Annotated in this window: 92 protein-coding genes and 4 tRNA genes (1 of these 96 running past the window's edge); 47 read left to right on the forward strand and 49 right to left on the reverse strand. The window is 30.3% G+C overall.

What is annotated here, in order from left to right; genetic code table 11:
• The first annotated feature begins 164 nt into the window (after window positions 1-164).
• A complete protein-coding gene (locus tag Q0776_RS16270; RefSeq protein WP_298370621.1) occupies window positions 165-593 on the forward strand; it encodes a DUF6526 family protein in 429 nt (142 codons plus the stop codon).
• Between the two features lie 44 nt (window positions 594-637).
• Here Q0776_RS16270 and Q0776_RS16275 read toward each other — a convergent pair whose 3' ends face one another.
• The 6 genes from Q0776_RS16275 to Q0776_RS16300 all read right to left on the reverse strand — a co-directional run bounded on the left by Q0776_RS16275 (window position 638) and on the right by Q0776_RS16300 (window position 7,286).
• The gene (locus Q0776_RS16275) at window positions 638-1,843 is read right to left on the reverse strand and encodes an ABC transporter permease (protein WP_298370624.1); all 1,206 of its coding nucleotides are present in this window, start codon (window positions 1,841-1,843) and stop codon (window positions 638-640) included.
• Between the two features lie 2 nt (window positions 1,844-1,845).
• A complete protein-coding gene (locus tag Q0776_RS16280; protein WP_298370627.1) occupies window positions 1,846-3,015 on the reverse strand; it encodes an ABC transporter permease in 1,170 nt (389 codons plus the stop codon).
• A gap of 1 nt (window position 3,016) precedes the next feature.
• Complete coding sequence (locus Q0776_RS16285; protein ID WP_298370630.1) at window positions 3,017-4,009, reverse strand: efflux RND transporter periplasmic adaptor subunit; 993 nt, start codon at window positions 4,007-4,009, stop codon at window positions 3,017-3,019.
• A gap of 7 nt (window positions 4,010-4,016) precedes the next feature.
• Window positions 4,017-5,387 carry a TolC family protein gene (locus Q0776_RS16290; RefSeq protein WP_298370632.1) on the reverse strand — a complete coding sequence of 457 codons (1,371 nt, stop codon included), beginning with the start codon at window positions 5,385-5,387 and terminating at the stop codon, window positions 4,017-4,019.
• Window positions 5,388-5,389: 2 nt separating this feature from the next.
• Window positions 5,390-5,983 (reverse strand): TetR/AcrR family transcriptional regulator, encoded by a 594-nt coding sequence (locus Q0776_RS16295; RefSeq protein ID WP_298370635.1) that lies wholly within the window; start codon window positions 5,981-5,983, stop codon window positions 5,390-5,392.
• Between the two features lie 160 nt (window positions 5,984-6,143).
• The gene (locus Q0776_RS16300) at window positions 6,144-7,286 is read right to left on the reverse strand and encodes an acyl-CoA dehydrogenase (RefSeq protein ID WP_298370637.1); all 1,143 of its coding nucleotides are present in this window, start codon (window positions 7,284-7,286) and stop codon (window positions 6,144-6,146) included.
• A 100-nt stretch (window positions 7,287-7,386) separates the two neighbouring features.
• Between Q0776_RS16300 and Q0776_RS16305 the strand changes: the two genes are divergently transcribed.
• The 8 genes from Q0776_RS16305 (at window position 7,387) to Q0776_RS16340 (ending at window position 13,764) form a co-directional block, all read left to right on the forward strand.
• Window positions 7,387-8,451: an anhydro-N-acetylmuramic acid kinase gene (locus Q0776_RS16305; protein WP_298370639.1), complete on the forward strand. Its 1,065-nt coding sequence runs from the start codon at window positions 7,387-7,389 to the stop codon at window positions 8,449-8,451.
• Between the two features lie 138 nt (window positions 8,452-8,589).
• Entirely contained in the window at window positions 8,590-9,954 is a 1,365-nt protein-coding gene (gene nhaD, locus Q0776_RS16310) for a sodium:proton antiporter NhaD (RefSeq protein WP_298370641.1), read from the forward strand.
• 100 nt (window positions 9,955-10,054) lie between these two features.
• Window positions 10,055-10,747, forward strand: coding sequence for a MotA/TolQ/ExbB proton channel family protein (locus tag Q0776_RS16315; protein ID WP_298370643.1), 693 nt, complete (start codon window positions 10,055-10,057; stop codon window positions 10,745-10,747).
• A 1-nt stretch (window position 10,748) separates the two neighbouring features.
• Window positions 10,749-11,141: a biopolymer transporter ExbD gene (locus Q0776_RS16320; protein ID WP_298370644.1), complete on the forward strand. Its 393-nt coding sequence runs from the start codon at window positions 10,749-10,751 to the stop codon at window positions 11,139-11,141.
• Window positions 11,142-11,144: 3 nt separating this feature from the next.
• Window positions 11,145-12,029, forward strand: a complete 885-nt coding sequence (locus Q0776_RS16325) for a cell envelope integrity protein TolA (protein WP_298370645.1) — start codon at window positions 11,145-11,147, stop codon at window positions 12,027-12,029.
• A 7-nt stretch (window positions 12,030-12,036) separates the two neighbouring features.
• Window positions 12,037-13,254 (forward strand): folylpolyglutamate synthase/dihydrofolate synthase family protein, encoded by a 1,218-nt coding sequence (locus Q0776_RS16330; RefSeq protein ID WP_298370647.1) that lies wholly within the window; start codon window positions 12,037-12,039, stop codon window positions 13,252-13,254.
• A gap of 8 nt (window positions 13,255-13,262) precedes the next feature.
• On the forward strand, window positions 13,263-13,499 hold the full coding sequence (locus Q0776_RS16335; RefSeq protein ID WP_298370649.1) for a hypothetical protein: 237 nt from the start codon (window positions 13,263-13,265) through the stop codon (window positions 13,497-13,499).
• A gap of 187 nt (window positions 13,500-13,686) precedes the next feature.
• A tRNA-Val gene (locus tag Q0776_RS16340) sits at window positions 13,687-13,764 on the forward strand.
• Between the two features lie 170 nt (window positions 13,765-13,934).
• Here the strand turns inward: Q0776_RS16340 and Q0776_RS16345 are convergent.
• A complete protein-coding gene (locus Q0776_RS16345; RefSeq protein WP_298370651.1) occupies window positions 13,935-14,378 on the reverse strand; it encodes a cupin domain-containing protein in 444 nt (147 codons plus the stop codon).
• A 213-nt stretch (window positions 14,379-14,591) separates the two neighbouring features.
• Between Q0776_RS16345 and Q0776_RS16350 the strand changes: the two genes are divergently transcribed.
• A tRNA-Val gene (locus Q0776_RS16350) sits at window positions 14,592-14,666 on the forward strand.
• Between the two features lie 311 nt (window positions 14,667-14,977).
• Here Q0776_RS16350 and Q0776_RS16355 read toward each other — a convergent pair.
• The 7 genes from Q0776_RS16355 to Q0776_RS16385 form a co-directional block, all read right to left on the reverse strand.
• A complete protein-coding gene (locus tag Q0776_RS16355; RefSeq protein ID WP_298370653.1) occupies window positions 14,978-15,166 on the reverse strand; it encodes a hypothetical protein in 189 nt (62 codons plus the stop codon).
• Window positions 15,167-15,309: 143 nt separating this feature from the next.
• On the reverse strand, window positions 15,310-15,513 hold the full coding sequence (locus Q0776_RS16360; RefSeq protein WP_298370654.1) for a hypothetical protein: 204 nt from the start codon (window positions 15,511-15,513) through the stop codon (window positions 15,310-15,312).
• Between the two features lie 53 nt (window positions 15,514-15,566).
• A complete protein-coding gene (locus tag Q0776_RS16365; protein ID WP_298370656.1) occupies window positions 15,567-19,502 on the reverse strand; it encodes an alpha-amylase family glycosyl hydrolase in 3,936 nt (1,311 codons plus the stop codon).
• 46 nt (window positions 19,503-19,548) lie between these two features.
• Window positions 19,549-22,875, reverse strand: coding sequence for an alpha-amylase family glycosyl hydrolase (locus Q0776_RS16370; protein ID WP_298370658.1), 3,327 nt, complete (start codon window positions 22,873-22,875; stop codon window positions 19,549-19,551).
• An 80-nt stretch (window positions 22,876-22,955) separates the two neighbouring features.
• Complete coding sequence (locus tag Q0776_RS16375; RefSeq protein ID WP_298370660.1) at window positions 22,956-24,374, reverse strand: SusF/SusE family outer membrane protein; 1,419 nt, start codon at window positions 24,372-24,374, stop codon at window positions 22,956-22,958.
• 18 nt (window positions 24,375-24,392) lie between these two features.
• Window positions 24,393-25,937: a RagB/SusD family nutrient uptake outer membrane protein gene (locus Q0776_RS16380; RefSeq protein ID WP_298370661.1), complete on the reverse strand. Its 1,545-nt coding sequence runs from the start codon at window positions 25,935-25,937 to the stop codon at window positions 24,393-24,395.
• A 9-nt stretch (window positions 25,938-25,946) separates the two neighbouring features.
• On the reverse strand, window positions 25,947-29,003 hold the full coding sequence (locus tag Q0776_RS16385) for a TonB-dependent receptor (RefSeq protein WP_298370663.1): 3,057 nt from the start codon (window positions 29,001-29,003) through the stop codon (window positions 25,947-25,949).
• 305 nt (window positions 29,004-29,308) lie between these two features.
• Here Q0776_RS16385 and Q0776_RS16390 point away from each other — a divergent pair, with 305 nt between their 5' ends.
• The 13 genes from Q0776_RS16390 (at window position 29,309) to Q0776_RS16450 (ending at window position 49,567) form a co-directional block, all read left to right on the forward strand.
• On the forward strand, window positions 29,309-30,328 hold the full coding sequence (locus Q0776_RS16390) for a LacI family DNA-binding transcriptional regulator (RefSeq protein ID WP_298370665.1): 1,020 nt from the start codon (window positions 29,309-29,311) through the stop codon (window positions 30,326-30,328).
• A 257-nt stretch (window positions 30,329-30,585) separates the two neighbouring features.
• Window positions 30,586-31,926, forward strand: a complete 1,341-nt coding sequence (locus Q0776_RS16395; protein WP_298370666.1) for an MFS transporter — start codon at window positions 30,586-30,588, stop codon at window positions 31,924-31,926.
• Between the two features lies 1 nt (window position 31,927).
• Window positions 31,928-32,584: a beta-phosphoglucomutase gene (pgmB, locus tag Q0776_RS16400; RefSeq protein WP_298370668.1), complete on the forward strand. Its 657-nt coding sequence runs from the start codon at window positions 31,928-31,930 to the stop codon at window positions 32,582-32,584.
• A 3-nt stretch (window positions 32,585-32,587) separates the two neighbouring features.
• On the forward strand, window positions 32,588-34,894 hold the full coding sequence (locus Q0776_RS16405; protein WP_298370670.1) for a family 65 glycosyl hydrolase domain-containing protein: 2,307 nt from the start codon (window positions 32,588-32,590) through the stop codon (window positions 34,892-34,894).
• A gap of 16 nt (window positions 34,895-34,910) precedes the next feature.
• On the forward strand, window positions 34,911-36,776 hold the full coding sequence (locus Q0776_RS16410; protein ID WP_298370672.1) for a glycoside hydrolase family 13 protein: 1,866 nt from the start codon (window positions 34,911-34,913) through the stop codon (window positions 36,774-36,776).
• 175 nt (window positions 36,777-36,951) lie between these two features.
• Window positions 36,952-37,920: an alpha/beta hydrolase-fold protein gene (locus Q0776_RS16415; RefSeq protein WP_298370674.1), complete on the forward strand. Its 969-nt coding sequence runs from the start codon at window positions 36,952-36,954 to the stop codon at window positions 37,918-37,920.
• Window positions 37,921-38,176: 256 nt separating this feature from the next.
• Window positions 38,177-40,597 (forward strand): TIM-barrel domain-containing protein, encoded by a 2,421-nt coding sequence (locus Q0776_RS16420; protein ID WP_298370676.1) that lies wholly within the window; start codon window positions 38,177-38,179, stop codon window positions 40,595-40,597.
• A gap of 3 nt (window positions 40,598-40,600) precedes the next feature.
• Window positions 40,601-42,316: an alpha-amylase family glycosyl hydrolase gene (locus tag Q0776_RS16425; protein WP_298370678.1), complete on the forward strand. Its 1,716-nt coding sequence runs from the start codon at window positions 40,601-40,603 to the stop codon at window positions 42,314-42,316.
• A 41-nt stretch (window positions 42,317-42,357) separates the two neighbouring features.
• A complete protein-coding gene (locus Q0776_RS16430) occupies window positions 42,358-44,469 on the forward strand; it encodes a glycoside hydrolase family 97 protein (protein ID WP_298370680.1) in 2,112 nt (703 codons plus the stop codon).
• An 8-nt stretch (window positions 44,470-44,477) separates the two neighbouring features.
• Window positions 44,478-46,352, forward strand: a complete 1,875-nt coding sequence (locus Q0776_RS16435) for an alpha-amylase family glycosyl hydrolase (protein ID WP_298370683.1) — start codon at window positions 44,478-44,480, stop codon at window positions 46,350-46,352.
• 255 nt (window positions 46,353-46,607) lie between these two features.
• Entirely contained in the window at window positions 46,608-47,594 is a 987-nt protein-coding gene (pfkA, locus tag Q0776_RS16440; RefSeq protein WP_298370686.1) for a 6-phosphofructokinase, read from the forward strand.
• Window positions 47,595-47,623: 29 nt separating this feature from the next.
• A complete protein-coding gene (gap, locus tag Q0776_RS16445; RefSeq protein ID WP_298370689.1) occupies window positions 47,624-48,628 on the forward strand; it encodes a type I glyceraldehyde-3-phosphate dehydrogenase in 1,005 nt (334 codons plus the stop codon).
• Window positions 48,629-48,712: 84 nt separating this feature from the next.
• A complete protein-coding gene (locus Q0776_RS16450; protein WP_298370692.1) occupies window positions 48,713-49,567 on the forward strand; it encodes an N-acetylglucosamine kinase in 855 nt (284 codons plus the stop codon).
• On the opposite strand, the gene murF is transcribed toward Q0776_RS16450, so the two are convergent.
• Together murF and gldJ are read right to left on the reverse strand one after the other, a co-directional pair.
• Window positions 49,559-50,818 carry a UDP-N-acetylmuramoyl-tripeptide--D-alanyl-D-alanine ligase gene (murF, locus tag Q0776_RS16455; protein WP_298370694.1) on the reverse strand — a complete coding sequence of 420 codons (1,260 nt, stop codon included), beginning with the start codon at window positions 50,816-50,818 and terminating at the stop codon, window positions 49,559-49,561. The two genes, Q0776_RS16450 and murF, sit on opposite strands and share 9 nt — an antisense overlap.
• A 63-nt stretch (window positions 50,819-50,881) precedes the next feature.
• On the reverse strand, window positions 50,882-52,591 hold the full coding sequence (gene gldJ / locus Q0776_RS16460; RefSeq protein ID WP_298370696.1) for a gliding motility lipoprotein GldJ: 1,710 nt from the start codon (window positions 52,589-52,591) through the stop codon (window positions 50,882-50,884).
• Between the two features lie 163 nt (window positions 52,592-52,754).
• Here gldJ and porU point away from each other — a divergent pair, with 163 nt between their 5' ends.
• From porU to Q0776_RS16485, 5 genes are read left to right on the forward strand one after another with little or no spacing between them, the layout of a single operon-like run.
• A complete protein-coding gene (gene porU, locus Q0776_RS16465) occupies window positions 52,755-56,555 on the forward strand; it encodes a type IX secretion system sortase PorU (RefSeq protein ID WP_298370698.1) in 3,801 nt (1,266 codons plus the stop codon).
• Window positions 56,556-56,592: 37 nt separating this feature from the next.
• Window positions 56,593-57,729 (forward strand): type IX secretion system outer membrane channel protein PorV, encoded by a 1,137-nt coding sequence (gene porV, locus Q0776_RS16470; RefSeq protein ID WP_298370700.1) that lies wholly within the window; start codon window positions 56,593-56,595, stop codon window positions 57,727-57,729.
• Between the two features lie 20 nt (window positions 57,730-57,749).
• Window positions 57,750-58,232 (forward strand): cytidine deaminase, encoded by a 483-nt coding sequence (cdd, locus tag Q0776_RS16475; RefSeq protein ID WP_298370703.1) that lies wholly within the window; start codon window positions 57,750-57,752, stop codon window positions 58,230-58,232.
• A gap of 1 nt (window position 58,233) precedes the next feature.
• Complete coding sequence (locus tag Q0776_RS16480; RefSeq protein WP_298370704.1) at window positions 58,234-58,617, forward strand: group III truncated hemoglobin; 384 nt, start codon at window positions 58,234-58,236, stop codon at window positions 58,615-58,617.
• A gap of 38 nt (window positions 58,618-58,655) precedes the next feature.
• The gene (locus Q0776_RS16485) at window positions 58,656-59,720 is read left to right on the forward strand and encodes a ketoacyl-ACP synthase III (protein WP_298370706.1); all 1,065 of its coding nucleotides are present in this window, start codon (window positions 58,656-58,658) and stop codon (window positions 59,718-59,720) included.
• A gap of 39 nt (window positions 59,721-59,759) precedes the next feature.
• On the opposite strand, the gene pafA is transcribed toward Q0776_RS16485, so the two are convergent.
• Complete coding sequence (gene pafA / locus Q0776_RS16490) at window positions 59,760-61,448, reverse strand: alkaline phosphatase PafA (protein WP_298370707.1); 1,689 nt, start codon at window positions 61,446-61,448, stop codon at window positions 59,760-59,762.
• Between the two features lie 114 nt (window positions 61,449-61,562).
• Between pafA and Q0776_RS16495 the strand changes: the two genes are divergently transcribed.
• The 5 genes from Q0776_RS16495 to Q0776_RS16515 all read left to right on the forward strand — a co-directional run bounded on the left by Q0776_RS16495 (window position 61,563) and on the right by Q0776_RS16515 (window position 65,849).
• Complete coding sequence (locus Q0776_RS16495) at window positions 61,563-62,303, forward strand: ABC transporter permease (protein ID WP_298370712.1); 741 nt, start codon at window positions 61,563-61,565, stop codon at window positions 62,301-62,303.
• Complete coding sequence (locus Q0776_RS16500; RefSeq protein WP_298370715.1) at window positions 62,304-63,071, forward strand: ATP-binding cassette domain-containing protein; 768 nt, start codon at window positions 62,304-62,306, stop codon at window positions 63,069-63,071.
• Window positions 63,072-63,133: 62 nt separating this feature from the next.
• Window positions 63,134-63,206 (forward strand) — tRNA-Lys (locus tag Q0776_RS16505).
• A gap of 37 nt (window positions 63,207-63,243) precedes the next feature.
• Window positions 63,244-63,324: transfer RNA gene (locus Q0776_RS16510), tRNA-Tyr, on the forward strand.
• Between the two features lie 113 nt (window positions 63,325-63,437).
• Window positions 63,438-65,849, forward strand: coding sequence for a TonB-dependent receptor (locus Q0776_RS16515; protein WP_298370718.1), 2,412 nt, complete (start codon window positions 63,438-63,440; stop codon window positions 65,847-65,849).
• Here Q0776_RS16515 and Q0776_RS16520 read toward each other — a convergent pair.
• Genes Q0776_RS16520 through Q0776_RS16545 form a run of 6 tightly spaced genes read right to left on the reverse strand, consistent with a single transcriptional unit; the run spans window position 65,846 to window position 72,232 of the window.
• Entirely contained in the window at window positions 65,846-67,276 is a 1,431-nt protein-coding gene (locus Q0776_RS16520; RefSeq protein ID WP_298370721.1) for a DUF389 domain-containing protein, read from the reverse strand. The genes Q0776_RS16515 and Q0776_RS16520 overlap by 4 nt on opposite strands.
• An 11-nt stretch (window positions 67,277-67,287) precedes the next feature.
• Window positions 67,288-68,367 (reverse strand): mannose-1-phosphate guanylyltransferase, encoded by a 1,080-nt coding sequence (locus Q0776_RS16525; RefSeq protein ID WP_298370723.1) that lies wholly within the window; start codon window positions 68,365-68,367, stop codon window positions 67,288-67,290.
• A 4-nt stretch (window positions 68,368-68,371) separates the two neighbouring features.
• Entirely contained in the window at window positions 68,372-68,959 is a 588-nt protein-coding gene (locus tag Q0776_RS16530; RefSeq protein WP_298370725.1) for a SprT-like domain-containing protein, read from the reverse strand.
• Entirely contained in the window at window positions 68,960-69,640 is a 681-nt protein-coding gene (locus tag Q0776_RS16535; protein WP_298370728.1) for an SDR family oxidoreductase, read from the reverse strand.
• A gap of 3 nt (window positions 69,641-69,643) precedes the next feature.
• Window positions 69,644-71,167, reverse strand: coding sequence for a hypothetical protein (locus Q0776_RS16540; RefSeq protein WP_298370731.1), 1,524 nt, complete (start codon window positions 71,165-71,167; stop codon window positions 69,644-69,646).
• 30 nt (window positions 71,168-71,197) lie between these two features.
• A complete protein-coding gene (locus Q0776_RS16545; RefSeq protein ID WP_298370734.1) occupies window positions 71,198-72,232 on the reverse strand; it encodes a glutaminyl-peptide cyclotransferase in 1,035 nt (344 codons plus the stop codon).
• 119 nt (window positions 72,233-72,351) lie between these two features.
• Here Q0776_RS16545 and Q0776_RS16550 point away from each other — a divergent pair, with 119 nt between their 5' ends.
• Entirely contained in the window at window positions 72,352-72,603 is a 252-nt protein-coding gene (locus Q0776_RS16550; RefSeq protein WP_129365147.1) for a type B 50S ribosomal protein L31, read from the forward strand.
• 342 nt (window positions 72,604-72,945) lie between these two features.
• Here Q0776_RS16550 and Q0776_RS16555 read toward each other — a convergent pair whose 3' ends face one another.
• The 3 genes from Q0776_RS16555 to gcvP form a co-directional block, all read right to left on the reverse strand.
• Window positions 72,946-74,595 carry a 2-oxo acid dehydrogenase subunit E2 gene (locus Q0776_RS16555; RefSeq protein WP_298370743.1) on the reverse strand — a complete coding sequence of 550 codons (1,650 nt, stop codon included), beginning with the start codon at window positions 74,593-74,595 and terminating at the stop codon, window positions 72,946-72,948.
• Window positions 74,595-75,587, reverse strand: a complete 993-nt coding sequence (pdhA, locus tag Q0776_RS16560; protein WP_298370745.1) for a pyruvate dehydrogenase (acetyl-transferring) E1 component subunit alpha — start codon at window positions 75,585-75,587, stop codon at window positions 74,595-74,597. Before pdhA ends, Q0776_RS16555 begins: the two co-directional genes overlap by 1 nt.
• A gap of 229 nt (window positions 75,588-75,816) precedes the next feature.
• Window positions 75,817-78,657 carry an aminomethyl-transferring glycine dehydrogenase gene (gcvP, locus tag Q0776_RS16565; RefSeq protein WP_298370747.1) on the reverse strand — a complete coding sequence of 947 codons (2,841 nt, stop codon included), beginning with the start codon at window positions 78,655-78,657 and terminating at the stop codon, window positions 75,817-75,819.
• 473 nt (window positions 78,658-79,130) lie between these two features.
• Here gcvP and Q0776_RS16570 point away from each other — a divergent pair, with 473 nt between their 5' ends.
• Both Q0776_RS16570 and Q0776_RS16575 read left to right on the forward strand, forming a co-directional pair.
• The gene (locus tag Q0776_RS16570) at window positions 79,131-79,622 is read left to right on the forward strand and encodes a hypothetical protein (RefSeq protein WP_298370750.1); all 492 of its coding nucleotides are present in this window, start codon (window positions 79,131-79,133) and stop codon (window positions 79,620-79,622) included.
• A gap of 9 nt (window positions 79,623-79,631) precedes the next feature.
• A complete protein-coding gene (locus Q0776_RS16575; protein WP_298370753.1) occupies window positions 79,632-80,441 on the forward strand; it encodes a class I SAM-dependent methyltransferase in 810 nt (269 codons plus the stop codon).
• 51 nt (window positions 80,442-80,492) lie between these two features.
• Here the strand turns inward: Q0776_RS16575 and Q0776_RS16580 are convergent, their stop codons facing one another.
• Both Q0776_RS16580 and Q0776_RS16585 read right to left on the reverse strand, forming a co-directional pair.
• On the reverse strand, window positions 80,493-81,266 hold the full coding sequence (locus tag Q0776_RS16580; RefSeq protein ID WP_298370756.1) for a C4-type zinc ribbon domain-containing protein: 774 nt from the start codon (window positions 81,264-81,266) through the stop codon (window positions 80,493-80,495).
• A 1-nt stretch (window position 81,267) separates the two neighbouring features.
• Window positions 81,268-82,362 carry a Nif3-like dinuclear metal center hexameric protein gene (locus Q0776_RS16585; RefSeq protein ID WP_298370759.1) on the reverse strand — a complete coding sequence of 365 codons (1,095 nt, stop codon included), beginning with the start codon at window positions 82,360-82,362 and terminating at the stop codon, window positions 81,268-81,270.
• Between the two features lie 97 nt (window positions 82,363-82,459).
• Here Q0776_RS16585 and lpxK point away from each other — a divergent pair, with 97 nt between their 5' ends.
• The 3 genes from lpxK to Q0776_RS16600 are packed head-to-tail and all read left to right on the forward strand — an operon-like array spanning window position 82,460 to window position 84,806.
• Window positions 82,460-83,497: a tetraacyldisaccharide 4'-kinase gene (gene lpxK / locus Q0776_RS16590; RefSeq protein WP_298370762.1), complete on the forward strand. Its 1,038-nt coding sequence runs from the start codon at window positions 82,460-82,462 to the stop codon at window positions 83,495-83,497.
• The gene (locus tag Q0776_RS16595; RefSeq protein WP_298370765.1) at window positions 83,469-84,278 is read left to right on the forward strand and encodes a purine-nucleoside phosphorylase; all 810 of its coding nucleotides are present in this window, start codon (window positions 83,469-83,471) and stop codon (window positions 84,276-84,278) included. The genes lpxK and Q0776_RS16595 overlap by 29 nt, the downstream gene beginning before the upstream one ends.
• A gap of 45 nt (window positions 84,279-84,323) precedes the next feature.
• Window positions 84,324-84,806 (forward strand): thioredoxin family protein, encoded by a 483-nt coding sequence (locus Q0776_RS16600; protein WP_298370767.1) that lies wholly within the window; start codon window positions 84,324-84,326, stop codon window positions 84,804-84,806.
• A 44-nt stretch (window positions 84,807-84,850) separates the two neighbouring features.
• Here Q0776_RS16600 and Q0776_RS16605 read toward each other — a convergent pair whose 3' ends face one another.
• From Q0776_RS16605 to Q0776_RS16625, 5 genes are all read right to left on the reverse strand, one after another.
• Complete coding sequence (locus tag Q0776_RS16605; RefSeq protein ID WP_298370770.1) at window positions 84,851-86,086, reverse strand: OmpA family protein; 1,236 nt, start codon at window positions 86,084-86,086, stop codon at window positions 84,851-84,853.
• Between the two features lie 119 nt (window positions 86,087-86,205).
• The gene (locus tag Q0776_RS16610) at window positions 86,206-87,102 is read right to left on the reverse strand and encodes a rod shape-determining protein (RefSeq protein WP_298370773.1); all 897 of its coding nucleotides are present in this window, start codon (window positions 87,100-87,102) and stop codon (window positions 86,206-86,208) included.
• 4 nt (window positions 87,103-87,106) lie between these two features.
• Window positions 87,107-87,595 carry a histidine phosphatase family protein gene (locus Q0776_RS16615; RefSeq protein ID WP_298370776.1) on the reverse strand — a complete coding sequence of 163 codons (489 nt, stop codon included), beginning with the start codon at window positions 87,593-87,595 and terminating at the stop codon, window positions 87,107-87,109.
• A gap of 31 nt (window positions 87,596-87,626) precedes the next feature.
• The gene (gene pdxH, locus Q0776_RS16620; RefSeq protein ID WP_298370778.1) at window positions 87,627-88,274 is read right to left on the reverse strand and encodes a pyridoxamine 5'-phosphate oxidase; all 648 of its coding nucleotides are present in this window, start codon (window positions 88,272-88,274) and stop codon (window positions 87,627-87,629) included.
• 50 nt (window positions 88,275-88,324) lie between these two features.
• Window positions 88,325-89,788, reverse strand: a complete 1,464-nt coding sequence (locus Q0776_RS16625; protein ID WP_298370781.1) for a sodium:solute symporter — start codon at window positions 89,786-89,788, stop codon at window positions 88,325-88,327.
• Between the two features lie 77 nt (window positions 89,789-89,865).
• On the opposite strand from Q0776_RS16625, the gene recR reads away from it, so the two are divergent.
• Both recR and Q0776_RS16635 read left to right on the forward strand, forming a co-directional pair.
• Window positions 89,866-90,477, forward strand: coding sequence for a recombination mediator RecR (gene recR / locus Q0776_RS16630; RefSeq protein WP_298370783.1), 612 nt, complete (start codon window positions 89,866-89,868; stop codon window positions 90,475-90,477).
• A 4-nt stretch (window positions 90,478-90,481) separates the two neighbouring features.
• Window positions 90,482-91,630: a glycosyltransferase family 2 protein gene (locus tag Q0776_RS16635; protein WP_298370784.1), complete on the forward strand. Its 1,149-nt coding sequence runs from the start codon at window positions 90,482-90,484 to the stop codon at window positions 91,628-91,630.
• On the opposite strand, the gene Q0776_RS16640 is transcribed toward Q0776_RS16635, so the two are convergent.
• The 6 genes from Q0776_RS16640 to Q0776_RS16665 form a co-directional block, all read right to left on the reverse strand.
• Window positions 91,620-93,692 (reverse strand): acetate--CoA ligase, encoded by a 2,073-nt coding sequence (locus Q0776_RS16640; RefSeq protein ID WP_298370785.1) that lies wholly within the window; start codon window positions 93,690-93,692, stop codon window positions 91,620-91,622. The genes Q0776_RS16635 and Q0776_RS16640 overlap by 11 nt on opposite strands.
• Window positions 93,693-93,706: 14 nt before the next feature.
• Window positions 93,707-94,291, reverse strand: a complete 585-nt coding sequence (locus Q0776_RS16645; RefSeq protein ID WP_298370787.1) for an indolepyruvate oxidoreductase subunit beta — start codon at window positions 94,289-94,291, stop codon at window positions 93,707-93,709.
• 4 nt (window positions 94,292-94,295) lie between these two features.
• Window positions 94,296-95,912 carry a thiamine pyrophosphate-dependent enzyme gene (locus Q0776_RS16650; protein ID WP_298370788.1) on the reverse strand — a complete coding sequence of 539 codons (1,617 nt, stop codon included), beginning with the start codon at window positions 95,910-95,912 and terminating at the stop codon, window positions 94,296-94,298.
• Between the two features lie 221 nt (window positions 95,913-96,133).
• Window positions 96,134-96,694 (reverse strand): CopD family protein, encoded by a 561-nt coding sequence (locus Q0776_RS16655; RefSeq protein WP_298370789.1) that lies wholly within the window; start codon window positions 96,692-96,694, stop codon window positions 96,134-96,136.
• 8 nt (window positions 96,695-96,702) lie between these two features.
• Window positions 96,703-97,716 (reverse strand): ferrochelatase, encoded by a 1,014-nt coding sequence (gene hemH, locus Q0776_RS16660; protein WP_298370791.1) that lies wholly within the window; start codon window positions 97,714-97,716, stop codon window positions 96,703-96,705.
• Window positions 97,716-98,609, reverse strand: coding sequence for an AraC family transcriptional regulator (locus Q0776_RS16665; protein WP_298370793.1), 894 nt, complete (start codon window positions 98,607-98,609; stop codon window positions 97,716-97,718). Before Q0776_RS16665 ends, hemH begins: the two co-directional genes overlap by 1 nt.
• A 275-nt stretch (window positions 98,610-98,884) precedes the next feature.
• Between Q0776_RS16665 and hemA the strand changes: the two genes are divergently transcribed.
• The 6 genes from hemA (at window position 98,885) to hemN (ending at window position 106,562) form a co-directional block, all read left to right on the forward strand.
• Window positions 98,885-100,138: a glutamyl-tRNA reductase gene (gene hemA / locus Q0776_RS16670; protein WP_298370795.1), complete on the forward strand. Its 1,254-nt coding sequence runs from the start codon at window positions 98,885-98,887 to the stop codon at window positions 100,136-100,138.
• A 1-nt stretch (window position 100,139) separates the two neighbouring features.
• The gene (gene hemC / locus Q0776_RS16675; protein ID WP_298370798.1) at window positions 100,140-101,741 is read left to right on the forward strand and encodes a hydroxymethylbilane synthase; all 1,602 of its coding nucleotides are present in this window, start codon (window positions 100,140-100,142) and stop codon (window positions 101,739-101,741) included.
• An 11-nt stretch (window positions 101,742-101,752) separates the two neighbouring features.
• Window positions 101,753-102,718 carry a porphobilinogen synthase gene (gene hemB, locus Q0776_RS16680; RefSeq protein WP_298370800.1) on the forward strand — a complete coding sequence of 322 codons (966 nt, stop codon included), beginning with the start codon at window positions 101,753-101,755 and terminating at the stop codon, window positions 102,716-102,718.
• Between the two features lie 6 nt (window positions 102,719-102,724).
• Window positions 102,725-104,017 carry a glutamate-1-semialdehyde 2,1-aminomutase gene (hemL, locus tag Q0776_RS16685; RefSeq protein WP_298370803.1) on the forward strand — a complete coding sequence of 431 codons (1,293 nt, stop codon included), beginning with the start codon at window positions 102,725-102,727 and terminating at the stop codon, window positions 104,015-104,017.
• 86 nt (window positions 104,018-104,103) lie between these two features.
• A complete protein-coding gene (gene hemE / locus Q0776_RS16690) occupies window positions 104,104-105,126 on the forward strand; it encodes a uroporphyrinogen decarboxylase (protein ID WP_298370805.1) in 1,023 nt (340 codons plus the stop codon).
• Window positions 105,127-105,203: 77 nt separating this feature from the next.
• Complete coding sequence (gene hemN / locus Q0776_RS16695; RefSeq protein WP_298370806.1) at window positions 105,204-106,562, forward strand: oxygen-independent coproporphyrinogen III oxidase; 1,359 nt, start codon at window positions 105,204-105,206, stop codon at window positions 106,560-106,562.
• Between the two features lie 62 nt (window positions 106,563-106,624).
• Here hemN and Q0776_RS16700 read toward each other — a convergent pair whose 3' ends face one another.
• The 10 genes from Q0776_RS16700 to purB form a co-directional block, all read right to left on the reverse strand.
• Window positions 106,625-107,026 (reverse strand): cytochrome c, encoded by a 402-nt coding sequence (locus Q0776_RS16700; RefSeq protein WP_298370807.1) that lies wholly within the window; start codon window positions 107,024-107,026, stop codon window positions 106,625-106,627.
• A 70-nt stretch (window positions 107,027-107,096) separates the two neighbouring features.
• Window positions 107,097-107,999 (reverse strand): hypothetical protein, encoded by a 903-nt coding sequence (locus Q0776_RS16705; protein WP_298370809.1) that lies wholly within the window; start codon window positions 107,997-107,999, stop codon window positions 107,097-107,099.
• A gap of 4 nt (window positions 108,000-108,003) precedes the next feature.
• The gene (gene nrfD / locus Q0776_RS16710; RefSeq protein WP_298370811.1) at window positions 108,004-109,338 is read right to left on the reverse strand and encodes an NrfD/PsrC family molybdoenzyme membrane anchor subunit; all 1,335 of its coding nucleotides are present in this window, start codon (window positions 109,336-109,338) and stop codon (window positions 108,004-108,006) included.
• Between the two features lie 11 nt (window positions 109,339-109,349).
• Window positions 109,350-110,339, reverse strand: a complete 990-nt coding sequence (locus tag Q0776_RS16715; RefSeq protein ID WP_298370813.1) for a 4Fe-4S dicluster domain-containing protein — start codon at window positions 110,337-110,339, stop codon at window positions 109,350-109,352.
• A 111-nt stretch (window positions 110,340-110,450) separates the two neighbouring features.
• Window positions 110,451-111,299: a DUF5777 family beta-barrel protein gene (locus tag Q0776_RS16720; protein ID WP_298370815.1), complete on the reverse strand. Its 849-nt coding sequence runs from the start codon at window positions 111,297-111,299 to the stop codon at window positions 110,451-110,453.
• A 17-nt stretch (window positions 111,300-111,316) separates the two neighbouring features.
• On the reverse strand, window positions 111,317-111,700 hold the full coding sequence (locus Q0776_RS16725) for a hypothetical protein (protein WP_298370817.1): 384 nt from the start codon (window positions 111,698-111,700) through the stop codon (window positions 111,317-111,319).
• A gap of 133 nt (window positions 111,701-111,833) precedes the next feature.
• Complete coding sequence (locus tag Q0776_RS16730) at window positions 111,834-112,913, reverse strand: hypothetical protein (RefSeq protein WP_298370820.1); 1,080 nt, start codon at window positions 112,911-112,913, stop codon at window positions 111,834-111,836.
• A 415-nt stretch (window positions 112,914-113,328) separates the two neighbouring features.
• A complete protein-coding gene (locus Q0776_RS16735; RefSeq protein ID WP_298370822.1) occupies window positions 113,329-114,183 on the reverse strand; it encodes a TerC family protein in 855 nt (284 codons plus the stop codon).
• 3 nt (window positions 114,184-114,186) lie between these two features.
• A complete protein-coding gene (locus tag Q0776_RS16740) occupies window positions 114,187-114,558 on the reverse strand; it encodes a hypothetical protein (RefSeq protein WP_298370825.1) in 372 nt (123 codons plus the stop codon).
• A gap of 10 nt (window positions 114,559-114,568) precedes the next feature.
• Window positions 114,569-115,343: the 3' portion of an adenylosuccinate lyase gene (gene purB / locus Q0776_RS16745; RefSeq protein ID WP_298370828.1), read on the reverse strand. 569 nt of this gene lie beyond the right edge of the window; 775 of the gene's 1,344 nt are visible here — the last part of the coding sequence; its start codon lies beyond the right edge, outside the window; its stop codon occupies window positions 114,569-114,571.

Consider the following 115,343-nt stretch of genomic DNA (forward strand, 5'->3'; position numbering starts at 1 on the left):
CTGCCACTATGGTGGGAGAGTATGTCACCGCCTTTCTTTTGAAAAACCTTCAATTTAATTATTGAAGGTTTTTTTTTGTTATGATAGGATTGTATTGAGAGTATCAATACTTTAAGTTATTTTATTTAACTTTAGAAAATGATTAACCTAATTAAATATTATTTATGAAAAATCAAAATTTTCAAAATCATGCTAGAATTGTTGCAGGTTTTCATGGTTTAACATTTTTGGCGATTGTTGTTTTATTGATAGGGGCTATAATGGCATTGATAAAATCAAATGAAGAGACTTTATATACGGCTTCATTACTTGTTCTGATAGCTGTTATTTTGTTAGTTTTATCTTATTATATGAGAAGTTTTGCGTTAAAAGCTCAGGATAGAGCAATTAGAGCCGAGGAGAAATTAAGGTATTTTATATTAACTGGAAAATCAGCTCCAAATGAATTAAGTACTCGTCAATTTATAGGTCTTCGTTTTGCTTCTGATAAAGAGTTTGTAGGGTTATGCGAAAAAGCTGTAATAGAAAATCTTTCAGAAAAAGATATTAAGAAATCTATTAAGAATTGGAAAGCTGACAATTATAGAGTATAAATATTTTGGCGAACTATTTTATAGAATTATGAAGGATTTTGATTTTAAACTAAGTTTTTTCGTTCCTTAGTTGATTGAAATTTTAATGTAATGCTAGCTATAATAAAGTATATTAGAGTTAATAACCAAAGGTGATTCCATTCAGAAGAGACTTCAGTAAAACTAGCTTTCATTTGTGTTAGTTTAACGAATCCTTTAATTCCAGGGGTGGATGGTATTGTTTGAGAGAGATATTGGTAAAATTTGGGGAAGCTTTCCATAGGAAAAGATAAACCGCTTAACATTAGAGATGGAATAGAAGTTAAGACTAAAAAAACAACGGAATCTTCTCTTCTAGTAAAAAATGAACTGATTGCAATACCAAAAAATATAACAGCCAGTAAATAGGGTAGCGAAAATATATAGATCATCCCTAAAGAAGATCTAACAGGTATTGAAAAAAGTGTATATACAATTCCAATTTGCATTGGTAGAATTACTGAGAATAAAGTGGTATAAACAAATGATTTCCCAAGGAGTACGGGAATTGTACCTCCTTTGTGAAGGATTCTTGGAAAATTTGACAACATGTTGCTATCTTCGTGTCGTGTTCCGTTTATAATACCTATTGCCATTAATAAAACTAATTGAACTATTAATGCAGTTAAAACAGGAATAAGATAGGTTGCATACCCTGAAGAAGTGTTAAATAGGCTAGTTGAAATTGATTGTACAGGAGTATAGTTAGCATTAGCTGTGGCTATTGAATTTCCTCTTGCCATATTCTTTTTAATAACTATACCGGCATTATAGTAACCTGTAGCAGTTGTTACCGCTCCAATAATTTCTTTATAAAATAGCATATTTGAAGCATCAGCATAGGTAGTTATGGTTGTTTGTCTACCTCTCCTAAGATCTTTTCCAAAATTCTTTGGTATTATTACAACACCCATAATTTTGTTTGTGTAAAAATCCTGTTTTGCCTCTTGTAAATCGGAGTAATTTGTTTTTGTTAGAATACCTTTTGAAGCATTTAGCATTGAAATATAATCTCTGCTTGTTGTAGAAGCATCATTATTAACAATAGCTATAGGAATTTTTTTAACAACTTCATTTGAATATAAATACGTGTAAACAATTAAAATGATAAATGCCACCGATAAAAATGTACTAACTAAGGCTTTATCTAATTTTATTGCATTCCATTCTGCTATAACAGAGTTCCAGAATGAGATTTTGCCACGATGATATTTTTTATAAAATGATCTCATATTTATATACGTTCTAAAAATGAACCTCGCTTTAATAAATAGTTTAATTTTTTATAGCTAATTAAAAAAACAAAAACATTTATAAATATTATTATTAAAATTGGTTTAAAGGAATGGTATAGTGGGATTCCTCGTTGCGTTTGATCTACGAATAATTCGAAATAGTGTGTAAAAGGGAATATTTGACTTAAATATTGTATGAATTTAGGCATAGAAAAAATTGGAAAAGTAATTCCAGAGAAGGATAAACTAACAGCTGCAAATCCAGATCCGAAAGTTAACGCTTCCCTAAAACTTTTACTTACTGCTATAAATAATAGGGAATATGCTTGTGTAGATGTAATTAATATAAATAGTGCTAAAAGCAACATTATTTTGTTTCCTGTTAAGGGAAAATCTTGTAAAACAAACATACTATAATACATTAAAATACCTATAAATAAAAACCATAATGTGTATGGTAGTGTTTTTGCGAATATAATTAAGGGTAAGTTTGCTTTACCTATATTATATAGTTTTTCTCCTTTATTATATTTTAAATCAACACCAAAGCAATAAATGGTAGTTAATATTACAAATATTTGTAAAAAATAGGTTAAAAAACCAGAGTTTAAATAATAAGAGTAATTGGTGTACGGATTGGATAAAACGTGATTATTGGAAGTTATTGGTTGAAAATTTGCTTTTGCCTGACTAATGGCGATTCCATTAGCCATCTGTTTTTTGATATTTATACCAGCTGAAAATGTTGCTACAACTTTTCTAAAAGCTTTATTTTCTAAACCAGAAGGCAATAAAACATTGCTATTGTATTGATTGATTACTTTAGTTTGTTTTCCTTGTTTAAGATCTCCTCCAAAATTTGCAGGAATAATAACTAAACCATATGCCTTTATTTCTTTTACCAAGTTTTCTCCTTCCAATTGATCTATTGGTTTATATTTTACCAATATTTCAGGAGTAGCATCTAACTGACTTATTAGATTTCTAGAGATGGAAGAATTGTCTAAATCTAGGACCGCAATTGGTAAATCTCTTGCAACTCCTTTACTTAGTAAGGTGTTGAAAAAAAGTGTTGCTATTATTGGCAGAATCACGGCGAAAATGAAAATTGCTCTATTATGAAAAAGCATTTTAATTTCGCGACTAATGATTTTTAAAAAAGGATTCATTTTAGTTTTTAAATTGAGAAGCATCAATTAAAATACTCATACCTGGGCGTAATTCAATTTCGGGATTTATTGGAGAAGCTTTAATTTCAAAAGTTCTAATGTCAAAATCTCCAGTTGTTTTTGTTGCATTCCAAGTTGCGAAATCTCCTAGGGCTGCAACATAGTATATTTTAAATGTTACAGATTTGTTTTGTAATGCAGGGATTGTTGCTGTAAATTCTGAACCTTTTTTAAAATTGAATAAACTAGTTTCCTTTACATTTACAACAGCAAATGAATTTGATAAATCTACTAAATGAACAACGGGATAACCAGCTGCAATTAATTCTCCTTCTTCAGGTAAAAAATCCATAACTTCAGCATTAATAGGACTAGTGATAAATTGTTCACTTTTATAACTTTTTAACTCATCTAAAGCTCCTTCAGCTCTTTTTACCATGGCATTTGCAGCGGCGATATCTTCGTTCCTAGCTCCTTTTAAGGCAATTTTGTATTGTTCATGTGCAGCTTCTTGATCTTTTAAGGCAGCATTTTTTTTTGCTAGAATTTCATCTCTTTGTTGTTCAGAAACAACACCGTCTTTAAATAAATTTTCAATTCTATTATAAGATTTTATCATTAGGTCTGCTCCAACTTTAGCTTTTTCGTAAATGCTTTTGTATGCATTTATTTCTTCAGTTCGGGCACCATTTATAGCTTTATTTTGTTGTGCACTTGCCGCGTCTTTTGCTGCCATCGCCTGTCTTTCTTTAGCATCGATTTCTGGGCTTTCAAGCGTTGCAAGTAGTTGTCCTTTTAAAACACTTGAGCCTTCCTTTACCTCAGTAGTTTTTAGGCGTGAAGGTATTTTTGCCGAAAGATATATTTCTTTAGCTTCAATTCTACCTTGAAAAACCACTTCTTTGGGTTTATTTATTAGCCAAATACTTACAAGTAATAATATAGCGATAATTAAAATGCTTACTATTAATTTTATAGGTTTTGAATTTTTCATTTTAATATTAAATTTTATTCAGGAATTTTTCTGTTTTGTTGATATTTACCATTAATTCTCCATAAGTTTTGTTGTAATGGTAAAGCGCTTTTATTTTGTATAACTTTATTTCAGTTAATTGCAAGGTTGCATCTATAACTTCTAAAGATGTTCCTGTACCTTCTTCAAAGGCTCGTGTTCGCATAAATTTTAGTTTTTCTGCGAGTGCTTGGTCATTTTTTAAACTATTGTATTGTTCAAGTTGTTTTTCTAACTCATTGTAGAGTTTTTCTGTATATGTCAATAAATTTAGCTTTGCTTGTTTTTCGAGTTGTTGAACTTGAACAACTTTATGTTTTGCAGCTTTAATTTTATGTTCTCTTTCAAAACCGTTAAACACATCCCAAGAGGCACCAATACCAACAATCCAATCAAGATCTACTAGGGACAGATTATCTTTCCATAAAGTATGCTTTCCAAAAAGTGCAACTTTGGGAAAGTATTCGCTAGTTTCAACTTTAACTCCGATTTTAGCCAGTTCTTCATTTTTTTTCAGGAATTTTAGTTGTTCATTTTCATTTATCATTTCATTTTGAAACTCTTCTAAAGAAGTTTGTAAGGAAGGAGTAATAAAATCTGTTGAAGTAGTATTAAAATCTTTACCGCCAATTAAATTTTTAATAGCTGTAGTAGCTAGTGAGACATCTTTTTGAGCGGCTAATAATTCTCTTTTTGCGTTTGAAAGGGCTACTTTAGCATTTAAAGTTTCAACTTCAGGAATTATTCCATTTTCAAATAATTTTGTTGCGTGATCACTATGTATTTGAATTGTTTGGTAAACTTGTTGCCGTAATTCTTTAGCTTCATTTGCTAATTTTAATTTATAATAATAGTCTATTAATTTAATTATAAGATTGTTTTCTTTAATGGTATGACTATTTTCTGAAAGTTCATATTTAATTTTGGAAGCTTTATTGGCAGCATTTATTTTTCCACCAGCAAAAATTGGCCAATTAATATCAGCGGTAGCAAATCCTAAGTTTTTTTCAAGAATGGTAAAATTCCAATTGCCAAGTGCTGTTGGATCTGCGACCCCAAGAAGTCCGCTAGCCATATTCCTTTGTTCATTCAAATCTAAACCAATATCATTTTGCAAATGCACATATGTGCCAGATAAACTAAGGGAAGGGTAACGTAAGCCTGTGATAGCTTTTTGCTCTTCCTTTTTTGCATTTACTTCTTGTTGAGAAGCATTTATATCTCCATTTTTTAAAATCATTAATTCGTAAGCTTCTTTTAATGATAAATCTTGTGCATTTATACAGGTGCTTAAAAAAAGTAATAGAATAGGGGTTTTTTTCGCTATTTGATTTAGCAGCAGTTTATAGTTAATAAACATTTTTAATTGTCTTTTTTTAATATGTTTAATATGTTTTCAGTTAAATAAATAACATCTTTATTATTTATAGTTTCAATTCCGAAATGGTTTATTTTTTTAAAATTTATATAATCTATCACATAAATAAAAAGGTGAAAGTGTATTTGTAAAATGTTGATATTTTTTCCAATTTCACCAGTTTTTAGACCAATACTTTTGAGATTATCTATTAGTTTTAAGTTTTGCTCTTTTAAATTTTTATTTACCTGAAAATTGTTGTTATGAAGTAATTGATAATAAAATTTTGAAGCTTCTGGGTTGTTTACGGCAAAGTCAATTCTATTTTTAATAAATCCCGAAATAATTGCAGATACATTTGTATGGTTTAATTTAATTAAAATTTCTAATTCGTTATTTATAGCTGCAACTTTATCGAAATAAAGTTCATCTATTAAGGCTTGTTTTCCGCTGTAAAGTCTATATAAATATCCTCCACTTACATTAGCATTTTTAGCAATCATTGCAATGGTGGTTTTTTCTATTCCACAATCAACAATGGTTTTCATTGTAGCTTTTTTAATTCTAGCTAATTTATTTTCATCAATTTTTCGTGCCATTTTACTTTTAATAATGTAACGCAAATTTATGAATAAACATTCATTCATTTATAAATTATATCATAAAATTTTGTAAAATATGATTAAGATTGAATTGTTTAGAAAAACAAAAAAGTCTGCATTTTAATGCAGACTTCGAGTACTCTAAGGTTTTTGTAAATTATTTATTTAATACGTTTCTCGAAATTACTATTTTTTGGATTTCGGAAGTTCCTTCATAAATTTGAGTAATCTTAGCATCACGCATTAATCGTTCTACATGGTATTCTTTAACAAAGCCATAACCTCCGTGAATTTGTACAGCTTCAATAGTTACTTGCATAGCCATTTCTGCAGCAAATAATTTTGCCATTGCACTACTTAAATCATAATTGTTTCCTTGGTCTTTATCCCAAGCAGCTTTCATACAAAGGTGACGAGCAGCTTCTATTTGTGTAGCCATATCTGCTAGTTTAAAAGCAATTGCTTGATGTTTGCTTATTTCTTTTCCAAAAGCTTTACGTTCTTTTGAATATTTTAATGCTAATTCGTATGCCCCTGAAGCTATTCCTAAAGCTTGTGAAGCAATTCCAATTCGTCCTCCTGCCAATGTTTTCATAGCGAATTTAAAACCAAAACCATCTTCACCAATTCTATTTTGTTTAGGTATTTTAACATTGGTAAACATTAATGAGTGTGTGTCTGAGCCACGGATTCCTAATTTATTTTCTTTAGGACCAACTACAAATCCATCCATTCCTTTCTCAACAATAAAAGCATTTATACCTTTATAGCCTTTTTCTTTATCAGTTTGTGCAATTACAATATAAACACTTGCATTATTTCCGTTAGTTATCCAATTTTTTGTTCCGTTAAGTAAGTAATGGTCTTCTTTTTCAATAGCAGTTGTTTTTTGTGAAGTTGCGTCTGATCCTGCCTCTGGTTCGCTTAAACAAAAAGCTCCTATAATATCTCCCTTGGCTAATGGGACTAAATATTTTTGCTTTTGTTCTTCCGTACCATAGGTTTCTAAACCCCAACAAACCAATGAATTGTTGACCGACATAACCACAGAAGCTGAAGCGTCAACTTTAGAAATTTCTTCCATTGCAATTACATATGAAACTGCATCCAAACCACTACCGCCATATTTTGGATCTACCATCATTCCTAAAAAGCCAAGATCACCCATTTTTTTAATTTGGTCGTGCGGAAATTCTTGTTTTTCATCACGTTCAATAACACCTGGCTTAAGTTCGTTTTGTGCAAAATCACGTGCGGCATTTTGTATCATTATATGTTCTTCAGATAAATTAAAATCCATAATTGATAAAAGTTTTAAAAAATTGATTGATGTTTTTCAAATATAGGATTTTTTTTGCTATTTTTTTATTAAATATGCAAAGCAATTAATAATAGAAATAATGAGAAAAACTTGGAATGTTATTGGTTTAATGTCTGGAACTTCATTAGATGGTGTAGATTTAGTTTTTGTTAATATTTTAAATTCAAATTATAAGTATACTTATAACATTGTTTGTTCGGAAACGGTTGCTTATCCAAAATTATGGGAAGATAAATTAAGAAATGCATTTTATTCATCTAAAGAAGATTTAGATAATTTAAATATTAATTATGGAAAATTTTTAGGTGAAATTGTAAATAACTTTATTTTGAGTAATAAAATTAGTAATGTAGATTTTATTGCCTCACATGGACATACTATTTTTCATAAACCTAATGATGGGTACACCTTGCAAATAGGAGATGGAGAATCGATATGTAAAATAACAAATTTGAAAGTTGTTTGCGATTTTAGAACACAAGATGTTAAACTTGGAGGACAAGGGGCTCCACTTGTTCCGATAGGAGATGAGTTGTTATTTTACAACTATGATTATTGTTTAAATTTAGGTGGTTTTGCTAATATTTCGTTTAAAAATAATAAAAAAAGAATTGCATTTGACATTTGTCCGGCCAATATTGTTTTAAATCATTACGCAAAGCAATTAGGTTTTAATTTTGATAATAAAGGAAGTATTTCGGAAAAAGGAAAAATAAATATAGAGTTGTTAAATGAATTAAATAAAATTCCATTTTATAACCTACCAATACCAAAATCTTTAGGTTTTGAATTTGTTAAAGAAATTGTTTTCCCAATAATTGATAGCTATAAGTTATCTATTGAAGATATTTTAAGGACTTTTGTTGAGCACATAGCAATTCAAATTAACTTAGTTCTTGGAAAATCAAATAAAGAAAAGATGTTAATTACTGGCGGTGGAGCCTTTAATAATTTTTTAATAACAAGAATTAAATCACTAGTTGAAAGTGAAGTGATTTTGCCCAGTAAAGATTTAATTGATTACAAAGAGGCTTTGATTTTTGCATTTCTTGGTGTGTTAAGGGTTGAAAATCAGGTTAATTGCTTAAGGAGTGTTACGGGAGCAATAAAAGATCATTCTTCAGGCAAAATCTTTTCAATTTAAAATATTAGTTTTACTATATTTGTTACTTGTGTAAAATCTAAAAGAGCACTTAATTTTTTAACTTATACATAAAAAAGCAAAGAAATATATTTAGAAAACACTTTTTAATTAAAAAAATAAAGACATAAACATTAAAGTATGGAAACACTCATAATAGTAATTTTTATTTTAGGCTATTTAGCAATAACCCTCGAACACAATTTAAAATTAGATAAATTAATTCCAGCTTTAGGGATGATGGCTATTTTATGGGCTTTGGTTGCCTTTGGAATTGACAATTATATAAATTGGTTTGATTCGGGTGCTCATAAGTTAATTGAAGGTTTTGCTAGTTTTACTAATGATGAAAAGCATCATTTATTGGAAGAAACTTTATTACACCATTTAGGTAAAACAGCGGAAATATTGTTTTTTCTATTGGGAGCAATGACTATTGTTGAGATTATAGATTATTTTGACGGATTTGCAACATTTAAAAACTATATAAAAACAAAAAATAAGAAAAAATTACTTTGGATTTTCGCAGCACTTGCGTTTATTCTTTCGGCAATTATTGATAATTTAACGGCTACTATTGTTTTAATAACCATACTACAAAAAATTATTAATGATAAAGAAACTCGTATTTGGTTTGCAGGTTTAATAATTATTGCAGCCAATGCTGGTGGAGCGTGGTCTCCAATAGGTGATGTTACAACAACTATGCTTTGGATTGGTAAAAAAGTTACCACAATAAAATTAATTGAGTATTTAATAATACCATCATTACTATGTGTAATTGTACCTGTAGTAATTGCTTCATTTATGAAACCTTTTCAAGGTAATATTGAGGATATTGAAGTAGAAAATGGAGGAAGTAAAAGTAAATACGGTCCAACAATGTTATATTTAGGTTTAACAGCAATTATTTTTGTTCCAATATTTAAAACCATTACCCATTTGCCACCATATGTTGGTATGATGTTATCATTATCTGTTGTTGGTTTATTTGCTGAAATATACAGTAGATCTCAATTTAGTATATCGAAAGCTATAGATGAAGAAGGTGATGATGCTCACGGATTTCATAGTCCAGTACATCAGTCATTATCAAAAATTGAAATGCCAAGTGTATTATTTTTCTTTGGAATATTAATGGCTGTTGCAGCTTTAGAATCTTTAGGGATGCTATTTATAGGAGCAGAGCATTTAAAAACTATTATACCAAATACAGATGTAGTAATTATGTTATTAGGGATAGGTTCGGCAGTTGTAGATAATGTACCATTAGTTGCTGCAAGTATGGGAATGTTTCAACAACCTATAGATGACCATATTTGGCACTTTATTGCGTTTTCAGCCGGTACAGGTGGAAGTATGTTAATAATTGGGTCGGCGGCAGGAGTTGTTGCTATGGGAATGGAAAAAATAAATTTCTTTTGGTATTTTAAAAATATAGCTTGGCTTGCCGCAATTGGTTTTGTGGTTGGATCACTCGCATTTATGTTTTTAAGACAATTTTAATTATATAACCCAAGTTAAAACTTGGGTTTTTATTTATTTCATTAAATCACAATTTAAAGTTAGAATTTTCGTTAGAGAAAAGTAAAATATAAAATGATAAATGTTATTAACTATGTTACAAGAGCCAAGTGAAGTTTTAGGTGAAACAATTTCAGAAGAGAAAACACTTTCTATTTATAATTTAATAATGGAAGGTGGAGTTGGAGGGCAAGTTATAATTGCAATCTTAGTAGTGCTTTTAGCCGTTGCATTATATATCTATTTTGAACGATTTTTTGCAATTAAAGCAGCTTCAAAAACTGATAGCAATTTTATGAATCAAATTAGAGACCATGTTTCTAGCGGAAAATTAGATGCAGCAAAAGTGCTATGTGCTCAGGCAAATTCTCCAGCTTCGCATTTAATTGAAAAAGGTATTTCTAGAATAGGGAAACCCTTAGCAGATATAAATACAGCAATTGAGAATGCTGGCAGATTGGAAATATATAAATTAGAAAAAAATGTACCAGTGTTAGCCACAATTGCTGGTGCCGCTCCAATGATAGGTTTTCTAGGAACAGTGATTGGAATGATTGTGGCGATTCATGAAATAGCCAATGCAGGTGGGCAAATTGATATAAAAATGTTATCAGACGGGTTATATACAGCTATGACAACTACTGTTGCTGGATTAATTGTTGGGATTATATCCTATATTCAATATAACCATTTAGTAGTTAGAACCAATAAAGTAGTTTACGAAATGGAAGCAAAATCTGTTGAGTTTCTTGATTTATTAAACGAGCCAATTTAATATGGATATTAGAGGTAGAAATAAAATAAATCCGAATTTCAATATGTCTTCAATGACAGATATTGTTTTTTTATTACTTATATTTTTTATGATTACTTCAACATTGGTTACCACAAGCGCATTAGATATTTTGTTGCCAAAAGCTAGTGGTAAAACTGAAAATCGAAAATCAGTATCTGTAAGTATTACAAAAAAATTAACCTTCTATATAGATAATAAAAAGGTAAGAGAAGCAAGATTGGAACAAGATTTGTTATCTCAATTAGCAGGGAAGGAAAGTCCAACTATAGTTTTAAGAGCAGAAGAAGGTGTGCCTATTGAAAAGGCGGTAAAGGTAATGGATATTGCAAATAGAAATAGAATTAAAGTAATTTTAGCAGTTAGGCCAAAATAAAAAATGTTTACTTTTTTAGATACAAAATATAAAAGAAAATCAGCAGTATTAACAAGTGTAATAATGGCTTTGTTATTGATTGCAATATTCTTTGTTGGTATGAAATATTTAGATCCACCAGAAGAATACGGAATTGCCGTAAATTTTGGTACTTCAAGCGTTGGTAGTGGAAATGTTCAACCTAAAGAGCCTTTGAAATCTGCATCAGAAGATAAGATAGTTGAAGAACAACAAGAAGAAATTAAAGAAATAAGCCAACCTAAAGAGGTTAAAGAACCTTCAGCAGTATCTGAAGATGTTGCAACCCAAAACAATGAAGAAGCAATTGCAATTAAAAAAGAGGAAGAAGCAAAAAAAAGAGCTGAAGCTATTGCTAAAAAAGCGCAATTAGAAAAAGACAGAATTGAAAGAGAAAGACTTGAAAAAATAGCACAACAAAAGGCTGAAGAGGAAGCTAAAAGAAAAAAATTAGATGCTTTAATAGGAGGTGTTAAAAACTCGAATGGATCGGCTACAGGAGGAGAGGGAGATGATAATGTAGCTGGAGATAAGGGTAAAATTACTGGAGATCCAAATGCTAGCGGTTATTATGGTAATGGTGGTGGAGGAGGAAATGGCGATTATAATTTGGGTAATAGAAAACCATTAAGTAGACCAAAACCAGAATATATTTGTAATGAAGAAGGTTTGGTTGTTGTTAGAATTGAAGTTGATATAAACGGAAGAGTAACTAAAGCAACCCCAGGTGTAAAGGGTTCAACAAATACGGCTTCTTGTTTATTAACACAAGCAAGAATAGCAGCATTGAAAACTAAATGGCAAGCTGATGACGGAGCACCATCAAAACAAGTAGGTACAATAAAGTATAGATTTTCATTATCTCAATAATTATTTAATGGATTATAATAACACCCTCAATTGGATGTTCGCTCAATTGCCAATGTATCAAAGGCAGGGAGCAGTAGCTTTTAAAAAAGATTTATCAAATACTATAAAGTTATCAGAACATATTGGAAACCCACATAAAAAGTTTAAATCTATTCATGTAGCAGGCACCAATGGAAAGGGATCTACAAGTCATATGTTGGCCTCTGTTTTGCAAGAAGCAGGCTATAAGGTTGGATTATACACATCACCACATTTAAAAGATTTTAGAGAACGAATAAAAATTAATGGTAAGGAAATAAAGAAAAAGGACGTTACAAACTTCATTAAAAATAATAAAGAATTTTTAGAGGAAAATAATTTGTCATTTTTTGAAATGACTGTGGGTTTAGCATTTTATTGTTTTGCTAAAGAAAAAGTAGATTTTGCTGTTGTTGAAGTTGGTTTGGGAGGAAGATTAGATTCTACAAATATTATCACTCCTGAAGTTTCTGTTATTACTAATATTGGTTTGGATCACACACAATTTTTAGGAGAAACATTACCTGAAATTGCTTTTGAAAAAGCTGGTGTAATAAAAGAAAACATACCAGTTGTAATTGGAGAATATCAAGAAGAAGTATATCCTGTTTTTAAAGCAATTTCAGAAGAAAAAAAATCGAAAATATACATTAGTTCAAAAGAAATAAAAAAAGCGTATAAAACAGACTTATTAGGTTCGTATCAACAACACAATGTGAAAACGGCTGTTAAAACTATTGAGGTATTAAATTCAAAGAAAACTAGAATTTCTGATGAGGCTTTAATAAATGGTTTGTTAAATGTTGTTTCAAATACTGGTTTATTAGGAAGGTGGCAAATATTACAAGAATTTCCAAAAGTTGTATGCGATACAGGTCATAATAAAGAAGGTTTAACTTATGTCTTAGAACAGCTTCAAAAAGAAGTATACTCAAATTTACATGTTGTATTTGGTGTTGTAAATGATAAAGATTTATCGAAAGTATTACCTATGTTACCAAAAAAAGCAACATATTATTTTTGTAAGCCTAATATTCCACGAGGTTTAGATGCTCAAATTCTGCAAAAGGAAGCGTCAAAATTTGGATTAAAAGGTACAGACTTTAAATCAACAGAAGAAGCTTTAAATCACGCGAAATCAAATTCATTAAATAGTGATTTAATTTTTGTTGGAGGTAGTACATTTGTTGTTGCTGAAGTAGTGTAAATTATAGAATGCACCCTTCAAGACTTTGGGTATGTGTTTTTTATAAAAAATATGTAGCAGAGGCAAATTTTGCTAACAGAAATTTAGAAGTCTCTAATATAAGAGAATTTGCAGAAGTTTATGTAAAAGATGGTTTAGCAGACATTGATAAGATTTTTGAAGAAAACGAAAAACTAATTAAGCAAACTTGGCCTAATAAAGAAGAAATTAAAACTTTTTTAAAGAAATGGACAAACTTTTTATAGGAAAGCACGTTGATTTTGTATTTAAGAATATACCTGAATTAATGATGTAAAAACCTTAAAATATTGACCTTTAATAATTTGAGTCAAAGTCAATATTTTTCATGTAAAATTTATTAAAAAAAGAATTATATTTTTCAGCAAAAGCTTTGTTAAATAGGAAAACTCGTTATATATTTGCATCCGCTTAGGGCAATTAGCTCAGTTGGTTCAGAGCACCTCGTTTACACCGAGGGGGTCGGGGGTTCGAATCCCTCATTGCCCACCAAAGTAAATCCTACTAGAAATAGTAGGATTTTTTTATGCTTAGAAGTCAAAAAATCAATATTATTTAGATCCATCAATTTTTGATTGGTAGTATTATTATTTAATTCAATATTTCCTAATAATTTAAAAAAATAGGAGGCATTAAAAAAATATAGAAATGCAGAAGCCTTTTTATGTTGCTTCATTTGTAGTTATTACAAAAATAATTAAGGGTTCGTTGGTTGTATTTTTAACGGAATGAAACCCTTTTTTTCTAATGCTGGTAATACTTCCTTTAGCTATTTTAGTTGTTCTAACAACTCCATTCGCTCCATTTTTATCTGAATATTCACCTTCACCATGCATTACAACATATAATTCTTCCTCTTTTCGAGTTCCATGTGTATGAAACCCCGCCTGATCACCTTTGCTAAAAAGAACCATATATGCACCAATTCTATTATTAATTAACTTTCCAACATCAAACATTTGAAGAAGATAAACAACTCCATTCCCACCATACATTGGATTTCTTTCGTCAACTTTTATTACAGATCTTTTTGGCTCTCCAAATGGAATAACTGAAAGATTAATGTATTTAGAAACCTTTTTAATAATTTCATCATAATCGTTCATAGCTTGAGGTTTACTTTTAGTAGATACCAAATTATAACATTTTGTTGAGTTTTGGATTACCAAATTAGTTGTTTTAAAAGTTTTATTATTCTTTTTATTAATAGAAAATTGTTTATAAATTCTACATTATCAAATTATAATGAAAATATTTCTTGATGTTTTCAAAAAAGCTTTGCTTAATAAAAAAACTCGTTATATATTTGCATCCGCTTAGGGCAATTAGCTCAGTTGGTTCAGAGCACCTCGTTTACACCGAGGGGGTCGGGGGTTCGAATCCCTCATTGCCCACAAAAAAATCCTACTAGAAATAGTAGGATTTTTTTTTGATATTTGATATCGATTATAAATTTACATTTAGGCATCATTTTGACAAATATTTTGTGTTTTATAATAAAACATAAATTTATTTAAAAAAACTGATACTTATCATTGAATTATTCTGTTACTTAAGTTACATTTGTAATGTAGACAATTATTGTCTACATTCTTTTTCATAGCAATTTCCACCTCCTACTAGGGGGTGGTTTTTTTTTAGTAGCGGTTTTTTATCTTTTATTGTTGTTTTAAAATATATACTGAAGTTACAAGTTCATTAGTAGTTAAGGTAAATTTCTCATACATTTTTTAACCAATATTCCGTTTAAATAATACAAACCTAATTTAAATTTTTGATTGTTTTCTAAACCTTTAATTTGGATAGTATTTTCTGGTAAGTTAATTGAAAATAATCGCATTAAATAGTTGTCAACAGGTAGTGTTGAATTTGTAAATCCATTATTTGTAGCCAATTAATTTGCGCGTTATTTTGTTCCATCAATATTTCTTAAAATAAAATTAAAATCTGTAACTAATGTTCCTATGTGAATAATACCGCCAGTGTTTATAAAATTATGAGTATTTAATTAATTGTACCAGTCTAATTAATACCAATTTAGGTTAAAGCATTTAAAGAAGTAGAATTACTCCAAACGTTTTGGTAGTAATTAATTAAAGAATTCATACTAGTATCAACCCATATGTATTTATAAATTTTAGGTTCAGAAAAATGGTTGGACACAGTCCAACCATTTGCAGAATCATTATTATAAGTTACAATTCCCTTTGGACTATTAGAAATAGAATTTTGCGAATACACATTGTTACTGAACAGAATTGTTAGTATAGAAATGTATATAATTTTTATTTAGTCTAGTACTTTATTGTTTTCAAGATCTTAGGTTTTTCCAATAAAAGTTTTATAAAATAAATTCCAGTTGTGTTTTTAGAAATATCAATTTTAATTCCACCATTTCTAACAATGTATGTTTTTTGACTAATAATTTGTCCTTGAATATTTGCTATAATTACGGGTACTTCATTTATTAAGTTAGGGATAATTATATTAATGGTTCCTTTAGTAGGATTTGGATATGAAGTAATTTCATTTAAATATTCGTAATCACCTAAAGCTAATGTAGTTGATACAGATACAGTAAACTTTATTTTTCCACTTGAACAAGATGTTGCAGTTTCAACTGCTTCCACCCAATAATCTGTTGAGGTATTTAAAGTTCCTGTAGTAAAAGAATCTCCTGAAACAGGATTTGTATCGGTTTCTGAAAGATACCAATTGTAGGTGTATTGTGCATTTGGATTTTCTATGGAAACTGTTGTGGCTGTGCCTTTAGCAATTGGGGCAATTTCTTGTAAAGATACAGTTGGTAATATTGCAGAGCTAGTAACTGTTAATGTTTGTAAACAAGTATTTGTATTTCCAAATGCATCTGCTACTGCCCATTCTATTACATTATCTCCTACATTTAATGTAACACCATCTAAAGATGTAGGCTTGCCTGTTGTATCTATATTATTAATTTTATTATAATACAATTCTGTTATGGTACCATTATCTGAAGCTTTTTGTGCAGACGGAGCTGTGTTTGCAACCCAAGCTTCTTCAGTATAATCGTATTGTGTTCCTGAAATTGTATAGGTACAAGCTGAGTTTGCATTTATTGTAGCTGTGCTTGTTGTTATTCGCGGTTCTATAATATCAGCATTAGATAAAATATAAATAGGGTCGTTTATGTACAAAATGTACTGGTCGTTTATGGTGCTAACTGTATATTTTGTGCCATCAACTTCTGGATCTCCATTGTATTTAAACCAATCTCCGGTATAACTGTAACCTGGTGTAATTGCATTATCAGTTGCAGTATCAAAGTTACCAATTACAATTACCTCTGTAGGATTTCCAGAACTGTTATTGGTATTATCGTTTAACGACATATAGCGTGTCCAGTCAGCATCGCTCTCTATATTTCCATAGTCCACAGTTTGATATAAATCAAAAGTATTTCTAAACTTAAAAATATGACTGTAAAAATTATAGATTTGTTGTCTATCAGCATCTGTATCGTAGTTTAATTCCCAAGCAGATGGTTTATCTCCAGTTCTTCCATTTTGGTCAATAGAAATATCGTAGCCTAATTCTCCAAATTGCCAAACCATTCTAGGACCTGGTAAAAACATATTAAAAGCCGCTGGAAGTTTTAACCTGTTTGATAAGTATTTTATGGAGGTATCATTATTTTGCCCCCAAGTTGTTACTTTATAACCAATACGTTCTTCATCATGACTTTCCATATAGCTCATATAGTTGGCATACGTAAAACCTCTGTTACTGTATATACTAGTTGAAAAACTTTGTTTACTAGTACCCATTGCCATTTCTTCCCAACTGTACTGCGGACCAGCCCCAGACCATAATAAAATACCATAATTAGCAAGAGCTGCATCTTCACTATCATTGGCAAGGTGCTCAAAAATTGCATAGGTATTTGGATAATTAGTCCACATTTGATTTACCATTCTTTCTAAAATTGCGATTCTACAAATATTGTAATTACTAGCCCAAGGATCATTTGAATCTTGATCGGATTGAGTAAAACCTTTTGTAAAATCGAAACGGAAACCATCAAACTTAAATTCTGAAATCCAATAATCTAAAATTTCATCTACCATAGCTTGTGTGTGTTCACTTGCGTGGTTCCAATCAGCACCCCAATGTCCTGCGGAATCATAAATTCCCTTATGCTCTGAATTAAACCAAGGGTTGTCATCTGCCGGTCTATTTAAATCGTTATTCCAATATAACATTGCATTTGGGTTGGAATAAAAAGCGTGGTTCAACACTAAATCGTTTACAACTGCAATGCCTCTTATATGCGCTTCATCAATAAATTCTTTTAAATCGTTTGCTGTTCCATAAGCTTTATCCGCAGCAAAATAGTAGTTTGGATTGTATCCCCAACTGTTATTGCCTTCAAATTCTGAAACTGGCATTACGTGAATACAATTAATTCCAAGTTCTTTAATATAATCTAACTTTTCGGTTGCTGCTTTGTAGGTTCCTTCAGCGGTAAAATCTCTAAAATGTAATTCGTAAATGTTTAAATCATTTCTAGGAATTGTTCTGTCAAATGTAGGAAGTTGCCAAGCATAATCAGTTTTATTTAGTTCTAAAACACTAGCTCTTCCTGAAGTTTTGTTAGAAGGATAGGCAATTAAATTTGGATATACTGTTGAATTAATGTATTGATCGTCTGGATCCGATATTTTTTCGGCATACGGATCACCAATTCTAATTTCGCCATCAACTAAATACTGAAAAACATATTCATTTTGAACAGGTGAAAGGGTAGAGGTGTCTATAGTAATCCACCAATAATCACCGTCTTTTTTTAATTGATACGCACTTGAAGTTTCCCAGTTATTAAAATCACCAATTAAATGTACTATATTTTTACTGGCTGTTGTTGTGGTTGAAGTAGTACCTTCACAATCTCCGCTATCATAATATTTAAAGGTAGTACTTGTTGGTGTATGTAACACAAAAGTAACTTCATTAGCATTTGGAAAGTTATAGTTAATTCCTTTTTTTACGTTTGCAGGAAGTGTTACATTTTGAACTGCTGTATATGCACTAACTTCAAAGTTTTTGGTTTTAGTTTCAGTTCCAAAGTCTACAGAGAGCTGGTAATAATGTATTATATCGAAATCTGAAAGGGAATAATTAAAAGTATAATTTTGGATAGTACTGCTATTTATATTTGCATTTATTACTGTACCAAATTCATCTAATTCTTTTAATGTCCAATTAGCAGAAGTATTTGCTTCACCAGAAATAACAAAGGACTGATTGGTTTCAACTAAAAAAGGATTGTAAGTTGGATTTGTAATTAAAAAATAATTTTCAGGATTTAGTACTAAATGATAATTTGCTCCATTGTTATCTTCTTTCTCACTGCCATCTCCATTTCTAAATAAAAAATTTAGGGCAAAAGCATCGTCATTTGCTATTAACGCATAATATGTTTCAATACTCGATAGTGTAATTGACCAAGAGTTTGTTGTTCCTTGTTGTGTCATTTCTCCAATGCCATCATCTAGACCCCAATTGCCAACTGCTTTACTAAATTGATTAGAATCTGGAATATCTGTTCCAACACCTGAATGAAAATAAATTTCGGTGGCTGTTTCTAATGCAGTTCCTGTTGCATCTAAAGTAATGGTAACTTGTTCACTTCTGGTTGGTATAGCAGGTGATACCGTAACTATTCCATTTAAAACAGTTTCATTTGTTACTTTAAAAGTTGCTTTATAATTTGAACCTCCATTATTTGAATAATGATCACCATCACTTGATGTTGCTTGAAGATAAATTTCAATACTATAATCTCCTGGTATTAAGCCATTAAGTATATTAATATTTGCAGCAGTATTTGACCATTTCTGATCGCCACCACCTAAATCAGAATCAAAAGGTAAATTAATTCCATTGAATGAAGATGTTGGAGTAGATCCTGTTTCATAAATGCGGTAATATAGAAAAGCACCAGTTACATTACTTAAACCATTTTTATAAGTTTTAACTTCTCCTCCGTTAAGTATATAACTACTTCCGTATGTAAAATTTCCTAAGTTTGCACCATTAAAGTCTAGGTTTCCAGTTGTGGCTTGTGCATCATAATACTGATTAGAACCATTATTTAATATAATATAAGACTCAAAAATACCAGAATCTGCAAATGTTATATTTGTTAACAATAAAAATGATACAACTAAGAGTAATTGTTTTTTCATTTGTATATATTTTTAAAAAAAGTATTTAGTTTTTCAATATAGAAGTTTACTGCTTTACTATTTTTAAAAGCTTAGTATCTTCTAAATATACTTTAGCAAAATACAATCCAGTAGGATTATTTTCTAAGTTAAGTTGTACTTTTCCATACAAAACAGGGTATATTTTAGATGAAATTAATTGAGATTGTATGTTGTAAATTTCAATTAGAACTTCATTTTTCACCTCTGGAAGTATTATTTCAAAAGCACCTTGTGTTGGGTTTGGATACGCAACTATGTTATCATTCAATTGAATTTTTTTTAAATAAACACCTTCACATGAAATTGCAGATTTAATCTCAATAACATCGTTATTGTTTAATTCGATATTAAAACTTTTAAGGTAACTTTGAAATTGAAGTTTATTATTTATCAGAATTTTAAAAGGAGGCGTTCCTTTCGAAATTTCTATGTTTGCTGTTTTAGAATTTAATGATACTTTTGCTGAAATTTCATCGGCCTCTTCAACATTTATAGTATAACATTGCTCATAATTTTCACTATCAACTTGTATGCATAAAGTGTATGTTCCGGGACTTAAATTTTCTATATCTTGTTCATTAGTAAAACTGTAGGTTGTGCCATTTACAAAAGTAGAATAGTTTAAATTTTGTAAAGCTTTTATTTTTATTTGACCATTATTTTTATTTGGGCATGTTTCTCCAATTACTTCAACTGTAAAATTATTGTTTGGTAAAGAGAAAATTGGACACCCAGTTGCATTTACTGAAGCGCCTTCCATAGTGTTGGGGCATAAATCATTTGTGTTGATAACGCCATCATTATCACTATCATCAAAGGCTGTTTCACCTCTTGGATCTAGCAGTTTAACAGTTGAATATAGCCTGTATTCACCTGGTTTAAGTGTTAAATTTTGCGATGTAGATGAAAAGTCATTTTCTACTCCAGAAAAATACTCGTACCAAGTTCCCGATTTGGAAAATGAAGTGGTAATGGTTTTTTCAATTACATCAAAATTACCAACTAAAACCACATCCATTGTGGCATCTTTTAACGTTATAGTTTTTGTTAATCCGGCTACATTTAAACTAAAATCATTCGAATTAAAAACAGGCTGTTGCTTTTTAAACTCAATTAAAGTTTGCCAGGTACTATAAATATGTTTTCTATTTGCATTATTTTGGTAATCCCAACGGATTGGTTTTCTTGCTAGTCTGCAATCATTACTAACGGTTGTTCCATTGTCACAAGTATTTATTGAAAAATCATATCCCAATTCTCCAAATTGCCAAATCATTTTAGGGCCAGGAATTGTAAAGAAAAACATTCCAGCTAATTCTTGACGAGAAAGCGCAATATTTAAATCTTTAACATTGTGATTGGAATTTGAATCGTTTCCATATTGAAGATTTTTATACATCAAGCGTTCTTCATCATGGCTTTCCATATAACCAACTAAATTAGGGTTATTCCAACCTCTTTGTTTATACGATATCCAATTAATATCTGTACTTCCAGCCCAGCCCATAGTATTTTCATTGTAATTATGGTTTATATTACCCCAAAGCATAATTCCATAATTAGCTAATTCTGTTTCTTCAGTGTTATCAGAAAGGTGTTCAAAAATTACATATGGTTTATTAGAGATGTCATGACTCCAAACGTGGTCGGCATAATTTTTTAAAATTGAAATTCTTGAGGCATCATAACTACTGGCCCAATTGTTAGAACCTGTCCATTGAGTGTTCGAAAAACCTTTTGTAAAATCAAATCTAAAACCATCGATTTTATATTCGGTAATCCAATAAGTAAGCACATCATTAAAGAAATTTACCGTATAAGTTGATTCGTGATTGAAATCATATCCCCAATGTGCTGAGGTGTTATCTACAAAATTATGATTTTCATTATACCAAGGATTATCATTTGCTGGTTTGTTATCAATATTATTCCAATACATTTGAACTAAAGGAGATTGACCATAAGAGTGGTTAAAAACAACATCAGCTATAACAGCGATTCCTCTTTTATGGCATTCGTCAACAAATTCTTTAAATTTATTTTTAGTTCCATAGGCTTTATCCAAAGCAAAATATAGCGCAGGATTATAACCCCAACTATCAGCACCTTCAAATTCGTTAATTGGCATAAGCTCTATAGCATTTATACCTAAAGATTCTAAATAATCTAATTTTGTTAAGGTTTCAGTATATGCATCGGATTCAACAAAATCTCGAATATGCATTTCATATATTATAAGATTATCTTGTGCTGGTCTTGCAAAGTCATTTATTTCCCAATTATAATTTGTATCATTAATTATAAAAGTACTCACATATCCTTCGGTTAAATTAGTGGGATAATTTTTTAGGTTTGGATAATTTCCATTTTTAATATATTGGTCGGTCCACGGGTCTAATATTTTTTCTGAATAAGGATCAGCAACTTTAATGTTATAATCGATTAAATATTGGTAGGCATATTCAGTATTTATATCTAAAGAAGAAACTGTAAGCCAAAAGTCTTCACCATCTTTAAATAATTGGTAATTTTCGTCAATTTCCCAATTTGAAAAATCTCCAATTAAAAAAACGGCATTTTTATTTGGAGCCTTAAGAAGAAATGTTACAGAATTATTTGAATTAATATTTACTCCATATTTTAAGTTAGTTGGTTGAGTAGCATTTTGTGTAGGGGATTTAACAAATATCTCAATTTCATTTTCAATTAAAGAAGTTCCATTGTTTGCTGTAACTTTAATTTTATAGGTACCTGAGTTTGTTAATGTGAATGTTGAGGAAATTGTAGTATCCGAAGTTGAGTTTTTTATTGATTCATTATTTATGAATAGTTCTAAATCGGCATTTTCAGAAGCTTCGGCAGATATTGTTATAGTATCATTTAAGTTAAACACATCGTTGTTATTTGGTGAAGTAAAAAGAACATTTAATTCGTTTGCTTCAAAAATTGAAATGAATATATCTGGACTTGTCTGTTGTTTTCCATCGGATGATCTAAAAACAAGTGCTATTTTTTTTATTTCTTCTTCAGTGCTAATATTATAAAATGTAAAAATATTTGGGGTAATTGTTAATTCGTATAAATTTTCTTCTTTTTTAGTTAATTTGGGTTGAGAAGTATTTACACCCCAAGTTCCTATTACATTTTTCCAATCAGAATCGCTACTAGATTTTGCTGTAATTAACCCTGTATGAGCATAAATATCACCTGTATAACCATTTAAACCTGTATTAGTAGTGTCAAAAGTGATTGTTATTTCATCGTTTGAGGTTGGAACAACAGGAGACGTGGTAACTTGTGAAAAAAGCTGAAATGTTGAAATTAAGAATATGTAAAGAAATGCTTTTTTCATTTTTTAAGATTAGTATTTGGTAATTGTTATTTAGAAAATAAAGGCTGCTTTAAAGCAGCCTTTATTAAAGTATTTATTGTTTACTCTGATAAGTTGGCAACTTTAACTAATTCATAAGTTAAGTCACTTAAATTTAAAGTTACATTGTAATATCCTCCTTCAGTAACTGGAATATCATCTCCTCCTAAAGTACCTTCAGTGCCATTGTATCCGTAATTTGTACCCCAATCATTATTTGCTCTAAACTTTATAAATCCACCAGTTTTAAGAGGGAAGTTTTTCATTACCCAAACATTGGTAGTACTATAATCAGGTGTTAATTTTGCGTCATCAGGAGTATTATCTCCAGGCCAACCAATTGGTGTTGCATCACCAACAATTCCCCAAATATTATCTATAGATTCAAGTGTGTAAGTTGAGGTGTTAAAATCAACTGTTACAATATAGTTGCCTGCTTCAGATATAGGAATATCATCACCGCCTAAAGTACCTTCAGTACCACTATATCCGTAGTTTGTTCCCCAATCATTATTTTTTCTGAATTTTATAGCGTCACCTTCTTCAGCAGTTAAGTAAATTGCAACTTTCCAAGTGTTTGTATAAAAATCATATTTTAATTGTTCATCATCAGGAGTATTATCACCTGGCCATCCAATAGGAGTTGCGCTTCCCACAATTCCCCAAGAAAATTCTTCAAATGAAACAGTAGTTGTATTATAGTCAAACATTATTTTGTAATTACCTGCTGCAATTTCAATGTCTGCACCGTCAATTCCATAAGCTTCTGCCCAATCTTTATCTTTTCTAATTTTGAATTTTCCATCTAAAAGAGTCACATATGCTACAAACACATCAGATTCATTAGTAGAGTATAAAGGAAGGTCTATTCCCCACCCGTCATCATTACCTGTTATAGCAGATCCAATTAGGCTCCAATCAGAAACTTCAATACCGCTTCCACCACTTGTAATAGTATCTTCAATTAAGGAAATATTAAGATTTATAATTTCCGAAACTTTTTCTAAAGCATTTGCTCCTTCACCTGTTCCAGGAAAAGCTTTAATTCTAAAATAAATAGTACCTAAATTATTTGGTTCTCCATCATCTCCCATTGTTGTAGGGTCAGTATCTAGTAATAATAAATCTTGAGCTATAGTTAACAAATTACCAACAGAAACTGCGTAATTTGTAGCGTTTAAAGTCCCAGATTCGAAATCAATTGTAGCAAAATCTTCAGAAATAGACCCTTCTATTAAATAGCTAATTTCTGTTGGAACACCAAAATTGGGAGCATTCCAAACAAACCGTTCTGCTATGTTGTTTTTAGTTTCTTTAGATAATAAATATTGATCAGTAAAAGTATTTTGAAAGTTTACTTCTTCTGAAGATGGCTGAATAGTAAATTCAGGCACAAGATCATCGTTGTCGCAAGAAACAACTAATAATGACGTTATTGCAAAAAAGAAAATTGATGCAAAATTTATAAATTTATTTTTCATGATATATTTTTATTAGTATTAATAACCAGGGTTTTGTTCTAAGTTTGGATTTGCTTCTAAGGCTGTTAATGGAATTGGGAAAAGCTTATAATTGCTTGATATAGCTGTACCGTTAACAGTACCACCTTTCCAAGGCCATAAATAACTTCCACCTGTAAATTTTCCAAAGCGTATAAGATCGGATCTTCTATGACCTTCTAAGTTTAATTCTCTTCCTCTTTCATCAAGTAAGAAATTAAGAGTTAATTGTGAAGAGGAAATTGTACTTGCGTTTGCTCGAGTTCTTATATTATTTACATAACCAAGAGCCGTTCCCAAATCAGTTCCTGCAGCACCTCTTACGGCACATTCGGCATACATTAAATAAGCATCTGCTAATCTAAATAACGGAAAATCGGTGCTAGAGAACGAAGTTGCATTTGATGTTCCAGTAAAACTAGAGTTTCTGAATTTAATAGATGGATATCCTTCTGTCCATTCCTTGTAGTCATTCATTTCATAAGAATGACCTTCTGTCCAAAATAATTTAGCTCTGTCATCAGTAGCAGTTTCACCTACTTCATTAAATAATCCGTACCATCCTTTAGAAGCTCTATGCCCTCCCCAACCATCAGTAGTACCAAAATCAGTAATTGGCATAGTTTCAGTACTCATATTACCATTTACAATATAGGTAGTGTTTCCATAACTTTGGCTAAAGTCTGCATCAGCGATTAAAGGGTAAATAATTTCTGTTGAATTATAATTATCCCCAGAGAAATTACTTACAAAATCATTTGCAAGTGTATAGCCACCTTCATTAATTACTTTAGAAATATAAATAGCAGCATCATCATAACGTGGAGTGCCGGTATATACTTCAGCATTTAAATACAGTTTAGCTAAAAGCATTCTACCAACACTTTTATTAGCTCTTCCATAATCATTTGTATTTGGTAAATCATTTTCTATTGCTAATAATTCGCTTTCAACATAATTAAAAAGTTCTAATCTTGAAGATTCTTCAAGAGGAGACGAAGCACCAATGTTTTGCTCTGTAGATAAAACACCTTTTCCAAAACAGTCTATTAAATAGTAATAAGCTAAAGATCTTAAAAATCTAACTTCAGCGCTTACTTCAGTTTTTCCTTCAAAATCAACATTATTTAATACTTGTAATAAATTGTTGGTTTGCGGAATTGTGTAATAAATTCTATTATACATATATCTAAAGAATTTATTGTTTTCGTCCCAATTAGAAGTTGTGGTTAATTGGTCTAAACCATCATCACCCCATCTGTTTTTCATTGCATCTGCTGTGAAATCTTGAAGGTTTACAATACCTCTTAAAAAAGGGGATTCACCAGCATCATCGCTAATATCGGAACTTCCTGGTCCATCAGGCCCAGATAATGCAAATGAAGCATACAATCTAGAGGTAATACCCTCAATTGCATCAGGATCTTCAGCTAACAACTCATCAAGTGTTAGCTCAACAACTGGCTCTGTATCTAAATCATTAAGACAACTTTGAACCGTTAAGGCACCTACAAAAAGTAGGCAGAAATAAAATATTTTTTTCATAATTTAAAATTAAAAGTCCATAGTTAAACCTAAAGTGAATGACTTAGGTCTAGGATAAAAATTATTATCAATTGCATTAAAGTTTTCAGGATCTTGTCCACTATAATTAGTAATAATAAAAGGATTGTTTAAAGCCCCATATATTCTAATATTTGTTTTTTGAATTAAGTTGTTTAAACTATAACCTAATACAATATTTTCACATCTTAAAAATGTTGCATCTTCTAAATAATAATCTGAAAACTTAACGTTACCATCATTATTTATAAAATTCTCATTTGCAGAATTTGTATAGAAGTCTAAAACATTTGATAAACTATTTGAATTGTTAGGTATAGCTTTATCTATATATCCCGATGTAAGTCTTCTAGAGTTATAAACTTGTCCGTTAAACTGACCTCTAAAACTAGAACTTAAATCAAAATCTTTATAGTTAAAGTTAAAACCGAAACCAAAAGTCCAGTTTGGACGTAAAGATTTGTAATATCTGTCATCATTATCTACTGTTCCATCTCCGTTAAAATCGGCAAAAGCTCCGTGAATAGGATTTCCAGCATCATCATATAATTGTCTGAATACCCAAGCAGAATATGGCTCGTAACCAACAGTATGATAAGCTAAATTAACACCAGTTCCTACCGGAAGTCCAGAGTCTGAGGCAGAAATTCTACTTACATCTTTAAGGTTAGTCACTTCAGCTTTAGCATAGGCTAAATTACTGTAAAACTCAAAATTCATATCATCAGTTTTAATAGGGTTAAAGTTTAAGTTTAATTCAAAACCTTTACTTTCTGTTTCACCTACATTTTGAACAAATGAATCTGTTAAACCTTGACCAGGAGCAACAGGTACTCTAGCAAGTAAATCTGAAGTTTCTCTATAAAAGACATCAAAATTCCCTGAAACTAGATTATTGTTAAATAAATCAAAATCAATACCAAGGTTGTATGTTGTTGTTTTTTCCCAAGTTAAATTTTCATTGAATGGTTTTGCCGAGTAAAGAGCAATTCCTTGTAAATATTGACTTGTACTTGAGCCAGCTTCAAATAATGGAGTTGAAGGATAGTAACCAACCGAACCAGTAATGTCTTGTTGTCCAGTTTTACCCCAGCCTAAACGCATTTTTAAAGTATTTATAAAATTTAAATCTTGAATAAATGTTTCTTCATTCATTTTCCAAGCTAAAGCAGCGGCAGGAAAAACTCCCCATCTATTATCTTTAACAAATAATGAAGAACCATCGGCTCTTAATGATGCAGTAAACAGATATTTATCTAAAAAGTTAAGATTTGTTCTACCAAAGAAAGATTGTAGGTTTAATTCATTGTAATACCTATTATTTGGGTTTTGGGCGTCAATTTGCAACTCTCTTAATCCAGTTTCAGTATTATAAATATATTCTTCTTTAGTACCATCATTTTTAAAATTTTGGTATGAATATCCACCTTGAATGTCAAATCGTTGCAAGCTTCCTTCTAATTCTTTAGCATAAGCTAGGTAAGCATCCAATGTTTTATTATCAATATTTTGATTTTCACCGTAGTTTACTCCAGGATTAAAAATATAAGTATCATTTGTATTGTCTAACCTGTAAGTTGCAAGTGAATTTTGTGTATAAGATTCTTCTATTTCTGCTTTTGAAGATTCTACACCAACATTTAATATAGCTCTCATTTCAGGTAAGAAATGAAGTTTGTAATCTAATTCAATATTAGCTAAAACTTTTTTAACTTCTTCAGGTCTTGTACGTTGCATTAAAATAGCTAAAGGATTCCACTGTCCGTCAGTACTTCCATTAGTGTTTAAAGATTGGTAATAACCTCCAAAAATACTATCGTCACTGTAAACTGGTTTTGTAGGATCCATGTTAATTGCTCCTCCCAATGCACCTCCATCATCTACAGCATCCTTTTCAGACATTATTCCTTTAACATTGAAATCAACCTTTAAATGATTATCAAAAAATTTAGGAGTTAACTTTATAGAAGTAGTATATCTTTTATAATCATTTTCCTTTACTAAACCTTCTGTTTTAGTATAACCAGCAGAAAATCTAATAGGAACTTTATTAAATAAACTTCCTCTTGCGCTAAAGTTATGATCGTATGAAATTGTGTTTCTAAAAATAGTGTCTTGCCAATCAGTATTACTTAATATTCTACCCTCAATTTCAGAAGTTAAAGGGTCATCTGTTAAATCGTTTGAAGAATCATCAACACCTAATAAATCGGTAAATGTAGGATGAAATTCTTGAACAAATTGTGTAAAAGTACTACCATCCATTACATTAATAGTTTTTCCAACTTTACCAAATGTTGTACTTGTAGAAAAATTAAATTTAACACCATCTGAAATACCCTTTTTAGTCGTAATAATAATCACACCATTTGATGCTCGAGAACCGTAAATTGCAGTTGCGGAGGCATCTTTTAATATTGAAAAGCTTTCAACATCATTAGGATTAATTAAAGAAAGAGGGTTTCCAACTCCCGCAGGATTTGTGTTGTCAATTGGAATTCCATCAATTACAATTAATGGATTGTTGTTTGCTGATAATGACGCGCCTCCTCTAATTCTAATATTTGGAGTAGCATCTGGCTGTCCACCACTAGATGTAATTCTTACACCAGCGGCTTTACCTGTTAATAGTTGATCTGTAGATACAATTGCTCCTTTATTGAAATCATCTTCGCTAACAGCTTCAACCGATCCAGTTGCATCTTTTACAGTTGTTGTACCATATCCAATTACAACAACCTCATCAAGTGATTCAGTATCTTCTTCTAAAATAATATTAATAGTAGTTGAATTTACTGTAATTTCTTGAGATTTAAATCCCAAGTAAGAAACTATAAAGACATCTCCAGTATTTACATTGTCAAAGGAATAATTCCCGTTAAAATCTGTAGAGGTACCTTTTATGGTTCCTTTTATCAATATGTCTACCCCAGGTAGGCCTTGGCCACTAGAAGCTTCTGTTACTTTCCCTTTAACAGTTTGCTGAGCAAAAATTGTTAGAGGAAATAGAAGAATGACACTAAACAAAAAAATTCTAAAATTTTTCATCTATTTTAAGTTAATTAATAATTAAGGTTTGTTTTTAATAATTGTACTATTTTTAACTAATTTCACATTACAAATTTAAGTTCTAATGCTGTGTTTTACAATGATTCTTTGGTTACGCAAACGTTTTCGTGTTAGTAACTTTCCTACTCTAACGTTAGAGTAAGCCTAAATTTTTCCAAAAAAAATGTTAAATGAGAGTAAAAACAGGGTAAAATAATGCATAAATGAAGTTATAAATGTTAAAAAATGAAATTTAAGTTAACATTTAGCTTTATATTTGCTTTCTAAAGCTTTTTTTAACATTAATGAAAACAAGAATAACTCTTAAAAAAATAGCAACTGAATTTGGAGTATCCATCTCTACGGTTTCCAAGGCTCTAAAAGGAAGTCATGAAATTGGTGAAGAATTACGAGGGAAAATCCAAGCATTTGCAAATTTTTATAATTATAAACCTAATAATTTAGCCTTACAATTAAGAAATCAAAAAACATCTGTTATAGGTGTTGTAATTCCAGAAATTGTACATCATTTTTTCTCAACCGTTATAGATGGTATTGAGCATTACGCAAACAAAAAAGGTTATAATGTTATGGTTTGTGTATCTAATGAATCTTATGAAAAAGAAGTATTAAATTTTAATGTATTAACAAATGGGAGTGTAGATGGGTTAATTGTTTCTGTAGCCCGTGGAACTCAAGAAAGTAAAAATTACAAGCATTTAGAAGCTCTTGTTAAAGATGAATTTCCATTGGTAATGTTTGATAGAATAATAAATGAAATTGAATGTGATAAGGTGCTAATTGATGATATAGGTGGAGCCTGCAAAGCAACAGAGCATTTAATAGAGATAGGAAAAAAACGAATAGCTTTATTATCTACAGAAGATTTTGTGTCGGTTGGGTTGTTAAGAAAAGAAGGTTATATAAAAGCATTATATCATGCTGGTTATAAAGTAGAAGATGATCTTATTTATAAGCTTGATGACTCTAAAGACTTAAAAGAGCAAATTAAAAAGTTATTTGAAGATCCAAATATGCCAGATGCAATATTAGCAGTAAATGAAGTTTATGCGGCCAATGCACTGGTAATAGCTCAAGAAAAAGGATTGTCAATACCCAAAGATATTGCAATTATGGGATTTACAAGTGGATTAATTTCTGAGTTTACATCACCTCCATTATCATGTGTTGAACAACACGGATATTTAATGGGAGAACAAGCAGCAGAATTGTTGATTGATAGAATTGAGCATAAGGAAAATAAAGAATACAAAAGAGAGGTTATTTCTACAAATTTAAAAATTAGAAAATCTACAAAATGTTGAAAATGAAAAAGAATTTTGTTCTTTTTTCAATAAATAAATATTTTTTTATTAAAAAAAAAGTATTAACTCAAAGGTTGTAGTAAACGTTTTTACTTGTAAAGCTTAAGTTACAATGATAAATTAGGTTTAAAACATAAAAAATAATTTATACATTTGTAAGGTAAAAGAAATTTTACAAGTACTATTTTTCACACTTCACACAAAACAACCTCTGTTTTTTACATGGGTACAAATCATATTATTAAAATTTAAAATATATGAAAAAACGGAAACTAGGTTTCTGGGAAATTTGGAACATGAGTTTCGGTTTCTTAGGAATTCAAATGGGTTTTGCTTTGCAAAATGCCAATGCAAGTAGGATACTTCAAATTTTTGGAGCAGATGTTCATGAATTATCATGGTTTTGGATAGTAGCACCTTTAACAGGGCTTATAGTACAGCCAATAATAGGTTACTATAGTGACAAAACTTGGACACGACTAGGAAGAAGAAGACCTTACTTTTTAACGGGAGCATTGTTGGCTTCGGTAGGTTTAATATTGATGCCAAATGCCGATATGTTTACAGCCTTTTTGCCAGCTCTATGGGTTGGTGCAGGAATGTTAATGATAATGGATGCTTCTTTTAATGTTGCAATGGAGCCATTTAGAGCTTTGGTGGCAGATATTTTACCTTCTGATCAGCGAACTTTAGGATTTAGCGTTCAAACAATACTTATTGGAATTGGTGCGGTTATAGGTTCGTGGTTGCCATATGTAATAACAAATTGGTTTGGAGTTTCAAATAGTGTAACACAAGGAGAAGTTCCATTTAGTTTATTATTATCATTTATAATTGGAGCTGGAGTTTTGGTTACTAGTATTTTAATAACAGTATTCACAACAAAAGAGTACTCTCCAGAAGAAATGGCTTTAATAAATGAACATGAAGAACATGATGATGAAGAGTCCAGTTTGTTAAATATATTTTCTGATTTTAAGAAAATGCCTTTAACAATGAAACAATTGAGCTCTGTTCAATTCTTTTCGTGGTTTGGATTATTTGGAATGTGGGTTTTTACAACGCCGGCAATTGCACATCATATTTATGGATTAGGATTGAACGATCACGGTGCAGAATATCAAAATGCAGGAGATTGGGTTGGAATCTTATTTGGTGTTTACAATGGAGTTTCGGCAATTTATGCTTTTTTCTTACCTGCTATAGCAAAAAAAGTTGGTAGAAAAATGACACATGCTATTTCATTAATTTGTGGAGGTTTAGGACTAATTTCAATTTATTTTGTTCCAAATGAAAACTGGTTATTTTTATCTATGTTTGGCATTGGAATAGCATGGGCAAGTATTTTAGCAATGCCATATGCAATATTAGCAGGGTCTATTCCAGCCAGAAAAATGGGTGTTTATATGGGGATTTTTAACTTTTTTATTGTGCTTCCTCAAATATTAAATGCATTAATTGGTGGGCCAATGGTAAAATATTTATATGGTGGAAATCCAATTTTTGCATTGGTTGTAAGTGGTGTTTCATTACTTATAGCTGCTTTGCTAGTTATAAAAGTAAAAGATGTAGACGATAAAGTAATAACAAATAACTAAGATGAAAAAAGAAATAGCATTTATATTTGATTTAGATGGTGTAATTGTAGATACAGCAAAATATCATTTTTTAGCTTGGCGAAATTTAGCCAAAGAACTAGGATTTGAATTTACCCAAGAGCATAACGAACTTTTAAAAGGAGTTAGCCGTGTTAAATCGTTAGAAATTTTGTTAGGTATTGGCAATGTTGAAATTTCCGAAGAAGAAAAACAAAAATATTTAATTCAAAAAAATGAAGAGTATTTAGGTTTTGTAAATAAAATGACTGCAGAAGAAATTTTACCAGGTGTAAGCAATTTATTGGATTATTTAGATTCGAAAAATATTATTTACGCACTTGGTTCAGCAAGTAAAAATGCACCATTAATTTTAGAAAAAGTTGGTTTATACAATCGTTTTGCAGCGTTGGTTGATGGAAACGATGTTTCTAAAGCTAAACCTGATCCAGAGGTATTCTTAATTGGAGCTAAAAAACTGCAAATGAAACCCGAAAACTGTGTAGTAGTAGAAGACGCAATTGCTGGCGTTGAAGCTGCAAAGTTAGCTAATATGACTTGTGTTGGAATTGGGAGCAAAGAAGTATTAGGTAAGGCTGATTTTGTTTTTGATGATATGACAGGATTTACTACTGAATTTTTAAACAAACTAATAAACTAGGAAATGAACAAAAATTATATAGAACCTAATGAATGGTCCATAATCGAAAATGGTTTTGATGCAGAGAATGTGGAAGCGTCAGAAAGTTTGTTTAGTATTGGAAATGGCGCATTAGGACAACGTGCAAATTTTGAAGAGGATTATTCAGGTAAAACTTTTCAAGGAAGTTATATAGGTGGAATTTATTATCCAGATAAAACTCGTGTTGGTTGGTGGAAAAATGGATATCCAGAGTATTTTGCGAAAGTTTTAAATGCACCAAACTGGATTGGGATTCATGTTGTAATTAATGGAAATAAATTAGATTTAAATACGTGTAAGATATCTAATTTTCAAAGAGAATTAAATATGAAAGAAGGATGGTTAAGTCGTTCTTTTAATGCCGAGTTACCTTCATCTGAAAAAATTGCAGTTTCAGCTAAACGTTTTATAAGTATAAAGTATAATGAAGTTGGAGCCATAGAATATAACGTTAAAGCCATTAACTTTTCTGGTGAAATTGAGTTTTCACCTTATATTGATGCTGGAGTTATGAATGAAGATGCTAATTACGATGAGTTTTTCTGGGAAATTTTGGAAGTTGTAGAAGGCGAAAATAGTGGCTGTATTTTATCTAAAACATTGAAAACTGAATTTCATGTTAGTACTGCAATGGAAATTTCTTTAGCTAAAAATAATAAAGAGGTTTTGGTAGCTCAAAAAACAAAAGTTGAAGAGAAAAAAATTACATATTCTTATAAAATAGATATAAATGAAGGAGATGTGGCAACCATTTTTAAATTTGGTAGTTATACAAGTTCATTAAACTATAAAAATGAAGATTTAAATAGTGCGGCTCTTTCAAATGTTCAGAATGCTAAAGAATTAGGGTTTAATGCTCTATTAGAATCTCAAATTAAATCTTGGGATGAAATATGGAGCACAGCAGATATTGTAATTGAAGGTGATGTAAAGGCACAGCAAGGAATTCGTTTTAATATTTTTCAACTAAACCAAACTTATATGGGAACTGATGCTCGTTTAAACATTGGTCCAAAAGGTTTTACAGGTGAAAAATATGGAGGAAGTACTTATTGGGACACGGAGGCTTATTGTATTCCTTTTTATATGGCAACTAAAGATCAAGAAGTTGCTAAAAATTTACTAAAATACCGTTACAATCAGTTAGATAAAGCTATTGAGAATGCTGAAAAATTAGGGTTTACAAATGGAGCAGCGTTATATCCAATGGTAACAATGAACGGAGAAGAATGTCATAATGAGTGGGAAATTACATTTGAAGAGATTCATCGAAATGGAGCTATGATTTATGGAATTTACAACTATGTAAATTATACTCAAGATTTTTCTTATGTTCCAGAATATGGTTTAGAAGTAATGATAGCTGTTGCTCGTTTTTGGTATCAACGTGCTAATTATTCAGCTGCAAAGGATAAGTATGTAATTTTAGGTGTTACTGGGCCAAATGAATACGAGAACAATATTAATAACAATTATTATACAAATTATTTGGCAAAATGGTGTATTGAGTACACTGTTGAATGTTTAAATAAAGTTAAACACGATTACACTAATGATTTTGATCGTGTAATGAGTAAAACTAATTTAACTTTTGAAGAGACTTACAAATGGTTAAATGTTTCTGATAACATGTATTTCCCATATAGTGAAGAACACCAAGTATATTTACAGCAAGATGGATTTTTAGATAAAGAGTTAATTCCTGTAGAAGATTTGGATGCTTCACAAAGACCAATTAACCAAAAATGGTCTTGGGATAGAATATTACGTTCGTGTTATATTAAACAAGCCGATACTCTTCAAGGAATGTTTTTGTTTGAAGATAAGTTTAAAAAAGAAGAAATTGAACGTCACTTTGATTTTTATGAGCCAATTACAGTTCACGAATCTTCATTATCACCATGTGTACATTCAATTTTAGCAGCTTCAATAGACAGAATGCCAAAAGCTTATGAAATGTATTTGCGTACATCTCGATTAGATTTAGACGATTACAATCACGAGGTTCACGAAGGATGCCACATTACAAGTATGGCAGGGACTTGGATGGCTGTGGTGCAAGGTTTTGGAGGAATGCGTGTTTGGGAAGATGGAATATTATCTTTCAACCCTCAAATTCCAAAAGAATGGAAGTCGTATGCATTTACTATCAATTTTAGAGGAAATATTATAAAAGTTTACAAAAGTCAAACAGAATGTAAATTTTTGAATGAATCTGAAAAGGAGATTAAAATGTATGTTAATGATACCGAGATTTTAATACCCCCAAAGAAGTCGATTATCGTTTAAAAAAAATCTTAAAATAATGAAATTTAATAGCTTACATATACTTATATTTATGATTGGCCTAACTTCCTTTGCTCAAAAAATAAATAGAATTGAACCTCCAAATTGGTGGGTTGGTATGGAAAATACTCAATTAGAATTAATGGTTTATGGAAAGTCAATTTCTGACTATGCCCCAGTAATTGAGGATAAAAAAATAGAATTACTTACAGTTAAAAGAACCGAAAATAAAAACTATCTTTTTATAACTCTAGATGTTTCTAAATCAGAAGTTGGAACTTTTAAAATTGATTTCAAGAAAAAAGGAAAAAGAAATAATTTTAGCATTAACTATGAATTGAAACAACGCAGTATAGATTCAAAGCAAAGAAATGGTTTTGATAGTAGTGATGCAATTTATTTAATTACACCAGATAGGTTTGCCAATGGAGAAATTTCAAATGATATTATAAAAGGTTTGAAAGAAACCAAAATAGATAGAAATCATGATTATGCACGTCATGGTGGAGATATCAAAGGAATTACAGATCATTTAGATTACATAAATGATATGGGATTTACGGCAATTTGGTCAACTCCCGTATTAGAAAACGATATGAAGGAAAGTTCATACCATGGGTATGCTATTACAGATCTATACAAGCCCGACCCAAGATTTGGTACTTTGAAAGAGTATATTTCCTTGGCAAAAAAGTCTAAAGAGAAAGGCTTAAAATTTATTATGGATCAAGTAGTAAATCATATTGGAATTGGACATTGGTGGATGAAAGATTTACCTTCAAAAAATTGGATTAATTATCAAAAAGAATCATTAAACGGAAATTTGATTGTTACTAATCATAGAAGAACTACCAATCAAGATTTATATGCTTCAAAAAAAGATAAAGATTTAATGAATGATGGCTGGTTTGTTTCTTCAATGCCAGATTTAAATCAGAAAAATGAACTTCTTGCAACATATTTAATTCAAAATAGTATTTGGTGGATAGAAACTTTGGACTTATCTGGAATCCGTCAAGATACTTATCCTTACCCAGATAAACAATTTATGAATGATTGGGCCGGAGCAATTATGGCTGAATACCCAAATTTTAGTATAGTGGGAGAGGAGTGGAGTTTAAATCCACTATTAGTTGGTTATTGGCAAAAAGGACATGAAAATAAAGATGGTTACGAGTCTAATTTAACTTCTACAATGGATTTTCCAATGCAGCGAGCAATTGTAGAAGGGCTAAATGAAGATGAAGAATGGGATAAAGGTTTGGTGAAAATATACGAAGGTTTGGCAAATGATTTTGCCTATGCAAACCCTAATGATATTATGATTTTCCCAGACAATCATGATATGAGTCGAATTTTCACTCAATTAAATGAAAATGTTATAAATACAAAAATGGCTTTAGGGTATTTGTTGGCCTTACCACGAATTGCTCAAGTGTACTACGGAACTGAAATTTTAATGAATGATACTGCAAAGCCAGGTGATCACGGTTTAATTCGTTCAGATTTCCCTGGTGGTTGGAAAGGCGATAAGGTAAATGCTTTTACAGGTAAAGGATTGTCAAAAGACCAAAAAGAAATGCAATCTTATCTGAAAAAAGTATTGAATTATAGAAAAAATAGTGAAGCAATACACTCGGGTGAAACAGTTCATTTTGCTCCAGATAACGGAGTTTATGTTTTATTTAGAATTATAGAAAATGAAGTTGTTACTGTTATTCTGAATAAGAATTCAAAAAATATTGAACTTGATTTAACTCGTTTTGAAGAAATTGGTTTGCAAGGTAAAAATGTACAAAATATTATATCGGGAAAATCATTTATTTGGCAAAAAAAATTAAAACTTGAGGCCAAGGGAATAACTATTTTAACTACAAAAATGTAAGTTGTAATTTCGATAGAACGAGGTACAAGCGACGAGAAATCTCACATTCTAAACTAAATTTGATTCAGATTCTTCATTTCGTTCAGAATGACAAAAATATAATTCCTATGTGTTATGCTGAACTTGTTGAAGTTTAAGTAGAAATCTATAAGTAATTAGAATAAAACTATTAATAATGAAAAAAATAACAATCCTTTTCTTAATAGCACTCATCTCAATCTCGTGTAAACAAAACACAAAAGTTGAAGCGCAAAACAAAGTTCCAAAAGTTCAATTTTCAGATTATAAAGGAAAATTAGCTTCAGGAACTATAAAAACAATAGATTCGATACAATCTAAATATGTTCGCCCAAGAACAGTTGATGTTTGGTTGCCAGAAGGTTATTCAGAAAATGAAAAATATGCTGTTTTGTATATGCACGATGGACAAATGTTGTTTGATGCAAATTCAACTTGGAACAAACAAGAGTGGAAAATTGACGAAATAATGAGTCAATTAATGGAAGAAAATAAGATCAGAAAAACCATTGTTGTAGCAATTTGGAATCATGCAGATATACGTCATCCAAATTATTATCCACAAAAACCATTTGAAACGCTACCTAAAAAGTTTTTAGATTCAATTATTACAGTTGGAAAAAAACAATACGGAAGTGATTTTAAATCACCAGATTCTGACAATTATTTAAAGTTTATTGTTGAAGAAGTAAAGCCAGTAATTGATGCTAATTTTTCAGTGTTTGCAAACCCAGAAAATACTTTTGTTTCAGGTTCAAGTATGGGAGGTTTAATTTCAATGTATGCCTTGTGTGAATATCCAAATGTGTTTGGAGGAGCAGCTTGTTTGTCAACGCATTGGCCTGGAATTAAACCTTTTGAAGGAAATCCAGTACCAGAAACATTTTTTAAATATTTGGAAGAAAATTTACCATCGCCAAAAACCCATAAAATCTATTTTGACTATGGAACTGAAACTTTAGATAAATACTATTTACCATACCAACATAGAGTAGATGAGGTGTTGAAATTAAATGGCTTTGATGAGTCAAATTCAAGAAATTTAAAATTTGAAGATCACGATCATTCAGAAAATTCTTGGAATCAACGTTTTCAATTTCCTGCAGAGTTTTTATTGAAGGAGTAAAAATACGTCATTACGAAGGAGGTACGACTGAAGTAATCTTTTCATCAATTAGAAAATTACCTCAATTCATTCGTAATGACAAATATTATATAAAAAATAAATGTCATACCTGTGAAAACAGGTATCCATTAATATATGGGTTAACATTTTTGCGAGTATTATAGATTCCTGCCTATACAGTAATGACAAAAAAGTTGTCATTCTAAACGATAGTGAAGAATCTCTTATAACAAGTAAAAGTTTAAAGAAGAAATTAATGAAATCATTAAAACTAACAATATTACTACTCATTTTTTCAACAATTTTCTATGCGCAAAATCCAAATAGAAAATTAGAAAAAGTAACCAAATTTGGAAGTTATGTTGAAGTAAAAACCAATGACGGAGTTTACAGATTTCAACCTTACGGAAACGAAATTATAGAAACATCATTCATTCCAAAAGGTGAAACGTTCAACCCAAATTCTCACGCAGTAGTTTTAAAAACCAAAGCTGTTGCAATGAAAATTGTTGAAACTTCAGGAATGACTGAAATAAAAATGAAAGATATTTCAGTAAAAATAAATCATTCGCCTTTTCAAATTTCATATTACTACGAAGACAATTTTTTAATTTCAGAAAAGAGAGGTTATTTTAAAGTGAAGCACGAACCAATGAATTTGGTAAAAGGCAATATTGTTGCTGAAGAAACCGAACGTTTGGAATTCAACCTAACGCAAGACGAAGTTTTGTATGGTGGTGGAGCAAGAGCTTTAGGAATGAATAGAAGAGGAAACAGATTGCCATTATACAACAGAGCACATTATGGTTATGAAACACATTCGGAATTAATGAATTTTACGCTTCCAGTAATGTATTCTTCAAAAATGTATGCCATTCACTTTGACAATGCTCCAATTGGATATTTAGATTTTGATAGTAAACATAATAACACATTAACTTACGAAACCATTTCAGGAAGAAAAACCTATCAAGTTATTGCAGGTGACGATTGGGAAGAAGTTGTTGAAAATTATGTGAGTTTAACTGGTTTTCAACCTTTAATTCCACGTTGGGCGCTGGGTAATTTTTCCAGTAGATTTGGATATCATTCTGAAAAAGAAACTGTTAAAACTATTGAAGAGTTTCAAAAAGAAGAAATTCCTGTAGATGCTATAATTTTGGATTTATATTGGTTTGGAAAGGAAGTAAAAGGCACAATGGGTAATTTGAAATTTGATAGAGATTCGTTTCCAAATCCTAAAAAAATGGTAGCCGATTTAAAAGAAAAAGGTGTAAAAACCATTTTAATTACCGAGCCATTTGTATTAACAACTTCAAACCGTTGGGAGGAAGCGGTTGAAAAAGATATTTTAGGAAAAACAAAAGATGGAAAACCATATACCTACGATTTCTATTTTGGAAATACGGGAATTATAGACATTTTCAGCCAAAAAGGAAATGACTGGTTTTGGAATATTTACAAAGATTTAAAAAGCTATGGAGTAGAAGGTTGGTGGGGAGATTTAGGTGAGCCAGAAGTGCATCCGTCAGATTTATTACACGCAACCGGAATAGCCGATGAGGTTCATAATATTTATGGTAGCGAATGGGCAAAACTTATTGCAAAAGGTTACGAAAAAGAATTCCCAAATGAGCGACCATTTATTTTAATGCGTGCAGGTTATTCAGGAGCGCAACATTATGGAATGATTCCGTGGTCGGGTGATGTGAATAGAACTTGGGGAGGATTAAAACCACAAATGGAAATCTCATTACAAATGGGAATGCAAGGTTTGGCATTTATGCATTCAGATTTAGGTGGGTTTGCTGGGCCAAATTTAGATGATGAATTGTACACACGTTGGTTACAATACGGAGTTTTTCAGCCAATTTATCGTCCGCACGCGCAAGAAGATGTTCCATCAGAACCAGTTTTTAGAGAAGAAAAGACAAAACTATTAGCAAAAAAGGCTATAGAATTACGTTACAGTTTGTTGCCTTATAATTATAATTTAGCTTTTGAAAATAATCAAAAAGGAACACCATTAATGCGCCCATTATTTTTTGAAGGTGAAGGCTTAACTGAAGTTGATAAAACATATTTATGGGGAGATTCATTTTTGGTAAGCCCAGTAACTTCAGCAGGTATAAAAGAGCAAGAAGTAGTTTTTCCAAAAGGTTCGAATTGGTATAATTTTTATACCGAAGAAAAAGTGGAAGGCGGTCAAACAAAAACTGTTCAGTTAAAAGAAGAAAACATTCCAACGTATGTGCGTGGAGGTTCATTTATTCCAATGATTCAGCCAATTCAAAACACTTCAACATACAATTTAGATAAGTTCGATTTACATTTTTATTATGAAGAAGGAATTGATGAAGTAGATTACAGTTTGTATAATGATGATGGTGAAACTAAAGATGCTTTTGAAAAAGGAATGTTTGAAATTCTGGTGTTTGAAGCAGACCAAGAAAAAAGTTGGTTTGAGTTTGATTTTGAAGCTGAAACTGGTAAAAAACTTCAAACTTCAACAAAAGAAATTAAATTAATAATTCATAATATTAAAAAGCTTCCGAAGAAAGTGAAAGTTGGAAGAAAATCTTTCAATAATTTCAAATATAATTCAGAAAAAAGAACTTTAAATATTCCTTTTGTGTGGAATACTTCAGAAGAAAAATCAATCAGAATAAAATTTTAACCAATGCAAAAATTAAGTTTCCTTTTAATCGTTTTATTAACACTAACAAGCTGTAAAGAAAAATCAGCTAAAGTTATGGAACCTACAAAACCAGAAGTGCCATTTATATGGGAAAATGCAAACATTTATTTTATGTTAACCGACCGTTTTAATAACGGAGATACTTCAAACGATTTAAGTTTTAACAGAAAAGACAATGCCGCAAAATTAAGAGGTTTTAAAGGTGGTGATTTAAAAGGTGTAATTCAAAAAGTAGAAGAAGGCTATTTTACCGATTTAGGTGTAAATGCACTTTGGATGACACCAATTTTAGAACAAATTCACGGAGCTGTTGATGAAGGAACAGGTCTTTCTTATGGTTTTCACGGGTATTGGACAAAAGATTGGACAACGTTAGATCCTAATTTTGGAACAAAAGAAGATTTAAAAAAGTTAATAGAAGCAGCGCACAAAAAGGGAATTAGAATAGTTTTAGATGCAGTTATTAACCATACTGGACCGGTAACTGAAAAAGATCCAGTTTGGCCAAATGAATGGGTAAGAACAGAACCTCAATGTAATTATCAAGATTACGAAAGTACAGTTTCATGTACGTTGGTTAAAAATTTACCAGATATTAAAACTGAAAGTGTTGAAAATGTTGAATTGCCGAAACAATTGGTTGAAAAATGGAAAGCTGAAGGTAGATATGAACAAGAAGTTAAGGAATTAGACGAATTTTTTAAGCGTACGGGTTACCCAAGAGCTCCAAAATATTATATAATGAAATGGCTATCAGATTATATTACAGAGTTTGGAATTGACGGTTATAGAGCTGATACTGTAAAACATACAGAAGAAAATGTTTGGCAAGATTTTAAATCGGTTTGCGATGCTGCTTTTGCTGAATTTAAACAAAGTAATCCTGAAAAAGTTATAGATGATAATCCGTTTTATTTAGTAGGTGAAGTATATAATTATGGAATTTCAGGAGGTAAATATTTCGATTTTGGAGATAAAAAAGTGAATTATTTTGATGATAAATTCACAAGCCAAATAAATTTTGAATTCAAATGGAATGCAAAACAACAGAGTTATGAGGAACTATTTTCTAGATATTCTTCTATTTTAAATAATGAATTAAAAGGTTTTGGAGTATTAAACTACATAAGTTCACACGACGATGGTCAACCTTTTGACCCAAGTAGAGAAAAACCATTTGAATCGGCAAACAGATTGTTGTTAAGCCCTGGTTCTGCACAAATTTATTACGGAGATGAATCTGCTCGTCCTTTAATTATTGAAGGAGCAAATGGAGATGCAAACCTTCGTTCTTTAATGAATTGGGATGATATTCAAAATAATCCAAAAACAAAAGAAATTTTAACGCATTGGCAAAAATTAGGAACTTTTAGAAGTAATCATCCAAGTGTTGGGGCAGGAGTTCATAAAATGATTTCTCAAGAACCTTATATTTTTCAAAGAACTTATATAAAAGGTGATTTTAAAGATAAAGTTGTTATTGGTTTAGATCTTAATGTAGGTGAAAAAGAAATGAATGTTGGAGAAATTTTTTCTGAAGGAGCGATTTTAAAAGATTTTTATTCAGGAGAAGAGGTTTTTGTAATAGAAGGTAAAGTTGTGGTTGATTCGCCTTTCAGAATAGTGTTATTAGGGGAGATTAATGCAAAAATTCATTCACCTTTTATAAGTTTTGGAGGAGAATCTAATCATAGTTAAAATATAAATTGAATTCAATTATTTAAATAAAATTATTAGCAATGAATTACCTGAAATTCACAACTATACTAATGAGTGTTGTATTTTTATCTTGTACTAAAAAGAACGAAACTACAATTACGTCACCTGATAAAAACATTCAGGTCAATTTTGAGTTAAGTGCTGAAGGTGTACCAACCTATTCAGTTTCTCATAAAAAGAATCTGGTGGTAAAACCTTCACAATTAGGTTTTGAATTTGAAAATTTACCTTCATTTTACAATGGATTTGAAATTTTGAATGCCACTTCCACTTCGTTTAAAGAAGAATGGAAAATGCCTTGGGGGGAACAACTTTTAGTTAAAAACAATTACAACCAGTTAAAAATTGAATTACAAGAAACTTCAGAATTAAATAGAAAATTAAACATTGTTTTTAGAGTTTTTGATGATGGTATTGGATTTAGATACGAATTTCCAGAACAAGATAACTTTAAAGAAGTTTTAATTACTGAAGAAAATACCGAGTTTAATTTAACGGGAGATCACAAAGTATGGTGGATTCCTGGAGATTGGGATATTTACGAGCATTTGTACAATACCACAAAGTTTAGTGAAATTGATGCGCAGCAATTTGTTGGGCATAAAAATTTAGCGCAAACTTCTATTCCAAATAATGCGGTAAATACTCCGGTGACAATGAAAACCGAAAGTGGTTTACATTTAAGTTTTCACGAAGCTAGTTTGGTAGATTATTCGGGGATGACTTTGCAAGTTGAACCAGAGAGTTTTAAAATGAAAAGTGTGTTGGTTGGTTCAAAAAACCACGATTATAAAGTGAAGCAAACAGTTCCTTTTAACACACCTTGGAGAACTATTCAAATTGAAGAAGAAGCGAAAGATTTAATTGCTTCAAATTTAATTTTGAATTTAAACGAGCCAAATAAATTAGGAGATGTTTCGTGGTTTAAACCAATGAAATATACTGGTATTTGGTGGGAAATGCATTTGGGTAAATCTTCTTGGGATTATGGAATGGAGAATGTTAATGGAGAATGGAAAGATACTGGAAAAGCGCACGAAAAACACGGAGCAACAACAGAGAACACTAAAAAATTCATAGACTTTTCAGCAAAAAATAACATTGGAGGTGTTTTAGTTGAAGGTTGGAATACAGGTTGGGAACATTGGATTGGTTTTGAAGATAGAGAAGGTGTTTTTGATTTTGTAACTCCATATCCAGATTACGATTTGCAAGAAGTTGTTCGTTACGGAAAAGAAAAAGGGGTAGACATAATTATGCATCACGAAACTTCTGCAGCTACTCAAACTTATGAAAAACAACAAGACACTGCTTATGCGTTAATGCAAAGTTTAGGAATTCACGCAGTAAAAACGGGTTATGTGGGGAAAATTATTCCGAAGGGAGAATTTCATCACGGTCAGTATATGGTTAATCAGTATAACAATGCAGTAATTAAAGCCGCAAAATATCAAGTAGCAATTAATGCACATGAGCCAATTAAAGCCACAGGATTGCGCAGAACCTATCCAAATACTATTTCTCGTGAAGGATTACGCGGGCAAGAATTTAATGCTTGGTCTAGCGATGGCGGAAATCCACCAGAACATTTGCCAATTGTAGCATTTACAAGAATGTTAGCGGGTCCAATTGATTATACACCCGGAATTTTCAATATTAAATTCAACGAGTATAAAAAAGACAATCAAGTAAATACAACTATTGCGCAAGAATTAGCTTTATATGTGGTAATTTATAGTCCAGTTCAAATGGCGGCAGATTTAGTGGAACATTATGAAGGGAATCCAGCTTTACAATTTATAAAAGATGTTGGTGTAGATTGGCAACAAACAAAAGTTTTAAATGGTGAAATTGGAGATTTTGTTACAATTGCACGCAAGGAACGAACTTCAGAAAATTGGTTTGTAGGTGGAATTACAGATGAAAACCCTCGTGATATGGAAATTGATTTTTCATTTTTAGATGAAGGAGTTATCTACGAAGCAACCATTTACGAAGATGGAAAAAATGCACATTGGAATAAAAATCCAACTGATTTAAATATTAGAACCATAGAGATAACAAATAAATCAAAAGAGAAATTTTATCTTGTTGAAGGAGGAGGTTTCGCTGTTAGTTTGATTAAAAAATAAAATAAATTATGAAAACAAAATTTTTAAGTGCGGGTATTGTGCTAATTCTTATTTTTGTGGCTTGTAATAATGGAAAAAAGGAGATTCAGAAAGATATGAAGCATAAAAATCATAAAGAAGTAGTTTATCAAGTGTTTACACGTTTGTTTGGAAATACAAAAACAACCAATAAACCTTGGGGAACAATTGAGGAGAATGGAGTTGGAAAGTTTAACGATTTTACTGAAAAAGCACTACAAGAAATAAAAGATCTTGGAGTAACTTATATTTGGTATACAGGAGTCCCTCATCACGATGTTATTAGAGATTATACCAAGTATGGAATATCTAATGATGATCCAGATGTAGTTAAAGGTAGAGCTGGTTCTCCATACGCGGTAAAAGATTATTATAATGTTAATCCCGATTTAGCTGTAAATGTAGAAAATAGATTGGAAGAATTTGAAGCTTTAATTTTGCGTACTCACACAGCAGGAATGAAAGTAATTATTGATATTGTTCCTAATCACGTAGCACGAAATTATAAAAGTGTTTCAAACCCAAAAGGAATTACAAGTTTTGGAGAAACAGATGATAAAACTAAACAGTATGATGTAAATAATAATTTTTATTACAATCCGGGAGAATCATTTCAATTGCCAGATTGGGAACACGGTTACTTACCGTTAGGAGGAGAAAAGAACCCATTAATTGATGGTAAGTTTGAAGAAAGTCCAGCAAAATGGACTGGAAATGGTTCTAGAGCCTCAAAACCAAGTTTTAATGATTGGTATGAAACCGTAAAAGTAAATTATGGAGTTAGCCCAGATGGAAGAAAAGATTTTTCGGAATTACCAGATGGTTTTGAAAATGAAGATTACAAAGTTCATTTTAATTTCTGGAAAAATAAGGAAGTGCCTAATTCCTGGATAAAATTTAGAGATATAGCATTGTACTGGTTAGATAAAGGAGTTGATGGATTCAGATATGATATGGCAGAAATGGTACCAGTTGAATTTTGGAGTTATATGAACTCTTCTATCAAAATGAAAAAACCTGATGCTTTTTTATTGGCTGAGGTATACAATCCAAATATGTACCGCGATTATATAAGAAAGGGAAAAATGGACTATTTATATGATAAAGTAGCCTTATATGATACCTTAAAAAATATTATGCAAGGTCACGGTTGGACAGATCATATCACGGGTATTCAAGATTATAAAGCAGATATCGAGCACAATATGCTTCATTTTTTAGAAAACCATGATGAACAACGAATTGCAAGTCCAGATTTTGCAGGTTCAGCTGAAAAAGGAAAACCAGCTATGGTTGTTTCCGCAACAATAAGTACTTCGCCTACTATGATTTATTTTGGTCAAGAGTTTGGAGAACCAGGAGCAGAGAATGCAGGTTTTGGCTCTCCTACTAGAACCTCTATTTTTGATTATATTGGTGTTCCATCACATCAGCGCTGGATGAATATGGGGAAATTTGATGGAGGGAAATCAACAAAACAAGAAAAGGATTTACGCGATTTTTACAAACGTTTATTAAACTTTACGTTAAAAAGTGAAGCGCTGATGGGAAACTATCAAGAAATTCATCATTTTAACCGTCAACTGGTAAGTAATTATACTAGAAAAGTATTTTCATTTGCGCGTTGGAGTAAAAATGAGAAGTTACTTGTTATTTCAAATTTTGATGATTTAGTAAATTACGATTTAGATTTAAAAGTACCATTTGATGTTATAAAAAAATGGAATTTACCCGATGGAACCTACATCTTAAAAGATCAATTATACAATAAATATTCAACAAAATTAATAGTTAAAAATAATGAAGGAAAATTTAATGTAAAATTAGATACTTTAACTTCATTTATTTTAAAGTTGGATAAATAATAAATCTCAAAACCGAAGTTTTTAGATACGAATAAAAAACAATATAAATTGTCTAAAAAATAATTTTACCTTTACAAAAGAATTATTATTATTGTATAACTTTATAGGTTGAAAACTAAAGAGTTAAAAATTAGATTAGAAAGCTTTTTTTTAACTTTTTTTTATTTATTGAGCGAAATCGTTTTAGTGAATAATAGTCTGATTTGTAGAGTTAAAACCCATAAAAAGATTAATTTTGAAGTATAATTTTAACGAATGAATGAACCAATAAAAAAGATAGCAGTTTTAACATCAGGAGGTGATGCTCCAGGGATGAATGCTGCCATACGTGCGGTTGTTAGAGCATGTACATATTATAGAGTAGATTGCGTTGGTATTTATAGAGGTTACCAAGGTTTAATAGAAGGCGATTTTGAAACATTAAATGGCCGTAGTGTAAGTAATATTATTAATAAAGGAGGAACAATTTTAAAGTCTGCTCGTTCTGAAGAATTTAGAACAGTAGAAGGTAGAGAAAAGGCTTATCAAAATTTGAAAGAAGAAGGTGTTGGAGCTTTGGTAATTATTGGTGGGGACGGAACATTTACAGGAGGTCTTATCTTTATTCAAGAGCATAATTTTCCGGTAATAGGTATTCCAGGAACTATAGATAACGATATTTATGGAACAGATAGAACTATTGGTTACGATACAGCTTTAAATACTGTTGTTGAAGTAATCGATAAAATTAGAGATACTGCAAGTTCACATAACAGGTTATTCTTTATTGAAGTAATGGGGCGTGATGCTGGTTTTATAGCTTTAAACTCTGGAATTGGGGCTGGAGCCGAAGAAATTTTAATTCCAGAAAAGGATTTAGGATTAGACAGATTAGTTGAATCTCTAAAAGCAAGTAAAGATAGAGGAAAAACATCTAGTATAGTTGTAGTTTCAGAAGGAGATAAAATAGGGAAAAATGTATTTGAATTAGGAGATCATATTAAAGAAATATTCCCTGATTATGATATTAGAGTTTCTGTATTAGGTCATATGCAACGTGGAGGTTCTCCAAGTTGTTATGATAGAGTTTTAGCCAGCAGGTTAGGAGTTGCTGCGGTTGAACATTTATTGGATAGATCATCAGGTGTTATGGTTGGTGTTACTAATAATAAGGTTACAACAGTAGGTCTTAATAAAGCTATTAAGATGAACAATGATATAGATAAAGAATTATTAAAAGTGGCTGAAATAACTTCAGTATAAAAATAGATTAATAGATAAAAACAATAAAAATGTCAACAATGAAAATTGGAATTAACGGATTTGGTAGAATTGGTAGAATAGCTTTTAGAGTAGCTGTTTCAAGACCAAATATTGAAGTAGTAGGAATTAATGATTTATTAGATGTAGATCACTTAGCTTACTTATTAAAATACGATTCAGTTCACGGTAGATTTAACGGAACTGTTGAAGTAGCAAATGGTAACTTAGTTGTTAATGGAAAAGAAATTAGAATTACTGCTGAGCGTAACCCAGAAGATTTAAAATGGGATGCTGTTGGTGCTGAGGTAGTTTTAGATTGTACAGGAATCTTCACAAGTTTAGAAGGAGCTGGAAAACACATTACTGCTGGAGCTAAAAAAGTTGCAATTTCTGCACCATCTGCTGATGCACCAATGTTTGTTATGGGTGTAAACAATAAAAAAATTACTGCTGCTGATACTATTGTATCTAACGCTTCTTGTACTACAAACTGTTTAGCTCCTATTGCTAAAGTAATTAACGATAAATTCGGAATTATTGAAGGTTTAATGACAACTGTACATGCTACAACTGCAACTCAATTAACGGTTGATGGTCCTTCAAGAAAAGACTGGAGAGGTGGTAGAAGTGCAATTGCAAATATCATTCCTTCTTCAACTGGAGCTGCAAAAGCTGTTGGAAAAGTAATTCCAGAATTAAATGGAAAATTAACAGGTATGGCATTTAGAGTACCAACTCCAGATGTGTCTGTTGTTGATTTAACAGTTAGAACTGAAAAGGGTGCTTCTTTCGAAGATGTAAAAGCTGCAATTAAAGAAGCTTCTGAAAACGAAATGGCTGGTGTATTAGGTTACACTGATGAAGCTGTTGTTTCTCAAGATTTCGTTTCTGAGCCAATGACTTCAGTATTTGATGCTGATGCTTCTATTGCTTTAAGTGATAATTTCTTTAAATTAGTATCTTGGTACGATAATGAATTTGGTTATTCAACTAAATTAGTTGATTTAGCTACTTACATTAACGACGTTAAGTAATTAATACATAAATAAAGAATGATTTAACCTTGAATATATGCTTTTAAAGTATATTCAAGGTTAAATTGTATAATACCAATAAATATGATTTTAATAGCTGATGGAGGCTCAACAAAAGCCGACTGGATTTTGCTCAATACAAAAGGCGAGGTGGTTTTAAAAACAAGAACAGGTGGATTAAATCCGGCCGTTTTTCCGGTAGATTTGTTGAACGAAAGAATTTATGAAAATGAAGACTTTCAAAAAATTAAAGAAGAAGTTACAGAAATTTATTTCTATGGTGCAGGTTGTGGAACACCAAAACCTACAGCATTACTAAAATCAATATTTCAATCATTTTTTATGAATTCAAATGTTGTTGTTAAGGAAGATACTTATGCAGCAGCTTATGCAGTTACAGACAAACCAGGAATGGTTTGTATTTTAGGTACTGGTTCAAATTCTTGCTATTTTGATGGCGAAAATGTTGATGTTAGAATTCCTTCACTTGGTTATATTTTAATGGATGAAGCAAGTGGTAATTATTTTGGTAAAAAACTAATTAGAGATTATTACTATAATAAAATGCCAAAGAAAATTGCTAAAATGTTTGAAGAACAATTCAACGTTGATGCAGATACCATTAAAAGGCATATTTATAAAGAAGAAAACCCAAATACCTATTTGGCAAATTTTGCCGAATTTATGCTAAAGAATGAGCGTACACTTTACTTTAATAAAGTTTTACATAAGGGTATGAAGGACTTCTTTAAAAATAGAATTTTACCTTATAAAGAATCTAAATCAGTTCCTGTGCATTTTGTGGGCTCAATAGCATATTTTGCGCGTGATATTATTGAAGATGTAGCCAGATATTATTTGGTTGACCTTGGAAATATAGTTCGTAGACCAATAGATGGTTTAATAGAATATCATCGAGCACAAATGAATTTAAAATAAATCTAAAATTCGTTCTAAAGCCATTCCTCTTGAACCTTTAATAAGTACTGAGGAATTTGAAATTGATTTGAAATCTATTGAATTTTTAAAAGATTCAAAAGTATTATAAGTAAAAGCATTTTTTATACTAGTTGTAGAAAATGCTTTTCCTATTAGAATCACTTTGTTAAAATTAAATGAAGTTGCCAGTTCGGCAATTTCCTGGTGTTCTAAATTACTTGTTTCCCCTAATTCAAACATATCACCAAGAAACACAACTTTATTTGCGGCTTTTAATTGCGCAAAATTTTCCAAAGCAACTTTCATACTACTTGGATTAGCATTATAAGCATCCAAAATAATTTTATTAGTTCCTTTATCTATTATTTGAGATCTATTATTAGAAGGAATATAATTCTCAATTGCTTCCTTAACTTCTTTAATTGGCACTCCGAAATAATTTCCTATGCATATTGCAGCAGCAATGTTGTTATAATTATAATTTCCAATTAATTGACTTTTAATGGTTTCATTTTTGTGGTTAACTTTTACAAAGGGGGTAGCCTCAATAAAATTTATTTCATTTGAATTGAATTCTATAGTCTCGATGCCTTTACTTTGTTTTTTTTGAATTTCATCATCGCTATTTATAAAAGCCTTCCCTTTTGAATTGCGAAGAAAATTATATAATTCAGATTTTCCTTTTATAACACCTTCAATCCCTCCAAAACCTTCTAAGTGAGCTTTTCCAAAATTGGTGATATATCCATAATTAGGTTCGGCAATTGAACATAATAAATCTATTTCATTTAAATGATTTGCACCCATTTCAACTATTCCTACTTCTGTAGATTGAGTCATAGAAAGTAACGTTAATGGAACACCAATATGATTATTTAAATTCCCTTTAGTTGCTGAGGTATTAAATTTTTTGGTAAGGACTGTATTTATAAGTTCTTTTGTAGTAGTTTTTCCATTGCTACCAGTAAGTGAAATAATTGGTATATTTAATTGTTTTCTATGGTAATTTGCCAATTTTTGAAGTGTTTCTAATACGTTTTCAACTAGGATTGTTTGATTTTTTATTTCAAATTCTTTTTCATCTATTATTGCAACAGAAGCTCCATTTTTTAAGGCTACTTCGGTAAATTTATTTCCATTAAAATTATCGCCTTTTAGAGCAAAAAACATACTTCCTTTTCTAATTTTTCGCGTATCAGTATCTGCTAAATAGCTTTTTGAAAAAAGCTTGTAAATTTCTTCAATTGTCATATTTTAAGTATAAAAAAACCTCAAAGCGCTAACAATGAGGTTGGTAAATTTTATTTAAAAATTTTAGTATCTTACTTTTGCAGTAATAGGTGTTCTTCTTTTATAGGTCATAGGACCAATTCTATCAGTAACACATCTAAAACCTATAAAGTTTGTTGCCATATATTCTGGTAAATATCTTCTTTGAGAAGGATCTAACCAGTATTCTCTATCCTTCCAAGATCCACCTTTATAAACTCTTGTTTTATCGCTAATTAGAGTGTTTCGTTTTTTAGTATCATATTGCTGCATTATGTAGCCACTTTCACCTATTACTTTTGGTTTAACTGGTGAATTATACATTCGAGGTTTAGTTTCTAATTCGTCTTCCTCTTTGTTATAAAACTTTGTTGAAGCAAGCTCTCCATCTTTAGCATCTACATTATAGGCTTTTTCGTAATTATTTCTCATATATGCATCGCGTTTGGTAACTGGTAAATATTTAACGCTACCAGGCAATGCTTTTGGAACTATTTGACCATTATCTAAAGTATCATATTGAACAGAAAAATTATCAGCGATTACTACTTTTCCTTCAGCATCAATCATTTTTTTTGTGAAAATATTACCTCTAAAATAATTGAAATCATTTGCATCATTGTCAATAATAGGTCTATAAACATCTGCTACCCATTCTGCTACATTCCCAGACATATCATATAGACCAAAAGCATTAGGCTCATACGATTTTACTTGAATAGTGATATCTGCTCCATCATTACTCCACCCAGCTACACCGCTGTAATCACCTTTACCTTGTTTAAAGTTAGCAAGTTGGTCTCCCATATATCGCTTGTCTTTATTTCTAGTGTATTTACCACTCCAAGCATATTTTTTTCTACCTCTTATATTGTTATATTCTCTTCCTTCAACAACAGCTTTTGCAGCATATTCCCATTCAGCCTCAGTAGGTAATCTAAATCTAGCAGTTAAAATACCATCAGACACTTTTGCATGTCTACCTTCAAAGACACCTCTTTTAGGTTTTGGATCTCCTTTTTTACGTTTTGTAAATACAGGAAGCCCTTTTTTATAAATTGTGGAATCGCCATCAAATAGAGCATAAGGATTTTGAATGTAAGTTTCAGAATCGAAATGATTTTTACCTTCAACTTCTATTGAATCCAATTCGAATAAAGGTTTTAAAATACCTTTGTCCATTAATATTTTTTCATTTACTCTATTGGTTCTCCATTTACAATATTGGTTTGCCTGAACCCAACTAACTCCAATAACAGGATAATCGGCATAGCCTGGGTGTCTTAAATAGTTTTCGGTTAATAACTCATTAAAACCTAAAACATCTCGCCAAACTAAAGTATCGGGTACTGCAGATTGATAAATATGTTCGTAATTTATATTGTTAGGTGGAAAAACTTTTTCCATCCAATCTAAATAAAATAAATATTCTGAATTTGTAACCTCGGTTTCATCCATATAAAATGAACGTACCTGTTGTTTAACAGGGGTTGTATTCCAATCGAAAAGAACATCATCTTGTACTTGTCCCATAGTAAATGTTCCACCTTCAATTAAAACCATTCCTGGAGGAGCTTGTTGGCCTTTATAACCTTTTTTCGAATCATAAGATCCTACAGCACTTTTATCTGATGCCGACCAGCCGGTAAGTCCAACAATTTTTCTAGGGTTTCTATTATGACAACTAGTTAAAGTTGCTATTAGAACAAATAAAAATAATACTTTTGAAATTGATTTAATATTATTAAATTTCATACTAATTCTGTTAGGGTTTTAAAGGTTGCAATTTACATTAAATAAATTTTTTTGCAACAAAATAATTAATTATGTTTCATATAACGATTGTTTTTAATTATTATTATATGTAATGTTGTATAATATTTAAATAAAACTCCAACTATTTAACGTTATTTTATTGATGAAATTATTTAGAATATTTATAATTTTCCTGCTATTTACCACATTAAACGAACTTTGTGCACAACAAAATATAATAAAATCATTTAGTTTAGATTGGACAGATAATGTTGAGTTTATTGTTAATAAAGATTTAAAAATTTCTACTAGTTTAATTAATGGTAATTTTTTAGATGAAAATTTAAACCCTAGGTTTTCAGAGAGTTGGAAAGTTGTTAATAACAATACACTACTTGGGTATACAATTCGAAATGTTAAATATGAGAATGTAAAAAGCAATAATAATTATGCTTTTAATTTTATTTCTGATTCTTTAAAAAGTGAATTAAATATTGCCAAGGCCAAAAATAATTTATATCTAACTTTAAACTTAGAACCACTTGTAAAAATTAATAACCAAGTAAAAAGAATAGTTTCGTTTGATTTAGAGTATTCTTTTGGAAGTGCAAAAAAAAATAGTTTAAAAAATAGTAGCTTAAAGCAATCTGTGCTAGCATCTGGTAAATGGTATAAGTTTTCCGTAGAAAAAACGGGTGTTTACAAAATAAATAGAAATTTTTTACAAAATTTAGGAATAGATGTAAATTCCGTTAATCCAAAAAATATTAAAATTTACGGAAATGGAGGGCAAATGCTACCTCAAAAAAATAGTGATTTCAGGTACGACGGTTTGCAAGAAACTGCAATTTATGTAAACGGTGAAAGTGATGGTAATTTTGATAGTAATGATTTTATTTTGTTTTATGCAAAAGGTCCCCATAGCTGGGATTATGGAATTTCACCAAATTTAAATACTACAAAACATCAATACAATATCTATTCTGATGAGGCTCATTATTTTATAACAATTGGAGATTCAGCTGGCAAAAGAATTATAGAAAAACCTTCAATAACGGCTAATGCAAATACTGTAATTTCGAGTTTTGATGATTTTGCTTTTTATGAAAAAGACGAAGTAAATTTATTTGCAGTAGGTCAGCAATGGTTTGGAGATGATTTTAATTTTGAAAACACAAGATCATATTCAATTCCTTTTGATGAAATTGATGACAGTGAAAACATTCAAGTAAAAGTAAGAGGTGTTGCAGAATCATTATCAAGTTCTTCAATGGATGTTGCTGTAAACAATCAAAATTTATTTACTATTAATTATGGTGCTTTAGGAGGCTTAAATAGAGCTGTAGGAAACGAAAATGGAGGTAACGTTAAAATAAATGGAAACTCAGTAAATGTTGATATTACCTTTAATAATAACGGAAACCCAGGAGCAAAAGCGTGGTTAGATTATATTGAGGTACTTGGTAGAAGAAAATTAATAGCGAAGACTAATCAATTTTTATTTAGAAATTTTAATTTAACCAATCCAAATAGTGTATTTGAATATGTAATTGAAAATGGAAATAATGTTTCTTGGGTTTGGGATGTGTCGGATTATTTAAATCCTAAAATTGTTAAAAATGAATCCGCGAATTCGAATTATTCCTTTAAAATTAATGGGGGTAGCTTAAGTGAGTTTTTATTAATTCCGGAAAATGATTTTTATAGTCCTAACTTACTAGAAAATAGCGAGGTAGAAAATCAGAATTTACATAGTCTTCAAAATATTGATTATGTAATAATTACAAATGATGAATTATTTAGCGAGGCGCAAAGATTAGCTGATTATCACCTTGAAAATTCAGGATTAATTACAAAAGTTGTAAAATTAAAACATATTTATAATGAATTCTCATCAGGAATACAAGACGTAATTGCAATTAGGGATTTTGTTAAACATTTGTACGATAATGCAACTACCAATCCAATTAAATATGTTTGTTTATTTGGTGATGCATCCTATGATTTTAAAGACCGAATTTCAGAGAATAACAACATAGTTCCTGTTTTTGAAGCGTACAACAGTTTTAATTTAGCATCATCATATGTAACTGATGATATTTATGGGATGATGGACGACAATGAAGGGCTTTTAAATTCTTTTGAAAGACAAGATGTTGCTACAGGTAGAATTCCAGTTTCTGATGTTGTTCAAGCTAAACAAGTGGTTGATAAAATATTAGATTATTATAGTGTTGAGTCATTTGGTAATTGGCGTACGAAATTAACGTTAATTGCGGACGATATTGATAGTGCAGGAGAAGAAATTATTCAAGTTAATATGGAGAAATTAGCCGATTCTATAACCAAAAACAAACCAGTATTTAACTTAAATAAAATTTATTTGGATGCATATGACCAACAAACAACTGCTTCAGGAAATGTATATCCAACAGTTAATGTTGATATCCTAAATAAAATTGATAAAGGCACGTTATTGGTAGATTATTTTGGACATGGAGGTGAAGATGGTTGGAGTGGAGAAGGGATATTTCGTCTTCCTGAAATTCAAAATTTAGAGAATAAATATAAATTACCGTTATTTATTACCGTTACCTGCGAATTTTCTAGATTTGATAATCCTCTAAGAAAAACAGCCGGTGAATTTTTATTTTGGGCACCAAATTATGGAGCAGGTTCATTAATATCAACAACAAGAGAAATTTATATTAGTGTAGGTCAGGTTTTTAATGAAACATTAGTGAGACCATTATTAGGATTTAACAATGAGAATGTTTCTATATCAGAATCTCTTATGTTGGCTAAAAATCAATTTTCAACTACACAAAGATTTTTTATTTTCAATTTTGGAGATCCTGCAATGCATTTAAGTATTCCAAACCCGTCAATAAAAATAACTAAAATGAATGATAAGGATATTTCACAATCCAAAGACACTATTAAAGCGTTATCTTATGTAAAGTTTGAAGGAGAAATTACAGACGTAAATAATAGTTTAATTAATGATTATAATGGTGAAATTGACCTTTCAGTATACGATAAAGAAATTTTGAAGTCTACTTTAGATAATGATTCGAAGAATTTTGTAATGCAGTTTGATGTAATTGATAGTAAAATATTTGATGGAAGATCAAAAGTTGAAAATGGTAAGTTTTCTTTTGATTTTGTAGCTCCAAAAGACATAAAAGTAGCTTACGGAAAGGGGAAGCTTAGCTTTTATTCAACAAATAAAAAAACAGATAAAGCAGGTTATAATATAGATATCACAGTTGGAGGAATTAATAAAAATGCTCCCGAAGATAAAACAGGGCCTGTAGTTCAATTGTTTATGAATGATTTAAATTTTGTAGAAGGAGGAACTACAGATAGCTCGCCAATGTTTATTGCTGTTTTAGAAGATGAAAATGGAATAAATACCTCAATTACAGCAGTAGATCACGATATTGTTGCAATTTTAGATAACGATCAAGCAAATCCAATAATTCTAAATGATTTTTATCAAACAGATTTAAATAATTATAAAAAAGGTAAAGTAACTTATTCATTTAAAGACCTTTCTGAAGGTTTGCATACATTAACTTTAAAAGTTTGGGATACATACAATAATTTAACAGAAACAACGTTTTCTTTTACTGTAATGAACAATTCAGATTTGGTTTTAACTAAGGTGTTAAACTATCCAAATCCATTTGTAAATTATACTGAGTTTTGGTTTAATCATAACAAGCCTAACGATTTGTTAAATGTTCAAGTTCAAATTTTTACTGTTTCCGGAAAATTAGTTAAAACAATTAATGAAACCGTTCAAGCTGATGGAAACTTATGTAGAGTGTTAAATTGGAATGGATTAGATGATTTTGGATCGAAAATTGGAAAAGGAGTTTATGTTTATAAATTAAAAGTAAAGGGAATTAATTCAAATTCTTCAGCTCAGAAAATTGAAAAATTAGTAATATTGCAATAAGAATTTAATATATTTATTAAATTAAAGAAAACCATTAATGAAAAAAATAATTTTAGTTACCCTAACTGTTTTATTTACCATTTCAAATAGTAAAGCACAAGAAACACCAAATCCAATAACAACAGCAGCACCATTTTTACTTATTGCCCCTGACGCTAGAGCGGGCGGTATGGGAGATATTGGAGTTGCAACTTCACCAGATGCAAATTCACAACATTGGAACGCATCTAAATTTGCCTTTATGAAGTCGCAATTTTCAGTAGGAATAATATACACACCTTGGCTTAGAGAATTAACAAATGATGTTTTTTTAGGTGGATTTTCATTTGCAAATAAAATTGATAATAGAAGTGCTTGGGCAACAAGTTTAAAATATTTTAATTTAGGTGAAATTCAACTAACAGATAATAGTGGATTCCCAAATGGAACAGAAAAGTTAAATGAATTTTCAATAGATGGTTCTTATTCGCTTAAATTGAGCGAAACCTATTCAATGGGGGTTACTTTACGTTATATTCGTTCCGATTTAGGAATTGAATCTGCAAATTCAACTATTAGCGCAGTAAATTCATTTGCGGTTGATATTTCTGGTTATTTTCAATCTGAAGAAAAAAACTATGGAGATTTCAATGGTGTTTGGAGAGCAGGATATAATATTTCTAATATAGGTCCAAAAGTTTCATATTCGGACGATGGGCAGGATAATTTTATTCCAACTAATTTAAAAGTTGGTGGAGGATTCGATTTTATTTTAGATAATTATAATAAAGTAAGTTTAAATTTAGAATTGAATAAATTATTAGTACCTACACCTAGTATTTCAGACGATGGAACACCGCCATACTCGCAAGATGACATTAGTTTCTTTAGTGGTATTTTTAAGTCTTTTAATGATGCTCCTGATGGATTTAGTGAGGAGCTTAAAGAGTTTACTTGGGGGCTAGGAGCGGAATATATGTATGATAATTCTTTTGCTATTAGAGCAGGTTATTTTAATGAAAGTGATTTAAAAGGAGCAAGAAAATATTTTACTATTGGATCTGGTTTTAATTTTAAAAGTTCTAGACTAGATATCTCATATTTGTTTAATGCCTCTGATATAAACAATCCACTAGAAAACACACTTAGATTTTCATTATCATTCGATTTTGGAGATATTTTTGAGATTAATTAATTAGCCATTAGGTACATTTAATGAAAAAGGTTGAAATTACAACAAGTATTTCAGTTTACGATTCGATAGAAGAACTTCCAAAAGATGTTTTGTCCTTAATGCAAAAAGCTATTGAAGCAAAAAACAAAGCATATGCACCGTACTCTAAATTTTATGTGGGGTGCGCACTTATTTTAGAAAATGGGGTTATAGTTACCGGAAATAATCAGGAAAATGCAGCATATCCTTCTGGGATGTGCGCCGAAAGGGTTGCCGTATGGAACGCATTATCGAATTATCCAAATATTAAAATTCTAAAACTTGCAATCACTGCAAGTTCAAGTTCGCAATTGTTAAAAGAACCTGTTGCTCCATGCGGAGCCTGTAGACAAACTTTATCTGAATATGAAATAAAACAAAAAAGTAAGGTTGAAGTTTATTTTATGGGTGAAGAAGGTAAAATAATAAAAACAGATTCTATTCTAGATTTGCTTCCAATTGCATTTGATAAATCATTTCTTTAATATGCTAAAGGATATTGAAAATAGAGATGATATTTACATACTAATTAAAGCATTTTATGTTAAATTAATGAATGACGATGTAATGCGTCATTTTTTTATTGAATTTGAGCAGCCTGAAGCTCTCGAAAATCATTTACAAATATTGGTTGATTTTTGGGATAACATATTGTTTTTCTCTGGTGGGTATCGTAAAAATGCAATGGCTCCACACCTAAAAATACACAAGAACAAACCATTCAAGAAAGAGCACTTTACTCATTGGCTATCAAGTTTTAATAGTGCTGTTGACGAATTGTTTGAAGGTGAGATGGCGCATACAGCTAAGTCTCGTGCACTATCGATAGCCACCGTAATGAAAATTAAAATTTCAGAACAAAATAAGTAATACATTTTAAATTTGTTTATTAACTTTTTATATAAATAATGAAGTCAGTTATAACAGGAACCGGAAGCTATATACCTAATATAGTTAAAAAAAATTCAGATTTTTTAAGCAGTAAATTTTTAAACGAAGATGGAACTCCATTTAATGAGGAAAATGAAGTTATTATTGAGAAATTTAAATCAATAACAGGTATTGAAGAACGAAGGTACGCAGAAGATAAATTAAATTCGTCTGATTTAGGTTTTTTTGCATCTGAAAAAGCAATAAAGGATGCACAAATAGATAAAGAAGAGTTAGATTATATAATAGTTGCTCAAAATTTTGGAAACGTTAAAACTGGTTCTAATCAAAGTGATATGTTACCAAGTATTGCTTCAAGAATAAAGCATAGCTTACAAATTAAAAATCCGAACTGTGTAGCATATGATATTATTTTTGGATGTCCAGGTTGGGTTCAAGGAGTTATTCAAGCAGAGGCTTATATAAAAGCGGGGATTGCAAAAAAATGTTTAGTTGTTGGAACTGAAACCTTATCTAGAGTTGTAGACCCTAGTGATCGTGATTCAATGATTTTTGCTGATGGAGCAGGAGCTTGCGTAATAGAAGCAAAGGATAGTTCTAAGGATTCAGGAATTTTAAGTCATGCTACAAGAACTGACGTAATAGATGAAGCATATTATTTGCATTTTGACAAGTCTTTTAATAAAGATTTAGATTCAAGTATTGGGTATATTAAAATGTTAGGCAGAAAAATATATGAATACGGATTATCAAATGTTCCTGCAGCAATGAAAACAGCTTTAGATAAAAGCGGGTTAAGTATTTCGGATGTTAAGAAAATATTTATTCATCAGGCAAATGAAAAAATGGATGAACAAATTGTAAAACGTTTTTATAGGTTATATAAATCTAAAGTGCCTGCGGGAGTTATGCCTATGAATATTCATAAATTAGGAAATAGTTCTGTTGCAACAATTCCTACTTTATTTGACCATGTAAAACAAGGGAAAATGGAAAATCAAGAAATTAACTCTGGCGATGTGGTAATTTTTGCGTCTGTTGGTGCGGGGATGAATATTAACGCAATTGTTTATAGATACTAAATATTAGAATAAAAAAAAGCCCTCAGTGAGGGCTTTTTTTTATTCTAATATTTCTGTAATTGTTTTCCCCGAAGTTCCATTTGGTTGCTCTATTTTAAGAAAACTAGCTAAAGTTGGAGCAATATCTATAATAGGATAATACTTGTTTGAAGTTCCTTGTTTTATGCCGCTTCCATAAAAAATTAAAGGAACATGTGTATCGTAACTATAACCAGATCCATGTGTAGATCCAACATGTGCATAACTAATAGTAGTTGGGTTGGGAACAAACAACACATTACCAGATCTTTTTTGGTTATACCCATTTTGTAACTTTTGTAAAACACCAGAACTAAACGAAGTGGCTTGTAATGTATGTCCACTTATAGATTTATATACATTATTAAAATTTAAAATTTCATCAACTAAAATTTGTTCAACTTTTAATATATCAAGCTTTAAAAAATCAATTATTTCAGTATTTAGAAATAATTGGTTATTCGAAATATTTTCAACCAATTCATCTGAATTGAAATGCTTTAATGTAATTGTTTTTACAAATTTTTTAAATTCTTTATTATCAAAATAACCTCCTGGAATTTTCAATGTTTTTAGATAAGACGGTACTGGTACAGCAGCGTGATCTGCGGTTAAAAACAATGTATAATTATCAGCACCTATTTCAGTGTTTAAAAAGTTTATAAAATCTTCTAAGTTTTTATCTAATCTAATATAAGAATCTTCAACTTCTTTAGAGTCGACACCAAATTGATGTCCAACATAATCCGTACTCGAATAACTTATTGCAATAAAATCTGTAAAATTACTCTTTCCTAAATTTTCCCCTAGAATGGTGGCTTTAGCAAAATCAGTGGTAAAATCATTGCCAAATGCAACAGCCTTTAATAAGCTATAGTTACCATTTTGTTTTCTTAATTTAGAAAGGTTGTAAGGAAACGAAGGTTCTTTTTTACCTTTAAACGGTTTTTCAAAATTATTATTATCAATTAATGATTCTGTATAATTTTCAATGTTATAAAAAGTATCCCAAGTTTTTTCTAAATAATTATTTGCAATACCCGAATTGTTGAAATTTTCAACCCAACTAGGTAGTTTTTCCATATAAAAAGAACTAGAAATAAATTTACCAACATTTCCTCCTTCAAACCAATAAGCGGCGCTTGCTGTATGTCCAGCAGGTAAAATTGCAGATCTATCTTTAATGGAGATCCCAATACTTTTACCGTTCATGTTTTGAGCCAATCTTAGTTGATCTAAAATAGTTGTGGTTAACATTCTATGAGGTGATTTTTGGCCTCCTGTTTTCGCTCCAACTGTTTTATAATTATCATCGTCTACACAGTAAATAGATTTTTTTTCATATTTATCGTACCAATTATTTGAAATAATTCCATGGTTTGTAGGTGTAGTACCAGTATAAATTGAAGTATGTCCAACCGCAGTATAGGTTGGTATATAATTGTAATGGACATTGTTAAAGTTATATCCTCGATTTATTAGTTTTTTAAAACCTCCATTGCCAAATTTATTGTAAAAACGTATTAAATAATCATACCTCATTTGATCTACAACTATACCAACAACTAACTTTGGGTTTTTATCAAACTTTTTAAAACTTTCATATGAAGTTGGTTCGGCTATTGTTTTAGCTGAGTTTGATTCGGCTTTAATAGCTATACATTGTATTAATACTAGACTCACTAAAATTAATATGATACTTTTTTTCATTTTGTATAATTTAGAGGTTTCAAAATTAATGAATTTTTAAGGTGTAAATTAATTTTATGCTGCAAAAAGTTAATACATTGTTTTAATTTGATATTTTAGCAAAAAAGAAATTAAATGAACTATTTAGAGCATATTGGAAAGTATTTTATTATGCTGAAACAAGTGTTTAAAAAACCACAAAAATGGTCGGTTTTTAGAGAAACTTTGTTTCGAGAAATTGAAGATTTAGGACTAAAATCTTTAGGAATAATTATGTTTATTTCATTTTTTGTTGGCGGTGTAGTAGCCATACAAACAGCATTAAATGTTGAAAGCCCATTTATACCAAAATATTTAATAGGATTTGCCACTAAACGCTCAATGATATTAGAGTTTGCACCTACATTTATGAGTGTTATTTTGGCTGGTAAAGTAGGTTCTTATATATCTTCTAGTATTGGTACTATGCGAGTTACGGAGCAGATTGATGCTTTAGAGGTGATGGGGATAAACTCTTTAAATTACTTGGTTTTACCTAAAATTATAGCAACCTTATTTTTCTATCCATTATTAATTGTTTTAGCAATGTTTTTAGGAATTTATGGAGGATATGTTGCGGGTTTATTAACAGGGAGGTTTTTTACAGAAGATTATATTTATGGAATTCAGCTGGATTTCGATCCCTATTTTATAAAATATGCTTTAATTAAAACGTTAGTTTTCGCATTTGTAATTGCAACTATTCCAGCCTACCATGGTTATTATGTAAAGGGAGGGTCTTTGGAAGTTGGACGCGCAAGTACCCAAGCGGTGGTATGGACAAGTGTAGTAATTATCCTTTTAAATTATTTTTTAACTCAAATGCTTTTAGGATAGATGATAGAAGTTAAAGAACTATATAAAGAATTTAATGGTACTCCAGTTTTAAAAGGTGTAACTACAACTTTCGAAAAAGGAAAAACCAGCATGATTATTGGTCAAAGTGGATCTGGTAAAACAGTATTTTTAAAGTGTTTACTTGGATTGCATGTGCCCGAAAAAGGAATAATTAGTTTTGATGGTAGAAAACAATTAGAACTTGGAATAAAAGAGAGGAGACAATTAAGGCAAGAAATTGGAATGGTATTTCAAGGTGGAGCATTATATGATTCTTTAACAGTGGAAGAAAATATAATGTTTCCTTTAAAAATGTTTACTGAAAAAACACAAGATGAAATGCTTAATAGAGTTAATTTTGTTTTGGACAGAGTAAACTTGGTAAATGCGAATAAAAAGTTTCCTGCAGAAATTTCCGGAGGAATGCAAAAAAGAGTTGCTATTGCAAGAGCTATTGTTATGAATCCAAAATATTTGTTTTGTGATGAACCCAATTCTGGATTAGATCCAAATACAGCAACATTAATTGATAATTTAATTCAAGAAATTACAAAAGAATATCAGATGATAACTGTAATTAATTCTCATGATATGAACTCTGTGATGGAAATTGGAGAAAAAATTGTTTTTTTAAAAGATGGAGTAAAAGCTTGGGAAGGATCGAATAAAGAGATCTTTAAAACTGAAAATGAAGCTATTGTAAATTTTGTGTATTCTTCAAACTTATTTAAAAAAGTAAGAGAGGCATATTTAAATGAAACTAATTAGAAAAGTTGTTTGTTTTTTAAAAATATACTTATATATTTGCAGCCGCTAAAAAGGAAAAAGACGACCTGGTAGCTCAGTTGGTAGAGCACCTCCCTTTTAAGGAGGTGGTCCTGGGTTCGAGCCCCAGCCAGGTCACAAAAAAAATTCTAATTAGAGAGTTTTTTAAAATTTTGGTGAGATACTCAAGTGGCCAACGAGGGCAGACTGTAAATCTGCTGCGCAAGCTTCGAAGGTTCGAATCCTTCTCTCACCACAAACCTCAAACAATACGTTTGAGGTTTTTTTTGATTACTAATCAAAATGTTTAATAAAAGAATAAATAAGTTAAACAAAAATACTATATTTGTAATTGTAAATAGTTTTTAAATGAAAAAGAGTGTTTTATTAATAGTATTATTAATTTCAAATATCCTTGTGGGAACTTCCCAAAATAAGGGAACAGTTTCTGGTAAAATTATGGATGTTTCAAGTAGAGAAGCTATTCCTTTTGTAAATGTAATTATTGATGGTACAGCAATAGGGGAGGTATCCGATGAAAACGGACAGTTTGTAATTAAAAATGTTCCTTTGGGCTATGTAAAAATTAGAGCTTCAATTTTAGGGTATGAAACAGAAATATCGGATGATTATTTAGTGACAATTGAAAAATCTCCATTTATAGTTATTGAAATGGTTCAAACGAATGAACAATTAAGTGAGGTTGTTATTCAAAGTAAGTTATTTAAAAAATCTTTGGAAAGCCCGTTATCAGTTCAAACTTTAGGCATTGCAGAGATTGAAAAAAACCCAGGAGGAAATAGAGATATTTTAAAAGTTATCCAGTCATTGCCAGGTGTAGCTTCAAATCCCGGTTTTAGAAACGATATTATTATTAGAGGTGGTGCTCCATCTGAAAATAAATTTTATTTAGATGGAATTGAAGTTCCTGTAATAAATCATTTTCAAACCCAAGGATCTTCTGGTGGTCCTGTTGGTATTTTAAATGCAGATTTAATTAGAAAGGTAGATTTTTATACAAGTGCTTTTTCTGCAAATAACGGAAATGCTTTAAGTTCTGTAATTCAATTTACACAAAAGGATGGAAATCCTGATAAATTGAACACTAGAGCTACTTTTGGGACTTCTGACGCAGGAATTACATTAGAAGGACCATTGAGTTCCAAAACAACTTTTATAGCCTCTATGCGCCAATCTTATCTTCAATTTTTATTTAAGTTAATTAAACTTCCATTTTTACCTACCTATAACGATTTTCAGTTTAAAGTAAAACATCAATTATCGGAAACTGATGAAATTTCGTTCATTGGTTTGGGGGCGGTAGATACTTTTAAATTGAATGAAGATGTAAATGATAATGTAACCGATGAAGAAACTATTAAAAGAAACAGATATATTTTAAGTAATATTCCAGTTCAAGAGCAATGGAATTATACAGTTGGTGTTTCCTACAAACATTATAGAGAAAATTCGATGCAACAATATATTTTAAGTAGAAATGAATGGAATAATGAGGCAAAAAAGTATTTTAATAACACAAATATTCCTTCAGATTTAATTCTAAATTATAATTCTCGAGAAATAGAGAATAAATTTAGATTTGAAAATACTTCAACGCTAAAAAATAGTTATAAGTTAAATTTTGGTGTTGGTTTAGAATCTGCAAAATACACGAATAGTACTTTTCAGCAATTAGCAAATTCATCTGGAGTTTCAGAAATTGATTTTTCATCGGAATTGTCAATGTTAAAGTATAGTATATTCGGACAAATTTCGAAAAGATATTTAGATTCAAAATTGGGTATTTCTTTGGGAGTTAGATTAGATGCAAATAATTATAATAATAAAATGCAGTCTCCGTTGAACCAGTTTTCTCCAAGAATTTCTTTTAGTTATAAGTTAAATGGTAAATTAAACTTTAATGCTTCAACTGGAATATATAACCAACTTCCGGCTTATACTGTGTTAGGTTATAGGAATAACTTAAACGAATTGGTAAATAAGAATAACGGATTAAAATATATTGAGGCAACTCATTATGTAACAGGATTAGAGATGAATCCAAACACAACTTCAAAAATATCGTTCGAAACATTTTATAAATCGTATAAAAACTACCCTTTTTCGGTTAGAGATCAAATTAGTTTGGCAAATTTAGGTTCTGATTTTGGTGTGGTTGGAAATGAAGAGGTAACATCTACTTCAAATGGAAGGGCATATGGTTTTGAAATATTAGCTCAAAAAAAGTCATATGGTGGATTATACGGAATTATGTCGTACACTTTCGTGAAAAGTGAGTTTCAAAATGCTTTAAAGGATTATATTCCTTCATCTTGGGATAACAGACATTTACTTACAATTACTGCTGGTGAAAAATTAAAAAAGAATTGGGAAATAGGAGGTAAGTTTCGTTTAGTTGGTGGGCAACCATATACACCTTACGACATTAATTCATCTTCCTTAATTGAAAATTACGATGTAACAAATAGTGGTATTTTAGACTACACAAAATTAAATTCCGAGCGATTTGACACTTATCATCAATTAGATATTAGAATTGATAAAACTTGGTATTGGAATAAAATGTCACTAAATTTTTACTTTGATATACAAAATGTATATGCTAGTGAATCTAAATCGCAATCATATTTACTGCCATTGTTAGACTCTAATGGAAATAAGGTTGTAAATTCTTCTGATTCTTCAAGATATAATCTTGAAGAAATAGAAAATACATCGGGAAATGTGCTGCCGAGATTTGGGGTGATTTTAGATTTTTAATTGTTATTTAAAAGTAACGTATCTAAATTTAAACGTGTTTTAAGCCATTTATTTAGTAGTAATTTTTGGTTTGATACATTTGGAACAGAATCGTGCCATTTTGCGTTAAAAACCATTATTGTATCCACAGAATTAAAATTAGTTTCAATTAATCTAGCATAACTTAGTTTTGATAAACCATTGTAGTTAATTTGTGCTTCTTTACTTATTTGAACAAACGGTATTTGATTAGATTCATATTTATGTAATTGTTCTGATAAGAGCTTAATTTTTTCTTCTTTTTCTTTTACTGTTTCATCTCTTGAAGAAATAATTTTTTGATTTTGAATATATAAATCTGATAAATTTTTAACTTCATGTCTTAAGTCCGAATCGTCAACACCTTGTTGTACAATTAGTTTTGTGTTTTCGAGTCCGTAGTCGGGTAATTTAGAATTCCAAAGTTCAAGGTCTTTTTCAGATAATTTATTGCCATAGACAACCATGCTTATGGTTTTTTCAGGATATTTTATATTATCAGCATCTTCATCAATTATACTTATACCACTTTCTTTAATGGCATTAATAAAATTTTGGGCATTTTGTCTAAATTGGTTTTCTTGAAACAAGTTAAAGAACATATAAATACTACCTGCAAAAACTAAAAGTGCAACTGATGAAGCAGTTCGTGCAATACGTTTTCTTTTTGCAGAGTTTATGTATTTAAGCATTGGGAAACGCAAAAATTTAACAATTACAAAAGTTGCTAATGCAATAAATATGGTGTTTATGGTAAATAAAAACATAGCTCCTCCAAAATAGGCTAAATTCCAAGTGGCTAATCCGTAACCAGCTGTACAAAGAGGAGGCATTAATGCTGTAGCAATTGCAACACCCGCAATTGTATTTGTTTGTTGATTTCTTCGACTTATTGCAATTATAAGCGCTAAACCACCCGAAATAGCTATAAAAACATCTCTTACATCGGGTGCGGTTCTTGCTAATATTTCAGGGGTTTCATTCTGGAAAATTGGAAATATAAAAAATAGTGTTGAAGTTAATAGACTTAAGCCTACCATTACTCCAAGGTTTATTAAAGAACGTCTTAAAGTGTCAATGTCATTAATGCCAATTGACAACCCAACTCCTAAAATTGGACCCATTAAAGGCGATATAAGCATCGCTCCAATAACAACAGCTGTAGAACTAACATTTAAGCCAATAGAGGCAATTAAAATTGAAAAAACTAATACCCAAGCCGTATGTCCTTTCATTGATATATTTCCTTTAATATCTTCAATGGTACCCTTTTTGTCAGTATCTTTTCGTATTTCAAGTAATTCAACAAAAAACTTATAAATACTAGATATAACACCATTAATATCACTTGGTGGAGGTGTATTAGAGTTAGGAGAAATTTGTTCTTGAATGTTATTTTCTTTTTCCATAAAACATTGGTTTAAACGAAATTATTTCCAAATTTAGATTTAACTTCAGCTGTTATTTCTTTAATTTCTTGTTCTTTATTTTTAGGGCAAATTAATAAAACATCATCTTTTTCCACAACTATAAAATTACTTAACCCTTGAATAACTACTTTTTTTCCAGATTCTGTTCGAATTATATTATTATTGGAGTCTCTAAAAATAAAATCGCCACCAATTGAAGCATTAGAATTAGTATCCTTATCTAATTTGTTGTAAAGTGAACCCCAAGTGCCCAAATCGTTCCAATCAAAATTAACAGGTAAAACAAATACATTTTCAGCTTTTTCCATAATTCCAAAATCTATAGATATATTTTCGGTCTTTGGATAATTTTCTAGAATAAAACTTTCTTCTTTTGTATTATTGTAGCACATATTTCCTTTTTCAAATAAAGAAAACATTTCAGGTAAGTGAGTTTTAAATTGTTCTATAATACTTTTTACACTCCAAATAAAAATTCCTGCATTCCATAAATAGTCTCCACTTTGTAAAAATGACTTTGCGGTTTCTAAATTAGGTTTTTCAGTAAAGTTTTTTACGCGTTTTATGTCCTTACTTGTTGATTTGTCATATTTTATATAACCATAACCAGTATTTGGGTTAGATGGTTCAATTCCAAGAGTTAATAAAGCATTGTTTTCACTACAAAAATCGAATGAGGTTTTAACATTTGCTAAAAATTCTTTTTCGTTTTCAATCCAATGATCAGATGGTGCAACAATCATAATACCATCTGGGTTTTCATTATAAATTTTAATGGCGCTATAAAGAATACAAGGGGCTGTATTTCTCATTGTAGGCTCTAAAAGTAGTTGTTTTTTGGTGGCTTTTGGCAACTGCTCTAAAACTAAGTTTTCGTAATTTTTATTGGTGGCAATTAATATATTTTCTGAAGGAATTAAACTTTCAAATCGTGTAAAGGTTTTCTGAATTAAGGATTCTCCTGTGCCAAGCATATCGTGGAATTGCTTAGGGAACTGGCTGGTACTAATTGGCCAAAATCGAGTTCCAATTCCTCCTGCCATAATAACTGCGTAATAATTTTTATTCATAATACTATAATTTATCAATTTCAGCGTTTTGATTAAATAAATATATTCTTTTACTATTTAATTCTAAGCACTCAAATCGGGTTCTTCTTAAATTTCCTTTTTTGTAAATTTTATTTTTAAATTTAAAATTACTACCGCAAGCTATCTCAAAGATAAAACTCTTTTCTGAATTTTCGTCGAATTGCTTTAAAGCATAGGTGAGTGAAACATCTGACCCGGTGCTTGCTTTTGGATTTTTAAGGTAATTTGCTAGTAAAGGAATTAGTATTTCGGGAAAAATAGCAGGATTTATAAAAGGTAACATTAAATGTTGAAAATTTCTTTTCCATTCCTTTCCGTGAGGCTTAACCCTTTTATTTTCTTTAAATGTTATATAATGGGCAATTTCATGAACTAACGTTAATAAAAATTGATATTTGTTAAGGTTATTATTTATAGTAATTTGAGTTTTTCTGTTTTTTAAAACTTTGAAATCTCCATGTTTAGTTACACGTTTATTTACTATTTTAATTTCTATAGGATTATTTACTAAAATTTCCCCAATTAAATTAATAGAAGCTGTTGGAATGTATTTAGAAACTTCTTTAATCATTTATGGAGTTGTTGATGAAACTTGTAAAATTTTTCCGTTGTAAAATTTATTTCCAGTTAAAGCAAAATTATATATATACTCAGCCATTTCATTAGCCAAAACAGGAGCTTTGTAGCCAGGAAAGGCTTCTTCAAGCATTTCAGTTTGTACAGCTCCTAGTGCTAATACGTTAAAATAAATTTGTTTTTCTTTATACTCTTCAGCCAGTAATTCTGTTAATGTAATTAAAGCCCCTTTAGAGGAACTATAAGCAGCCAATCCAGGAAATTTTAAACTACCTTGAACTCCACCAATACTACTAATATTAACTACATGACTTCCTTCTTTTAAATAGGGAAGTAGTTGCTTAGTTAATTCGGCAATAGCAAAGACATTAACTTGGTAAACATCCATAAAATCTTTAGACGATAATTGGTCAAAAGGTTTATTTATAAGTTTACCCGCATTGTTTATTAAAATATCCACTTGATTCCAATTATTAGAAACAAAATCAGTTACTTTTTTCAGGTCTTTTTCGGATAATAAATCAACAGAAATGGTTGAAATATTTTTAATGTTTAATTTTGAAAGTGGTTCAGTATTTCTTGATAAAGCTAGTACATTGTAACTGTTCTTTGCAAATAGTTGAGCTAGTTCAAATCCAATACCTCGACTTGTGCCTGTAATTATTATGTTTTTCATTTTTTAATTTTCAAATTGTGTGTGTTGGTATGCTCCCATATCGGCAGGTGAAGTTCTTAAAATGCCTAAAATATCCATAGGTGCTTTTAATGATTCATTAATATCTGCCTTTCCAATTACATCAGAGTTTGTTCCTATTATTAATTGGTTGGTGTTAGGGGATTTAAAATCTGATTTTCCATTTAAAATATTTTCAGAAAAGTGATTGTTATCTTCAAAATTATATTCAGGAATGGTTAAATAATCGTTACTAAAATCATTAAAGCGTATTAAATTATTTTTAAAAGAATAGTTAAATAAAGAACCTTCTACTTTATCAAGAACTAATTCAATATTTGAACCTCCATCTATAATACAATTTGAAAAATTGGCTTCGTATAAATTTCGAGTTTGAATAATTTGCGCTCCATTTTCAAAAAAAGAATAATAATTATTAATAAGTACACTCGGGTATTCTCTTAAACTACTATTCCAAAAATTAACAAAAGTTGAATGTGTAAAATTGTATTTTCCTCCAATTATACAAGCTAATGATGCTTGCCCACTGTTATTTATTACAAGGTTTGCACCTTCAATGTTTGTTTCCCTTCCTAAAATTCCAAAGTTTGACGAGTTATAAATTTCCGTATTTTTTATAGATAATGTAGGCGTATTTTTGCTTCCTATAGAATCCATAATTATTCCTATGGTAGCATTTTTAATTAAAGTGTGGTTTATTGAATGGTTTTTACTTCCGGCTCTTAACCATATAGCGCCCCATTGTCCTGGAACTTCGCTAAATTGAGGTTCTAATCTGTCGCCTTCAAATAAAACCTTGTTACCTAATTCACCTTCAATTTTAAGTGTAGCATTTTTATCTACAATAATTCCAGATTTTTCGTGAAAGTGAATTACAGTTCCTGCTTTTATTGTTAGCGTTTTATTTTCAGGAACAGCACAATATCCATAAATTACATAAGGTTTATCATTATCAAATGTTGTGTCGTTATCTAAATAAAACCCATTAATCTTTATTGGTTCTCCGTTTGGATTTATTCCAATATTGATGGTTTCAATTATTCCATTTGAATTTTTTGACGGATATAAAAAATTGGCATCTTTTACTAAAGTTACCAATTGTACATATTGTTCTTGGGTACTTGAGTCAAAAATAATTGAATCTTTATAAATAGGGTTTGTTACGTTGTTATAATTAATGGTTGTTTCTATAAAAATATAAATACTATCATTGGCTAAGATTTGTACATTTTCAAATGTTTTACCTGGAGTTCCATCAACATTTAATCTATAATTTGAATTTTCGCCTCGCCCTAATTTTATTGAAGGAATTGAAATTGCATTATTACTTTTATTGTAGACTTTTAAATTATAGGTACTCGACCCAATATTTGTGAATACGGTATCTAAATAAACAGTGTCTTTTGAAAATGTTAATTTTCCTGAGTTTAAGCTCGCTCCAAAATCTTTTCTGCAAGAAGAAGTTGAGATTAGCGTTAATATTAAAAAGATGAGAAATAGGTGCCGCATTTAATTAATTTAAAAAGTAAAAATAGAAAACTATTTCTTTAAAAGTTCTATTTCGTATAATTTACTCCAATGTTTGCCTGTAACAAACAAACGATTATTTTCTTTATCAAAAGCAATTCCATTTAAAACATCATCGTCTTCAGTTAAATTTTGTTCTTTTTCAATAAGTGCTTTTAATCCGTTTAAATCCGCAACACCATCTACTTTACCAGTTGTAGGATCAACAATTAAAATAGAATTTTTTTGCCAAATATTAGCGTAAATTTTTCCATTAATAAATTCAAGTTCATTTAGTTTTTCAACTTTTTGTTTATTAGTGTAGGCTTCAATATAGCTTTCTTCTATTAAAGTTTCTGGGTTCAAAAACCAAATTCGTTCGGTTCCGTCCGATTTTATTAGCTGTTTACCATTATTTGCAAGTCCCCATCCTTCTCGACTTTTGGTATATTTAAACTCTTTTTCCTTTTCAAAAGATTCCAAATCATAAACAAAGCCTATTCCACTTTGCCAAGTAAGTTGATATATTTTATTGTTTAAAATAGTTATTCCTTCTCCAAAATATGTTTCGTCTAAATCTTTTTGCTGAAGTGATTTCCCTGTTTTTAATTCTACTTTTCTAATAAATGAAGATCCTTTTCTACCTGTACCTTCGTATAAAAACCCGTTATAATATTCTAAACCTTGGGTGTAGGATTTTTCATCGTGAGGAAATGTATTCACAACTTTATAGGTGTATATTTCAGGAGATGAATCTGCCATAAAATAAACAGTTTTTGTTTCCTTTTTAGTTTTGTCTTCATAAAAAACTAATGCCGTTATTTGGTGTTTGCCAAGTTTATAATCTTTAATGTTTATTTCTACCGATGTTCCTTCTGAACTAATTTTTTTAGAATCAATTGAAAACTGAACAGATTTTATAGGTTTTCCTTCCTTTTCTGAAATAGAAATTTTTAAAGTTTCATTAGATTTAATTTTAGTGGGAGTATTAAGAATAAATTTATACTCACTTTTACAAGAAACCATGAACAAAAAGAGAAATAATCCTAAAAATGATTTGTTTGACATAACTTAAAATAGCTTTTTATTAATTTTTATGTAAATAAAATAAATTATTTGTTTGAAGTTTCAAAAATATAGTTAAATTTGCAGTCTGAAAAATAAAACAGCATTAAAACGAGTTCACAATGAGAAAAGGTATACATCCAGAAAATTATAGAATGGTAGCATTTAAAGATATGTCAAATGAAGATGTGTTTTTAACCCGTTCAACAGTAAATACGAAGGAGACTCTTGAAGTAGATGGTGTAGAATACCCATTAGTAAAATTAGAGATCTCAAGAACTTCACATCCTTTTTATACAGGTAAATCTAAATTAATAGATACTGCAGGACGTATTGATAAGTTCAAATCTAAATATGCTAAATTTAAGAAATAAGCAATTTAGAATTAAAATATTTAAAATCCTCAACGTAAGTTGGGGATTTTTTGTTGTAAAATGTTTATGTCAATAGTTAAGTTTTTCTTTTTGTTAAAGAATTTAACCAAGCCATATAATTAAAAGATTTAGTAGCTAACATTTCGTCTACTATGGTTTTTATTGAATAAACCATAATTTAGAGAAGTAAAAAAGGTGTAAACTTAAGGATAAGTTTATTTAAAAGTTTAAATGATTTTAAAGTCTTGTTTTACTTTATAAAAAAAGAAGATGTTTATAAAAATTAAGGGCATAAAAAAAAACCATTGTGAAAACAATGGTTTTTTTTAAATTCATTATAAACTATGCTAACATAGTTACTGGATTTTCTATATACTCTTTTAATGTATTCATAAATGCAGCACCTACGGCACCATCAATAGTTCTATGATCACATGCTAAAGTTAATGTCATTACATTTCCAACAACAATTTCCCCATTTTTAACAACAGGTTTTTGTTTTATACCACCTACAGATAAAATTGCTGAATTTGGTTGATTAATAATAGAAGTAAAATGATCCACGCCAAACATACCTAAGTTAGAAACTGTAAAAGTAGAGCCCGACATTTCATCTGGAGTTAACTTTTTGTTTTTTGCTTTAACTGCTAATTCTTTTACTTCAGCACCAATTTGAGTTAAACTCTTAGTATCTGTAAAAGGGATTACAGGAACTACTAATCCATCTTCTATTGCAACAGCAACTCCAATAGAGATATGGTTGTTATAGATGGTTTGTTCATTTGTCCACTCAGTATTCACTTGTGGATGAGATTTTAAAGCCATAGCTGTAGCTTTAACAACTAAATCATTAAAAGAAATTTTTGTGTCAGGTATTGAATTTATTACTTTTCTAGATGCAATGGCATTGTCCATGTCAATATCCATTGTAACTGTAAAGTTTACAGCTGTAGTTTGAGAATTATCTAGAGCTTTAACAATTGCTTTACGCATTTGAGAATTCTTTACCTCAGTTCTACTTATTTCTCCAGAGGGAGCGGCTAAAACGCTGGCAGCCGTATTAGCGGCAACCTCAACTACAGGGTTATAATTTTCAATATCTATTTTTATAATTCTTCCACTATCACCCGTACCAATTACTTTGGCTAAATTTATTCCTTTTTCTTCTGCTAATGCTTTTGCTAATGGAGAAGCAATAATACGTCCATTTTCAGAATTTATAGCGCTCACTCTTTTGGTTGCAGTGGCAGTGGTAGCAGATGCATTTTCAGAAACAGTTTTAGGAGTCTCTTTTTCAACAGCTGGTGCTTTCTCCTCAGCAGCTGGAGCGGTAGAAGCAGATTTAAATTTGGACACAACTTCAGTTACATCGGTTCCCGCTTCGCCAATAATTGCTAATAAAGAATCAACAGGTGCATTTTCTCCTTCTTGTAACCCTACATATAATAAGGTTCCTTCGTTAAAAGATTCAAATTCCATGGTTGCTTTGTCAGTTTCAATTTCCGCAAGAATATCTCCTTCCGAAACTTGGTCGCCAACTTTTTTTAACCATGCAGCTACTGTACCGTCAGTCATAGTATCACTTAAGCGAGGCATAGTAACAACTGTAATATTATCTGGAACAACAAAAGTATCTTCCGCAGATGTTGTTTCCGTAGAAGCACTGACTTCTTTTTCAGCAACAGGTAATGATGATTCTTCCTTATTAACTTCTGGAGCTTTATTTCCAGCTAACAATTCAGAAATATCTTCACCTTTTTCACCAATAATAGCAAGTAAGCTATCAACCGGAGCCGTTTCTCCAACTTGTAATCCAATGTGTAATAAATATCCTTCGTTAAAGGACTCAAATTCCATGGTTGCCTTATCAGTTTCAATTTGAGCAAGAATATCTCCTTCTTCAACTTTATCACCAACTTTTTTTAACCATTCAGCGACAACTCCTTCAGTCATTGTATCGCTTAATCGGGGCATTGTAATTATTTCTGCCATTATCTATGTTTTAAAAATGGATAATCTTCTTGATCGTATACTATGTCGTATAATAATTGTTTGTCTGGGAATGGAGATTCTTCAGCAAACTTTTGACATTCAGCTACTTTTTCTTTTACTTCTTTATCCCAAGCTTTAATTTCATCATCAGATGCATATTTTTTAGCTTTAATAACATCTAATACTTGAGAAATTGGGTCAATTTTTCTATATTCTTCAACCTCTTCTTTAGTTCTGTAATGTTGGGCATCACTCATTGAATGCCCTCTATATCTATATGTTTTAATATCTAATAGAGTTGGTCCATCACCTCTTCTTGCTCTTTCAATTGCTTCATGCATTGCTTCGGCAACTTTAACAGGATTCATTCCGTCTACAGGTCCACAAGGCATTTCATAACCTAAACCTAATTTCCAGATATCATCGTGATTTGCTGTACGTTCAACCGATGTTCCCATTGCATATCCATTATTTTCACAAATAAATACTACAGGAAGTTTCCAGTTGATTGCCATGTTAAAAGTTTCATGTAAAGAACCTTGGCGTGCAGCACCATCTCCAAAATAAGTTAGTGTAACTCCATCTCTTTCAAAATACTTGTCAGCAAAGGCTAAACCAGCACCTAAAGGAATTTGTCCTCCAACGATTCCATGCCCACCATAAAAATTATGTTCGGGAGAAAATATATGCATTGAACCACCCATTCCGCGCGAAGTTCCTGTATCTTTTCCTAATAATTCAGCCATAACTCTTTTTGGATCAACTCCTAAACCAATTGGCTGCACATGATTACGATAAGCAGTAATCATTTTATCATTTTCATTCATTGCGTGTAATGCTCCAGCTAGTACAGCCTCTTGGCCATTATACAAGTGAAGAAAACCTCTAACTTTTTGTTGAATATAAAGAGCTGCTAACTTATCTTCAAATTTTCTCCAAAAAAGCATGTCTTTATACCAATTGATATAAGTTTGTTTCGTGAATTTTTTCATTTATGAATAAAATATTTAGTTTCAATAGAAGTGCAAAAGTACTATTTTACACAATAGTATAAAAGTATGTTAACTTATTTTTCAAAAGATTGTATCCGAAATAACAATTTTTTAAGAATTGTTGCTATTTTTTTAAGTAATCTTTAAAAAAGGGTGGCCTAATTAATAATCATATAACCCCAAAGCTTTGTTTTGTGAGCTTTAGGGTTTTATACTGAATTACAAATTATTACATATAATCCTCAATTGGATTGCATGAACAATTTAAATTCCGATCACCATAGGCATCATCAATTCTTCGCACTGTAGGCCAAAATTTATTTTCCTTTAAATAATTTAAAGGATATGCGGCTTTGGTTCTAGAATAATTGTAACTCCAATTATCAGATGTTAACATTTCTAAAGTATGTGGCGCATTTTTTATTACCGAATTTTCAATATCTGTAGATTCTTCAATTTCTTTTTTAATGCTTATTAAAGCATCACAAAATCTATCCAACTCAGCTTTATTTTCACTTTCTGTTGGTTCAATCATTAAAGTTCCTGCAACTGGAAAAGAGACTGTTGGAGCATGAAAACCATAATCCATAAGTCGTTTTGCAACATCCACAACTTCAATTCCTTTTGATTTAAACTCTCTAAAATCGACAATCATTTCGTGGGCAGCAAAACCTTGTTCGCCTGAATACAAAATACTATAATGATCTTGTAATTTAACTCTTAAATAATTGGCATTTAAAATTGCATTAATTGTTGATTTTTTTAATCCCTTAGCACCTAACATTTTAATGTAACTATAGGAAATCAATAGAACTAAAGCAGATCCCCAAGGAGCTGAAGAAATAGCAGTAATTGCATTTTTTCCTCCAGTAGGAATAATTGGGTTTGAGGGCAAGAAAGGAGCTAAATGCTTAACAACACAAATTGGGCCAACTCCTGGTCCACCACCACCGTGTGGGATGGCAAAAGTTTTATGTAAATTGAGATGGCATACATCTGCGCCAACTGTAGCCGGATTTGTAATTCCAACTTGGGCATTCATATTAGCACCATCCATATAAACCTGGCCACCATTTTTATGTATAATATCAGTAATTTCAATAATGCTACTTTCAAAAACTCCATGAGTGGATGGGTAAGTAACCATAAGTGCGGCTAAATTATCTTTATGTAATTCTGCTTTTGCTCTTAAATCATTAACATCAATATTTCCTTCGGCTGTTGCTTTTGTAACAACAACTTTCATTCCTGCCATAACTGCTGATGCGGGATTAGTTCCATGTGCCGATGAAGGAATTAAGCAAATATTTCTATGACCTTCATTTCTAGATTCATGGTAGGCTTTTATAACCATTAAGCCTGCATATTCACCTTGTGCACCAGAATTTGGTTGTAAAGAAGTTGCATAAAAACCTGTAATTTCGTTTAATGCAGCTTCTAATTCTTCAAATACTTGATGGTATCCTAGAGCTTGATTTATTGGTGCGAATGGATGGATATTTCCCCAAATAGGCCAACTTAAAGGTAGCATTTCCGATGCTGCATTTAATTTCATAGTACAAGAGCCTAAAGAAATCATAGAATGATTAAGAGATAAATCTTTTCGTTCTAATTTTTTAATATAGCGCATCATTTCAGTTTCCGAATGGTATTTTCGAAAAACCTCATTAGTCATAAAACTACTTGTACGTTTTATTTCTTCCGAAATTGAACTTTCAGTTAAAGTTTCAAAAACAATGGTTTCTTTGTTTTCAGCTTCGGCAAAAATTGATAATATTTCATTAATATCATTTAAAGTTGAAGTTTCATTTATTGCAATAAGAACTTCATCTTTTGATGGATAGAAAAAGTTAATTTCTTTAGCTTCAGATAAATTTTTAATCTTTTGACTGTCAGTAACTTTTACAATAAGTGTGTCGAAAAAAGCTTTGTTTGCCTGTGATAATCCTAATTGGTTTAAGCCTATATTTAGTGTGGTGGCCAAATTATGGATTTTTTGAGCAATATATGTAATTCCATTAGAGCCGTGATAAACACCATACATTCCTGCCATAACAGCTAATAAAACCTGTGCAGTACATATATTTGATGTGGCTTTTTCGCGCTTAATATGTTGCTCACGAGTTTGTAAAGCCATACGTAAGGCGCGGTTTCCATCTTTATCTTTTGTAACACCTATAATTCGTCCGGGAATATCGCGTTTATAACTTTCTTTTGTTGCATAATAACCTGCATGAGGACCTCCATAACCCATTGGTATTCCAAATCGTTGTGTGGTTCCAACAACCACATCGGCTCCCCATTCTCCTGGTGGTGTTAATAACGTTAAACTCAATAAGTCGGCCGCAACAACAACTCTTGCTTCGGCTTTATTTGCTTCTTCAACAAAACTTTTAAAATTATTTACTTTTCCATATTTTCCTGGATATTGTACTATAGCTCCAAAAACATTGTCGGTAAAATTGAATTCGGAATGCTTTCCAAAAACCAATTCAATTCCTAATGGTAAAGCTCTTGTTTTTATAACATCCACGGTTTGTGGAAATAGTTCTTCTGAAACAAAAAACAAAGTTGAATTATTTTTCTTTTGAGCTCTTGAACGAGTATTAAAAAGCATAATCATTGCTTCAGCCGCCGCAGTTCCTTCATCTAGTAATGATGCATTGGCTAATTCCATTCCAGTTAATTCTGATACCATTGTTTGATAATTTAACAAGGCTTCTAAACGTCCTTGAGAAATTTCTGCTTGATATGGGGTGTACGCAGTATACCAACCTGGATTTTCTAAAATATTTCTTTGAATTACACCAGGTAAAATGGTAGGATGGTAACCTAAACCAATATAGGTTTTAAATAGTTGATTTTTTTCAGATACTTTTCTAATGTGTTGTATGTACTGAAATTCACTTAGGGCTTCAGGTAAATTCAACTCATTTTTAAGCAATATATCATCTGGGATAGTTTTGTAAATTAATTCATCTATAGAGTTAATTCCAATAGTTTTAACCATTTCATTAACTTCCTTTTCACGCGGTCCTACGTGTCTTAAAACAAAAGAATCTGTTTTCATTTAATTAGTTGGTATAAATAATTATTTTAAGCTTCAAAATTACTGAAAATTACAGAATGTAATTAGCCTATTGTTACTTAATTATGATATTTTGTTAACCAAGAATTTTTTAGGTTTTTAAATTGTATTTTTGTCCAATGCTGGCTTTAAAAAGAATAGTTGATTTTTATATTTTTAGTAATATTCATGTTGCTATTGCTGGGTTTTGTATTTGTAAAATAACCTTATTAAAATATAATGTTTACAATAACTTAACACCTTTTTTTGTGGGGTTTTCTATTATAATTTCATATAATTTAATCCGTTTTTATGAAATTAAATCAAAGCGATTAAGTTGGTTTAAAGTTTGGTTTCAACAATGTAAAAATTTGTTAATAACTTTGGTTGTTTTTTCTTCTGGGAGTTTATTATATCTTACTTTTTTTACAAGTTTTAATTTAAATTCATTAATTGTTCTTTTTCCATTTACTTTAATGACTTTTTTTTATGTAATTCCTATATTTAAAACAAAGAATACTCATTTTTCTTTTAGGTATTTTCCAAGTCTTAAAATTTTTAGTATTGCTATTTCTTGGGCAGGAATTTCAGTGTTATTTCCAGTTGCTGAAGCTTCAATTCCAATTGATACTTTTGTTATTTTAGAATTTTTGAAAAGATTTTTAATTTTATTGGCAATTACTATACCTTTTGATATAAGAGATTTAGATTCAGATATTGAAACTTTAAAAACGTTACCTCAGTTATTAGGTATTTCAAATGCAAAGAAAGTTGGTATAATTGCTCTTATATTTTTTGTTTTTTTGGGAATTAGAAGTAATCAATATTTAATTGCTGAAGTAATTATTTCAATAATTACAGGACTGTTTTTGTGGTTTTCCTCAATTCATAAATCTAGATATTATACGAGTTTTTGGGTAGAGTCAATTCCAATACTATGGTTTTTTATTATATTGTTAAAGAACTAGATTAATACAATGAAAGAAAATATAAAAGAAATTTTTAGTGTAAATAAAGAAACTTGGAATAAAAAAGTTGATATTCATAAAAAATCAAAATTTTATGATGTCGATTCTTTTAAAAAAGGAAAAACATCTTTAAATTCTTATGAATTAGAAGAATTAGGAGATGTAAAAGGGAAGTCTCTATTACATTTACAATGTCATTTTGGATTGGATACTTTAAGTTGGAGTAGGTTAGGAGCAAAATGTACAGGAATTGATTTATCGGATAAAGGAATTGCTGAGGCTGTGAAATTAAATGATGAGTTGGGGTTAAATGCAACGTTTATTGAAAGTAACTTATACGATGTTCCAAATAGTGTAGAAGAAAAGTTTGACATTGTTTTTACTTCATATGGAGTAGTAGGATGGCTTCCTGATTTAAAAACTTGGGGAGAAATAATTGCAAGCAAACTTAAAAAAGGAGGTGTTTTTTATTTAATTGAATTCCATCCAATTGTTTGGATGTTCGATTTTTTACAAACTCCTCCAAAATTAAAATACCCTTATTTGAATGTAGAAGCTATTTACGAGGAATACAAAGGAACATACACAAATAATGATGCCGATATAATAAGCAAAGAGTATGGTTGGAATCATGGGCTAGGAGAAGTGATAACAGCCTTAACTTCTGCAGGACTTATAATTGAATTTTTACATGAGTTTGAGGAGTCGCCATATAACACCTTTCCAAATATGCAAAAAACGAAAAATGGCATGTATGTTTTACAAGAAGATCAACGATTATTTCCCTTGCTGTATTCTATAAGAGCAGTTAAGAAATAAAAAAGGCTTCCAATTTGGAAGCCTTTTTTATTTCTTAATTTATTTAAAAACTTAATTTAATAAATTATCAATTTTTGTTTTTTCTTCTTCCGCTAAAGCTCCATCAACTAAAATTCTACCACTATGCTCATCTGTAATAATTTTTTTACGACTTGCAATTTCAACTTGACGTTGAGGTGGAATTGTGAAAAATGAACCACCTGAAGCTCCTCTTTCAATCGATACAACAGCTAAACCATTTTTTACAGTTGAACGAATTCGATTATAAGCTTTTAATAAATGGTCGTCAATTAATTCAGCATATTCAGCTGATTTTTTAAGTAATAATTCTTCTTCTTTTACTGTGTCACCCATTATATCGTTTAACTCGTCAGATTTATGTTTTAATAAATCTTCTTGTCTAGCAATATTTTCTTTGGTGGCAGCAATTACTTCGTTTTTTTGCTCAATTTTAGCTTTGAATTCTTTAATTCTCTTTTCAGCTAATTCAATTTCTAGTTCTTGATATTCTGTTTCTTTACTTAAAGAATTGAATTCTCTATTATTACGAACCTTTTTTTGTTGTTCAGCGTATTTTTTAACTAAAGTTTTAGCTTCTTCAATTACCATTTTTTTGGCGCTAATATCATTCTTAAGATTTGAAACGTCTTCATCTAAGTTAGAAAGTCTTTTGTTAAGACCAACTATTTCATCTTCTAAATCTTCTATTTCTAAAGGTAGTTCTCCTCTTACATTTTTAATTTCATCAACTCTTGAGTCTATTAATTGTAGGTCGTAAAGAGCTCTTAACTTTTCTTCAACAGTAACTTCTTTATTTTTAGCCATATTATAAGTAATAAATTGGATTTGTGTTTTTTTCCGATAAAATGATTGCAAAATTAGGAAATTTTTTTGTAAGTATGTCAACTAAAAGATTTTTTGTGAATTGTTCACTTTCAAAATGGCCAATATCAGCAATAAGTATCTTGTTCTCAGCTAAATAAAATTCATGATATTTTATATCGGAAGTAACATAAATATCTGCATTTGCTTTTATAGCATTTTTTATGGCAAAACTTCCAGAACCACCTAATACGGCAACTTTATTAATTGGTTTATTTAAAAATTTAGAATGTCTAATTCCTTTAGCATTCATAGTTTTTTTAAGTTTATTTAAAAATTCAAGTTCTGATATTTCTTCGGAAAGTTCTCCAACCATTCCCATTCCAATATCTTGATTAAAATTGTCTAACGAAACAATGTCGTATGCAACTTCTTCATACGGATGTGCATTAAAAAGAGTTTTTAATATGTTGTTCTCTTTGTGTTTTTCAAATATTACACTAATAAAAGTTTCATTTTCAATATGAAATTCTCCTTTCTTTCCAATTGTAGGATTGGAATCATCATTTCCTCTATATGTGCCAAAACCTTCTGTGTTATAACTACAATTGTCATAATTACCAATGGTTCCAGCCCCTGCTTTAAAAAGTGCATTTCTAACCATTTCGGCATTTTCTGCAGGGGCATAAGTTGTAAGCTTTTTTATTGTATTTTTTTGAGGAATTAAAATGGATTTATTTTTTAACCCTAATACTTCACAAATTTTGGCATTAACTCCTTGCGTTGAATTGTCTAAAGCCGTGTGCATAGCATAAATTGCAATATCATTTTTAATGGCTTTCAATACTACGCGTTCTACATAACTATTTCCATTAATTTTTTTTAATCCTGAAAAAATAATAGGATGAAAACTAACAATTAAATTACAATGTTTTTCAATAGCTTCATCTACTACATTTTCTAAGGCGTCAAGGGTAACCAAAACTGCTGATACTTTTGTATTGTAGTTTCCTATTAGTAACCCTACATTATCAAAACCTTCAGCATAATTTAATGGAGCAATTTCTTCAATACAATTGGTAATATCTCTTATAGTCATAATTTCAAAATAATTCTAAAACAAAGGTAATTTTTACATTATAAAGTTAAAGATTTTAAGCATAATTATTATAATTTGTTTTGTATTTTCGCTTTTAGTGAAAACTTTAAGAAAAATAGCGTATCCTTTTTCATTTTTATACGATTTTATTACAAGTATTAGAAATGTGCTTTATGATAAACATGTGTTTAATTCAACAAAATTTGAAACTCCGGTAATTGTTGTTGGGAATTTAAGTGTTGGCGGTACAGGGAAAACTCCTCAAATAGAATATTTAATTAGATTGTTAAAAGCTGATTGTAAATTGGCGGTTTTAAGTCGTGGATATAAAAGAAAAAGTAAGGGTTTTATAATTGCTGATGAAAAATCAAACTCAGATTTAATAGGAGATGAACCTTTTCAGTATTATAAAAAGTTTGAAAATGTAATTATTGCGGTTGATTCTGATAGAACAAATGGAATAAATCAATTAGAAAACCTTAATAATCCACCAGATGTTGTTTTATTAGATGACGCATTTCAACATAGAAAAGTTGAAGGAGGGTTAAATATTTTGCTTACTCCTTATAACGATTTATATATAGACGATTCATTATTGCCTGCAGGAAATTTAAGAGAAAACACATCTGGAGCCAAAAGAGCTCAAATAATTATTGTTACAAAATGTCCAAATTCACTTTCAGAAGTGGAGCAGTTTCAAATAGCTAAGAAATTGAAACCAACTTTGTATCAAACTGTATTTTTCACCACAATTTCTTATAGTGATGAAATTAAAGGTTCATCTAAATTTTTAATAAAAGAATTAAAAGAAAAGGAGGTTGTACTTGTTACAGGTATTGCGAATCCAACACCGTTATTAGATTATTTACATAATATGGATGTTAGGTTTACGCATTTGAAATATCCAGATCATTATAATTTTAATGAAGATGATTTAAAAACAATATCAGAAAAATTTGATGCAGTAGTTTCAAAAAATAAATTATTATTGACAACAGAAAAGGATTATGTACGTATCTTTGATAAGATAGAAAACTTACACTATATTTCAATTAAAACAGAATTTTTAAATCATTCAAACGATTTTAATAAAATTATAAAAAGATATGTGGAACAAAGTTCAAGAAACAGTTAATTTTTTAAAGAATAAAGGAATAAAAGCTCCAGACTTTGGTGTTATTTTAGGTACAGGTTTGGGAAACTTGGTTGATAAAATTGATATAAGAATTGCAATACCTTATGAAGAAATTTTAAACTTTCCAGTTTCTACAGTTGAAGGACATTCAGGTGAATTAATTTATGGTAAAATAGGAGACAAAACAATTATTGCTATGCGTGGACGTTTCCATTATTATGAAGGTTGGACAATGCAAGAAACTGTTTTTCCCGTAAGAGTAATGAAATATTTGGGTGTTGAAAAATTGATAGTTTCAAATGCATCAGGTGGAGTTAATCCAAATTTTAAAGTTGGTGATATAATGGTTATTACAGACCATATTAATATGATGCCAGAACATCCACTTAATGGAAAAAACGACGAGCGTTTTGGGCCTCGCTTTGTAGATATGCACGAAGCTTACAGCAAAGCTATGATTTCAAAAATGGATATTGTAGCTAAGAAATTGGATATTAAAATCCATAAAGGAATTTATTTAGCATTACAAGGCCCAACTTTTGAAACTCCTGCAGAGTATAAAATGGTAAAAATATTAGGAGCTGATACTGTTGGAATGTCTACAGTGCCAGAAGTAATTGTAGCGAAACATATGGGTATGGAATGTTTTGGAATATCTGTTATTACAGATTTGGGGATTGAAGGTTTGGTAGAAGAAGTTTCACATGAAGAGGTGCAAAAAGTAGCCAAAATATCTGAAAAAGTAGTTGGTAAATTGGTAGAAGAATTTGTAAAATTGTAAATATGGCATTATTTTAGAGGTTGTTAAAAAAATAGTTGATTTAAAATGAAGAAAATTATTATAAGTTGTTTTGTTGCTTTTGGAATTCTAGGATCATTGAAAGCTCAAGAAAGTTTTAATGAAAATATAGAAGAAATAGCTCATTGGCAAGAAGATTATTCGAAAGTGAAAAAGTTGGCTAAATCTGAAAACAAACCAATTCTTATATTTTTCACTGGTTCGGATTGGTGTGGGCCTTGTAAAATGCTTGTTTCTGATGTTTTTAAAACTGAAAAATTTAAAAAATTAAGTGAAGAAGAGTTTATTTTATATGAAGCTAATTTTCCAAGAAATAAAGATTTAATTTCAAAATCTCAAAAAAATGATAATTCAAAACTAAAAGAAACTTTTGGTATTAAAACATATCCTACAGTTGTAATTTTAGATCCTAAAGAAAAGGAACTAGGTAGGTTAAAAGGATATAATTTAATGCGCGAAACAAGTTATCATTATTCTTTTTTTAAAGAAAATATTAAAAACTTAGAATAAAAAAAACCGCCAATTGGCGGTTTTTTTATTGTGTGTATTTATTTTTATTGATTTACAACTCTAAATGTAGTTCTTCTATTTGCTCTATGCTCTCTTTCAGTACAAGAAACACCATCAGAACATCTGTTTGTTAATCTATTTTCACCAAAACCATTAGCAGTTAATTGACTAGCATTAATTCCTTTTGAAATTAAGTAGTTAGAAACAGCCATTGCTCTTCTTTCAGATAAATCTTGGTTACTTTCTTTAGAACCTCTAGAATCTGTATGAGATTCAAGTGCAACTGCTACTCCAGTTTTTAACACAGGTAATAAACGAGTATCAATTATTCTTTTTGCTTCAGCAGTTAAAGTAGCACTTCCTAAATTCCAGTTAATTGGTAAAATACTAGCTTCAGTTAATTTACAATCAACTTCTTTCCAAGTAGTTAAACCACCTTTTTGAACAAGAACTTCTTTTGTAACAGTTTTGTATTGAGCAGGAACATTTTTCTCTACAAAACTTGCATCTTTATCTAAAATAACTTTTGAAATAGTTGCATATTCTGCAGGAATTTCAACAATTCTTGTAGTTGGAGGAGTAACCATAACTGTTTTTTTAACAACTTTTGTTACTTCTGGAATTTCAACTCTTCTAGTTGATGGTTTATTTGCAACTACCGTTTTCTTATATGTTTTTGTAAAACCTGGCACTGAAGTTCTACTTGTAGAAGCATCTCTATCTAATAAAGTTTTAGAAATTGTTACATATTCCGCAGGAATTGGCTTGTAACACCAGTATCTACAATCGTTAGGATCACTAGATTGACAATCAGGAGCAACATCACTCATTTGCCAAGTAGCTGAAGCTGGTTTAATTTCAATTGTCTCTGAGTCTGATCTAAACGTAGCAGGACTAACGCTTAATTTTGAACCATCTTCTTTTGCAGTATAAGTTAAAGTTTCTGATCCAAATGTTCCAGGGATAGCTTCTAATCTGTAACTAGCCTCTTTAACAACCACTACAACGTCTCTTGTTTCGTATACAGCAGGAACTACTACTAATTTTTGACTAGCTTCTTTAACAAGTACTCTTTCTGTAATTGTTTTGTAAGTAGCTGGAATAGTTGAAATTGTTTTGTAGGCAGCCTGAGTTTCAATTGTAACGTCTTGGTTTTTCCAAACATCTGGAGTTTTACAACGTACATAACATTTTCCTGGTTCTGGGTTTGTTGGCAAGTCTTGAGAATAAGCACTCGCTCCAAAGACTAAAAGCGTAATTGAAAATAATAGTTTTTTCATTTTTCATGTATTTAATAAGGTTAATAATATTTAGAATTTCTAAACACTTGTTATTTTGACACACAATTTTTTGGTTAGTCACAATTTAATGAAAAAAAATCATTTTTAATTATTATTCGTTATATTTTTTTTAAATACAAGCTTTTTACAATACCATCTGCAAGCCCAATTTTAGGGACATATATTTTTTTTGCGTTGCTCCATTTCATAGCTGATAAATATATTTTTGTTGCCGGTATTATAACATCGGCTCTATCAGGGTTTAAATCTAATTCTGAAATTCTTTCATCATAAGTCATTTTTTTAAGGAAATAAAACTGTGATTTTAAGTAAATATTAGATAATGGCTTTCCAATTGGTTTTCCTGATAATTTAAATAGTTTATTTATGTTTCCTCCAGATCCTATAAGTGAAACCTTTTTTAAGTTTAAAGTATTAGATTTAATCCATACTTCCATATTTTCCCATATATGTTCAAATGATTTTTGTTTATTAAGCAAACGAACTGTACCTATTTTAAATGATTTAGAGTTGACAATTTTACCATTTGAAAAAATTGTTATTTCTGTGCTTCCACCTCCAACATCAACATATACATAAGATTTGTCACTTTCAATTAAACTACTTAGGTCAGTTGAAAAAATTATTGCGGCTTCTTTTTTACCATTTATAATATTTATTTTTATACCTGTTTTTTCAAAAATTTCATCAACAACCTCATTTCCATTTGTAGCTTCTCTCATTGCTGATGTAGCACAAGCATAATAGTTTTCTACTCCATGTACATTCATTAGTAGTTTAAAAGCTTGCATAGCTTCAATCATTCTATTTTTGTTTGCTTCTGAAATAAAACCTTTTATAAAAGTGTCGGCTCCTAATCTTATAGGAACTCTTACTAATGCGGATTTTTTAAAACTTGGTGGTCCATCTTTTTTATGGGTAATTACGTTAGTAACTAATAATCTAATAGCGTTTGAACCTATATCTATACCTGCAAGTTTTTCAATTTTCAACATTTAATTATTTATAGTTTTTTGGGAATTCGGTTAAAAAAGTATTTCCTGATTTAATATTTTTCCAATGGTTAATGTCAAATTTTATTCCAATAACTCCACATGTGGGTACGTGGTTTATTTGTTTATTACCAAATTTATTTACAAATGTATTAATGCCATGATCATGGCTAAAAATAATGGCAGAATCAAAACTGTCATCTAAAGCTTTAACAGTTTTTATTAGGTAACCATCACTAAAGTTATATAGTGATTTACTTATTTTAAGATTTGCCAAAGGGTAATTAAAAGTATAGCTAAAAATCATTCCAGTATGCAATGCTCTATTAGCACAACTCGATACAAATACATCGGGGGTAGCAATTTTTTTGTTTAAAACATTTGAAATCAAATAAGCATCATTAATTCCGCGTTTTTTTAAAGGCCTATCAATGTCTTTAATTCCTTCATATTCCCATGAGGATTTAGCGTGTCTTACAATATAAAGTGTTTTCATTTTGCTTTGTTGAATTTCAAATATAAATAATTTAAGGAGCTAATCTTTCAATTTTCCAATTAAAATCTTCTTGTAGGGTGTATCTTATTCTGTCGTGCATTCTATTTGGTCTTCCTTGCCAAAACTCCATACTTATTGGTCTTACAATATAACCACCCCAATGTTTTGGTCTTGTAATTTCTTTATTTTCAAATTGTTTTTCGAAGAGGCTTAGGCGGTCGTCTAAATATTTTCTAGATGCTACTGGTTCACTTTGATCCGAAGCCCAAGCTCCTAATTTGCTACCATCTGGTCTTGATTCAAAATAACCATCGGATAAATTTTCTGAAATTTTTTCGGCAACTCCTTTAATTATGACTTGGCGTTCTATATTATGCCACAAAAATGATAAACAAACATTTGGATTGTTTTCAATAGCTTTTCCTTTTTCGCTATTATAATTGGTATAAAATATAAAACCTTCCCAAGTATATTTTTTTAATAATACTGCTCGAGATTTAGGAAAACCATCCAAACCTATTGTTGAAATGGTCATTGCATTTGATTCAACATCACCTCCATATTCTTCAACTTCATAAAACCACTTTTGAAAAAGTTCCATTGGATTGTCGGAAATATCATTCATTGAAAGTTCAACTTTCTGATAGTTTCGTCTGTAATTACTTAAATCGTTTTCCATAAAGCAAAAATAAAAATTCTTTTATAGGATTAAATTCATTTATTAATTTTTTACGAATTCGTTTTTTTTATAGAAAGTAGACCAATAAATGTTATTAAACCATTTACTATTAACAGCTCATAGCCAAAAATATAACCATTAAATAAATTAATGGAATATTTGTTTAAAAAATAGGTTGCTACAACAGAGAAAATAGCAATTAACCAAACATATTTATCCTTAATGTTAATATTGGTAAAAATACCAAATGCAAATAAGCCCAATAGCGGTCCATAAGTATAAGATGCAACTTGAAGAACACTACTTATTACATTGTCTTCCAAAACATATTTAAAAATAACAATTACTATTACCAGAATAGCCGATATAACGATATGTGTTCTTTTACGAATTGCTTTTTGTTTTGATTGTTCTTTGTTTTCAATATCTAAAAAATCGATACAATATGATGTAGTTAGCGATGTTAGTGCACTGTCAGCACTAGAATAGGCGGCTGCTATTAAGCCTAATACAAAAATTATACCTATCGAAATCCCTAAGTTTCCATTTAAAGCTATTTCAGGAAAAAGTAAATCTGTTTTTACATTGCCATCAACCATTGGTATTGCAATTCCCATTTTTTGAGCATAAATAAATAATAATGCGCCAAGAGTTAAAAAAACAAAGTTTACAAATATTAGAACTACACCCAACGATATAACATTCCATTGGGCTTCTTTAGTGTTTTTACATGTTAGATTTTTTTGCATCATATCTTGGTCTAAACCTGTCATTGCTATTGCAATAAACATTCCTCCTAAAAACGATTTTATAAAATACTTTTTATCGTTAAAGTCATCGGTAAAAACAATTTTACTGTATTTCTCAAATTCAGGAGACGATATTATTTCAGAAAAGGATAAGTTTAAACCGTTAACTATTATAATAATGGTGGCAACAACAGCAATAAGCATAAATAAAGTTTGCAAAGTATCGGTCCAAACAATGGTTTTTATTCCACCTTTAAATGTGTAAATCCAAATAAGTAAAATGGATAAAATAACAGTAACTTCAAAAGGAATATTCCAAGCATCGAAAATAAAATATTGTAATACTGAGGCAACTAAAAATAATCTAAACGAAGCACCTAAAACTCTTGATACAAAAAAGAAAAATGCTCCAGTTTTATGGGATGTTGGTCCAAATCGATGCTTTAAGAATTCATAAATGGATGTAACTTTTATTTTATAATAAATAGGAATTAACACATATGCAATTACCAAATAACCAAATAAATAACCAATTACAACTTGCATATAACTAAACTGCGAGCTTTGCACCCATCCGGGAACAGAAATAAAAGTTACACCAGAAAGAGAAGCTCCAATCATTCCAAAAGCTACAATATACCAAGGCGACTTTTTATTTGCTTTAAAAAAGGTGTCGTTACTATCATTTTTTCCTGTAAAATAGGCTATTGTAAGAAGTACAAAGAAATAAATTATGATAAGTGATAGTATGTATATAGGTTGCATTTATTTATGTGAAATTTGTTAGATAACAAAGAAAGTAAATTTATTGAGAATATCGTTTGAAATTGTACATTTGCTAAATGAATTTTTCATCCAAACTTTTAGAAAATGCTGTAAATGAAGTATCCCAATTGCCAGGGATTGGAAAAAGAACAGCTCTTAGATTGGTTTTACATTTATTAAAGCAACCAAGTAATCAAACACATCAATTATCAAAGGCTTTAAATAATTTAGTTGACGAAATTAAATTATGTAAAAAATGTCATAATATTTCTGATATTGAAGTTTGTGATATTTGTTCGAACCCATTAAGAAATGAAGAGGTAATTTGTGTTGTAGAAGATGTTAGAGATGTAATGGCTATAGAAAATACGGCTCAATTTAAAGGTTTATATCATGTTTTAGGAGGTAAAATTTCTCCTATTGAAGGTGTGGGACCTCAAAATTTAACTATAGAAAGCTTAGTTGAAAAAATAAAAGAAGGTGTTGTTAAAGAAGTTATTTTTGCTTTAAGCTCAACTATTGAAGGTGATACAACAAATTTTTACATTTTTAAACAAATAGAAAAGTTAGGAGTTAAAACATCTACCATTGCTCGAGGAATAGCAGTAGGTGATGAACTGGAATATGCCGATGAGGTTACTTTAGGTAGAAGTATTTTAAATAGAATTCCATTCGAAAATTCCTTATAAATTTATGGATATTTCGGTAATAATAATTAGCTATAATGTTCAGTATTTTTTGGAACAATGCATTTTAAGTATAAATGAAGCGTCCAAAAATTTAAAAGTAGAAATTATTGTTGTTGATAATAATTCAGAGGACGATTCTTGTGCTGTTGTAAAAAAGAAATTTTCAAATGTTAGATTAATCGAAAATAGTGAAAACATAGGTTTTTCAAAAGCAAATAATCAAGGAGTAAAAGCAGCGACTGGAGATTATTTGTTAATTTTAAATCCTGATACCATTATAGCCGAGGATACACTTGATAAAATTTTTAATTTTTACATTAACAAACAAAATTTAGGCGTTTTAGGTGTAAAATTAATTGATGGATCCGGAGAATTTGCTCCCGAAAGTAAAAGAGGAATTCCAACTCCGAGTGTTTCGTTTAACAAACTCTTTGGTATTTCAAGTAAAAGAACTGGTAAATATTATGCTACTCATTTAGAAGAAAACGAATCGGGTGTAATGGATGTTGCTTCTGGTGCTTTTATGTTTATAAAACGTGATGTTTTTAATGAAGTTAATGGTTTTAATGAGGATTATTTTATGTATGGAGAGGATATTGACTTAAGCATAAAATTACTAAATAAAGGATATCAAAATTATTACTTCCCCAAAACAAAAATCATTCATTTTAAGGGCGAAAGCACAAATAAGGATTCAAAATATTTGAATTATTTTCATGATGCAATGCGAATTTTTTATAAAAAACATTTTAAACTTAATTTGGTTTACGATTTTTTTATGAGATTAGGAATTGAGTTTTGGTACTTGTTAAAGTATTTAAAGTTTAAAAAAGTTAAAACATACTCAAAACCTATATTTAATTTATTGTATTTAGGAAATGACGATGTAATTGTACATCATCTTAATAAAAAATATTTGGTTGTTAAAGATGCGTTAATAGATAATTACGAAGGAATTAAAGTTTTAATTAAAAACAATAAAATAGATACTATAGTTTTTGACAACTCTCAAATTTCTAATAAAAAAATTATTGAACACTTTGAGGCGTTAAAAAATGAAAAAGTTTTATTTAAAATTCATCCAAAATCTACTAATTTTTTAATAGGCAGTAATTGCCCAAATATTAGAGGGCAAATTGAAATTATTGAATAATTACACTTTTTTCAATTCTTATTCTAGCATCAACCACATTAATTTCTTTAGAATTACCTATAAGTGGATTTAAATCTAATTCAATAATTTCAGGAGCAATTGTTACCAATGTGGAGATTTTCTCAATAATATTAGCATATCTAAGTTCGTCAATTCCTTCTTGATTTCTAATTCCTTTAATAATTTTATACGATTTTAAATTTTTAATCATTTCTAAAGCTAAATCTTTAGAAACAGGAGTAAGGTTAATTTGAATATCTTTTAAAACTTCTATGTAAATGCCACCCAAACCACACATAATTAAATGTCCAAAATTGCTTTCCTTTTTTACGCCAATAAACAATTCCAAGCCTTTTTTCATTGGTTGTATTAAAATACCTGTTGCATTTTTAATTTGCATCAATTCGTTAAAAGAATTTAATAGGTTTTGTTCAGAATTTATGTTTAAAACTATACCACCAACATCCGATTTATGAATTGGACCAACAACTTTCATAACTAATGGAAATCCCATTTTATTGGCGGTTTGTATGCAAAGTTCTTTGGATTTACAAATAACTTGTTGAACCACAGGGATTTCAACTGCCTCAAGTATTTTATTAACTTTTTCAGGAGTTAAATATCCATCGTTAGAGTTATTTATTATTTTTCTAATTGTATTTATATCGGTATTTTGAGTTGAATTTTTAATTGATTTTGGCCTTTTACAATTGTAAATTTTCCCTAATGCATTTCCAAAATCCACTTCATCAGAAAAAGTTATATTTCCTTTTGAAATAAATTCTTCAATTTCATTTTTTACATTTACAATCGAAGGCATTACCGAAAAAACCGGTTTTTTACAAGTTTTAATTTTATTGTGAAGCACATTGTAAACATCATAAACATTCGTCAATCCAGGACTTCCAAAAATTACAACCATAGCATCAATTTCAGGAAACTCATGTTCGCAATAATCAATAATAATTCCTAATTGTTCTGCATTGCCAGTGGCTAAAAAATCAATTGGATTTGAAACAGAAGAACCATTATATAATTGTTTTAACAATTTAGCACTTTTAATATTGGAAATTTTAGGAACCTTTAAGCCGTTTTTTGAAAGTGTATCGGTAAGCATTATTGCCGGACCTCCTGCGTGTGTAATTATTGCAATATTTTTACCTTTTAACTTGGGAAGCATAAAAATAGAGGCAACCGTTATTAATTCAGATTTACTATAACATCGTATAATACCTGCTTTTTTAAATAGGGCATCTACAGCAATATCGGAGTTTGCCAAAGCTCCTGTGTGTGAGCTTGCAGCTCTACTACCAGCTTTAGAGCTTCCGGCCTTTATCGCAGCAATTTTACATCCCTTTTTAGCTAAAGAAATGCAATGTTTTAATAATTTTTTTGGGTTGACAACACTCTCTAAATAAAGTAATTTTACTTTCGAACTTTTTTCTTTGTCAAAGATCTCGTCTAAATGTTCAACAATTTCTTCAACTCCAATTTGTGCTGAATTTCCAACAGAATATATACTTGAAAAAGTTAAACCTGTGCGTTTGGCAGCTTCAATAATAAAAACGGCAGTTGCTCCTGAGCTAGAAATAAAATCAACACCTTTTGAAGTTATTTTTGGTATTGGTAACGTAAAAACTCCGGCGTAGTTTTGGTTTAATAAACCAATGTTATTTGGTCCAAGTAATATTCCGTTTACTTCCTTTATAGTCTTAACTATTTCTTGTTCTAATTTTGCTCCTTCTTCATCTTTTTCACTAAACCCAGCCGAATAAATTATAAAGCCTTTAGTATTTTTATGTTGAGTTAAAACTTGAACAGTTTCTAATACATATTTTGAAGCAATGGCAATTATAGCCAAATCTACTTTTGGTAATTCATGTGCATTGTTATAACATTTTATACCTTGCACACTATTTTCTTTTGGGTTTACGGCATACAATACACCTTTAAATTTATGTTTTATTAAATTTCTTAAAACACTTCCTCCCGGAGTGGAAACATTATTTGAAGCACCAATTACAGCAATACTTTTAGGGTTCAGTAGTTTATCGTTTAACATATTTTAATTAGTGTTTATAACGCTTTTTCAGTAGCAATTTTCTTTCCTTTATTAAATGCTTCTATATTTTTAGAAACAATTTTTGCTCCTTTTTTACTAAATAAAGTGTTAATAGCTTCTTTAAGGCTTTCGTCACTTAATGGTAATAAATGAGCTATTGCTCCTAATAAAACAATATTTGTTGCTTTAGAATTTCCTAGCTCTTTTGCAATTGCTTTGGCGTCGATAAGTAATGCGTTTGGAAACGATTTTATTTCGGTATATAATTCTTCCAATTTAGGGTAATTCAATATATTTAAAAAAGGATTACTATCGGTAACTAAATGTCCATTCTTTTTTAAAAAAGGTAAATACCTTAATAATTCCATAGGTTCAACAGAAATTATTATATCTGCTTTTCCTTGTGGAATTAGATCTGAAAATATTTCTTTATCAGAAATACGAACATGACTTTGAACGGCTCCGCCACGTTGACTCATTCCGTGAACCTCCGATTGTTTTATGTTTAAACCTGAAGCTAAAGCTGCGATATCTAAAATTGCAGCAATGGTTAAAATTCCTTGTCCGCCAACACCTGCCAATATTATATTTGTTTTCATAATTTTAGTTTAAAAACGTCTTCTGAAGTTCTTTTAATTTATCTTTTTTTTCTTTTGGAAGTTGCACGCAAGGGCGCTGAGCTATAACTACAGAAACTCCATTGTAATTAATTTCATTTCGAATTATGTCAATGTTTTTGTCTAAGTTTTTATGAAGAGGAGTAATAATTTTTAAGTGATTTTGGTCAACACCAATCCCCTTACAAATACTTACCAATCTTCCTGAAGCCGATGAATCTTGTGCTCCGGTCATTGCTACAGCCGAATTATCGGAAATTATAACTGTTATTGGTGTGTTTTCAATAACAGCATCTAAAAGTCCGGTCATTCCAGAATGTGTAAAAGTGGAGTCCCCAATAATTGCAATTGAAGGATGAATCCCTGCATCTGAAGCGCCTTTAGCCATTGTTATAGAAGCTCCCATATCAATTAAAGTGTTAATACTTTGATAGGGAGGAAGTACTCCAAGGGCATAACATCCAATATCTCCAAACACTTGTTGTTGGTTATTTTCGCTTTTAAGTTTATTAATTGCTTCGAATAAATCTCTATGTGCGCAACCAACGCACAGCTCAGGAGGTCTTCCTTTTACCACTTTTGGTATATCTTCATTTATTTGTTCTGCAAAGCCTAATGCTTTTGCAATATTATCAGGATTTAGTTCTCCAACTCTATTAACGTGTCCGGTGAGTCTTCCTATAACTTTTTTAGTTTCACCTAAATAATCTGAAACTAATTCTTCAATAAAAGGAGCTCCGTCTTCTAATACAAGAATTTTTTTACAAGTGTCAAAAAGTTTTTTTACTTGTTTTTTTGGCATTGGGTATTGAGAAATTTTTAAAATAGGGTAGGGACATTCATCATCTTCAAAATTTTCTCTTATATAATTGTAGGCTATTCCGGCGGCAATAATACCCATTGAAGTATTTGGTCCGTCAATATATTTGTTGAACACACTATTTGCTGAACTTTCTCTTGAATTACTTTGAATATCAACTAAATGCTGATATTGATTACGAGCATGCATTGGAATTAACTGAAATTGATGTGGATTTTTTGGTAAATGAATTACATTCTGTAATTTTCTTTTTTCTGTAACAATTCCAGCTCTAGAATGTGACAATCTAGTAACCATACGAATCATTATTGGTAACCCCATTTGTTCAGATAGTTCAAAAGCATAACGTGTAATGTCGTAGACTTCTTGCTGATTAGAAGGTTCTAAAATAGGAATCATTGCAAAACGACCGTAATTTCTAGAATCTTGTTCATTTTGAGAGGAATGCATTGAAGGATCATCGGCAACAACCACAACTAAGCCCCCATTAATACCCGAAACAGCCATATTCATAAATACATCGGCTGCAACATTTAAACCAACATGTTTCATAACAGTCATTACTCTTTTTCCTGCATATGACATTCCTAATGCGGCTTCCATAGCTGTTTTTTCATTTACAGACCATTTGGAATGAATTTTAAGTTCTTTTGCAGTTTTGGATTTTTGGATATATTCTGTTATTTCGGTTGATGGGGTTCCTGGATAAGCATAAACACCTGATATTCCGGCATCAATTGCTCCCTGAGCTAAAGCTTCGTTTCCTAATAAAAGAGTTTTCATAAAATAGATTGCATATAAAGTTGTTTTGTAACAACATTAAATTTACGAAAACGTTTTCGGGTGAACTATGATTTTAATCAGAAATTGATTTTAGAACAATGAGTTACAATGTAATTTTATTTAAAAATATCTTGAAAAAATTAAAGGAAATTCAATAAATGAAAGTAAACTTATATAGAGAATTCAATATTTTTATATTAGGTTTAGGGGTTTACTAATTTTTAATTTGATTTATTTTTATCCCAGCTTCTTTTTTTTCGAATGTTTTTATACAATTTTACACCTAACATTAGTAAAATAGATACCGCTAGAATACCTACAACTCCAAAAATCCAATCAAATGTACTTTTTAAAACTACTAGAAAAACACAAGCAAATAAAATAATAGTTGCAACTTCATTCCAAATTCGAAGCGTAAAAGAAGAATACGTTAAATGCCCTTTTTCAATTTGATTGTACATGACTTGGCAAGACCAGTGATAAATAAAAAGGGCTATTACAAAACCTAATTTTATGAGCATCCAATTTGTTTGTAGCCACGCAGGTTGTAAAATTAATAACCAAATAGCAAAACAAGTTGCCAAAACTGCAGAAGGCCAAGTAATTATGTACCACAATCTTTTTATCATTAGCTGATATTGATTTTTTAAAATATTCCTTTCTAATTGGGGCTTGTCTTCGGCTTCTTTATAATAAATAAAAAGACGAACAATATAAAATAAGCCAGCAAACCAGGTTGTGATAAATATGATATGAAGAGATTTAATATATAAATAATCCATAGTTTAAATTATTTAGACCAATTATTTATCCAGTTAGATAATGTATTTGCCCACTCATCATTATCATTTAAACAAGGAATTGTGTTAAACTCCTTTCCTCCATTTTCTTTAAATGAATGTTGAGCTTCCATACCAATTTCTTCTAAAGTTTCTAAACAGTCTGAAACAAAAGCAGGGGTAACAACTGCTAAATTTTCTATTCCGTTTTGTGCGTAAGCATCTATGGTTTGGTCGGTATATGGTTGTAACCAAGGATCTCTACCTAATCGCGATTGGAAAGAGGTAGAATAAAAGTCTTCTTTTAATTTTAATTTTTTAGCAACAAGTTTTGTTGTTTCATAGCATTGATGTCTATAACAGAACTCATGTGCTGGAGATGGAGTATTACAACAAGAACCATCAATTTTACAATGTGATTTTGTAATATCCGATTTTTTAATGTGTCTTTCAGGTACACCATGATATGAAAATAAAAGATGTTGAGGTTTAAATTCTTCTAAATATTTTTGAATGCTATTACTTAAAACTTCAATATAATCTGGTTTGTTATAAAAAGCAGGTAAATCGGTAAGTTTTATATTAGGAAATTGTTTTTTTACAATTTTATTGGCGAGCACAGTAATTGTTTCTGTGGTGGCCATTGCAAATTGAGGATATAATGGAATTAAAAATATTTCGGTAACACCTTTGCTTGCTAATTTTTCAATTCCACTTTTTAAAGAGGGTTTTCCATAGCGCATTGCTAATTCTACTGGAATATTACTTAATTCTTCTACTTTTTTGTGTAATCTTTCGGATAAAACAATAAGAGGCGAACCTTCATCCCACCATATTTTTTTGTAAGCTTCAGCCGATTTTTTAGGTCTGGTATTTAAAATTATTCCTTTAACAACAAATGCTCTAATTAAATATGGAATATCAATAACTCTTTTATCCATTAAAAATTCGTCTAAGTAATTTTTTACGTCTTTTACCGAGGTACTGTTTGGAGAACCAAGGTTAACTAATAAAGCTCCTTTCATTATGATTTTGCAAATTGTTTTGGTGTTATACCGAATTTTCGTTTAAATGCTGCAATAAAATGACTTGAATTGCTATATCCTAAATTGGATGCTATTTCATTTACATTTAATTGCTGTTCTTGTAGTAATTTTTTGGCGCGTTCCATTTTGTAGTTTAATAAAAATGTAAATACTGGAACTCCATAAAACTCTTTAAAATCTGTTTTTAATTTTTTTATATTTAATCCAACCTTTTTTGCCAAATCTGATAAAGAAGGTGGATTAATCATTTCTTCTATAATAATTTCTTTTGCTTGTTTAATTTTTGATATCGTTTCTTCGCTAGCAATATACGGACAATGTTCTGTTTCAGTTTCTGTGTTAGCGCTAAAATAATAACTTAATAACTCGTAAACTTTTCCTTTAATATATATGGATCTTAAAGACTGGTTAATTTGTTTTGTTGTTAATTGATTTAAAATTAGTCCTACAGATGGACTTATTTCTTTAGAATCAAATATTGGTTTCCCTGTTTTAAAGCTACTAAAATCGAATAAAAAATTTCCTTCAAATGAGAAAAGGGAATGAAAATATTCAATAGATATTAAAATTCCGATTAATTCAGATTTTGGTGGTAAACTATACAAAACATCCATTGTTTCATCTTTGAAATAAATCATATTAGAACCACCTGATTTAATTGGAATGGCACAATGTTCCATATTTATTGCTACAATACAATTTTTATTTAAACAAAAATATAACTGTATATAATTTGTAGTTAAAGATTGTTTTAGAAGTTGTTGCTCATCAGTTAAATTATTGAAATGTAACACTTTAAAAGTGCTTTTTTCATCAAAAATTAATTGAGAACTTTTGTCGATGTTTTTGTAGTTTTTTAAATTGGATTTCATAAGATGTTTTTACAAAATAGTTTTCAAACTTAAACAAAAATACAACATTTATAAATACCTTAAATAGATTAATGAATAAAAAAAACTGATATTTATCATATGCGAGTATGCTATATTTTATCTATGTTTGCCCTAGGAAATGTAATAATAAGCTATTTAGACTGATTCTAAATTAATATTAATAACTTATATCGACAATAAAAGTACTTTTGTCGATGTTTTGATAGAAGTGAAAATTGTACTTTTGTCGTTACTTATTAGGATAAACTAATTTTATGGGTTTGGAAAATTTACCAACAAAATTATATAACGTAGGTTTAAGTTATAAAAAAGCCGATGTTAAAGTTAGAAGTGCATTTAGTATTTCGAAAAAAAATCAAAAATTACTATTACAAGATGCAGTAAAAAATGGTATTGATGGTGTTTTAGTATTGTCTACTTGTAACAGAACCGAAATTACAGGCTTTGCAAAGCATCCTTTTGAATTAATTAGCTTGTTAGTTAAATATTCGAATGGAACTGTTGAGGATTTTATAAATGTATCAAACGTTTATAAAAATAAAGATGCGATTTCTCATTTATTTAAAATTGGAACAGGGCTAGAAAGTCAAATTTTGGGAGACTATGAAATTGTTGGACAACTAAAAGAAGCGTATAAGTTAGCAAAGGAATTGGGAACAACCAATGCTTATTTAGAGCGCATTATGAATTTGGTTTTACAAGCAAGTAAAGAGGTTAAAAATAAAACTAAATTAAGTTCGGGTACAACTTCTGTGGCTTATGCGGCGGTTCAATATATTACACAAAATGTAGACGATTATGAAAATAAATCAATATTAGTCTATGGTTTAGGTGAAATAGGAAAAAATACCTGTAAAAATATTTTAGAATATACTACTAACAGAAATATTACCTTAATAAATAGAACTACAGCAAAATCATTAGAATTTAAAAATGATCACCCAGATTTTGATGTGGCTGATTTTAAACTATTGTCAGAAAAAATAAATAATTCTGACATTTTAATAGTTTCAACAGGAGCAAATGGTATTACAGTATCAAAAGACACCATTAATAAAGAAAAAGAATTATTGATTCTAGATTTATCAATGCCCGAAAATGTTGATGTAGGTGTGCAAAAATTAGATAAAGTTAATTTAATAAATGTTGATGAATTATCTAAAATAACTGATGAAACTTTAGAAATAAGAAAGAATGAAATTCCAGTTGTAGAAAAAATAATTGAAAAGTATAAGAATGAATTTAATGATTGGATTTCTCATAGAAAATATGTTCCTGCTGTAAATGCCTTAAAAGAATCATTGCAAGCAATTCAACAAGATGAAATTGACTTTCATTCAAAAAAAATAAAAGATTTTAATGTTGAACACGCTGAGTTTTTAACAAATAGAATGATTCAAAAAATTACTACACAATTTGTAAAACATTTAAAAGATGAGGAAACTTCGGTTGATCAAAGTATAAATGTTATAAGTAAAATATTCTGCAAAGAAAAAACCGAAGTTTAGAATGGATAAAATTATAAGAATTGGTACTCGCTCAAGTGAATTAGCACTTTGGCAGGCTAATACCGTTGCATTACAATTAGAGCACTTTGGTTGTAAAACTGAAATTGTAAAAATTGATTCCATAGGAGATATGGTTTTAGATAAACCACTATATGAGTTAGGGATAACCGGTGTTTTTACGAAAAATTTAGATGTTGCATTATTAAATGATAAAATTGATATTGCGGTGCATTCGTTTAAAGATGTGCCAACAAAATTACCAGAAGGTATTGTGCAAGCGGCAGTAATTAAAAGAGGTGATTTTAACGATATATTAATTATGAAAGAAGATGATAACTTCTTTTCAAATGAAACAGCTACAATTGCTACAGGTAGTTTACGAAGAAAGGCACAATGGTTGTATCGTTACCCAAATCATACTATTGTTGGTTTAAGAGGAAATGTAAATACTCGTCTTCAAAAATTAGAAGATAATGATTGGGACGGAGCAGTTTTTGCAAAAGTTGGTTTAAAAAGACTGAAATTATTACCAAAACCAGACCAAGCTTTAATTTTAGATTGGATGGTGCCAGCTCCTGCACAAGGAGCAGTTATGGTTGCTGCATTAGAAAAAAATGAAGAACTTATAGAGTTTGTAAAACAAATAAACCACGAAGAAACAGCCACCTGTGTTAAAATTGAACGTGATTTTTTACGAGTTTTAGAAGGAGGTTGTACAGCACCAATTGGAGCTTTAGCATTGCTTATTAAAGATGAAATTAAATTTAAGGGAGTTTTATTTAGTCCAGATGGAAGAAATAAAATGGAATTTTCTAAAAATGTACCAAAAGATAATGCTTGGGATTTAGGTGAATTTGGAGCTAAATTTCTTTTGGAAAGAGGAGCAAAAAAATTGATGTACAATGTTCCTGCAGATATTGAAAAATCTACATTAATATATTCAACAAAAAGTTTGTCTCACGAACAAATAGCTATTTTAAATTCAAGAATTGGAGCTGTAAGTAGTGATTTTATAACAATCAGAAACAATAGAATTAAACCGGTTATTGTTAAAAATCCAATAAAAAATGTGGTATTTACAAGTCAGAATGCTGTGGAGGCTCTTTTAAATAATTTTGCCCCAATGGAGTTAGATTTTGAAAATATTTACTGTGTTGGTAGAAGAACAAAAAGATTAATTGAAAAGAGAATAGGGAAAGTTAAACATTTAGAAAAAGATGCCGAAAAATTAGGGAATTATTTAGCTGAAAATTTAGAAGATAAAAACCTTACCTTTTTCTGCGGAAATAAAAGAAGAGATGAATTACCTTCAATTTTAGAAAAGAATGAAATATTGGTGAATGAAGTTGAATGTTACCAAACACAATTAACTCCGCGAAAAATTGAAGAAAAATTTAAAGGAATTCTATTTTACAGTCCTTCTGGAATAGAAAGTTATTTACTAGATAACTCCACAAACAATGCGGTTGCTTTTTGTATTGGCGAAACAACAGCATCTGAAGCAAAAAAACATTTTAGTGAGGTAGTAGTGGCAAAAGTTTCAACAGTAGAGAGTGTAATAAAATCTGTAAATGAATACTTTAAAGAAAGTTTAGAGGCTTAAATTATTTAGTTATGAATAGAACCCGACGTTTAAGAAAAACCGAAAATATTCGCCGTTTAGTTAGAGAAAATAAAGTAACTATTGACGATTTAATTTATCCATTATTTATTGAAGAAGGAGAAAATATTGAGACCGAGATTGTTTCAATGCCTGGAATTAAAAGATTTTCTTTAGATACAATTTCAAAAGAACTAGATGAAGTTGTTGCTTTAAATATTCCTGCAGTACTTCTTTTCGGAATTCCGTCTGAAAAAGATGATACAGGTTCCGAAACATGGAATGATGACGGAATTATGCAACAAGCAGTTCGTTTTATTAAAAAGAACTATCCAAGTTTATATGTAATTACGGATGTGTGTTTTTGTGAATATACAAGCCATGGACATTGTGGAATAATTCATGATAATGATGTTGACAATGATGCTACTTTACCAAATATTGCGAAACAAGTTATCTCACATGCAAAAGCCGGAGTAGATATGGTGGCGCCATCAGGAATGATGGATGGAATGATTCAAACTATTAGAGAAGCGCTAGACAATACCGGTTTTCCTAATTTACCAATTATGTCGTATGCAGTAAAATATTCATCAGCTTTTTACGGGCCTTTTAGAGATGCCGCGGATTCTGCGCCAACTTTTGGAGATAGAAGAACATATCAAATGGATCCGGCAAATAGAGATGAAGGGTTGAGGGAAGCTACTTTTGATGACCAAGAAGGAGCAGATATTTTAATGGTGAAACCGGCATTAGCCTATTTAGATATTATTAGAGACTTAAAAAACAACTTTGATCGTCCTATTGCATGTTACAATGTTAGCGGAGAATATGCAATGATAAAAGCAGCAGGAGCAAAAGGTTGGATAGATGAAGAGCGTGTAATGATGGAAAGTTTGCTTTCTATGAAAAGAGCAGGTGCAGATATTATTATTACCTATTTTGCAAAGGATGTAGCTAAAATATTATTGAAAAAGTAAGAAATTATGAAATTAGAAAAATCTATAGAATTATATACAAGAGGTAAAAAACATTTAGTTGGAGCCGTAAATTCACCAGTAAGAGCTTTTAAATCGGTTGGGGGTGTGCCCATTTTTATTGATAAAGCAAAAGGGAGTAAAATTTACGATGTAGATGGAAATGAATATATAGATTTTGTGTTGTCTTATGGGCCAATGATTTTGGGTCATAGAAATAGCGTAGTTGAGAAAACTGTAAAAAAATATATGAAAAATGGTTACACTTTTGGGGCATCAACTAAAGGTGAAATTATTATGGCAGAGATGGTTTGTGATGCTTTTCCAGGAATGGATAAAGTGCGTTTTGTAAACTCAGGAACAGAAGCTGTTTTAAGTGCATTACGTTTGGCTAGAGCATTTACAGGAAAAAATAAAATTATAAAATTTGCAGGTTGCTATCATGGACATTCAGATGCCCTTTTGGTTGCAGCCGGTTCAGGATTAGCAACATTGAGTATTCCAGGAAGTAAAGGTGTGCCTGATGAAGCGGTTAAAAATACGTTGATTGCAGAATTTAATAATATCAAAAGTGTTGAACGTCATTTGAGAAAAGGTGATGTAGCAGCCGTTATTATTGAGCCTATTGCTGGTAATATGGGTGTTATTCGGCCAACTGATAAGTTTATTAAAGAATTAAGAGAGTTAACAAAATCTCATGATGTTCTATTAATTGCTGATGAGGTTATGACTGGTTTCCGTTCTAAATTTGGAGGTGCACAAGAATTACTTGGCTTTGAAGCGGATATAACTTGTTTAGGAAAAGTAGTTGGTGGAGGTTTCCCTGTAGGAGCATATGGAGCAAGAAATGAAATTATGGAAATGGTTTCACCACTAGGAGATATGTATCAAGCAGGAACGTTATCGGGTAATCCAATAGCTATGGCTTGTGGTATTGCAACTTTGAAGGAGTTGAAGAAAAGAAATCCGTACGAAGATTTTAATAAAACAGCAGCATTTTTAGAAAGAGAAATGAAAACGGCAGCCAAAGAAAATGGAATTGATTTACACGTTAATAGATTTGGATCTATGATAAATCCATTCTTCACTAAAGTACCTGTTGTAGATTTTAAAACAGCACAAACAAGTGATACTGATAAGTTTAAAACTTTCTTTTGGAAAATGATGGAAAACGGAGTTTTCCTTCCTCCGTCTCAATTCGAGGCTTGGTTTTTAGATACAGCAATGACTAAAAGAGATATTTACAAGGTAAGAACAGCAATTAGGTTAGCGATGAAAGCTGTTGCGAATAAGCATAAGTAAAAATATTGAATTGTTAGTTTTTAATTTTGAATTGAAGCTTGAAAGAGCTAACAACTAACATCAATCTACTAACAACTAAATTAAGAATGATTAAAAACGATTTATTTTTAAGAGCCCTAAAAGGCGAAACTGTTGAGCGTCCTCCAGTATGGATGATGCGTCAAGCAGGGAGATATTTACCAGAGTTTATAGCAATTCGTGAGAAATACGACTTTTTTACACGTTGTAGAACTCCAGAATTAGCTTCAGAAATAACAGTACAACCTATTCGTAGATATGGAATGGATGCAGCTATTTTATTTTCTGATATTTTGGTAATCCCACAAGCGATGAATATTGAGGTTGAAATGAAACCTGGAGTTGGACCTTGGTTACCAAATCCTGTAAGAACTCAACAAGATGTGGACAATGTAATTGTCCCTGATATTGATGAAACTTTAGGTTATGTAATGGAAGCTATTAAAGCTACTAAAGAACTATTAAATGATGAAATTCCTTTAATTGGTTTTGCAGGTTCACCATGGACAATTTTATGTTATTGTGTACAAGGTCAAGGTTCAAAAAACTTTGATAAAGCAAAAGAGTTTTGTTTTACACAACCAATTGCAGCGCATACATTACTTCAAAAAATTACAGATACAACTATTGCTTACTTAAAAGAGAAAGTTAAAGCGGGTGTAAATGCAGTTCAAGTTTTTGATTCTTGGGGAGGAATGCTTTCTCCAACTGATTATCAAGAGTTTTCTTGGCAGTATATCAATCAAATTATTGAAGCATTGAAAGATGATGCTCCAGTTATTGCGTTTGGAAAAGGATGTTGGTTTGCATTGGAAAAAATGTCTAATTCAAATGCATCTGCTTTAGGAGTAGATTGGACAGTATCTCCAAAAGTAGCAAGAGAATTAACAGGAAATAAAATTACATTACAAGGTAATTTTGATCCGGTACGATTATTATCACCTCCAAAAGTTATCAAGGAAATGGTACATCAAATGATTGATGAATTTGGGAAAGATAAATATATTGTTAACTTAGGTCATGGAATTTTACCTCATGTTCCTTTAGATAATGCAAAAGCATTTATTGATGCTGTAAAAGAATATAAATAGTTGGTAGTTTTTAGTTGTTAGTTTTTGGTGAGTCAGTAACTAACAACAAGTAACCAACAACCAACAACTAAAAACCAATGAAAAAATTAATTCAAAAATATAATATTCCAGGGCCAAGGTATACCAGTTATCCAACTGTGCCTTTTTGGGATAAAGAAGGAATAGCTCAGCACGATTGGGAACGTACAGTTAAAAAATCTTTTGATGAAAGTAATGAGGTAGAGGGAATTAGTCTTTATATTCATTTACCATTTTGTGAAAGTTTATGTACGTTTTGTGCGTGTCATAAAAAAATTACAAAACGTCACGAAGTAGAACAGCCATATATTGAAACTTTATTAAAGGAATGGTATTTATATTGCGATTTATTAGTTGAACGACCAAAAATTAGAGAAATTCATTTAGGAGGAGGAACACCAACTTTCTTTTCTTCTGAAAATTTAAAAAAATTAATCAACGGGATATTTAAAAGAGCTGATAAATTTGAAGTTTTTGATTTTAGTTACGAAGGTCATCCAAATCATACTTCAGAAGAGCAGTTACAAACCTTATATGATTTAGGCTCTAGAAGAAATAGTTTTGGAATTCAAGATTACGATCCAAAAGTTCAAAAAGCAATACATAGAGTTCAAAGTTTTGATCAGGTTAAACGTGTGAATGATTTATCACGTAAAATAGGTTATGAATCTATAAGTCATGATTTAATTTTTGGATTGCCTTTTCAAACTGAAGAAAGTATAAGAAATACAATTAAAAATACCATTGAATTAAAACCAGATAGAATAGCTTATTATAGCTATGCACACGTGCCTTGGATTAAAGGTGTTGGCCAACGTGGATTTGATGAAAATGATTTACCTAAGGATAATGAAAAACGTTATTTATACGAATTAGGTAAACAATTATTTTTTGATAATGGTTATGTTGAGGTTGGAATGGATCATTTTGCATTACCAACCGATTCTTTACATAAAGCTATGAAATCTAAAAAGTTACATAGAAACTTTATGGGGTATACTGCGGGAAAAACCGAACTAATGATTGGTTTAGGAATGTCTTCAATTTCAGATTCTTGGTACGCTTTTGCTCAAAATGAAAAAGATGTTGACACCTATACACAAAAGGTAAATAGTGGAATTATACCTATTTTTAGAGGTCATTTATTAACAGAACAAGATTTAATAATAAGAAAGCATATTTTAAATTTAATGTGCAATCTAGAAACTGAATGGAAAATAGGTTTGGATAAAAAAGTAAAATCTGAAATAATTGATCGCTTACAAGAAATAATTGATGATAATTTAATTACTGTTACAGAAGATAAAGTTACAGTTAAAGAGGAGGGAAGAATGTTTGTTAGAAATATTTGTATGGCTTTTGATTTACGGTTATTAGAAAATAAACCAGAAACACGAGTTTTTTCTATGACGATTTAAACAGCATAAATTACAAAAAAAAAGCCGAGCAATTGCTCGGCTTTTTTTATACATGTAATCTATTACTTTTCGCCCATTGTTCTCATATAATGAACTGTAAGCCACATGTCTTCTTCGCTCATTTTCTTTTCAAAACTAGGCATATCATCTCGTCCTATATAACTTTTATAAAACAAAGCTCCGTCAGATTGTGCTTGGAATTTTTTGGAGGAAAAATCTCCCAAATCTCCTTCAACTTCATCGGCTTTTGGTCCATCTCCTAAACCTTCTTTACCGTGGCAAGATTTACAATGCTTTGCATACATGGATTTACCAATTGCAATGTTTTCTTTAGAAGCTTCTTCAGGATTGGTCATTTTTTCGTATTTCGCAGGAACCTTCCAAGGTTCTTGATCTAGAGATTTAAATGCAAATAAGCCTAGGCAAATAACCCCTATAAATGTTAAAAATTTAATTGTTTTCATATTTGTTGTCTAATGTTAATTAATGTTACTAAATAAATATCAATAATAATACCAATAAATTATGGTTGATTTAATCTTCTTTCGCTAATTCTAATTCTTTCCCTTCATTTTTAATTTTAATTAAATTAACTATTGTGTAAATAAAGTTAGCCCAAATACCAACCAATAATATTGTTAAAACAATATACATCCAAATAGGTGCACTTTCTGACCATAGCGTATTATTGTTTTCAATAATTTTATTGTTGAATACACCCCAATTTACTGATTTTTTTTGAATTATACTTCCAAATTCGTCGTGATCATCAACCAAAACAAAAACATCTAAATTTCCATTTATATTACCAGGAATGTCTGTAGGAAATTCAAACTCATAAGTTCCATTTTCAAGAGTGCCTTCATTAATAGGCATTTTAGAAAGCATTCCGGCAACTGAAAATATTAAATCAATTTCTTCTTCTACATCAATTTTTTCTCCTATACTATCAATGGTGTAAGCTTTAATATTGGCGGTTTTTACACTGTCTATTTCTAACAAGTTCAATTCTAAAAATATATCTTTAACTGTTATTTCTTTTTCGTAACCGCTAATTGCGTCCGTTTCCTCAAAAACGGCACTTAAATTTATATAACCATTTTCATCTTGTAAAAACGATTTACTTTTAGGAATAATAAGTTGAGCTATACCTTCGTCATTAGTTTTTACCGTATTTAATAGAACTTTTTCTTCTTCAGTGAAATTGTAAAATTTAATTTCGGCTTGGTAAATAGGGACTTTGTCTTTTCTGTCTTTTTTATTGGTAGCTATAAAATTAACTTCCAATAAACGAGAATTGTCTGGCTGTTTTATAGTATTAAATTTAAATGAAAACTTATAATCTTTTACCGTTGTTTCTTGCGCAAAACTTTTAGTATTTAAAACAAATCCAATAAATACTAAAATAACTGAATATTTAATTAAATAATTTTTCATAAAATTAATTTTTAGTAGTTGGTTTTAGTTTTCTTTTATATAATCTTTCATTATCTATAATTCCAGACATTGGAATAATTGGAACTAATTTCATTATTAAAATAAAAAGTAAAATAAAAGTAGCAACACCTGTAAAACTCAACACCCATTCAACCCAAGTGGCGGTATAGTGAATAAATTCAGGTCTAGTATCTTGTATTGGTAAATAGGGTGTTTCTAGCGTAGGAACAATTATTAAATAACGGTTAAACCATAAGCCTATTATTGAAATTATAGCTACAATTGTAATAGATTTAATTGTTCTTAATTTTTTGAAAAATAGAATAACTATTGGCACTAAAACACCAATATAGTTGGCAAAAATAAACATCCAAAAATACCGTGTAAATAGTGTGTTAAGTAAGTTAGTATCATGTACTTTATGGCTAAACCAACGAGAAAAATATTCACTAAAAGTAAAATAGCCATATAATAAAGAAATTATTAATAATATCGCTCCAGCGGCCATAAAATGTACTTTTCTAATATAGTGTTCTAAATGATAATACTTTCGTATTAAATACATTGCAATTATTATTACGGCAACGCCAGAATATAATCCTGCAACAATAAAATATGGAGCAAAAATAGAACTATTCCAACCCGGTTGAAGTGTTAAACTAAATATCCAAGCTAGTACAGAGTAAGCTACAATTGCTAATGCAATTACCATTGCCGACATAGTTCTTGTTATTTTATGAAGTTTGGCGCGTTGAGAATCTGTGTCTTGATAGCCAATTGCTAAAAATTTATAGGTTTTTTGTCGCCATTTTGAAGCTTTTTTACTGTTGTCTCTTAAAATAGCAAAGTCTGGAATAAAAGTTAAATATAAATAAATAAAACAACCAACTAAATCAGTCATAATAGCTATAATATCCCAGGTTATTGGAGATTGAATTCTCGGATATAAAAATAAATAATGTAACCTATCTAAACGACCAATACATAATAAAATAAAAATAGGGCCAATGATTAGAGATAAAACCGTGATTATTTCAACAATTCTGGCAACGGAATTTTTCCAAGGTGTTTTAAAAAAATGTAATATTCCGGAAATAAATGCTCCAGAATAACTTAAACAAACAAAGAAAATAAAATTAATTATATAAATTCCCCAAACAACATTGTCGCGCATTCCTGTAACTTCATGTCCCTTTATAACTTGAATTATAAATGCATAAAAGCCAACTAAAATTGTGGCAATTAAAATTCCAATCCAAATTTTTGATGTTTTTGTAGTTTTTTCTAACAATGGCAAAAATTCCTTAACGAGTTCTCTTTTTCTGTTTTTAACATCCATAAGTAAGAGCTTTAAATTTTACCTTGTTTTTTTAAATCTTGAACAAAAGGGACGTCCTTATATCGTTCAATAATATCCTCGTCAACATTAAATCCTCGTTCGAGCGGGAATTGTCTGTTAACAGCTGGTAAATAATACACATTTGGTTTTGTACCTAAATGTTCTAGATGGCGATAGCCTCCTCGATCTTTTATTAGTTCAGAAAACCTCACAGTTTCTTCACCATTGGTAACAATATCTTCATTTTTATCTCCAAAATAAATTACTCCCATTGGACAAGAAGAAGCACAATGTGGTAGTTTTCCTTGACGAAGCATATCAGGGCAAAAATCACATTTCATAACAGTTCCTTCTGCTGCAGGAACACTTGTTTCAGGAGAATAAGGTTGAGATTTGTCGTCAAATTTATCTTTATGTCCCCAATTAAATTGTCTTGCAGAATAAGGGCAACTTGTTATACAAAATTTACAACCAATACAACGATCATTATCAACCAAAACAATACCATCTGTACGTTTAAACGTTGCGCCCGTTGGGCAAACAGTAACACAAGGAGGTTCATCACAATGAAAACAAGGTTTTGGAAGCCAATATGGCGAAGCTTCAGGGTTATCTTGAATTAATTGGACTTTCATAAATTCCTCGTTATAATCGAGTTTGTGTGCTTTTTGACAACCTTCTACACATTTACGTGCATTTTTACAACGCGCCAAATCAATAACCATTACAAATTTTCTATTTGGAATTCCTTTTCTCGATTCGTCAGAAGATATATGTGCTTCGGGGTATTTATTTACATGTGCTGCATCAACTTCAACCATTTTACCATCTGGAGTAAGCAATCGAATTTTTTCGTCAGAAGATTTTGGTTCTTCTGCATTTTCAGATAAATTAGAAACTAAAGAAGTACCTGCCAATGCAGTTACACTAGACATTAATCCTAGTTTTAAAAACTTTCGTCTGTTAGTTCCTTCTTTTTTATTATTCTCTTTGTTTTGCATAATTAACCTTTGTTGAAATGGTACGTTAATAAAATTAGACAGGCCTTCAAAATAGAAAGTTTGAGGTGTTATTTATTTGTTTTTGTCGGCCTGCCTAGATATTGAGTTTGGTTAAAAATTGTAAATTCTAGTAATATTGAATCCAATTAAGAAATCGCCATTAAAAAAATCATATTGATTGTACATGTAGTTCTTTTGCTGAACTAATGCATTGTAATTTGTAAGCATTAATTGAAACTCATGCGCTGATGTTGCAAATTCAAACCCTAAACTAATTCCCGGTTTTGGATCAAACTGACTATTGTCAAATTTTGTAATTGGTTGGCTATAGTCAATTAAAATAGAAGTTTGTGGACTAATTTTGATTCTGCCTCCAAAAGCAACAGAAACTAAATCATTTTTCATATCAGGGTGCACCAGATTAAAGTGTGAAATACTTGGAGCTATTTGAAAAGAAATACTCGGACTAAACTTTTTAGCAATAATTAATTGATTGAAGTACGAGTATCTATCTTGAATCATATTAAACTTATCCTTTTTTCTTGCATCAATAGTAAAATTACCATAATAAGAAACGCTAATAGGCATACTATTAGAGCGTGTTTGTCTTAATAAAGCAACTTTCCAATTAAAATCTTGAAAGCGATTAAATTTGGTAGTTCCATACCCAATTGTAAGTCTTTCGTGAATTCCATAAGCTAAACCAATTCTAATATTAGAATCACCCCAAAAACCGGCTAAATCGTTTCCTGAAGGACTGTTTATTAATCCAAACCTATGTTGCATTTGTACTTCCAATGCATTTTTACTTAGCAATACGTTTGAAGGATTGTCGATTATAAGAGAACTTTCAAAGGCATCTCGCTCTAATTTTTCTTTTTTCTTTTTAGTTTCCTCTTGTGCGTTCACTAAAAAGGGAAGTATTAAAAAGATAAAAAGTAATGTTTTATAATTTTTCATATTCAAAATCTTAAAAATTAATTGTTCTTGGCGCCTTGATTAATCCAAGCCTTTAATAATCCTATTTCTTCAATAGATAATCCGCCATGTCCAGAGGATACTACAGTAATTAATTTACTAACATCTGCATCTTCAGAAATAACATAATCAGGAATTAAAGCATTATATGAATTACCTTCCCTAAGGTCAGGATCTCTATTTTCATTATGACAACCTATGCAATTTGCAGTAAAAATAGGTTGAATGCTACTGCTTAATTCAATTTCAACATAATTAGGATCTGTTGGGTCTGTTGGAATTTCAGATGGATTTAATATATGTTCTGGAATTTCATCGTAATAACATGAAAAGCAAAGAAAACTTAGGCTACTAACTAGAACTATTTGCAATAGTTTTTTCATCTGTCTTGTTTTTTAAATTTATTAACTTGTACTATTAAATTTCAATTTGAAATTTTAAGTTAACCTTATCATTAATGTCATTTATAAAAGTTCAGGAGGATAATAATCTCCTGAACTTTAAAATATCTGACTATTATTTTAATGCTTCAATTGAATTTATAAGTAAAGCTTTGGCGTAATTAGGGTTGTGTACACCTTGACTTTTGTCCTCTTCTAAAGTTTTATAATTCCAAATAGCTTGTGCAACTTTTGCAGGAGCCACTAAAGGATTAGAAGTACCGGCTCTATTTACTCCGTCTCCACCCAATACATAGCCACTGGCATCAATATATTTTTGTTCAAATAAAAGGTTATGTAATTCTTCCATACCTTGAGCAAATGTTTTACCAGTTTCTATCATTACATCGGAAGGGGCTCCATTTGTATGACAAGCTGTACAAGATTGTGAGGTTGGACTCCAAGAATGTAAACCTTCTGATACATCTGAAGATTCTCCCATATGACAACTAACACAAGAAGCGCCAGTTCTATGAGTTGAGGTTCCAACACCTGGGTAGCCAACGGTACCCGAAATATTTGCAGCCATAACACCTTCTACTAAAGTAGCTTGTGGTCCATGATGTGGTCCAAAGCGGAAACTTGTTATTGTGTAATCTCCAGTTGATCCTGGAACAGGATAACTATTTCGAGGTTGGTGACAAGTAATACACATATTGCTTGTTCCTCCAAAATCAATAACTGTAGCCTCGTCAATTACTAAGGTAACAGGGTTAAAAGATCTTAAAGCATAGTCATGTCCATCATTTTCAAAATCAAATGTACTGTGACTTGAGTGGCAGGTTGTACATGAAATAGGAGATGGGTTTGTATATCCTTCAGGGTTAATGGCTCCATTTGTTACATAATCTACATAACCTTCACTTCCATGACATTGTGCACAACTAGTGCTAGAACCTCTTGCGAAGGAAGTACCTGTTGCATGACCAGATAAATCAAATGATTCATTTATAGGTGTTCTGTGGCTGTTTGAGTGACAAGCAACACAAGAAGCTGTGCCGTCAACACCATCAATACCGTCAACACCATCAATACCATTTGTGCCATCTGCACCTGCAAATCCAACAGGTCCCATAATAGGGTCACTTGTACATTGAATAAACATTAAACTTGATGCCAAAATCATCAAGAATCCTATTAATTTTAAGTTTTTCATAATATTAGATATTTGTTTGTTTAAAAGCTTATTATAAAGTTAGAGGCTAAATATTTGTTTATTGCTGATTTTTATCATAAAACAAAAATTTTTAAAATACTGATAGTCAATGTTTAAAGTCTTGTTTAGAATGGTTTTAAGTTATTTATGGTAAAAAAGTGTGAAAAAAAATTCTAGTAACGTAATATTAGTTACATATTATAAGTGTAACTAACAGATGTAAAAGGAGTTAGTAATTTGCTGTTATTAAATCACTAAAATATAGGTGGTAATTATGGTAATATAATAAATACGCGTAATGTTTTGGCGGGTATTTTATGAATAATTAAAATCTAAATTTAGAGCTTATTTTAATAACCAAAAAAAGCCGAACTATTAATAGTTCGGCTCTTTTTAATCTGTTTTTTAACGAAATTTATTTATCTAAAATCTTTTTGTTTTTTAATTTTTCATCAACTATGGTAGAATTACGTAATTGCACAGGATCTTTTCTTTTCTTCATTTTTAGATTTATAAATTCAACAAATAAAGAGAAGAAAATAGCAAAGTATAAATATCCTTTAGGAATACTATGAACTGGATTTCCAAAAAATTCAAAATGAGCTAAATGTGAACCCTCCGCTAATAACATAACTCCTATTAACAGTAAAAATGACAATCCAAGAATTTGAATAGTTGGATGTTCATTCACAAATTTACTTACCGGACCAGCAAATATTAACATAATTATAATGGACACAACAATTGCAATAATTATAATTGCCATACCTCCAAAATAACCAAAACCTACAGGTGGTAAATCAAAACTTACTAATCCAATAGCCGTTAAAATACTATCAAATGAAAATACTAAATCTAGCATAACAATTTGAAAAATAGCACTAGATATAGTTTTACTAGCTTTTGCTTTTGTTCCCTCTTCTTCACCTTCTAATTTGTGGTGAATCTCGGCAACACTTTTATAAAGTAGAAATACACCACCTGCTATTATTATTAAACTTTGACCGGTAATTCCGGCATTAAGCCAATTTGTATCTATTTTAAAAATAACAGTTTGCAGTCTTAGTACCCATGAAATACCAAACAACAAAGCAATTCTAAAAACCATGGCTAATAACAGTCCAATATTACGAGCCTTTGGTCTGTCTTTTTCTTCTAGTTTGTTTGAAACAATTGATATAAACACAATGTTGTCTATACCTAAAACAATTTCTAAAAAAATTAACGTTAATAAAGCAATCCACGTAGAGCCTTGTAAAAAAATCTCCATAGCTTAATCTAATATTTTAATTATTTCTCCTTTTTGAATAAAATTTGAATGTCCAATTACAGCTTCAAACTCATACGAGTTTTTTTCTATATTGGTTATTTTAATATGAATTGGATCTTCATCAATAGCTGTTTCTGGATTTATCATTTTTAATGTGTAATTAAAATTGTTTTTCCAAGTTATTAATAATGTGTCAATTCTATCTTCATATTTTTCAATTTGAATAGAGTCTTGCCTAATTATTACTGTTTTTTCGTAACCTTTACCTCCTGGAATTTCGAAAGTTCCAGTTTTAAATCTATCAGGGTCTAAGGGTTCGTTTTTACAACTTAATATAAGGGTAAATACTGCAATAATTAAAACAATCTTTTTCATATGTATTTTATTAAATTCCTGTATAATTACTTGGGGTAATAGCTTTTAATTCAGTTTTAATTTCTGAAGAAACATCTAAACTATCTATAAAATCGGCCATTGATTTTTGAGTGATTTTCTCGTTAGTTCTTGTCAATCCTTTTAATGCTTCATAAGGATTTGGATATGCCTCTCTTCTTAAAATTGTTTGAATTGCTTCTGCAACTACAGCCCAATGGTTTTCTAAATCTTCAGCAAATTTTGCTTCGTTAATTAATAATTTATTCAATCCTTTTAACGTAGAAGTAAAGGCAATAATTGTGTGCGCAAATGGAACTCCAACATTTCTTAAAACGGTTGAATCTGTTAAATCGCGTTGTAAACGAGAAATAGGTAATTTTGCTGAAAGATGTTCAAAAATTGCATTTGCAATTCCTAAATTTCCTTCCGAATTTTCAAAATCAATAGGATTTACTTTATGTGGCATAGCAGACGATCCAACTTCACCTTTTTTAATTTTTTGTTTGAAATAATCCATAGAGATATAAGTCCAAATATCTCTGTTAAAGTCGATTAAAATGGTGTTGATACGTTTTTGCGCATCAAAAATTGCTGCAATATGATCGTAATGTTCTATTTGTGTGGTTGGAAAAGAGTGGTGTAAGCCTAAAACTTTTTCAACAAAATGAGTCCCAAAAGCCTTCCAATCTATGCTCGGATATGCAACTTTGTGCGCGTTAAAATTACCAGTTGCCCCACCAAATTTAGCAGCGTAAGGTACATTTTGTAATAGCTTTACTTGTTGC

The sequence above is a fragment of the uncultured Lutibacter sp. genome, assembly GCF_947495725.1.
GTDB lineage: Bacteria > Bacteroidota > Bacteroidia > Flavobacteriales > Flavobacteriaceae > Lutibacter.

Coding starts and splice junctions, on each gene's coding strand:
- Q0776_RS16270 (WP_298370621.1), top strand. CDS start 165: ATGAAAAATCAAAATTTTCAAAATCATGCTAGAATTGTTGCAGGTTTT.
- Q0776_RS16275 (WP_298370624.1), bottom strand. CDS start 1,843: ATGAGATCATTTTATAAAAAATATCATCGTGGCAAAATCTCATTCTGG.
- Q0776_RS16280 (WP_298370627.1), bottom strand. CDS start 3,015: ATGAATCCTTTTTTAAAAATCATTAGTCGCGAAATTAAAATGCTTTTT.
- Q0776_RS16285 (WP_298370630.1), bottom strand. CDS start 4,009: ATGAAAAATTCAAAACCTATAAAATTAATAGTAAGCATTTTAATTATC.
- Q0776_RS16290 (WP_298370632.1), bottom strand. CDS start 5,387: ATGTTTATTAACTATAAACTGCTGCTAAATCAAATAGCGAAAAAAACC.
- Q0776_RS16295 (WP_298370635.1), bottom strand. CDS start 5,983: ATGGCACGAAAAATTGATGAAAATAAATTAGCTAGAATTAAAAAAGCT.
- Q0776_RS16300 (WP_298370637.1), bottom strand. CDS start 7,286: ATGGATTTTAATTTATCTGAAGAACATATAATGATACAAAATGCCGCA.
- Q0776_RS16305 (WP_298370639.1), top strand. CDS start 7,387: ATGAGAAAAACTTGGAATGTTATTGGTTTAATGTCTGGAACTTCATTA.
- nhaD (WP_298370641.1), top strand. CDS start 8,590: ATGGAAACACTCATAATAGTAATTTTTATTTTAGGCTATTTAGCAATA.
- Q0776_RS16315 (WP_298370643.1), top strand. CDS start 10,055: ATGTTATTAACTATGTTACAAGAGCCAAGTGAAGTTTTAGGTGAAACA.
- Q0776_RS16320 (WP_298370644.1), top strand. CDS start 10,749: ATGGATATTAGAGGTAGAAATAAAATAAATCCGAATTTCAATATGTCT.
- Q0776_RS16325 (WP_298370645.1), top strand. CDS start 11,145: ATGTTTACTTTTTTAGATACAAAATATAAAAGAAAATCAGCAGTATTA.
- Q0776_RS16330 (WP_298370647.1), top strand. CDS start 12,037: ATGGATTATAATAACACCCTCAATTGGATGTTCGCTCAATTGCCAATG.
- Q0776_RS16335 (WP_298370649.1), top strand. CDS start 13,263: ATGCACCCTTCAAGACTTTGGGTATGTGTTTTTTATAAAAAATATGTA.
- Q0776_RS16345 (WP_298370651.1), bottom strand. CDS start 14,378: ATGAACGATTATGATGAAATTATTAAAAAGGTTTCTAAATACATTAAT.
- Q0776_RS16365 (WP_298370656.1), bottom strand. CDS start 19,502: ATGAAAAAACAATTACTCTTAGTTGTATCATTTTTATTGTTAACAAAT.
- Q0776_RS16370 (WP_298370658.1), bottom strand. CDS start 22,875: ATGAAAAAAGCATTTCTTTACATATTCTTAATTTCAACATTTCAGCTT.
- Q0776_RS16375 (WP_298370660.1), bottom strand. CDS start 24,374: ATGAAAAATAAATTTATAAATTTTGCATCAATTTTCTTTTTTGCAATA.
- Q0776_RS16380 (WP_298370661.1), bottom strand. CDS start 25,937: ATGAAAAAAATATTTTATTTCTGCCTACTTTTTGTAGGTGCCTTAACG.
- Q0776_RS16385 (WP_298370663.1), bottom strand. CDS start 29,003: ATGAAAAATTTTAGAATTTTTTTGTTTAGTGTCATTCTTCTATTTCCT.
- Q0776_RS16390 (WP_298370665.1), top strand. CDS start 29,309: ATGAAAACAAGAATAACTCTTAAAAAAATAGCAACTGAATTTGGAGTA.
- Q0776_RS16395 (WP_298370666.1), top strand. CDS start 30,586: ATGAAAAAACGGAAACTAGGTTTCTGGGAAATTTGGAACATGAGTTTC.
- pgmB (WP_298370668.1), top strand. CDS start 31,928: ATGAAAAAAGAAATAGCATTTATATTTGATTTAGATGGTGTAATTGTA.
- Q0776_RS16405 (WP_298370670.1), top strand. CDS start 32,588: ATGAACAAAAATTATATAGAACCTAATGAATGGTCCATAATCGAAAAT.
- Q0776_RS16410 (WP_298370672.1), top strand. CDS start 34,911: ATGAAATTTAATAGCTTACATATACTTATATTTATGATTGGCCTAACT.
- Q0776_RS16415 (WP_298370674.1), top strand. CDS start 36,952: ATGAAAAAAATAACAATCCTTTTCTTAATAGCACTCATCTCAATCTCG.
- Q0776_RS16420 (WP_298370676.1), top strand. CDS start 38,177: ATGAAATCATTAAAACTAACAATATTACTACTCATTTTTTCAACAATT.
- Q0776_RS16425 (WP_298370678.1), top strand. CDS start 40,601: ATGCAAAAATTAAGTTTCCTTTTAATCGTTTTATTAACACTAACAAGC.
- Q0776_RS16430 (WP_298370680.1), top strand. CDS start 42,358: ATGAATTACCTGAAATTCACAACTATACTAATGAGTGTTGTATTTTTA.
- Q0776_RS16435 (WP_298370683.1), top strand. CDS start 44,478: ATGAAAACAAAATTTTTAAGTGCGGGTATTGTGCTAATTCTTATTTTT.
- pfkA (WP_298370686.1), top strand. CDS start 46,608: ATGAATGAACCAATAAAAAAGATAGCAGTTTTAACATCAGGAGGTGAT.
- gap (WP_298370689.1), top strand. CDS start 47,624: ATGTCAACAATGAAAATTGGAATTAACGGATTTGGTAGAATTGGTAGA.
- Q0776_RS16450 (WP_298370692.1), top strand. CDS start 48,713: ATGATTTTAATAGCTGATGGAGGCTCAACAAAAGCCGACTGGATTTTG.
- murF (WP_298370694.1), bottom strand. CDS start 50,818: ATGACAATTGAAGAAATTTACAAGCTTTTTTCAAAAAGCTATTTAGCA.
- gldJ (WP_298370696.1), bottom strand. CDS start 52,591: ATGAAATTTAATAATATTAAATCAATTTCAAAAGTATTATTTTTATTT.
- porU (WP_298370698.1), top strand. CDS start 52,755: ATGAAATTATTTAGAATATTTATAATTTTCCTGCTATTTACCACATTA.
- porV (WP_298370700.1), top strand. CDS start 56,593: ATGAAAAAAATAATTTTAGTTACCCTAACTGTTTTATTTACCATTTCA.
- cdd (WP_298370703.1), top strand. CDS start 57,750: ATGAAAAAGGTTGAAATTACAACAAGTATTTCAGTTTACGATTCGATA.
- Q0776_RS16480 (WP_298370704.1), top strand. CDS start 58,234: ATGCTAAAGGATATTGAAAATAGAGATGATATTTACATACTAATTAAA.
- Q0776_RS16485 (WP_298370706.1), top strand. CDS start 58,656: ATGAAGTCAGTTATAACAGGAACCGGAAGCTATATACCTAATATAGTT.
- pafA (WP_298370707.1), bottom strand. CDS start 61,448: ATGAAAAAAAGTATCATATTAATTTTAGTGAGTCTAGTATTAATACAA.
- Q0776_RS16495 (WP_298370712.1), top strand. CDS start 61,563: ATGAACTATTTAGAGCATATTGGAAAGTATTTTATTATGCTGAAACAA.
- Q0776_RS16500 (WP_298370715.1), top strand. CDS start 62,304: ATGATAGAAGTTAAAGAACTATATAAAGAATTTAATGGTACTCCAGTT.
- Q0776_RS16515 (WP_298370718.1), top strand. CDS start 63,438: ATGAAAAAGAGTGTTTTATTAATAGTATTATTAATTTCAAATATCCTT.
- Q0776_RS16520 (WP_298370721.1), bottom strand. CDS start 67,276: ATGGAAAAAGAAAATAACATTCAAGAACAAATTTCTCCTAACTCTAAT.
- Q0776_RS16525 (WP_298370723.1), bottom strand. CDS start 68,367: ATGAATAAAAATTATTACGCAGTTATTATGGCAGGAGGAATTGGAACT.
- Q0776_RS16530 (WP_298370725.1), bottom strand. CDS start 68,959: ATGATTAAAGAAGTTTCTAAATACATTCCAACAGCTTCTATTAATTTA.
- Q0776_RS16535 (WP_298370728.1), bottom strand. CDS start 69,640: ATGAAAAACATAATAATTACAGGCACAAGTCGAGGTATTGGATTTGAA.
- Q0776_RS16540 (WP_298370731.1), bottom strand. CDS start 71,167: ATGCGGCACCTATTTCTCATCTTTTTAATATTAACGCTAATCTCAACT.
- Q0776_RS16545 (WP_298370734.1), bottom strand. CDS start 72,232: ATGTCAAACAAATCATTTTTAGGATTATTTCTCTTTTTGTTCATGGTT.
- Q0776_RS16550 (WP_129365147.1), top strand. CDS start 72,352: ATGAGAAAAGGTATACATCCAGAAAATTATAGAATGGTAGCATTTAAA.
- Q0776_RS16555 (WP_298370743.1), bottom strand. CDS start 74,595: ATGGCAGAAATAATTACAATGCCCCGATTAAGCGATACAATGACTGAA.
- pdhA (WP_298370745.1), bottom strand. CDS start 75,587: ATGAAAAAATTCACGAAACAAACTTATATCAATTGGTATAAAGACATG.
- gcvP (WP_298370747.1), bottom strand. CDS start 78,657: ATGAAAACAGATTCTTTTGTTTTAAGACACGTAGGACCGCGTGAAAAG.
- Q0776_RS16570 (WP_298370750.1), top strand. CDS start 79,131: ATGACTTTTTTTTATGTAATTCCTATATTTAAAACAAAGAATACTCAT.
- Q0776_RS16575 (WP_298370753.1), top strand. CDS start 79,632: ATGAAAGAAAATATAAAAGAAATTTTTAGTGTAAATAAAGAAACTTGG.
- Q0776_RS16580 (WP_298370756.1), bottom strand. CDS start 81,266: ATGGCTAAAAATAAAGAAGTTACTGTTGAAGAAAAGTTAAGAGCTCTT.
- Q0776_RS16585 (WP_298370759.1), bottom strand. CDS start 82,362: ATGACTATAAGAGATATTACCAATTGTATTGAAGAAATTGCTCCATTA.
- Q0776_RS16595 (WP_298370765.1), top strand. CDS start 83,469: ATGTGGAACAAAGTTCAAGAAACAGTTAATTTTTTAAAGAATAAAGGA.
- Q0776_RS16600 (WP_298370767.1), top strand. CDS start 84,324: ATGAAGAAAATTATTATAAGTTGTTTTGTTGCTTTTGGAATTCTAGGA.
- Q0776_RS16605 (WP_298370770.1), bottom strand. CDS start 86,086: ATGAAAAAACTATTATTTTCAATTACGCTTTTAGTCTTTGGAGCGAGT.
- Q0776_RS16610 (WP_298370773.1), bottom strand. CDS start 87,102: ATGTTGAAAATTGAAAAACTTGCAGGTATAGATATAGGTTCAAACGCT.
- Q0776_RS16615 (WP_298370776.1), bottom strand. CDS start 87,595: ATGAAAACACTTTATATTGTAAGACACGCTAAATCCTCATGGGAATAT.
- pdxH (WP_298370778.1), bottom strand. CDS start 88,274: ATGGAAAACGATTTAAGTAATTACAGACGAAACTATCAGAAAGTTGAA.
- Q0776_RS16625 (WP_298370781.1), bottom strand. CDS start 89,788: ATGCAACCTATATACATACTATCACTTATCATAATTTATTTCTTTGTA.
- recR (WP_298370783.1), top strand. CDS start 89,866: ATGAATTTTTCATCCAAACTTTTAGAAAATGCTGTAAATGAAGTATCC.
- Q0776_RS16635 (WP_298370784.1), top strand. CDS start 90,482: ATGGATATTTCGGTAATAATAATTAGCTATAATGTTCAGTATTTTTTG.
- Q0776_RS16640 (WP_298370785.1), bottom strand. CDS start 93,692: ATGTTAAACGATAAACTACTGAACCCTAAAAGTATTGCTGTAATTGGT.
- Q0776_RS16645 (WP_298370787.1), bottom strand. CDS start 94,291: ATGAAAACAAATATAATATTGGCAGGTGTTGGCGGACAAGGAATTTTA.
- Q0776_RS16650 (WP_298370788.1), bottom strand. CDS start 95,912: ATGAAAACTCTTTTATTAGGAAACGAAGCTTTAGCTCAGGGAGCAATT.
- Q0776_RS16655 (WP_298370789.1), bottom strand. CDS start 96,694: ATGGATTATTTATATATTAAATCTCTTCATATCATATTTATCACAACC.
- hemH (WP_298370791.1), bottom strand. CDS start 97,716: ATGAAAGGAGCTTTATTAGTTAACCTTGGTTCTCCAAACAGTACCTCG.
- Q0776_RS16665 (WP_298370793.1), bottom strand. CDS start 98,609: ATGAAATCCAATTTAAAAAACTACAAAAACATCGACAAAAGTTCTCAA.
- hemA (WP_298370795.1), top strand. CDS start 98,885: ATGGGTTTGGAAAATTTACCAACAAAATTATATAACGTAGGTTTAAGT.
- hemC (WP_298370798.1), top strand. CDS start 100,140: ATGGATAAAATTATAAGAATTGGTACTCGCTCAAGTGAATTAGCACTT.
- hemB (WP_298370800.1), top strand. CDS start 101,753: ATGAATAGAACCCGACGTTTAAGAAAAACCGAAAATATTCGCCGTTTA.
- hemL (WP_298370803.1), top strand. CDS start 102,725: ATGAAATTAGAAAAATCTATAGAATTATATACAAGAGGTAAAAAACAT.
- hemE (WP_298370805.1), top strand. CDS start 104,104: ATGATTAAAAACGATTTATTTTTAAGAGCCCTAAAAGGCGAAACTGTT.
- hemN (WP_298370806.1), top strand. CDS start 105,204: ATGAAAAAATTAATTCAAAAATATAATATTCCAGGGCCAAGGTATACC.
- Q0776_RS16700 (WP_298370807.1), bottom strand. CDS start 107,026: ATGAAAACAATTAAATTTTTAACATTTATAGGGGTTATTTGCCTAGGC.
- Q0776_RS16705 (WP_298370809.1), bottom strand. CDS start 107,999: ATGAAAAATTATTTAATTAAATATTCAGTTATTTTAGTATTTATTGGA.
- nrfD (WP_298370811.1), bottom strand. CDS start 109,338: ATGGATGTTAAAAACAGAAAAAGAGAACTCGTTAAGGAATTTTTGCCA.
- Q0776_RS16715 (WP_298370813.1), bottom strand. CDS start 110,339: ATGCAAAACAAAGAGAATAATAAAAAAGAAGGAACTAACAGACGAAAG.
- Q0776_RS16720 (WP_298370815.1), bottom strand. CDS start 111,299: ATGAAAAATTATAAAACATTACTTTTTATCTTTTTAATACTTCCCTTT.
- Q0776_RS16725 (WP_298370817.1), bottom strand. CDS start 111,700: ATGAAAAAACTATTGCAAATAGTTCTAGTTAGTAGCCTAAGTTTTCTT.
- Q0776_RS16730 (WP_298370820.1), bottom strand. CDS start 112,913: ATGAAAAACTTAAAATTAATAGGATTCTTGATGATTTTGGCATCAAGT.
- Q0776_RS16735 (WP_298370822.1), bottom strand. CDS start 114,183: ATGGAGATTTTTTTACAAGGCTCTACGTGGATTGCTTTATTAACGTTA.
- Q0776_RS16740 (WP_298370825.1), bottom strand. CDS start 114,558: ATGAAAAAGATTGTTTTAATTATTGCAGTATTTACCCTTATATTAAGT.